The sequence below is a fragment of the Micromonospora sp. NPDC003944 genome (assembly GCF_053605225.1).
In genome coordinates, this window is the sequence record NZ_JBSGIV010000014.1 from 1 (window position 1) to 115,096 (window position 115,096).

Here is a 115,096-nt window from a genome sequence, read left to right on the forward strand (position 1 = left end):
ATTAGCTCGGCGGCTACTGGAGAACACACCCGGGCTCCGCCGCCCCCCCACGCCAAGGCGGCGCGACCTGCTGGACCTTGATGGCGAGGTCGATCTCCGCCGCGCGCACACCGCCTCCGAGGGCGAGTCGGAGGTCTGCGAGGAGCTGCTCATCCGCTGCCGGACGTGGGTCATCGGGCGTCACTCGCCGAACCATGCCCTACCTCCTAAGGCCGTGTAAGCATTCCGATCGGGCTCGATGACAAATTCATGCCCCGTGCCTGACGTGGCCCCCGCGCCTTGAACCGATCGTACCAGTTTTGTTAATTTTCTTTGCCCCCGCAAGCATCCGCTTGTCCAGACCCGCCGTATGGCGGCCGGCGGATCTCTCATACCGGTCAAACCCGGCGATACACCTAGCCGGGCCGCCCGCATTCCACGATCCAGCAATTGCCTAGCTGTCCATGGTTCCTGATGATGTGCATGGGACTTCGAGTGATGTGTGTGTTGTCGGCCTGGCTCGTGATCGCCTGCTCTTGTCCGGCTTACGTCCGTTATGGACACGATAACACAAAGTTGTAGTGCGTGGACAGAGAGATAGGGACGCGGTACTTTCGGAATATTCGGATGAAGAATCTGCCGTGAACGGCGAAAATGTCCGCGAGGTTGTTGGGGGCGCCGCGAGTGCGGCGGATGTTCGGGTGTCCCGCGAGCACATCGGTGACGTATCCACCGACCATTGCGTCCAGGCCGTCACCGCTTAGGGCGTAGTTGTCGAAGGACGTGGCCGCGTTGACTGGCAGCCCTGACCGATGCCTCGCACGCCCCTCCTCGCGAGCAGCTGCCCGCGCGGATCCGCAAGTTGATGAGTACGACTCCGCTCAGCGGGACCGGGGTTGTCACATTGGGCGGCGCGGCAATGACCATCTACGTCGGACGGATTGAGGGTGTGCGGGTCTCCCACCACTGGATGGCCACGCTGCGGCGCGGGCCACGGCTGAAGCCCTACCGGCAGGACGCCTTCAAGGTCGGCAATGGCCCTGCACGCGGTCTCATCACCTAAACGGGACAGTTCAAGAACGACGGAGCCGCGGAGCGCGGGGGAGTATCACTACTCTTCCCACCCAGGCTCAGTCGACCGTGGCGATCGAGAGAACGACGAGCAGGAAGGCCGCGAGGTAGGCCCACGAACGGTATCCCTGAAACCACTCCCAGCGGTTTCGGCGCTCCTGCCAGCGTTCGGGAGGGGAGTCCTTGTCCCAGCGCAGCGTCGACAGGTTGATCGGCACGTTCACGACCACGGTCGTGACGATGCCCGTGGCCCAGGCTGCGGCCGCTGCCCAGCGCAACACCTCGGGCAACCCCGCCCCATCAGGGCGGGCCGCGTAGCTGATAGCCAGCACGAGCGAAGCCGTCATCGCCACCGGCATCACAATGCCGAAGGTACGCAGCAGGCCCTGTTCGACCATGATGTGGTCACGCGGCGCCAGACGCTTGACCACCGGATGCACAAAAGCATATGAACCGAACTCGGCGCACGCCGTGAACCCCAGCACGGCGACGGTGGCGAACATCAGCACATCCATACCCGCTCCTCTCTCGTCGTGGCGGCCTCCGGGGCGCCAAGCCACATCGGCGAGCCGTGCCGCAGCATGCGCGACGTGAGACCGCACATGGGAAGGCACGACAGGAGTCGGTCGCCGTGATGGCCGGTGCTCCCGCGGAGGTGGCTGATCGGCAGCGCACGCCGCGAAGATTATTGATTGATTGATAACATGTCAACCATGGTCCAGAAACGAGTCTCTTCGTCCCAGCGGCGTGCTTCCGTGCTCGCTGCGGCGATCCGGATCTTCGGCAGTAAGGGCTTTGCCGCAACCACCACGGCAGACATCGCCCGCGAGGCCGCCGTGAGCCAGCCCTACGTGGTGTCCCTGTTCGGCAGCAAGGACGCGCTCATACGAGCCGCGATCGAGCACGCGCTCGACAGGGTGGTCGAGGTGTTCGAGCAGACGATCGACGACGGCGCACCCGACGACCTCGCGCCGCGTATCGGTATCGCCTACCTTCGCCTGTTCAAGGAGCAGGGCTTGCAACTCTGCCTCGCGCACGCCTTCACCGCCGGCAGCGATCCGGAGATCGGGCCACTCGCCAGGGCCGGCTTCCTTCGCGTCTACCGAGTGCTCGTCGACCGCGGCAAGCTCACACCCGAACAAGCCAGTCAGACCCTCGCCGCCGGCATGATGGCCAACGTGATCCTCGGCTTACGCCTGGCCGATGACTATGACCGTGAACCCCTCATACGCGAACTCCTCTCGGCGACCTACCCGAGCAATGTTGGCCTCCTCAGGACCGTCACCAACGCATGCGATGGTGACGCCGCTTCTAGTGCCGGTGTCCACTGACGTTCGCCGGCGGTTTGCCGGTGGTGTTGTGGATCCTCGCCGCAGGTGCGGTCGAGCGACCCCCCGCCGTGGTGGGGGCGGCCACGGCTGGCCGGCCGACCCCGCACGGTGACCACCCGTGTGGTGGTGTCGGCGGGGCCAGACAACCTGGCGGCGGTCGCTAACGCCAACCGTCGCTGCCGCTCTTCGGATGCGGCAACAACACCTCGAAGCGCATCACAAGCGGTCGCGAATAATCCTCAGGATCCGCAGATCGCGCCAATGACGCCAAGGCATGGAGCAACGTGGAATTTATTCACGGCTCCACTCGATCCGTAATGTTCTGGTTGACATTAGCGAGCGCGATGTCAAGCCGATCTTCACCGCGGTGACGCCACTGCAAGCCCACGGCGTTTGATGACCTGGGGGTGTCGCTGACGCCGACCTCACGCGCGCCGCGTTTCCCATGTCAGTGTCTCCCTTTGTTCGGAGTTGCACCCTTGAGCGGCGACCGGTTGCGGCAAGTGGCTGTACGTGTTGTCGGCCTGGTTAGTGATCGGCTGCTCTTGTCCGGCTTAGGTCTGTTATTGGCGAGGATAACCCGCAGCGCTTTGATGTGTGGCGGTGTGGGGCGGGTCGAGCAGTTCCAAGAGCCGGACAAAAATTTTTTGCCCGGAGGTGTACGAACTCGGGGCCACGTCGGGTCTTTAAAGACGAGAGGTCTTTCGAGGGCCGCTCGGTGACAACGAGAAGGGACCCATTGTGGCTGTCACGCACGATGTTGTTGTGGGCGCCGTCAAAGCGGCAATGGTGGACGCGCTTGGCGTCGAGCCCGAGGAGGTGACGCCGGAGGCGACACTGTTCGGTGATCTCGGCGCGGAGTCCATCGATCTTCTGGACATCCTCTTCCGGCTGGAGCGCAGCCTCGGCATCAAGGTCACCGCCGGCGACTTGGCCGAACGCATCCAGGGTGGCATTCCTGAGGAGGAGTTCGGTACGCCAGAGGGGGTCGTCTCCGAGGTCGGGCTTGCCCACCTGAAGAAGGTCATGCCACAGATCGCGGTGGAGGACCTACGAGGGAAGCTGCCGGCGGAGGAGGTCATGGGGTTGTTCACTGCGGACAATCTCGTGGATCTGGTGCTCGACCGGAACACCGAGCTCGTCGGCTGATTTCATGGGAGTACGGGTCGGTGTCGATCTCGTCGAGGTGGACCGCGTACAGACATTGCTGAAGCAGCAGCCGGCCGCCAGTAGTGAGCTGTTCACAGAACGGGAACTGGCCGCCTGCTCCGGCCGGCGAGACCGGTTCGTGCGGCTTGCCGGCCGGTTCGCCGCCAAGGAGGCGGTTCTGAAGTCGCTCGGCACCGGCCTAGGTCCACGGATGCGGTGGACGGACGTCGAGATCGTCAACGAGCCGTGGGGTAAGCCGCGGGTTCACCTGTACGGCGAGGTGGAGGCGGTCTGGCGAAGGCGGGGCGCGGGTCAGGTAGAGATTTCCATTTCACACACTGCCGGTCTCGCCCTCGCCCACGCCGTTTTGGTGGAAACGCCCGCCTGTGCCTGCGTATCCGGGCACTCGGCGGTCACCCCCGAGCCCAATTCCGAAGTGCACGGCGATGGATAGGGGCAGGCGGGCCACCCAGACGTCCGAGACAGCACATACGTCGAGGACGGATTGGACAGCGATGAATTCCACCTGACGGATCGACTCGCTGGTCAGACACCTACTGGGTCAGCGTGCGTGTGGTCACGTCGAGGGTCGAGACGCACTGGCGGGAGCCGACCCACGGCATCTCTCCCGATCGGCTGGATAAGGGGGCGTCGCAGCGACCGAGGTGCTGCGGCGGGCCGGTCAGATTTGGAGGTTGCCGGATCATTCGGCTGACTACTGGCACGGCGCAGTAGGTCCTGCGGTCGGCGATCCAGACATTTGTAGTCCTGTTGCAGCACAGCCGACACGACATATCCGAACCTCGTGCGGGAGGTCCGGGCGGATTGCGGGGGGAACTGATGTCAGGCCGGTATACGGTTGGTGGTGCCGCGCTGCTTGAGCGGAATGCAACGGATGTTCACGGGTATGACCGGTCCGATGCTGCGATCGCTGAGCTGCCAATCGCGGATCTTCACGGGGTCGAGGCGTTGCGATTCGGTGGTGTGGACCTGGCGTACGCGCGTGTGCTGGCCGAGTCGGGGGCGGAGCTGCCGCCGATTCTGGTGCAGCGCCGTACCATGCGTGTAATCGACGGCGCTCATCGGGTGCGGGCAGCGCTGCTGTGCGGTCAGCGGACCATCACAGCGGTGCTGTTCGACGGTTGCGATCGCGAGGCGTTCGTCCTCGCGGTTCGGCTCAATGTGACACATGGTCTGCCACTGTCGCTGGCGGAGCGGAAAGCGGCGGCGACCCGCATCCTCCACGACTATCCCGAGTGGTCCGACCGATCGATCGCCTCGGTGACTGGCCTCTCCGACAAGACGGTTGGGGCGATCCGGCGACGGTCGCCCGCGGAGATTCCGCAGCCGACCGACCGAGTTGCCCGTGACGGAACGATCAGCCGCCGCCCGTTGGTGGAGGGTCGGCTGCGAGCGGCCGAACTGATCCGGTCGCGGCCGCACGCGCCTCTGCGGCAGATCGCCGACGAGGCCGGGATCTCCTTAACTACCGCTAAGGATGTGCGCACTCGGGTGCGGTGCGGTAAGGATCCGCTGCCCGCCCGACAGCGAGCGACGTTGTCCGGCACTGTGGTTGCAGAGCCCGAGTTCGGTGAGGCGGATGCGATGGCCGCAGAGTTGATGATGCGGCGGTTGCGTAGCGACCCGGCGGTGCGTCGGACGGCCGGAGGTCGGTGGGTGCTGCGCTGGCTCGCGACGATGACCTTCGACGAGCAGGGCTGTGAGCGGGCTGTCGCTTGCCTGCCGCCCTACCATCTCGAGACCGTCGCACGACTGGCGCGGCAGCGGGGCGCGGTGTGGCTGCGCCTCGCGGGGCGAATAGAGGAGCGTACGCGGTCGAACTGAAAGGTGAACAATTCGTACTTCGTCCGCGGTCGACCGCCGCATTGACAGTCGTTGTGTAACGATGTTCTACTGGCGCCCCGCGATAAGTCGGATGACCGCTGTTCCCTTATGTGAAATACTCGTCTGCGCGCGTTAGGTCGGGTTGATGAACGATGATGTGCAACGCCGTTGGTGTTTCTTGTTTCCAGGTCAAGGTTCCCAGCGTGTCGGTATGGGAAGAGACCTCTACCTACAACGTCCCGATCTCGTCGCGGAAATCTTCAAAACCGCAGATGAGCTGCTGGGCTTCCCGCTGTCGGAAATAGCCTGGACCGGGCCCGAGGATCGGCTGCGTCGTACCGAGATCACGCAGCCCGCGATATTCGTGGCGAGTTACGCGGCATATCGTGTGCTCGCCGAGCGAATGCCCGAACCGGTGGCCGTCGCCGGACACAGCCTGGGGGAGTACACCGCGTTGGTCGCGGCTGGTGTACTGGAGTGGACCGACGCGCTGCGACTGGTCCGCCGCCGGGGCGAGCTCATGGCCGCGGTCAACGAGACCACCCCAGGCACGATGGCGGTCGCGCTGGGATTGACCGCGTCGGTGGTCGAGCGGTTGTGCGCGGAAGCCTCCGCAGCCTCCGGCGTGGTGGTCGAGGTGGCCAACTACAACGAGCCGACGCAGACCGTCGTCTCTGGAAGGACCGAGGCGGTCGCGGAATTTCTGCGCCGGGCCACGGCCGAGCTGCCCCCCGACGGAAAGATCAAGAAGATCGGGGTCGGCGCGCCGTTCCACTGCTCACTGATGGCACCGGTGGAGGAGAAGTTCGCCACCGAGCTGGCCACCGTCGACTTCCGCGATCCCCGTATTCCGGTGGTGGCCAACGCCACCGGCGGCTTCGTCACCACCGGCGCCGAGGCGCGTGAGTCGCTGTGCCGGCAGTTGGCCGGGCCGGTCCGCTGGACGGACAGCCTTGCCACTCTCGTCGACTCCGGCGTCACGACGTTCGCCGAGGTCGGGCCCGGCCGGGTGCTGACGGGCATCTGCCGGCGCACGTACCCCGACCTGGACTGCCATTCCGCCTCCGACGCGCGCCGCATTGCCGCTCTGCTCGAAGCCAGCCTTCTGCCTCGCACCGTCTGAAAGGACTCCCATGCGCACCGCCCAGATCATCGGCACCGGCGGATACCAGCCCGGTGACCCGATCGACAACGCCACCATTGAAAAGCTCGTTGGTCCGCTGCCGGACGACGTGCTGAACGGGCTGACCATCGAGCAGCGCTTCTGGATGATCGATCCTCGGACCGGCGAGCACCTCGACAGCAACTCCGGGATGGCGTACAAGGCCGCGGCGGCGGCGTTGGCCGCCGCCGAGGTCGAGCCGGCCGAGGTGGATCTGATGATCCTGGCGACCGGGACCCCGGACTACACGCTGCCGCCGTCGGTCAACCTCGTGCAGGAGAAGCTCGGTCTCGAATCCTGCACCACACTGGAGATCCGCTCCGGTGGCGCGGGCGCCGCGCAGGCATTGGACATTGCGCGGCTCTGGATCGAACAGGGAAATGCCACCACGGCGTTGGTCATCGGGGTGGAGGCCATCTCGCCCGCCATCGCGCCGGTATTCCTGGAGACCGAGCCGGACAAGATCCGGATGCGCGACCGAATCCCGCTCTACATGTTCGGCGACGGGGCAGGGGCGATCGTCGTGCGCGCGGGAGAGCACGGCGGACTGCGCCGTGGTGCCACCAAGGCCATCGGTGGCCTGCGCAAGCCGGGCATCTGGGCCATCGGTGGTGGCACCCACGCGCCGCTGCTGCAGCAGCAGCGGTCGAAGAAGCTGGTGGACCTCAGGGTCGATGTGGTCGGCGCCGGGGACTTCACGCCGGTGATGGTGTCCGAGGCGCTGTCGCACACGCTCGAGGCCGGCCAACTGGCCGCGGCCGACGCCGACTGGTGCCTGATCCCCGAGGGCAATGCCGGCTGGATGCTCGATTCGATGCGCGACGCCGGTGTGAAGACCGCGGACTGGGAGGCCCTGGAGGGCCGCATCTTCGACAATCTGGCGATGACCGGCGCCTGCGGCTGCGCGGCGGTGCCGCTGTTCCTCGACAACGCGTGGCGCAACGGCAAGATCCAGCCTGGGCAGCGCGTCGCCATCATCGGCGTCGAAGCGACGAAATGGATATACGGGGGGATCGTGTGCGACTGGACCGCCCCCACCCCCTCTCCCGCTACGCAGAGCAACGAGTCCGTCTGATGTTCGATGTTGTCGTCATCGGCAGCGGGCTGGGCGGGCTGTCGGCCGGGGCGCTGCTGGCGCGCGCCGGTCTGCGGGTCGCGGTGGTCGAGCGCAACGCGGCACCCGGTGGTTATGCACAGCCCTTCCGCCGAGGTCCCTACTTGTTCGACCCGGCCATTCACTTCACCCTGGATGCAGGTCCCGCCGGGTTCATTCCAGGGGTGCTGGACCACCTGAATGTCGCTGACCGCGTCGAGTTCCGCGAGTTGCCTCAGACGTATCAGGCGCGGTTCCCGAGCCTGACTGTCGATGCGCCGCCTGGCCGGCTGGCGTTCCTCGAGCTGCATCAGCGGCTGTTCCCGCGACAAGCCGACGGATTGGCGCGGCTGTTCGAACTGCGTCGCGAGATGTTCACCCAGTTCGCTGCGCTGCCGCAGCATGTCGGCCCAGGTGGACTCGATGCCGCAATGGCGGCGGCACCCCTGGTCTTCCGCTATCGGCTGTCGACCTTGACCGAGGTGCTGGACGAGTTTCTGGACGACCCGCAGTGTGCGGCGGCGATAGGCAGCATCTGGCCCTACATCGGCTCGCCGCCGTCGCGGATGTCGTTCCCACTGTTCAACCAGATGCTGGAGACCCTGCATCACGGAACCTTTTACCCGCGCGGAGGTTTCGGGACCCTGGTCGACGCCCTGGCCGCCGCGGTACGCGACAACGGCGGCGAGCTGCTGCTGAACGACGAGGTTCGGCGAATCCTGGTCGAGGACGGTCGCGCCGTGGGCGTCGAGACGGCGGGCGGGACCGTGCTGCACGCTCGCGCGGTGGTCTCGAACGCCGACGCGCGGCAGACGTTCGGCGAATTGGTCGGCTGGGACCTCCTACCGGCCGCGCTGCGGCGCCGAGTTGACCGGTACCGCCTGGCGCCCTCGGCTTTCGTGCTCTACGGCGTGCTGCACGCCGATCCGGCGGAACTGGGCCTGGCGCACGAGAACTTCGTGTTCGGATCATGGGACCATGACGCCATCTGGGCTGACGTGCAGGCGGCCCGGCCCGGTGGCATTTGGGTGACCGTGCCGACCCTGGCCGACCCAGAACTGGCACCAGGAGGTGGGCACCTGGGTGTGGTCACCAGCCTGGTCCGAGCCGGCGCCGACGGTAGCTGGCGCGCGATCCGGGACGCGCATGCCGACGCCCTGCTGTCTACGGTCGAGGCGGGTGTGCCCGGCTGGCGCGACGCCTTCGAGATCGTCGACATGGCCACCCCCGACACGCTCTTCCGCTACGGCCGCAGCGCTGGCGGAACCGCCTACGGCTGGGAGAACACCCCCGCGCAGACCGCCAGCAAACGGCTGCCGCACCGCACCTCGCTGCCGGGCCTGTATCTGTCCGGCCAATGGGCCGAGGAGGGCACCTCCTCGCTGCGGACCCTCACCTCGGGTCGAGCCACGGCCGCCATGGTGGCTGCCGACCTCGAACACCCCACGGCGATACCGGACTTCGGCGGTCCGTCGTTCGTCAACGAGCTACTGACGGGGGCTCGCCAGTAGCTGTAGGAGCGATCGCGCCGATGGGCTCAGACAGCGACGTTGGTCGTCGAGCCGATGCGGCGGTCCTTCGGATCACCGGGCCCGGACATCATGCGGCTGCGCCGGGTTTCGCTGGATCGCCGCCTATCGGCACCACGACCCTGTTCGCAGCCCTGGACGTGTTGACAGGCAAGGTCATCGGCAAGTGTCTCGCCCGCCATCGACACGTCAGTGCCCCGCAAGCTGCGGGTCCACTTGATCGTCGACAACTACGGCACCCACACTCGCCCGAACGTGGAGGCGTGGCTGGCCGAACACCGGCGTTTCCATCTCTACTTCACCCCGACCAGTTCCTCCTGGCTGAGCATGGTCGAGCGTTGGTTCGCCGCTCTGGCCGACAAGATGATCCGCCGGGGCGTGTTCCACAGCGTCGACGACCTCGTCAAGGCGATCGAGGAGTACCTGCGCGTCCACACCGACGACCCGAAACGCTTCGTCTGGACGGCGACCGCCGAATCGATCGTGAGCAAAGTCCGACGTGGACGAGCCGCCCTCGAACATATGGCTGATCAAAACTGAGACGGATCACTAGCGGTGTGCCTGCATTCCGCGGAGGATCAGGTCCACCAGCCTGGTGTAGCTGCTCCCCAGGTCGGGGGAGCGCAGGGCGCCGTTGAGTTCCAGCGAGACCGCGCCATGTAGCGCCGCCCAGACCTGCCGGGCGAGCTCGACGCTATCGCTCTCGCTGATCGCGCCGCGGGCCATGGCGTAACGGATGTGCGAGACCAGTTCCCCGAACGCCCGGCTGGCGCTCTCCTGCACCGCCTTATTGGTGAAGTGCCTGCCAGCCGAGGCATGGAACATGATCAGGTAGTGCTGCGGGTGCTTGGTAGCGAACGCGCGGTAGCCTGCGGAGGCCGCTCGCAACCGGACGATCGGGTCGGCGTCGGCCGGTGCGGCGACCTCGGCCCGCAGCCGTTCGAAGCCACGGACCAGCAGTTCCGACTCCAGGCCGTCCTTGCCGCCGAATCGGTTGTAGACGCCCATCAGCGCCACCCCTGCCTCGGCGGCGACCGCCCGCACAGTGACCCCGGCCAGGCCGTCACGGATCAGGACCGCCTCGGCGGCGTCGATGAGGGCACGCTCGACGTCCTTGCTCGGCGTGCGGGTGCGACCAGCCATCTGTTTCGGTCTCCTCGGTTCGCGCTGCCGGACTGTCACCTTAGCCGCTTGGACCTGGTTGACGGCCCGATGACGATGCTGTAGAACGACGTTATACAGATACCGCAGTCTGTTCCACAGGAGGCGTGCCGTGTCCACACCCACTTTCGAGCGGGCTGATACCTCTGGGCAGACTATGGGTACTCCTGACCCGGCCACACACACCGGCGCGCGCCGCTGGCTGGCGCTGGCGGTCGTGTGTGTGAGCGTGTTGCTGGCGGTGGTCAACAGCACCGTGGTCAACGTCGCCCTGCCAACGCTGGGGCGGGACCTGGGTGCTTCCACCACCGCGATGCAGTGGATCGTCAACGCCTACACCCTGGTGTTCGCGGTCATGCTGCTCACCGGCGGCGGTCTCGGCGACCGATTCGGCCGCAAGCGCACGCTGCATGTCGGCCTGGTGCTCTTCGCGGCCGCCTCCCTGGCGGCGGCGAACGCCACCAGCACCGGTCAGTTGATCGCCGCCCAGGCAGCGATGGGCGTGGCGGCCGCATTCGTCTATCCGGCAACGCTGGCGCTGCTGTCGGCGATCTTTACCGATCGCAAGGAGCGAGCCGTCGCCATTGGCATCTGGTCGGCGGTCTCCGGCCTGGGGGCCGCCGTCGGTCCGGTCGCGGGTGGTCTGCTGCTTCGGCACTTCTCATGGCATTCGGTGTTCCTGGTGAACCTGCCGCTGATCGCGGTGGCGCTGGTCGGTGGGCTCCTGCTGCTGCCGAGGTCGCGTGCCGAGTCGCCTGGTCGGTTCGACGTACTCGGCGCTTTGCTGTCAATGGTCGGTGTCGGGCTGCTGGTGCGTACGGTGATCGAAGGCCCGAGCGACGGCTGGCTGTCGGCGGTGACGTTGGGCGGATTCGCCGGTGCTGCCGTGCTTCTCGCGCTGTTTGCCTGGTGGGAATCGCGCACTGTCGAGCCGCTGCTCGATGTGAGTATGTTCCGCGACCGGCGGGTGACGGCGGCGTGCGTTGCGATCATGATGGCCTTCCTCGGGCTGCTCGGTTTCGTCTTCCTGATCACCCAGTATTTCCAGGTGATCCGCGGCTACGACACCTTGAAGGCCGGGCTGGCTATCCTGCCGTTCGCGGCGGTCATGGGCGTAATGGCGCCATTGAGTATGGCGCTGACCGTCCGGATCGGACCTCGGCTCGTGATCTCGCTCGGCATGCTGTCACTGAGCGCGGGTTTCGTGGTGGCCATGCAGCTCACCGCCGAGTCCAACTACTGGGGGCCGGTGGTCGGTTCGATGGTGCTGATGGCCGCTGGGCTCGCCTGGGGGACTGCTCCCGCCACGGACACGATCATGAGCGTGCTGTCGGCGAACCGCCTCGGCGCCGGGTCCGCGGTCAACGACACCACCCGCCAGATCGGCGCGGCGCTGGGCATCGCGGTGATCGGCTCGGTGATGAACCAGGTCTTCGGTGACCGGATTACCAGTGGGTTCGCCACACTTGGGTTGCCATCGGAACCGGCATCGGAATCGTTGGTGGCGGCGGTGGGAGTGGTTCAGCAACTGCCTCCCCAGGTGGCGGAACAGGCGCTACAGACGACCCGGGACGCGTTCATGTCGGCGCTGCACGCCGGTTCGCTGGCGGCGGCGATCGCGACCGCCGCTGCGGCAGGGGTGGTCGCGCTGCTCATGCCGGGCCTGAGGCGGTGAGTCCCGGCTCCGAGCGATAGCCCGGCCGGAATCCGAAGGCGGACCCGATCGTGCGATCAGTCTGGACAGCTTTCCCTCGGCGCGCGCCACCGCCGGAGCGATCGGCTCCAAGATGGAACCCGCAACCGGCGACCCGGCGGCAGCGGATTCTGGCATCCCGCGAACCCCAGAGGAGTACGACGAGATCGGGCGCCGACGACGAGAGAGCCGTGACTTACGCCAGGCCAACACCAACTGGCAACGGCCTGGATGAACAGCTGACGTGGGTAGGCAGAGAGCTCGGTCCTCAGCTTCGGCAGGCACATGCCCTGCACAGCGGCAACCGTCGTCGAGGGACACCGCAGCGCGAATGACGAAGCATAGGTGGTCGTTTCGGCGGTGCGCAGCCACACGAGCAAGGCCTGGTGCCTGCGTTGTGGCTCGCCTGTCCGCTAGACGGCGACTGTCGCGCCCGAGCATGAGGGCCGATCGATGCAGGTGCTCCTGAGATGCACCCGATCCCGACGACGCCGGGTCCAGGCGCCACCAACTCCTCTAACGACGGCATCGGCGACGACGAGGCAAGCACGATCCGTCAACTGACGAACCTCCACATCGGACGCCGCGCCAACCCAGGGCCTATCCAGTCAACTGGCGTCCTTTCTTGCCGAGCTGCGTCGTCTTCGTGGGGTCGCATTGAACTCGACCAACAAGTGCAGAAACCTGAACCCGCTGCGATACTCACTGCGGGCAAAGTGAACGGCGCAGCAGGCGCCAACATTTCTGCCGTGCCATGCGATTCCGATGGCCCGGTGAATTCTTCCGGGGGGCACATGCTCACGTCCAAAAGACCCATTCTCATTATCGGTGGCGGTATCGGCGGCGCCGCAGCCGGGCTCGCGCTGCGGCAGGCCGGCCTCGACGCCGTCGTCTACGAGGCACGCACTCAACGCGGCACCCGCTACGGCGGCTGCTATGTGCTTTGGTACGCGGGCATGCGCTCACTGCGGCGACTCGGCGTGGCCGATAAGGTGCGCGCGGCGGGCCACCAGGTGGACCGGTTCGAGATGTGCGACGAACTCGGGCGCCTGCTGTACCGCGTCGACATGGACTCGCGCTCCGTCGAGCCGGGCCTTCGCCCGCTGGCGATCCGCCGGGCCGACGTGGTCGACATCCTGCATGCGGAGCTCGGATCCGAAGCCTTGCAGTTGAACTCGACGCTTCGGGAGTTCCGTGAGACCGCTGCCGGTGTCGACGCGATCTTCACCGACGGCCGGGTCGAAACCGGCCCGGTGCTGATCGGCGCCGACGGGCTGCATTCGAGGGTGCGCGCGCACCTGCACGGCCTGAGCCCGGCCCGGCATCCTGGCTACGCGCACTGGTCCGGGATCGCCGAGACCGATTGCGGCGCGCCCCAACACGTTTTCCGGATTATGCACGGCAACGCAGCCAGGTTCGCGTTCTTTCATCTCGGTGACGGACGGGTCAACTGGTGGTGCACCCGCAACGCTCCCGCGGGCTCGGACGGCGACCACCTCGGAGAGCTTCACGCGCTCGAAACGGCCTACCGTGGCTGGCATCCGATCGTCGGCGACCTGCTTGCAGCGACTGCGCCCGAGTCCGTGCACCGCCGTGACACCGTCGACCGCCCACCCTTGAGGCGGTGGGGCCGCGGCCGGATCACGCTGCTCGGCGACGCCGCCCACGCCATGACCTTCGATCTGGGCCAGGGCGCCGGCACCTCGCTCACCGACGGGGTCACGCTGGCCCACCATCTGTCCCGGCGCGGCGCCCCCATCGCCGCGCTGCGCGACTACGAGCGGGCCCGCCGAGCGGTGACTGTGCCGCTGGCGCTCGCCTCGCGGCGCATCGGCGAGGCCACCGGGTGGCGCGGACCGCTCGGCCCGCACATGAACCACCTGATCCTGCGCACGATCGGTGCCCGAATTACCCCCACGTTGCTCGCACTGGACGCCCGCAGTCATTCCGAACTCGATATGGAGTTGTCGCATGCCGTCAGGTGAAGCGGAAAAGAACAAGGCGATCATTAAGCACTACCTCCAGAGGGCATGGAACGAGGGCGACTGGAGCGTGGCCGAAGATGTCGTCGACGAGAACGTGGTCTTCCACGACATGGTCCGCGACGGCAAGTACCCGAAGGGCCGCGAGGGCCTGCGTGCGGCGATGAATGACATCCGTACCGGCATACCCGACTTCGTGATGGACCTGCAGCACATCGTGGCCGAGGACGACATGGTGGCGGTCCTGTGGAGCGCCACCGGAACCCACGCGGGATTCTTCAACGGCCTGCCTGCCACGAACCGCGTCGTGACCCTGCACGCGATGAGCATGGTGCGGATGAAGGACGGCAAGATCATCGAAGGTTGGCAGGAGGCCGACCAGCTCGGTGTGGGCCGCGAATTGGGCATGGTCCCGAAATCCGAACTGCCGCGGCCGATCGGGAACCTGCTCGCCTTCGGCATCCGTACCCGTGACCGCATGGTGCGCACCCGATGAACCTGGGCGGCAAGGTAGCGCTCGTCACCGGCGGTGCCCGCGGTATCGGCCGCGCGATTTCGCTCGCTCTGGCCGCCGAGGGGGCCGACGTGGCCGTGAATTATCGCTCGAGTGAAGCCGCGGCCAAGGAGCTCGTCGCCGAGATCGAGTCGAGCGGACGGCGAGCGATCGCCATCGGCGGCGACGTCGCGGACCCGAACGCAGCCAAAGCGATGGCCACACAGGCGGTTTCGGAACTGGGCGGTCTGCACATATTGGTGAACAACGCCGGCATAGCCCACGACAAGCTCATTTACAGCATGACGGCCGACGACTGGCGATCGGTGATGGACGTCAACTTTGGCGGCGTCTTCAACGGCACCAAGGCGGTGCTGGACCACTTCATGGTTCAGCGGGAGGGCGCGATCGTCAATATCTCCTCGGTGATGGGCGAGCGCGGCTGGACCGGGCAGGCCAACTACTCCGCGTCCAAGGGTGCGGTCAACGCGTTCACCCGATGCGCCGCAGTCGAATTGGCCCGCTTCGGCATCCGCGTCAACGCGGTGTTGCCCGGCTTTACCCCGACCGATCTCGTGGCGGAACTGGTCGACAAGGGCGGCAAGGGCCTCAAGAAGCAGATCCCGATGCGCGACTTCGCCCGGCTCGAGCACATCGCCGCCATGGTCGTCCACCTGGCCAGCCCCGACTCGGCCTACACCACCGGCGCCACGATCGCCGTGGACGGCGGGGCCAGCGCTCAGCTCGGCCTCGGCCGTCCCGAGTGGTAAGGCCCGCCACCGATTTTGATCGCCCAATTGGAGAGAAGGAACGTCGTAATGAACGACACCCTGTTCCCCCAGGTCCGCACCGCCGTCGCCGTGGACGCGGCGGCCCTGCCCGACGAGCTCGGCTTGGTCACGCTGGTCGAGTCCCGCGCGGCCGTAACCGCCTGAGTGCCGTGCGATTCCACCTGATCGACCGAATCGACGAGTACGAGCCTCGCAGCCGTGTTCGCGGCCGCAAACTCGTCTCGGCCGCGGAGTCGGGCCTTTGCGAGTCCGCGGACGGACCGGTCCTTGAATCCGCGCTCGTACTCGAGGCGCTGTGCCAGGCCGGCACGTGGCTGATCATGCTGTCCACCGAGCGTCGCAAACGAGCCGCGCTGCTGCAGATCGGCGGCGTCGAGTTCACCGGCGTCGCCCGGCCGGGCGACGTGGTGGTTCTCGAGGGCGCCGTGGAGTCCATGTCGGACGAGATGGCGGTGATCTCGGGCACGGCGCAGGTCGACGGCAGGGTGCTGATGCGCGCTACCGACATCATGTGCGCGCTCATCGACGCGGGCGATCTGCAGGACGACGCGCACAGCGGCCGTCTGCTCGAAGGGCTGGTGCGGGCATGAGACGCGTAGCCATTACCGGTATTGGCGCGGTGACGCCGGTCGGCAACGACGCCGACGCCACCTGGAGTGCTCTGCGGGCCGGGCGATCCGGCGTCGGTCCCATCACCTCCTTCGACGTGTCGACCTTCGCCGTCCGGATCGCCGGCATGGTGAAGGACTTCGATGCGGAGGTCGCTATCCCGGATGCCGGGCTGCGGCGCAACCTGTCGCGCCCGGGCGCCTTCGGAGTCGCCGCCGCCCTGGAAGCCCTCGCCGATGCAGGACTGTCGGGCGGAGGCGATTACCGGCCGGGCGAGCGGGGCGTGAGCGTCGGCGGCACCGCCGGACGGCCGTCGCTGGCCGAGATGGCCGAGATCTTTCACCGACTAAGGGAGTCGCTGCCGCTGTACCGGCAGCCGGTCGAGCATGTGCTCGAACGCGATCAGAACACCCCGGCCGCCGCCATCGCCCGGGCCGGTGGGTGTGCCGGACCCATGGTCGGGGTCTCGACCGCCTGTACCGCTTCAGGTCACGCCCTCGGCGAGGCGTACCGGCTGATCCAGGAGGGCGAGGCCCGGATGATGGTGGCTGGGGGATACGACTCGCTCATCTCCTGGCTGGATGTGCTCGGTTTCTCGCTGCTCGGTGCGCTCACCACCGAGCACGCCGACGAGCCCGAGCGGGCGTCGCGGCCGTTCAGCGCCGATCGGTCGGGCTTCGTGCTCGGCGAGGGCGCGGTGATGTTCGTCCTCGAGGATCTGGAATCCGCGCGGCAACGCGGTGCCCACGTACACGCCGAGATCGTCGGATACGCGGCCACGATGAACGCCTACCGGATGACCGATCCACCACCGGACGGCGGCGGCGTCAGCCTTGCGATGGCACAAGCGCTCGACGACGCAGGGCTGAAACCATCCGACATCGGATACATCGCCGCGCACGGCACTTCGACACCCGGCAACGACATCTGCGAGACAAGGGCCATCAAGGACGTCTTCGGCGAGTACGCCGACCGGGTCGCCATCAGTTCGGTGAAATCCATGATCGGCCACATCACCGCGGCAGCCGCCGGCGCGGGCCTGCTGGGGGCGTTGGGCGTGCTGCGCACCGGATACGCGCCGCCGACCATCAACCTCGACCGCCCGGATCCCGCGCTGGACCTCGACTATGTCGCCAACGTCGCCAAACCGGTGGAAACCGATGCCGTCATGGTCAATGCATTCGCGTTCGGCGGTACCAACGCCTGCCTGATCCTGCGGAGGGACACCACATGATCGCCATCACGGCACCAGCTCCGACGCTGGTCGGATGGGACCGGATCGTCACCCTCGAGCCGAGCCGTGCCGCGACGGCGGTGCGTAATGTGCCCAGCACCCTCGACATCTTCGACAGCCACTTCCCGCGTTTTCCGGTGCTACCGGGCGTGCTGATCCTCGGGTCCCTGGCCGAGCTGGCGGGGTTGCTGATGACCGAGACCTTCGGCGGCACCTGGCAGTTGACCGCAGCCCACAGCGTGCGCTACCGCCACTTCGTGCGGCCGGGCGACCGCATGGAATTGCGGGTCGATCTGATCGAACTCGGCGCCTGCTCGGCACGCGTGCTGGTGGACGGCAAGCGGGTGACCACCGTTGCTCGTCTTGTTCTTTCGCAGAGCGATGCCGGCGGTGCGCGATGAAGCGGGTGGTCGTGACCGGCGTCGGACTGGTCACCGGGCTCGGTGTCGGCACAGCGCAGACGTGGGATGCGTTGCTGGACGGTAAGAGTGCGGTCGGGGCCCTGCGCGGTTTTGACGCGAGCTCGTTACAGTCGCGGCTCGGGGCCGAGGTCACCGACTTCGATCCGGCGCCGTTCGCGGTGAATCGGCGGGTGCTGCGGAACATGACACGCAACGACCAATTCGGCGTTGCCGGTGCGGCTTTGGCGCTCGCCGACGCCGGGGTGACTATCGACGATCCGGATCGCACAGGGTTGTTCCTCGGCGGCAACAAGGAGATCTCCGAACCGGCCAAGGTGCTCGACGCGGTGCTGCTGGCTCGCAACCCGGACGGCACCGCCGATCTGGCGCGGATGGGTGCCGAGGGCGCGGCACGGTTCTATCCGCTGTTCTACGTCGAGGGCCTGCAGGCGGCGGCGCTGTTCTATATCTCGCAGGCGCACGGATTGCGCGGTACCAACACGTATTTCGCTGGCACCGGCGAGGCCGGCGCCACCGCGATCGGCCGGGCCTACCGGGCCGTGCTGCGCGGTGAAGCGACCGTGGCCGTCGCAGGCGGCTTCGACGATCCCACCTCCTGGTGGAGCATGACGAAACTGGACCCGATGGGTGTGCTCACCACCCGAAACGATCTGGGCGCAGGCGCGACGCGGCCCTACGACCGCAACCGAGACGGATTCGTGCCGGGAGAGGGCGCGGCATTCCTGGTCCTCGAGGACGCCGAGTCCGCCGCCAGCCGTGGTGCCTCGGTATACGCCGAGATCGCCGGATTTGGGCGCGGTTACGATCCGGAGGGCACCACGGGAGTGGTCGGGGCTATCCAATCGGCGCTTGCCGAAGCCGGTATCGAGCCGGACGCACTCAGCTTGGTCGTCACCGAGGGTGCCGCCTCACCGTCAGGTGATATTACCGAAATCGCGGCGCTGCGTTCGATCCTCGGCGACGCGTTGCCGCGACTGTCGGCGACCGCGGTCACGGCCGCGACCGGGTATCTGGTCGCTGGCGCGGGCGCGCTCAACATCGCGGTCGCCGCATTGGCCACTCGGCGCGGCGTAGTGCCGCCTTTGCTCAACATGACCGACCCGGACCCCGCGTGCGCAGGACCGAACTGGGTCGTCGATGTGGCCCGCGAGCAGTCAGTGGGCTACGCCCTTGCGCTGACCCGCGGGTTCGCCGGCCAGCATGTCGCACTCGTCCTCCGGACATATCAAGGAAGGACACCGCAGTGATGAACACCCCCAGCCAGGGCCGCGTCGTCGTCGTCGGCGTCGGCGCCATCACCTCCCAAGGACCGACCGCCGAGGATCTGTGGCTCGGCGCCAGCCAGGGCCAGGTCGCGATCCGTCCGGTCGAGCACATGTCGATGGACGGGTACCGCACCCGTCTGGCCGGTGAGGTCGTGGCCGGCCACTCCCCAAAGCACGACGTGGGCTATCCGACCAAGTTCACCGACCGCGCACTGGATTTCGCGCTCATCGCGGCCGAGGAGGCGATGGGGTCGGTAGGACTGGGCAACGACGCTGTCCCGGCCGAGCGTTGGGGCGTGGTGCTCGGCACCTGCAACGCCGGACTGCTCAGCGCCCGGCACTGGTACTTGGCACGCGAGCACGGCGAGCCCGTCGATCCGCGCGTGCTGCTGTTCACCCCACCGCAGGCCATCGCGGAGGCGCTGGCCGGCGCTTTCGGCGTGTGCGGTCCTGTGCTGTCGGTGAACACCGCCTGCGCGGCGGGCGCGAACGCCATCGGCTACGCCGCCGATCTGATTCGCTCCGGCCGCGCCGACGCCGTGCTCGCCGGCGGGACCGACGCGCTGTCGGATGTGCTGGTCGCCGGATTCAACTCGCTGGAGTCGCTGTCCCCCGTGCCCGCGGCGCCGTACTCCAAAGACCGGCAAGGGCTGTCGCTGGGTGAGGGCAGCGGCATGCTGGTGCTGGTGCGCGCCGACCTGGCCCGCGAACTGGGCCGTCCGATCCTGGCCGAGGTGGCCGGGCTCGGGCTTTCGGCCGACGGCTATCACGCCACCGCGCCGCGTCCGGACGGCACCGGCGCCGCGCGGGCCATCCAGGCCGCGCTACGGTCTGCGGGCCGCGCAGCCGAGGACGTGGTCTACGTCAACAGCCATGGCACCGGCACCGCTAAGAACGACCCGGCCGAAACCATGGCGATGAAGGTCGGTCTCGGCGATGCCAGCCGGTCGATAGCGGTCAGCAGCACCAAATCGATGATCGGTCACCTGCTGGGCGCGGCAGGGGCAGTCGAGGCGATCGTGACCGTGAAAGCGATCGAGGAACAACTGGCCCCACCCACCGCGAACTTCACCGCCGGTGATCCGGACTGCGATCTGGACTACACGCCGAATGTCGCCCGCCCTCTCGACATCGGCGTCGCCATGTCGAACAACTTCGCCTTCGGTGGTGCCAACGCCTCCCTGGTGCTGACCCGCGACGCGTCCCCGCCCGCTACCCCGACCGCCGACCGGATCGTGATCACCGGAGTCGGCGTCCTCTCCTCGGCTGGAGTGGGCACCGAGGTGCTGCGCGAAGCCTTCGCGAACGACCGCCGATGCACCAGCGACGAGTCCGGCGTAAGAGTCGGTCGTGTCCCGCTCGACGTCGGCGAGTACCTGACGACCAAGGCGCGTCGTCGGATGGACCGGCTCGGTATCTTCAGCGTGGTCGCCTCTCGGCTGGCCCTACAGGACGCGGGCCTCACCCTGGATGACGGCAACCGCACCCGTGTCGGCACCGTCCTGGGCACCGGAATCGGCCCGATGGACACCATCGAGGCTTTCGGACGCCCGTTGTTCGAAAACGGCCCCCGCGCGGCCAACCCTGCCCTGTTCCCGAACACTGTCTACAACGCCGCGACCGGGCAGGTGAGCATGCACGTCGGCGCGGTCGGCCCGACCACCACAGTCACCACCGGGCACGCGGCCGGTGCGGGCGCGTTGGCCTATGCCTTCGACATTCTGTCCCGCGACGAGGCCGACGGCATGCTGGCGATCGCCGCGGATACCCTCACCGACACCGTGATCGACGCCTACGGCGAGATCGGACCACTCACCACCGACGGATTCGGCCTGGCCGAGGCCGGTATCGCCGTGCTGCTTGAGCGGGCGAGTGTGGCGGCCGCCCGTGGCGCGAGTCCGCGAGCCGAACTGCTCGGCTACGGAATCGCGTCGGACGGTAGGGGGGTCGGCCGCTGGGATCGCGACGGGCACGGCATCGAGCGAGCGCTGCGGGATGCGTTGGAGCGGGCCGGGCTGCGACCGTCAGACGTCGCCGCCGTGTGGACCAACACGATCGGTTTGCCGGATGTAGACGATCCCGAAAACCTGGCTTTGGCACGGCTCTTCGAGGGTTCTGCCGCACCGTCGAGGTTCGCGCCGAAGCGGTTGTTCGGCGAGCCGATCGGTGCCGGCGCCCCGCTGGCGCTGGCGGTGGCGACCGCCGGTGAGATGGATGGTCCGGCACTGGTTGTGAGCAGCTCGCTTGGTGGCACTCACATCGGTCTCGTCCTTGGGCCGGTGCGTTGACCGGTAAGGCGCGACCGCTTACCCGCGAGGTCGAAATCGGTGGCCGACGACTGGGTTACGGCATCCTGCCGGGTAGCGGCCCGCCGCTGCTACTGGTGCACGGTGCCGCGGCCCGTTGGCAGGTGTACCGACCGCTGATGCTCGCACTGCAGGCCGGCTACGACCAGTACGCCCCCGACTTGCGCGGCCACGGCGTCTCGGGCCGGGCATCCGACTACCGCATCGACGGCTTCGCCTCCGACATCATCGACTTCGCCGACAAAGTGGTCGGCGCACCGGTGCACCTGTTCGGGCATTCGCTGGGCGGCTGGATCGCGCTGACCGTCGCCGCCCGCCGAGCGGACCTGGTGCGGTCGCTGATCATCGCTGACTCCGGCATCTATCCGGACGACATCCCGCATGAGGTGAGGACGGCCTGGCTGGCCGGGCTGCCACTGGCCTTGCGATCGCTGGCGACGTCGTTGCACCAGTTCGATACCGAAGTGCTCAACCAGTACCACGACAGGCGCATGACCCGCGACTACCACCCGGACGAGCTGCTGGTGCGGGTGCGCTGCCCGACCCTGCTGATACAGGCCGACCCCGCTTGTGGCGGGTTCATGTCCGACAACGACGTCCGGCGGGCGACCAAGCTGCTCGCCGACGTCCGCCACATCCGCCTCGACGGCGTCGGGCACGGCCTGCACATCGAGGACTCTGCCCGAGTCGCCGACACTTTCCGTGAATTCCATCGGCCCACCCAGTCGATCAGGAGCTGATCATGCCCGCCCTCGCAGACCGCGCGAGTAACCTGTTTCCCTCGATGATCATCCGCTCACCACTGCACCGCCTGCGCGGCGGCGTGGAATTGGATGCGGCGCAATGAGTACTCGCAGGGTCGTCATCGTCGGCGCCGGTATCGGCGGGCTGACCACCGCTATCGCCCTGCGCCGCATCGGAATCGATGTCGTCGTCATCGAGAGGGCAGGTGTCGACGAGCTCGCCAAGGGCGTGGGAGTCCACCTGTGGGGCAACGCCATGCGCGCCCTGCAGCACATCGACCTCGCCGATCAGGTGGCTGAGATCGGCACAGAGGTCACCGCGCATCGCAACCTCGACTGGCGGGGCCGTCGGCTGGGTTCGTTCGACCTGGCAGCGCTCAGTGATGAGCTCGGCGCGCCGTCGGTGGGCATGAGCCAACCTGATCTACACCGCCTGCTGCTGCAGACCCTCGGGCCGCATGTGCTGAGGCTGAACTCGGAGCTGATCGGCTTCGAGCAGAACACCAAGCGTGTGGTGGCCCGCCTCGCCGACGGCAGCGTGGAGCGTGGAGATCTGCTGATCGGCGCGGACGGCATCGCATCGATGGTCCGCCGGCAGTTGCACGGCCCGACCAAGCCCCGGTATTCCGGAATGGCGGCCTGGCACGGCATCACCGACTACACCGATCCGCAGATTCCCCTCGGCGAGATGCGGATCTATTGGGGTCCGGGTGCGCGGATCCTGCACTACCACGTGACCGGTCAACGCCTGTACTGGCTCGCGATGCTGAAATCGCCGCCCTGCATGCCCGAGCCGCCAGCCGGACGCCATGCCGCGGTACTGAAGTCGTATCGCGGCTGGCCCGCCCACATCCAGCGGATGATCGCCGCCACCGAGCCTGATGCCATCCTGCGCAACGACGTCGTCGACCGGGATCCCCTACAGCACTGGGGATTCGAACGCGCCAGTCTGCTCGGTGACGCCGCGCACCCGATGACGCCCGAACTGGCGCAGGGCGCGGGGCAGGCCGTCGAGGACGCGGTCTGTCTGGCCCGCGTCCTCGAAGCGGCGGCCGATCCCGTCGCGGCGATTCGCGAGTACGAGCAGCGCCGCACGGGCCGCGCCAACGAGTTCGTCAGAACCTCGCGGATGGTGAGCCGGATGAGCTTGCTCGATGCCGCTCGGCTGCGGGTGGTGCGTGACAACGTCGTGCTGCGCGCCGTCTCTGCCATCCGGTCCGGCCCCAAAGCTCGCACCGATCTCATTGCCCAACCGTAGAAAGACGCAGCCTCATGTCCGTCGAGGCTGCAACCAAGCCCCCGATCGTACCGGCGCCGGCACTGTCCAAGCCGACCCGTCGCGTCGCCGGCTTGCTGCTGATCATGATTTCCACGCTGACCGTCGGGTCGGTAGGTCTCGGCGCGGCTCTGCTGCGTCGATACCCGGATCGAACCCGTCTTGTCGAAGATTTCCGCTGAGGAGTGACTGGCGTGTTCACGCGTATCGCCATCGTCAACCGTGGTGAGGCGGCTCGCCGCCTGATCCACGCGGTCCGCGAGTGCAATGCCGAACACCGCGACCGCGAACCGATCCAGACCATTGCGCTGTACACCGATGGTGAACGGCACGCCGGCTTCGTCCGAGAGGCCGACCAGCGATACTGCCTCGGTCCCGCCTCGGCACGTCCGTACCTGGACCTGGCGGTGCTGGAGCGGGCGCTGACCGATACCGGGGCCGACGCCGCCTGGGCTGGTTGGGGTTTTGTCGCCGAGGATCCGGCATTCGTGGAACTGTGCGACCGGCTCGGGGTTACCTTCATCGGCCCAAGTGCGGAAGCGATGCGGGCACTGGGCGACAAGATCGGTGCGAAGCTGCTGGCCGAGCAGGTCGGGATCCCGGTCGCGGGGTGGAGCCGGGGACCCGTCCAGTCGCTTGACGCCGCCCTGGCGCAGGCGGCCGAGATCGGATATCCGATGATGCTCAAGGCAACCGCCGGTGGCGGCGGCCGTGGCATCCGCATCGTCAGATCGCCCGACGAACTGCTCGATGCCTACGCCCGCACCAGCGAGGAGGCGGCGCGAGCCTTTGGCAACGGGGTGGTGTTCCTCGAGCGGCTGGTCACCGGTGCCCGCCACGTCGAGGTGCAGGTGATTGCCGACGCGCACGGCACCGCCTGGGCCCTGGGGGTGCGTGACTGCACCGTCCAGCGGCGCAACCAGAAGATCATCGAGGAGTCAGCCTCACCGCTGCTGGACCAGGAACAAATCGCGACGGTGAAGGAGGCGGCCGAGCGGCTCGCTCTGGCCGTCGGCTACCGCGGCGCGTGCACGGTCGAATTCCTGTACCAGCCGCAGGAGCAACTCTTCGCCTTCCTCGAAGTGAACACCCGACTGCAGGTCGAGCACCCGGTCACCGAGCTGACCACCGGCATCGATCTGGTCAAGGCACAGATCGAGGTGGCAGCCGGGCTGCCGTTGCGCGGCGATCGTCCGGTCGAACGTGGGCACGCCGTCGAGGCGCGGCTCAACGCCGAGGACGCCGACCGCGACTTCGCACCCGCGCCGGGCCGTATTGAGCTGCTGCGCTGGCCTGGGGGACCAGGCGTGCGCATCGACACCGGCATCGTCGAGGGCGACGAGATACCACCGGATTTCGACTCGATGATCGCGAAGATCATTGCCTACGGTCGCGATCGTGACGAGGCACTGGCCCGGCTACGCCGCGCGGTCGCCGAGACCACCGTCGTCATTGAGGGCGGCGCCACCAACAAGAGCTTGCTGATGTCGCTGCTGGACGCCCCCGAGGTCATCGACGCCACCGCGGACACCCGCTGGGTGGATCGAGTCCGGGCAGCGGGCGGACTGACTGCCATCCAGCAGACCGGCATCGCCCTGGCCGCCGCCGCCATCGCCAGCTACGACGAGGAGGAGCAGGCGCGCAGGACCCGCCTATGGGAAACCGGCCGCGGCGGACGGCCGCAGACTCTGGATGAACCCGCCCGGGCCGTCGAAGTGAAACTGGCAGGCCGCGGCTATCCGGTGACGGCTGCCCGCATCGGCGCGCACCGCTATCGGATCGGCATCGACGACATTTCGTTCGACGCCGATATCGAACGGCAAGACGGGCACTCGAGCCGGCTGACAGTCGGCGACCGTAGCTACCGGATCATCACCGCGATTCACGGCACGGTGCACGTCGTCGAGGTCGACGGCGTCGCGCACCGGGTCAGCCGGGACGAGGGCGGTGCGGTGCGGGCACCCGCACCCGCGCTGGTCGTGGCCACACCGGTTCCAGAGGGTGCCGAAATCGCCGCCGGCGCTCCGGTGCTCGTGCTGGAAAGCATGAAGATGGAGACGGTGCTACCCGCGCCGTTCGGCGCCCGGGTGCGCAAGCTGCTGGTCTCAGTCGGCAGCCAGGTCGACACGGGAACGCTACTGGCACAACTGGATCCAGTAGGGGAAGACGCCGACACAGTACGACACGATCCGGTCGACCTGATGCTGCCGCTATCGTCTGCCGACGACTCTGCGGCCCTCCGCGCGCGGCTGGCGCTGAATGAATTGTCCAGCGCGGTACTGGGCTTCGATCGAGCGGACGATCCGCATCCGGCGCTGTCGCGCTACCTGCGCGACCGTAGTGGCCTGGTGGCCGAACACGGCGCGCCTTTGGCCGGCGAAGCCGCCCTGATCGAGTCGTTCAGCGACATCGTCGAACTGTCCACCCCGGAGCCGGAGGAGTCGTCGCACCGCAGCCGCCACGAGCAGCTGCACACCTACCTGCAAAGCCTGGACGTGAACCGGGGCGCACTGTCACCGGGCTTCCGGCACACGCTGCACAGCGTCCTGGCCCGCTACGGAGTCACGGAAATCGATCGTGCGCCTGAGCTGGAGCAGGCGGTGTATCGCATCGTTCTGGCCTGCAGGCGCTTCAATGACAGCTCCCGGGTAGTGCAGGAGCTGTTGAAGGTGTGGCTTGGTGAGCCGCGCCCGGTCGAGGACGGTATCCGCCCCGCGTTGGATCGGCTGATCAGAGTCGTTGCCGGCCGCTCGCCCCTGCTGGCCGATCTGGCCCGTAGCGTGGTGTTCCGTTGGTATCTGCACCCGGAGGCGGAGGGCGCCCGGGCGGCGATGCTGGCCGGGGTGCCCGACGAGCTTCGTGCGCTCGCCGACATGCCGGATTCCCCCGAGCGCTCCCGGCGAATCGCGGCCATCGCCGACATTCCGGAATCACTGGACCGCATCGTGGTAGCGAGGCTGTTGCAGGACACCTATGCCCCGGTGGATCCACTGCTGGAGGTGCTGTGCCGCCGCCGTTACGGCGAGCAACGGCTGGGCGCCGTACGCACCCTCACTGTGGCCGGTCGGGCGTTCGTGGTCTGCGACTACCGGCTTGAGTTGCGCCCGCGCCACGCCGTACCTACCGTCTGCGCCGCGACCGTAGGCCGGATGACGGACCTGCGCGATGGCGCGTCCGGCACGTTGGTGAGCACGCTACGTGATCTGCTCGACGCCGCACCGGCCAACCATGTGCCGGTGGCGGACCTCCTGCTGGCCTGGCCGGACGCGCCCGCCTCGGTCGAGGAGCGGGCGGCCGAACTGCTGGCCGCGCTGCGGCATGCCGGGCTGGCGCAGCATGCGCGCCGTATCAGCGTCGCGTTGCCACCTCCTGACGGCGGGCCGTTGGAGCACTTCACCTTCCGGCGGCGCGCGGCGGGCCTGGTGGAGGACACGGTGATCCGTGGTGTGCATCCGCTGATCGGGCGGCGGCTGCATCTCTGGCGGCTGCGCAACTTCCACCTGAACCAGCTTCCCGCACCGCCGGACATGCTGCTGTATCACGCCGTGGCCAAGGACAATCCGACCGATCAGCGGCTGGTCGCCATGGCGCAGTTGCGGCGCTTCGAACCGGTCCGCGACTCCGACGGGGTGATCATCGCCGTACGTGGTGCGGAGACCGTCCTCAGCGTCTGTGCCGAGGCGGTCGCCAAGGCGCGCCGTGAGCTGGACCCGGCAGGGGACCGGCTGGATCTGAACCACGTCTGGCTCGACATTCGCCCGTTCACCGACGTCGACACGGCGCAGTTGGCGGACTGGCTACACGCCACCGCGCCGCAGATCGTGCGGGCCGGCATCCAGGACGTGGTGGTGCACGGGCGGGTGCGCCAGCCCAACGACTCGTACAAATTCCAGGTCACCCGGTTCTGCTACGACCTCAGCGGTGGCACCGAAGTGTCGGTCGACACCCCGCCGGCGGAACCGGTTGCGCCACTGAACGACTACGACCAGAAGGTGCTGCGGGTGCGCCGGCGCGGTGCGGTGTATCCCTACGAGCTAATCGACCTTCTGCGTGGCCCCGGAGGCGAGTTCACCGAATTCGACCTCGAAGGGGAGTCTCTCGTCCAGGTGGACCGGCCGCGCGGGCGCAACCGCGCGGGCATCGTGGTCGGGTTGGTGTCCACGCCAACCGCGCTGTATCCCGAGGGAGTACGCCGCGTCGCGCTGTTCGGGGATCCCCATCGGGCGCTGGGCGCGCTGGCCGAACCCGAGTGTGCCCGGATTGTCGCGGCACTGGATCTCGCTGAGCGGGAACGCGTGCCGGTGGAGTGGTACGCGATATCGGCGGGGGCACGGATCTCGATGGACTCCGGCACCGAGAACATGGACTGGGTGGCCCGGGCGCTGCGCCGGATAGTGCAGTTCACCCAGGACGGCGGCGAGATCAACATCGTGGTCGCCGGAATCAACGTCGGCGCTCAGCCGTACTGGAACGCCGAGGCGACGATGCTGATGCACACCAAGGGAATTCTGGTGATGACGCCCGCCGGTGCGATGGTGCTGACCGGCAAGCAGTCGCTCGATTTCTCCGGCGGTGTCTCGGCGGAGGACAACTTCGGCATCGGCGGCTACGCCCGGGTGATGGGACCCAACGGGCAGGCCCAATACTTCGTCCCGACCCTGGCCGCGGCGCAGGAAATTCTGCTGAGCCACTACGCGCACACGTACGTGACCCAGGGTGAGCGGGGACCACGCCGCGCGTCGACCACCGACCCGGTCACCCGAGACGTCACCGGGTTCCCCCACCACCACCCCGACAGTGACTTCACCACCGTCGGCGACATCTTCTCCGCGACCGCGAATCCGGACCGCAAGAAGCCGTTCGCGATTCGCGCGGTGTTGCAGGCGGTCTCGGACCAGGACCACCCATTGGTGGAACGCTGGGCAGACATGGCCGAGGCTGAGACCGCGGTCGTGGCCGACTCTCGCATCGACGGTTGGCCAGTATGCCTGATCGGCATCGAGTCCGGGCCGGTCGCACGGCATGGCTTCCCGCCAGCGGACGGACCCGAATCCTTCACCGCCGGAACGCTCTTCCCACTGTCGTCGAAGAAGGTGGCACGAGCGATCAACACCGCCAGCGGCAACCGTCCGGTGGTAATTCTGGCGAACCTGTCTGGGTTCGATGGATCACCGGAGTCTCTGCGGCGGCTGCAACTTGAGTACGGCGCCGAGATCGGCCGCGCCATCGTCAACTTCGATGGCAAGGTGGTGTTCTGTGTCATCTCCCGCTACCACGGCGGTGCGTTTGTGGTGTTCTCCAAGGCGCTCAATCCGAACATGACCGTGCTCGCCGTCGAGGGATCGTTCGCCTCGGTCATCGGCGGCGCCCCCGCCGCCGCGGTCGTTTTCGCCCGTACCGTCGACGCCCGCACCACCGACGATCCACGCATTCGCGGGCTCGAGCAGCGCATCGCCGCCAGTGATGTTGCGGAGAAACGCGCCGATCTGGTGACTGAACTCGCCGACCTACGCACCGCTGTGCGAGCTGAGCACCTGTCCGCCCTGGCTGCAGAATTCGACAGGGTGCACAGCATCGAACGCGCGGTGCAGGTCGGCTCGGTCGATGCGGTCATACCGGCATCCGAACTGCGCGCGCGGATCGCGGCGGTGATCGGGCGGAAAGGCTGACTATGACCACAGTCGGTGACACCGGAGACGTTGATCGTTGCCGCTGCGCTGGTGTCTTGAGGGTGTATTGGTGATCCGGATGAAGCGAGGTCTCCGGTAGATGTTTCATCGACGATGACGAACATCTGCACGGAGACCTCGTTAACACCCATGCCGGTGGCCGGGCTACCGCCGAATGCGCAGTCGTTTCAGCGCACGACACTAGGCCGACGTCAGCGCTGACATCATGCGCGCCTGGCCAGGCGCGAGTTCGCCTTCCGCGCGCGCCTTGTTCAGCGCGGTCGCCCACCAGGCGAGGTCGTCGAGCAGGATCTGCAGACCGACATCCGTCGCGCGGTCGACCGGCTCGCCGGCTGCGGTGAAGGCCGTCTGTACGAAGGGCAGCAACACGGTGCTGCGCAGCGGCACGGCATCGGCCGCGATGACGATCTGCGCCAGATGCTGGACGGCCCGGCTGCCACCCCCGATGCCAGCGCTGTAGCCGACGGCTGCCACCGGCTTGTTCCGGAAGCCGAATGCGGGCCACACGCTGTCGATGGCGTTCTTCAGGCTGCCAGGCAGACTGTGGTGGTACTCCGGAGTGATGACGATGAAGGCGTCGGCCTCCTGCACCTTCGTGTTCCAGGCTCGCAGGACCGGGTCGGAGCAGGTGGGGTCGTCGATGTCGCCGACCGTACCCAGGTGTTCGGCGAACATCGGCAACGCCCAGTCCCGCAGATCGGCGATCTCGACCTCGAAGCCACCGTGCGCGCTGACCCGCGGCGCCAGCCAGGGCAGGATCAGGTCGGCAGCCCGGACGGGGCGGATGCTGCCGACGACGACCAGGAGCTTCGTCATACCTGTTCTCCGTATCAGTAAGGCCCGGCGGCGGCCTGAGGGCCGCGCGCCGGGCGGATCTACTCGCCGGTGCGGATGCGGGCCCGTTCACCGGAAGGCAGCGGGCCGGCGCGGCGCGGGACCGGCGCCTTTCCCGGCGAAGGACCGCGTAGGAGGCCGCCGCCAGGTGGCCGGGCTGGGCACCGCAGGTCCACCCGCGTCGTCAGTGCGGGAGTTCGCCCGCGGTCTTGATGCCTGCCGGGTTGCTGATGAGGCAGCGCCAGGCGCCATCGGCGCCGCGGCGGAGCACATCGACGGCGGTGCCTTCGATACGCAGGTGCTTGCCATCCGGGGTGGTTCCCTCGTGCACGTAGTCGTTGATCAGCAGGGCGATGTCCCCGGTGATGTACTGGTGGCGGATGGCGACCTTGATAGGCAAGAAGTGCGGGAGCTTCTCCTGGTTGCGTGCGCGCCGATCGTCGCCGGCCAGGACCTCGCCGGGGGCCAGGACCAGCAGCGCGTCGGGCTCGAAGAGTTCCTCGAGCAGGTCGAGGTTGCGGGTGTTGAAGGCGTGCTCGAACAGCGGCACGAGTTCCTCGGGATCGGCCGGTGCGGTGAGCGGCTTCTCGGGTGCGTTCGACATGGGTCGCAGCACATCGGGACCGGGACGCGCGGGTCAACGGTGGCGGTCCGGTTGTGTCAGGTCGGGGGCGGAAACGGCCCGGAGGTGACTAACTAAGGTTCGTGCCGTTTGTCGGCGCGGTCGCGGTCGACAGGATGCCCGTAGATGGTCCGTGCGATGCCCAGGCGCATCGACCCGTGAGGAGCGTTCTGTGATCAAGGTGGCAATCCTCTTCCACTCCCGCAGCGGGAATACCCACCAGCTCGCCGTGGCCGCAGCCGCCGCGGCGGTGAAGGCTGGCGCCGAAGCGCAGCTCTACAGGGTTCCCGACCTGCCCAATCCCATCGTGTTGGACCGCAAGGCGTACGCCGAGCTCAACGCCGAGACGGCGGACGTGCCGGTGGCGACCATGGCGGATCTGGTGGCGGCTGACGCCATCATGATTGGCACGCCGGTGCACTTCGGCCTGCCGGCTCCGCAGATTATCGACTTCATCGACCACTCCGGCCCGGTTGCCATTCCGGGTGACCTGGCCAACAAGGTGGTGGGCGTTTTCGCGTCCGGCTCGATGCCGCACGCTGGCGCGCAGACGGCCATCCTGGCGCTGCACAACGTTATCTGCCACTGGGGTTCGCTGATCGTGCCCAACGGTTCCAGCGTGGCGGTGCTGGGGCTGCCGAACAACGGCGCGCCGTACGGTACGTGCAGCGTTTCCCGGCACGAGGCGAGCAACGTCCACGAGGACAACCTCGCGGCGATCGAGTACCAGGCGCTGCGTGTGGTCGAGGTGGCCACCGCATTCAAGATCGGCCGGGAGCAGACGACCTCGGCGATCCAGTACGTGGGTCACGAGGTGCTGAAGAAGTACGACCTCTGATTCTCGTTCCGGACCGGCCCGCACATGGTGCGGGCCGGTCCGGCGTCTATCGGGCCTGGTCGCCGGGCGGGCGGATGCGGGCGGCGAGGCCGTCCAGCACGTACGCCAGCCCGAGCTGGAAGTTTCCGGCCCAGTCGTCGTCGAGCAGGTGCTGTTGCGCGACCAGGGTCGGGTAGAGGGCACGCTGGTCGTCCAGTAACCGCTGACCCTCCTGACGTTCCTCGGCCGACCAGCGCAGCGCGGTCTGGCTGCCTGCGGACCCCTGGACATGGCTGTACAGGACCCAGCTCGCCGCGGCGACGTCGCGGTGGCTGAAACCGGCCCGGGTCAGGGCGGCTTGGAGAAATTCCATCCAGGACAAGAAGCCGGGGCCGACGGCGGGACGCTGCCGCAGGGGGAGCGCCGCCGACCATGGGTGTCGCAGCAGTGTCTCGCGCCAGTCGGTGAGCTGGGCGGTGATGTCCGCCCGCCAGTCGTCACTGTGTTGCTCCGGTGCCGACTCGGCGAACACCGTGTCGACCGCCAGGTCGAGCACGTCGTCCTTGGTGTCGACGTGCCAGTACAGGGTCGTCGTGCCGACGCCCAGATGCTCGGCGAGCCGGCGCATGGTGAGCTGACCGACGCCGTCCCGATCGAGTAGCTCGACGGCGGCGGTCGCGATGCGCGTGAGGCTCAGTGGCGGGTTGTGGTGACGTGGCGAGGTGGTCCTGAGCCAAACACCCTTGCCGGGTCGTGCCTGTCCGGCCATGACGTCACCTGCCTTCCGAGCCTTCGCTTGGCCGTTCTCGAGGTGAGCGTAGTACATTGGTCGGGCACCGGAACAACGTTCTGGTGCCCGACCGGCGTTCCAGTGGCTCTTGCGTGAGCCCGGCCAGGGGGGCGAGTGCGACAAAGGTGAACGACGTGACCACGGCGGCACCGGCCGCGACCCGCTCGCGATGGATCCTGGCGACGATCTGCCTGACGCAACTGATGATCGTGCTCGACTCGACCATCGTGAGCATCGCGCTGCCGTCCGTGCAGGACGCTCTCCAGATGTCGGACGGGGCCCGGCAGTGGGTGATAACGGCCTACGTCCTGCCGTTCGGCGCGCTGCTCCTGGCCGGCGACCGGATCAGCGGCATCGTCGGGCACCCCAGGGCACTGGTCTGGGGGCTGGCCGGCTTCGCCGTGGCCTCGGCCCTGGCCGGGTCCGCGCCGAACGCGCCGACGCTCATCGCCGGGCGGGCACTACAGGGATGCTGCGCGGCCCTGCTCGCGCCGGCCGCGCTCGCGTTGCTCTCCACGATCTTCGCCGAAGGGCGGGAGCGGGGTCGGGCCTTCGGCGCGTTCGCGGCGGTGAGCGCGGCCGGCTCGGCCATCGGCCTGATCGCGGGCGGCCTGCTCACCGAGTACGCGAGCTGGCGCTGGTGCCTGTTCATCAACATGGTGATCGTGCCGATCGGCCTGTTCGGCGCTCGTGCGCTGCCGCGGGGCGAGCGCCTCACCGGCCGCCGTTTCCCAGCAGCCACCGAGGTCCTGCTGAGCGTGGCGTCGGTGGTCACGGTGGTGGCCGGGTTCAGCGCGGGGGCGTCACACGGCTGGGCGGACCCGTACACGCTCATCCTGCTGCTGGCTGGCGGGGCACTGCTCGCGGCCTTCGTCGTGGTGGAACGGCGGTCCCGCGACCCGCTGGTGCCCCCGCGCATCGTCGCTCACCGTCGGCGCGGCGGCGCCCTTCTCACCGTCTTCCTGCTACAGCTGGCGCTGTTCGGCTGCTACCTGTTCATGACCTACTTCACCCAGACGGTGCTGGGGTATTCCGCCGTCCGGGCCGGTCTGGTCCTGGTGGTGACGAGCGTGGGCGCGGTGGCCGGCGCGGTGGTCGCCGGACTGTTGCACGGCCGTGTGTCGACCCGGGTGATCACCGTGCCGGGCCTGCTGGCCCTCGGCGCCGGCATCCTGATCCTGTCCCGGGCACGGGCGGACACCCCCGATGTCTTCCTGCTCTACCTGCTGCCGGCACAGATCCTCGCCGGGATGGGGCTTGGCTCTGTGCTCACCCCGCTGACCAGCGAGGTGACCGCAGGCACCGACTCCGCCGACAGCGGCGTCGCGTCGGGCCTCTACAACGCCGTGCAGCAGGTCGGGGCGGCGGTGGGCACCGCTCTGTTCAACACCGTCGCCACGAGCACCACCGCGGCGCTGCTGATCGGCTCGGGCACCGATGCCCCGACGCGGAATGAGGCGACGGTGACCGGCTACGCGACGGCGCTGACCGTCGCGGCCGGCGTCGTGCTCGGCGCGGTCGTCGTGGCCCGGACGACCGGCCGACCGGCCCATCGATCGGTAGGAACGTAGTCAACAAGAGGTGAGGTTCGATGAAACTCGTGGTGTTCGGCGCGAACGGCCCGACCGGCCGACTGACGACAGAGATGGCACTGGCTCGGGGACACCTCGTCACGGCGGTGACCCGCCGCCCGGAGTCCTTCCCGATCAGTGGAGCGGGGCTGCGGGTGGTCGGCACGGATGTGCTTGACGCGGCCGCGGTGGACGCCGTGATCGCGGGGCAGCACGCGGTCATTTCCAGTCTCGGTGTCCCGTACACCAAGGAGACGGTGCGGGTCTACTCGCAGGGGGCGGCCAACATCATCGCCGCGATGAAGGACCACGGCCTGCGCCGACTGGTCTGCGTGACGTCGACCGGCACCACCGGCGAGCACGCCGAGGGTGAGACGTTCACCTTCAAGAAGATCATCGCGCCGATCCTGCTCCGGATGGGCCGCAGCGTCTACGACGACATGGCCCGGATGGAGAAGCTGGTCGGGACGAGCGGCCTGGACTGGACGGTGATCCGTCCCGCCGGTCTGTTCGACGGTGACGTCGTCACCGACTACCGCGCCGAGCCGCGCCGGCTGCCCGGCCGGTTCACCTCCCGCATCGACCTGGCTGATCTGCTGATTCGCGAGGCGACCGAAGACATACACCTCGGTCAGTTCATCGACGTGGTCACGACCACCGGCGCCCCGACGTTCGCCCAGATGTTCGTCCGCGAAGCGCTTCACATCGGCAAGTGAACGGCATCGCCCCGGCTGCCGCGACAGCAGCGGCCGGGGCGACGGTCGGCTGCCCAGCCAAGCCCATCAGCCAAGAGATGGTCCCGGCGGGTAGATCGACCGCGGTCATCAGGTTGCCTGCAACGGCGTAGACGCTGCGCGATCGGCCGGCTGCGGTCACCGGGGCATCACGTGGATTCCATCAGAAAAGACCGATCGGCAAGGCCCGTCGTGGACGACCCCGGCGGGCCTCAGCATTTGCCGGCAATCGATTATGTCAGGTTCAGCGCCGTCCGAGTCGCTCTCTCCGCGTCATCGAGCGAGATGCGCCTCCGGCAACCACCGCTGCCGCAAAGGCGGTGCTGTCAGCACCTCGACCATCCCCGCTGCGCATTACAAGCTCATTGTGTTCGCCGCTGGATGCCCCGAGGAGGCAGGATGCGTCTGCACGACGACGTCACGGACTTGTGTACGGACATCTTGGCCGGACTACCGCGAAGTGACCAACGCAGGCGTGGCACGGAATACATCCGAGGGCTCCTCCTGACCCGTGGGCGCAAATCCATTCGTAACATTGCCGCCACGTCGGCAGAACCCGCGGCGGAGCAGGCGTTGCACCATTTCGTAAGCGATTCCACCTGGGACTGGATGCCGGTCCGCCAGGCACTCACCCGCCATGTCACCCGGGTTGCCAACGTGTCGGCCTGGGTGCTACACCCGACGTTAATCCGCAAGGCCGGGACGCACTCGGTGGGGGTAGGCCGGAAGTACTCGCCGGGCCTGGGACAGTCGCTCAACGCGCAGCACGCCGTGGGCCTCTGGGCCGCCACGCCCGACTTCGTCGCCCCGGTCAACTGGCGTCTGCACCTCAACGAGGACTGGCTGGCCGACGAGCACCGCCGGCGGCGCGCGGCCATCCCGGACGACATGGTCGCGCAGTCCCTGGGCGCCTGCACCGTGGAGACCTATCTCGAACTGGGCGTTGCGGCGGACGACCTCGTGCTGGTCGACGCACGGGAGATGGAGGCCGGGACAGTGGTCCGCCGGCTCCGCGCCAGTGGCGCGCCGGTGCTGATCCGCATCCCAGCCGGTCTGCGCCTCGTCGCCGCCGGGCGGTCGGCCGCCGAGTGCGCCGGTGCCCTGGCGGCGGCGGCACGGCACAGCCGACGGCCGGTCTTTGGCCTGACGGCGAATCCGCCGGTGCTGGCCGGCACCGTCGCGGTTCGGCTGCCCAGCACCCGGGCACACGACCCACTGCTCATGGTCGAGCTCAGCGCGCCCGGCGGGTCCGGTCCCGGCCAGTTGTGGCTGACCAGCCGCGGCGATGTCGGCCTCGCTGATCTGGTCCGCCTGACGTCGTTGGTCCCACGGGTGGGACACGATCTGGAGATGACCGGTGACCGGGTGGGTCTGCGCGCCTTCACCGGTCGCTCGTACCGGGGCTGGCACCGACACGTCACGCTGGCCTCGGCGGCGCACACCGTCCTCGCGGCGCGGGCCTGCGCGGAACCGGCTCTTCGCCGTACGTCCTGAGCGGTGGGCGGGCGTCGCGCTCACCGCGGCGGCGCCCGCCGTACCCGAGTTACTTCTACCGGGCCGCCTGCAGAAGAGTTATCCCCATGGTCATCCCGCCACCGAACGCGGCGAGGAGTAGCAGGTCGCCGGGGCGGACCGCACCGGAGCGGCGCAGCTGGTCGTAGGTGATCGGTACCGACGCCGCCCCGGTGTTGCCGTAGACGCCCAACGTGGTGGCGAACCGCTCGAACGACACTCCGAGCCGATCCGCCATGGTGGCGAGGATCCGTCCGTTGGCCTGGTGTGACACCAGGTGGCTGATCTCCTGCGGCCGTATCCCGTGCTCGGACAGGAACCCGGCGATGCCGGGAGTTACGTGGTCGTCGATGAAGTCGCGTACACCGCGCCCGTCCATGGTGAAGTAGTGCGAGCCGTCACGCATGGTTTGCTCCGAGGCCGGCATGCGGCTGCCGCCGGCCGCCACCCCGACCAGGCCGTGCGCCTCGCTGAAGCTGATCAGCCGGGTGGCAAGGATGCTGTGCGCCGCGCCGACGCCGATCACCGCGGCTCCGGCCCCGTCACCGAAGAGGACCGTCGTGCGGCGATCGCGCGGAGAAAGGATGCGCGAGTAGACGTCGGCGCCGATCACCAGCGCCGGGCGGTCGCCATTCGCGGCCACCAGCCGCTCGGCGACGGCCAGGCCGTAGCTGAAGCCGCTGCACACCGCGTTGACATCAAACGCGACCGTGCCGCGGCCAGCGCCGATCTCGCTCGCGACGATGCTGGCGGTGGGGGGTTGCGGGGAATCCGGGGTCGAGGTGGCCACGACGACGAGCGCCAGATCCGCGGCGTCGATGCCGGCATCCGCGAGGGCCATTCGCGCGGCGCTGATCGCGAGGTCAGAGGTCGCCTCGTCGGCCTTCGCCCATCGCCGTTCCCGGATCGCCGTCTTCTCGAACACCCAGTCGCCGGTCACGCCGGCGTGCTCGGCCGCCTCGGCGTTGGTCACCACCCTGCCCGGCAGGTACGAGCCGGTGCCGAGCACGCCGACCGGCCGTTCGCCTCGTGGAAATGTGAGCATTCACCAAATCCATTCCTTCGCCGGAGCCCGTCGACGAAAGCGATACGGACGGGCACGGATTCTGGCGCTTAATGTATGGCACCCGGACCGCCCGAGCAACAGTCAAAAGAGAGGTGACACATTAGCTCCGGCGTCCTTGGCAGGGGCATGTGCGATTGCAAGGATTCGAATGTGGACGTCAACCCCGGCAACGAGCCGACCGGATCGCCGTGGATGGATGCCATCGACGTGCACCACCACATCATTCCCGACTTTTACAGCGCGGAGCTCCGCGATATGGGCGGCGTCGCCGTGCTTTCCGGTGTCGATCGGCCGTCCTGGAGCGTCGCCAGCAGTCTCGCCATGATGGATCGGCAGGGAATACGCGCGGCCGTGGTCAACCTGTGGCCGGGCGTGCCGATGCTGGAACGTTCCCGATCCCGCGCTTTCGCGCGCCGACTGAACGAGTATCTCGCCGAATTCGTGGCCGACGGCGCTGGCCGTTTCGGCGCGTTCGCGGTGCTGCCGTTCCCGCACCTCGACGACTGCGTCGAGGAGTTCGTGTACGCGATCGACGTGCTCGGCCTCGACGGGCTCGGGCTGCTGACCAACTACGACGGGATCTACGTCGGGGACCGTCGGCTCGATCCGCTGCTGGCCGAGGCCGAGCGGCGGCGCACACCGATCTTCATTCACCCGGGAGTTCCGCCCTCGGTCGGTCAGCCCACCTTCGGCCTGCCGCTCTCCCTCTACGAGTTCCCGTTCGAGTCGGTGCGGCTGGCCGCCCAGCTTCTCTACAACGGCACCCTGGAACGATTCCCTGACCTGCCGATGATCCTGCCGCATGGCGGTGGTGGGATCAGCTACTACGCCGACCGGCTCACCTATGGCTCGATCATCAGCGGCGAGCTCGCCGCCCGCCTCCCCGACGATCCGATCGCCGCGCTCCGACGGCTGTATTTCGACGTGGCGATGTGTGGTGGCCGGCACTCGTTCGCCTCACTCCGGCTCTTCGCCAACGTCGAGCGGATTCTGGTCGGCTCGGACTACCCGTTCATGCCGGAGAACTTTGGCGCCTCGAACGGTGAGGGAGTGGCTCGCCTCGCGCAGTTCGACCCGCCGGAATGGGCCGCGGTCAATCGCGCCAACGCGGAGAGGCTCTTTCCCCGCTTCCGCCCCACGGCGAGCTTCCCATCCACAGAGAGGTGAAGACATGCTCGACGACACGACGGTCGCCGCGTACCTGGACCGGATCGGCACCTCGCGGCCGGAGCGTCTCGACGCCGACGCGCTGCGGCTGCTGCACGCGCGACACTCGCTGACGGTGCCGTTCGAGACCATCGACTACCACCTCGGCAAGGAGATCTTCGTCGACGAGCGCGTGGTCGAGAAGATCGTGTACCAGCGCCGGGGCGGCGGCTGCGGGGAGATCAACACCTCGTTCCACTATCTGCTTGAATCGCTGGGCTTCGACATCACCATGCACCAGGGTCGGGTCTGGCTCGGGCAGGAATTCACGCCCCCGTACAACCACTCGGTGAGCACCGTGCGGTTCGGCGACGATCGATGGCTGGTCGATGTGGGGCTGGGCCGCAGTAGTCGCTATCCGCTGTTGCTGGAGTCGCCGCAGCCGCAGGACGACCCGCACGGCACCTTCTCGACCAAGCGGGTCGCCGACAACGCCACCGACGTCTACCGGGCCGACGTGTTGCAGTTCCGCTTCTACGACGAGCCGATCGCGGCCAGCGACGGCATGCAGGTCGTGTGGTGGTACCGCACCTCGCCCGACTCGCCGTTCCTGAAGAACCTGTCCACCACGCTGCCGACGGAGAACGGGCGGGTCATCCTGCGCGAGAACAAGCTCGTCGTGATCGACGGGGATCAGCGGCGGATCGAACGGATCACCAACGACGAGGATCTGCTGGCGGCGTACGACAAGTACTTTGGCATCACGCTCGACAAGCCGCCGGTGCCGAGCCCGCACGCCAACAAGTCAATGCGTATGTCGTACGAACAGGACTGAGCCGTGCTGACCGAGCAGCAAGTACAGGACTACCTCATCCGGATCGGCGCCGACCGGCCCGAGCGCCCGGACCTCGCCGCACTGCGTGACCTGCAGGAGCGTCACACCCTCACGGTGCCGTTTGAGAGCATCGACTATCACCTCGGTCACGAGATCTACATGGACAAGCGGATCGTGGACAAGGTGGTGTACCGGCGGCGGGGCGGCGGCTGCTACGAGATCAACACCGCTTTCTACCTGCTGTTGCAGGCACTGAACTTCCCGGTGACGCTGCACCAGTGCCGGGTCTGGATCTCCGGGCGTTTCACCGCCCCGCACAATCACGTGATGATGACCGTCCACTTCCCGGACACCGGCTCACGCTGGATGTCCGACGTCGGCTTCGGCAAGAGCAGTCGTTTTCCGATGCGGCTCGGCACGACCGAGCCGCATGTGGATCCGCACGGCCTGTTCAGCTCACGACGCCCGGAGCCGGACACCACCGACGTCTACCGCAACGATCTGCTGCAGTACCGCTTCTATGACGAGCCGGCCGAGTTGCCAGACTTCCGGCAGAACCTGTGGTGGTACCGCACCCATCCGGCGTCACCGTTCCTGCAGAACATGTTCTGCTCCCTGCCCCTGGAGAATGGCCGCGTCACCCTGCAGGGCAACAAGCTGACTGTCCTCGCCGACGGCCGGCAGACCACCGAGACCCTGGTCGGCGACGCCGCCGTGCTCGAGGCGTACCAGCGCTGGTTCGGGATCACCCTGGACGAGCCCCCGGCGCCGGGTCCGTACGCCGACGATTCCATGCGCATGTCTTTCTTCCAGAGTGACGACGGCCTCAAGAGCCTGGTGCTGCGGTGACGACCGTGCGTGCCGCGTACATCGACCGGCTCGGGCCGGCCGCCGCGATCCGGTACGGCGACCTGCCCACGCCGCATCCCGGACCGACCGATGTGCTTGTCGACGTCGTGGCCACGACCGTCAATCATGTCGACACATTTGTCCGCTCGGGCGCGTTCCGGACGCACGTGCCGCTGCCGTTCGTCGTGGGGCGCGACCTGGTCGGTGTGGTCGCACGCTCCGGTGATGGTGTCGCCGAGTTCCACGCCGGAGACCGCGTTTGGTGCAACAGCCTCGGCCACGGAGGCCGCCAGGGCGCCGCGGCGCAGCGGGTCGTGGTGCCCGCGGATCGGCTCTATCACCTGCCTGTGGAGGCATCGGCGGAGGCGGTAACCGTGCTGCATCCGGCCGCGACCGCGTACCTGGCGTTGGCCGTGCACGGACGCCTGCGTCCCGGCGAGACGGTAGTGGTCGGCGGGGGCGGCGGCAACGTCGGCACGGCGTTGATCACGCTGGCGGTGGCTCTGGGAGGTCGCGTGGTGGCGACCGTCGCGCCCCGGGACGAAACGTTCTGCCGGTCCGCGGGCGCTGCGGAGGTCATCGACTACGCGGCGCCCGATCTCGGGGAACGGTTGTCGGCGGCCTGCCCGGAGGGCATCGACATCTACCTGGACACCTCCGGCACCAACGATCTGGATCTGGTGGTCGGGCGGCTCGCGGCCCGCGGCCGGATCGTGTTGCTCGCCGGCGCCCGAACCAGGCCGGCACTGCCCGTCGGTGACCTTTACACGATGGATAGGTCGATCGTCGGCTTCGTCATCTCGCATGCGACGACCGCCGAGCTCGCGGAGGCTGCCGGCGCCGTCAACCGGCTGCTGGCCGCGGGCCGGCTGAACCCACGGGAGGTGGTCCGCTTCCCGTTGTCCGACATGGCGAAGGTGCACCAGATGGTGGAGGACGGAGAGATGCGCGGGCGCCGGGCACTCGTCGTACCCGGCTGACCCGGCGGGTGTCACAGCTCGGTGAGCAGGCGGTGGAGGCGGAGCGCTAGCTGTATCTCCAGTGCCCGTGACGGGCGCTGCCAGGTCGGGCCGAGCAGCCGCGTCACCCGCTCCAGCCGCCGGGTGACGGTGTTCGGGTGCATGTGCAGCAGTTTCGCCGCGTTGGTCGGGCTGCGCCCGGACTGGAAGTACGCGTCGAGCGTTCGGCCCAGGTCGCCGTTGCGGTGCCGGTCGTAGTCCAGGATCGGCTGGAGCGTGGTGTCGATGAACTGGTCGATGCCCTCCCGCCCGGCCAGCAGCATGGGCAGGAAACCGAGCTCCTGCACGGATACGCCACGGCCGCCCAGGTCCATCAGGATCATGATTTCCAGGCAGCGCAGGGCCTGCCGGTACCGTGCGGCCACGCCTACGGGGCCGGAGCTGGGGTTGGAGGCGGCTGCCGTCACCGGCCGGCCGAACAGCGATCCCGACTCGTCGGCGGCCGTTCGGGCGACCTCGGCCGGGTCGGTCTCTCCCGGCAGTAGCAGCACGATGTCGCCGTCGTGCATGGCGGACAGCCCACCGCTACGGGCGGCGAATGCCGCGCTCCACACCGACGCCCAGTGCGGGCTGACGCCGTCCGGACGCAGGACCACCACGACGTACGGCCGGTCCAGGTGGACGTCGAGCCTGCGCGCCTGTTCCACGAGTGTGTCGGCGGGCTTCGGCGTGGTGATCATTTCGTTGAGCAGCGCCCGCCGGGCCTGACTCTCCATGCTGTCGTCGAGTTGCCGCAGGATGACCGCCGCCGCCTGGCCGATCAGGAGCAGTAGCTGCTGATCGGGCTCGCCCGGTGCTTTGTCGATCTCGACGAGCAGGCTTCCCATTCGCCGGTCGCCGGCCAGTACCGGGACCACCCAGGAACGCACGTCGTGGGCGATCGGATCCCGACCGGAGGCGGCCGGACCAGGGAGCACCTCGGTGAGGCCGCGTCCGGCCGTCGGGCGGCTCGCGGCAACGACGAGGCCGTCGGCGGTGCACAGACGCACCGATCCGCCGATCCGCCGGTCCGCCTCGTCGACGAAAGCCTGTGCGTCACCCCTAGCCACGGCCAGGTCGATGAAGCCGTAGTGCACCGAGCGCAGAGCCTGTAGCCGGTCCAGGTCGGCGGCGGCGCGGGCGGACTGCTGCTCGAGCCCATAGAGCCGGGCGATCGCGAGGTCGAGCAGTTGCGTCTTTTCCATCGCCGCACCGGCCAGCCGGGCGAACGAGGTCAGTTGGATGCGCTCGCTGACGATGATCGCCCGGGGCCGTCGGTCGCTGAGGTACAGCGCGGTGACCGAGCGGCGGGGGGCGGATCCATGAACGCGGCCGAGTCGTACGGCGATCACCGGGTGCAACGGTTCCTCGCGGGGATCGCGCGGGCCGACCCCGGGCTGTCCGGCGGCCCCCCGAGCATCGTCCGAGAGGCACCAGAGAGACGAGCCGTCGAGCAGCGCCGCAGCGGACGGGTGGCTACCCGGCAGGCGCAGTTCGGTGCCCATGCCGGAGCCGTCCACCGCGCGTACCGTGATCGTGGACCCCTCCTCGGACACGACGGCGACGAATGCGACCGGTGCGTCGAGCAGCCGCCGCCCCTGACGGGCGATGTCCTGGAGCAGGGTGCCCTCGTCCTGCGGTGGCGCGAGGCCCTGCACCTGGCCGGCACCTCCGTCCGGCTCAGCGACGTGTACGGATCCGTAACGTGGGTGGGCCGACAGCAGCGGTTCTGCAAGCACGGTGGTGCCTTCGTCGATCTTCGTAGACATGACTCTCCCCGTGTCCATAGTCGCGTCCCGGGCGTTGGCGCGCGGCACCTCCCGACGATGCCGAGCGGGTGTGCATGTCGCATCACCCATCGTCACGCCGCGCACTTGGATCGCTACCCGAGATCCAGGCTAGAGCGTCGGACGGCGCGAAGAATATGGCGTGAATCAAGTAATTCGACGGTCGGCGCGAGCGACGGTGGCGACCTGATGGATCAGCTCCGAACGCTTTGACCCCCCGGGAAGTCGTTACCGACGATTCTCCCCATGGCCCAAACTGAGACCACCACGCCACTGTTCGAATCACAGGCGGAACTCATCGTCGAAGCCACCCCGACCGAGGTGTACGCGCTCGTCAGCGACCTTCCCCGCAGCCGCGAGTGGAGCCCCGAGTGCACCGGAGGCGAGTGGATCAGCGGCACGCCCGGTACGCCCGGCGCGGTGTTCCGCGGGCACAACCTGCGCGGCGAGGACGTCGTCTCCTGGGCGCCGGTCGTGCGCGGCACCTGGACCACCGAGGCGGAGATCCAGACCGCCGTCCCCGGCACGGAGTTCAGCTGGGCGATGCGAGACAGCCAGGGTCGTGCCCAGACGAGCGTGTGGGCCTTCCGGATGACCCGGGAGCCGAACGGCTGCCGGCTCGTGCACCACTTCCGGATGGATACCCCCACCGAGGGAATCCGAAAGATCACCCGGGACATGGGCGACGACGAGCGCCGGCGGTTCATCACCGAATGGGGCGCCAAGGTCGGCGCCGACCTGCACGAGACGCTGCGCCGCATCAGGGCGATCGTCGAGAGCGAACGGTAGGAGTCCTGACATGTTGCTGCAGAGAATCGCCAACCGCGGCATCCGATTGGGCACGCTCTTCGAGCGAGCCGCGGCCGCACACCCGGGCACCGACATCACCCTCGACCACGACCTCGACGTGGCGCCGGAGTTGGGGCGGCGGATCACCGTCGGTGCCATCGCCGACCTGATCGCCGACCTCGCCTCCCGGCTGCATGCCGCGGGTGTACGGCCCGCGGACCGGGTGGTGGTGTACAAGTCTCACAATTTCGACATCACGCTGACCGCATGCGCGCTGGCCCGGATCGGCGCCGTGCCGGTGCTGCTCTCTCCCCAGCTCGACGGCGCCACGGTCCTTCAGCTGATCCGTCGCGCCGGCCGGCCATACCTGCTGACCGACCGCGCCAAGATCGAGCACGAGCTGCCGGAGCCGGTCTTCACCGAGACCGCCGGGGTGCTGCTCGCAGCCGGCGAGCATCCCCGTACCACCGCCCTGCGGGCGCTGACCGGCGTGCCGGAGGTCGCTCCGATCATCATGGCGCCGGAACAGCCCACCCTGATCACCCACACCTCGGGCACCACCGGCATACCGAAGCTGGCCGTCCACACCAGCCGGACGCTCCAGGCGCGCTACCGCCCGCAGGCGTCGATCGCCGCGCTGGTCCGGCGCCGCTGCCCGGTGGCCATTCACGTCTCCTTCGTGCACTCCCGGCTGTTCACCGCTCTGGCGATCACCCTGTTGCGGGGGTTTCCGCTGATCGTGCTGGCCGACAACGACCCGGACCGCGCCGCGGATCTGTTCGCGGCCCACCGGCCGGGCGTGCTGGAGACCCATCCCAACTCGTTCCTGCGTTGGGAGCGGTTGGCGGACGACCCTCGTCGGCCGCTCGCCACGGTGCGCTACTTCAGCAGCACGTTCGATGCCATCCATCCACGGACCGTGCGGCGGATGCTCGCGGCGTCCGCGTATCCGAATCCGGTCTTCGGTCAGTTGTACGGGCAGAGCGAGGTCGGTCCGGTGGCTGCCCGCGCCTTCACCCGCAAGCGGCCGGAGGGCGCCGACGGGCGCTGCGTCGGCATGCCGTTCCCCGGCATGACCGACGTGCGCGTGGTGAGCCGGGACGGGCGCCGCCCCACCTCCGAGAATCCCGGCTACATCGAGGTGCGTACCGACGGGCGCATCGTGACCTACCTCGGCGAGCAGGAGCGGTACGAGGGTCAGCGCCACGGATCGTGGTGGCGGATGGGCGACCTGGGCTACCGGACCCGGTGGGGTTGCCTGCACCTGCTGGACCGTGAGGTGGACGAGATCGACGGGTTCGGCAGCACGCTCGCGGTCGAGGACACCCTCTTCACCCAACTCGACGAACTCGTCGAAGTGATCATCCTGCCGGCTCCGCAAGGGCCACCGGTCCCGGTGATCTGCACTGACGGGGACCGCCCGCTCGACATCGCCCGCTGGGCCGCCGCGGTCGCCACCCTGCCTCCCATGGCACAGCCCGTGCAACGGCGTCTGCAGGACCTCCCGGAGACCGCCACCACCAAGATCAAGCGGCTGGAGCTGGCCCGACAGCTGCACGACCGGGGCAGCGCGGCGAAATGAGCACGCGAGCACCCGTACGTGTCCTGGTCGCCGGAGGCGGCATCGGCGGGCTCGCCGTCGCCCTCGCGGTGGCGGCACACGGACATCACGTGACGGTCCTGGAACGCCAGCCGGAGTTCACCGAGCTGGGCGCGGGTATCCAGCTGGCGCCCAACGGCCTGTACGCGCTGGACGTGCTGGGCCTGGGCCCGCAGGTCCGGGCGAGCGCCGTCGCGATGTCCGAGCTGCGGTTCATGGACGGCGTGACTGGCGAGCACGTCACAAGCATGCCGCTGACCGAGGAGTACGAGCGTCGATTCGGCAGCCCGTACGTGGTGGTCCATCGCGCAGAGCTGCACCGCCAGCTACTCGACGCCTGCCGAGGGCGGCCCCGGATAACCCTGCGCCCCAACGCGTCCGTCACCAGGTACACACAGTCCGCGGCCGGCGCCACCGTCCATCTGGATTCCCGCGAACAGCTGCCAGGCGACGTGATCATCGGCGCCGACGGCATCCATTCCCGGATCCGCCGCCAGATGATCGACGACGGCGAGCCACGCAACTCCGGCATCACCGCATACCGCGCCATCGTCCCCATGGACCGGGTTCCCGCCCGGGTACGCCGGGACGCCGTCACCTGGTGGGCCGGCCCGGACTGCCACTTCGTGCACTACCCGATCAGCGGCGGCGCCTACCTCAACATGGCGGCCAGCCACTTCGACGGCGCGCCGACGCTGATCGCCGGCCGTCCGACCGAGGGTGCCCTGGTGCGGGCCGCGATGTCCCAGCTCCCCGCGGTCCGCGACCTGCTGAGCCTGAGCGACGACTGGCGTGCCTGGGTGCTGGTCGACCGGCCACCGATCGACGGCTGGACCGACGGCCGGGTCGCCCTACTCGGCGACGCCGCGCACCCCATGCTGCACTACGCCGCGCAGGGCGCCTGCCAGGCCCTGGAGGACGCGGTGGTGCTCGGCGACCTGCTCGGCCACGGCGTCGAGCCGGTGCGCCAGGTGCTCCTCCAGTACGCCGCTGCGCGACGGGAGCGAACCTCGGCGGTACAGGGCATCTCCCGCGACAGCATCCGGCTCTGGCACGCTGCCGGCGACGCCGCGTCGGCCCGCAACCAGGCACTCGCCGCGATGACGCCGGAGCACCTGCACGACACGGTGGCCTGGATGCACGGGGCCCGGGTAGCCGCCCGACGACCGAGTGAAGCCGTGCGATGACCCGTACCGGCCATCTGGAGATCTGTGTCGTCGGCGCCGGACCGCGCGGCCTGTCCGTCCTGGAACGACTCTGTGCCCAGGAACGCCACGATCGGGCCTGCGCCAGCATCACCGTGCACGTGGTGGATCCCGCCGTCCCTGGCTCCGGCGCGGTGTGGCGCACGGACCAGTCACGGCTGCTGCTCACCAATACGGTCGCCTCGCAAATCACCGTCTACACCGACCCGAGTTCTCGGCTGGACGGCCCGATCGAGCCTGGACCCAGCCTCTACGAGTGGGCGAAGAGCGTGGCGCTGCTTGGCCCGCTCGGCGGGCACGACCAGGCCATCCTCGACGAGGCCCGGGAACTCGGCCCCGACGACTATCCCAGCCGGGCGTTCTACGGCCATTACCTGCGGGACAGTTTCCGTCGGGTCGTCGCGAAAGCGCCGCCGCACATGTCGGTTCGCTGTCACCGCTCCCGGGCGGTGGCGATCGCCGACACCTCGGGCGTCACCGGCGGCCCGCAGGGCGTACGCATGGCCGACGGCACCCGGCTGCACCACCTGGACGCCGTCGTGCTCACCCTGGGTCACGTGGCCTCCCGGCTGGATCCCCGGCAGGCCCGCGCCGCGAGCCTGTCCCGGATCCACGGGCTGACCTACCTTCCCCCAGCCAATCCGGCCGACGTCGATCTGGATCACATCGTCGCGGGTGAGCCGGTGCTGTTGCGGGGACTCGGGCTGACCTTCTTCGATTTCTTGATCCTGCTGACGGTGGGTCGGGGGGGAACGTTCGACCGGGCTGACCGGCGCCTGCGGTACCGACCGAGCGGGGCCGAGCCGATGCTGTACGCCAGTTCGCGGCGCGGAGTGCCGGCGCACGCCCGCGGCGACAACCAGAAGGGCGTGTCCGGCCGGTACCTGCCCCGGCTGCTGACCGCGGAGGCGGTGACGCAGTTGCGAGCGCGTCGTGCGCGCGGCGAGTCGATCCGGTTCCGGCGGGACCTGTGGCCACTGATCGCCGCCGAGGTGGAGAGCGTCTACTACGCGACGTGGCTGCGCCGGGCGGGGTCGGTCGACCAGGCCGATTCCTTCGTGGAGCGCTACCTGGCTGCGCCGGAGGGACGGCACGCGGCGCTGCTCGACGAGTTCCAGGTACCGACGGTGGACCGCTGGGACTGGGAGCGGCTGGCCCATCCGTACCGTGATCGCACCTTCGGCAATCGGGACGATTTCCGGGCCTGGCTCATCGAGTACCTGGCTCGTGACGTGGCCGAGGCGCACGCGGGCAATGTTCGTGGGCCGCTGAAGGCCGCTCTGGACGTTCTCCGTGATCTGCGCAACGAAATCCGCCTGGCGGTCGATCACGGCGGCATCGACGGCGACTCCTACCGCGACGAGCTGACCGGGTGGTACACGCCGCTCAACGCGTTCCTGTCGATCGGTCCACCGGCTCGGCGCGTCGAGGAGATGGTCGCGCTGATCGAGGCGGGTGTCCTGGAGCTGACCGGGCCCGGTACCCAGATCGTCATCGACACGCAGACGCCGGCGTTCGTCGCGACGTCGCGGGTGGTGCCCGGGCCGCCGGTGCGTGCCGGAGTTCTCATCGAGGCGCGACTACCCGAGGCGGATCTGCCCGGCACAGCCGAGCCGTTGCTGCGCCACATGCTCGACACCGAACAATGCCGGCCCTACCGGATCCCGTACGGCAACGGAGGCAGACATGAAACAGGAGGACTGGCCGTGACCGAACGTCCGTACCGGGTCATCGACGCCCAGGACCAGGCGCACCCTCGCCGCTTCGCGTTCGGTGTGCCCACCGAGTCGGTGCACTGGGTCACCGCGGCCGGCGTCCGTCCCGGCGTCGACTCGGTGATCCTGGCCGACGCCGACGCGATCGCGTCGGAACTCCGGTCACTGCCGCCAGTGGGGCCTACGGTGACCGACCGTGACGCCTCGGGGGCCGCCGGTATCCACGGGGTGATCGTGTGATGGGCGACGTGGACGTGGCGGTAGACAGCGGGCTGCTGTCGCCGGTGCGCGCCGGCACGAGGGTCGAGCAGGTCGTCGGGGACCGGGCATGGCTGCAGGCCATGCTGGACGCCGAGGCAGCGCTGGCCCGGGCACAGGCCCGGTTGGGCACCATGCCGCCGCAGGCCGCCGCGGTGATCACCCGTACTGCCCGGGCCGAGCTCTTTGACCTCCGGGAGATCGCGCTGGCCGCCCGGGACACCGCGAATCCGGTGGTGGCACTGGTCAGCCGTCTCACCCGAGCCGTCGCGGAGCTCGACCCCGCATCCGCCGAGTACGTCCACCGGGGCTCAACCAGCCAGGACATCTTGGACACCGCGGCGATGATGGTCGCACACCACGCACTGACCGTGGTGGACGGTCATCTCGGCGAGGCCGCCGACGCGTTCGCCGAGCTGGCCCTCGTTCACCGCGATGCGCCGATGGCCGGGCGCACACTGGCCCTGCACGCCGCACCCACGACATTCGGGCTGAAGGCGGCGGGCTGGCACCAGTTGCTGGTGGACGCGCGTGTCCGCCTGCGTCGGGTACGGAACGAGGGCCTGCCCGTGTCGCTGGGCGGGGCGGCCGGTACCTTGGCCGGCTATCTCGAGTACGCGGCGCTGGACGGCGTCGCCGAGCCCGGTCCCGAGTACGTTGACCGCCTGGTGGCGGCGTTCGCGGAGGAGACTGGGCTGAGCCGGCCGGCGCTGCCGTGGCACACGCTGCGTACTCCATTGGCGGACCTCGCCGCGGTGCTCGCCTTCGTGGCCGGCGCTCTGGGCAAGATCGCGGTCGACGTGCTCTCGCTGGCCCGCAGCGAGGTGGGAGAGGTGGCGGAGCCTGCTGCCAGCGGTCGAGGTGCCTCCTCGGCAATGCCGCACAAACGGAATCCGGTCTTCGCCACGCTGATCCGCAGCGCCGCTCTCCAGGTGGCGCCGATGGCGGCCGGACTCACCCAGGCGCTGGTCAGTGAGGACGAACGGTCCGCCGGTGTGTGGCACGCCGAGTGGTTGTTGCTGCGCGAGTGCCTGCGGCTGACCGGCGGTGCCGCCGAGACGGCCGTGACACTGGCACGAGGGCTGGTGGTCCACCCGGATCGGATGGCTGCCAACCTCACGATCACTCGCGGCCAACTCACCTCCGAGCGGATCGCCGCCCAGCTCTCCCGTTCGGTCGGCCGGGACCGGATCAAGGAGGTGCTGACCCGGGCCTCCGCGGAAGCGGAGGCCACCCTGCGTAGCCTGTTTGACGTTCTGGCGGAAACACCGGAACTGCGGGACCGTTACACCGCCGAAGACCTGGCTCGGATCGGCGATCCGTCCCGGTATCTCGGCGCGGCAGGCCACTTGGTGGACGGGGTGCTCGGCGACCGGCCGAGCCCTAAGGGCGCACGGTGATGAGCCGGTCCGTGCCCGCCATACGGCTCGTCCAGACCCGTGCTGATGATCGCCGATGATCATAGGCGATTGGGAGCGATCGACCGGCCCATCGCGGAATGAGCAGCGCCTTATCCGGGATCGACCGAGCCTCCATCGCACGGTGAGCGTCGGCCCGTCCAGCAGCACGTCGACCGGTAGGCCGCCAAACGCGTGACGTACCGCGTCGGTCCAGCTGTCCTCGGTGTAGTCGACGACAGCGTCGGCGCCGAGCCGCCGCACCTGCGCGAGCTTGACCGCGCCACGGGCAGGCCCCGACGACCTGTGCACCAAGCTGGACCAGCAGCGTTCCCATGCCGCCCGCGGCTCCCAGGATCAGCATCCGGTCGCCCGGCTTGACTCCAACTCCGCCGATGAAGCCCTTGGCGGTGACGCAGTCGTGCGCAAGAGCAGCCGCGGCCCGCAGGTCCAGGCCGTCGGGGACCGGCACTAGCCGGTCCATGCCGGTGCGGATCAGCTCGGCATCGGATCCCTATTGCGGTGAGGGCTTGGAAAAGGAGTGCGGGGAATGGGTCTTGGGGGTTCCCCGCACTCCTCCCGAGGAAGGGTCAGACTCTGGCCGCTTCCTCAACCTCGGCCGGGGGTGCCGAGGTGATCTTTGGTGCCCGGCGTCCGGGCATCCACCAGTTGGCGTTGCCGCACAGTTCCATCACCGCTGGGACGAGGATCATCCGGATGATCGTGGCGTCGACGAGCACGGCGACAGCCATGCCGAGACCGATCTGCTTGACCGAGACGTCGGGGCCGAGCAGGGCGGTCGTGAAGACGGCGATCATGATGGCGGCGGCGGCGGTGATGACTTTGGCGGTCCGTGCCAAGCCGCGCGTGACGGCCCTGCGGGTGTCGCCGGTGGCCTCGTACTCCTCCCGGATCCGCGAGATCAGGAAGACCTCGTAGTCCATCGACAGGCCGAACAGGAGCGGGAACATCATCATCGGCACCCAGGTCGTGATCGGCATCTCGGTGGGGAACCCGAGGACCGAGCCGAGCCATCCCCACTGCACGACCGCGACCAGCACGCCATAGGCCGCGCCGATCGACAGCAGGTTCATCACCGCGGCCTGCAGCGCGATCGTGACCGACCGGACCAGCAGGAGCAGCAGCACCAGGGACAGCACGATGACGACCCCGATCATCAGGGGCAGTCGTGAGCTGGTGTCGTCCGCGTAGTCGATCGCGCCGGCGTTCGGGCCGCCGAGGTAGACGTCTTCGCCGCCTGGCGTCGCGGGCAGCACATCGTCGCGCAGCTCGTGCACCAGGTCCGCGGTCGCCTCGTCCTGGTACCCGGTCTTGGGGAACGCCATGAAGATGGCGGCCTGCCCGTCCTCGCTGATCCGTGGTGGAGTCGAGTAGGCGATGCCCTCGGTGTTCCGGACCGCCTCGACGACGGGGCTCAGGTCGGCATCGCGGGAGTCGACCGCAGCGGCGAAGATGAAGGGCGCGCCGTAACCGGGGCCGAAGCCCTCCGAGAGGATCTCGTACGAGGTGTAGCTGCTCCGGTCATGGGGCTGGACGCTGGCATCGGGCAGGCTCAGCCGCATCGACAGCGCGGGTGCGGCAAGCACCAGCAGGATCGCGGTGGCCAGGACCGCGGCGATGAGTGGCTTGCGCTGCACCACGCCGGCCCAGCGCTCGGCGGGCGTGGGGCGCTCCCGCCCCGGTATGCCGGTTGCCGCCGTCCGGCGGGTCGTCCGACGGGGGAGGCTCAGCGAGTTGATCTTGAGGCCGGTGAAGCCCAAAAGCGCCGGCAGCAGGGTGACCGCGGCGCTCATCGTCACCAGCACGGTCGTTGACGCGCCGATCGCCACGCCGATCATCATCTTCTGGCCCATGGCGACCAGGCCCAGTAGCGCGATCACCACGGTCGTGCCGGCGAAAAGAACCGCGTGGCCCGCGGTGGTGATGGCCTTGACCGTGGCGCTCTCGGGATCGTCGCCCTCCTGCAGGCTGTCCTTGTAACGGGTCAGAATAAACAATGCGTAGTCGATCCCGACGCCGAGTCCGATCAGGACGGCCACGATCACCGTGAAGTCGGGCGAGGGGATCAGGTGCCCCGCGAGCTGCATCAGGGCTATGCCGCCGATCACCGCCAGCAGTGCGGTTATGAGGGGTAGGCCCATCGCGACCAGCGACCCGAAGGCGATGAACAGGATCACCGCTGCCGCCAGGATGCCCACCGCTTCGGCCGTGCCCTGCGGGGGAGTCTCCGCCTCCTCGGCCTTATCGCCGCCCAGCCCCAGCGCCACGCCGTCGGCGGATGCGTCCTTGACGGTGTCCACCAGAGGCTTGACCTCGGAAATCGACACGTCCACGGTGGTCAGCGGAATGGTCGTCCTGGCGATACGACGATCCTCCGTCACGAGGTTCTGGTCCTCGTACGGCGAGATCACCGGCCCGGTGATGGGGGAGGCGGCCAGGTCGGCGAGGACCTTCTCGATCTTCTGCCGAGCGGCGGGGTCGTCGATCCCCTTGTCTGCCTTGATCGCGAGCGTGAGCGTGTCGCCCTGCTGGTCGGGGAAGTGCTTCTCGATCAGGGCCTGGGCCTGGGCGGAGTGGGAGTCCCCGCCGGAGAACGAATTGTCGGAGGGAGCGCCGTAGCTGAAGCCGAGGAACGCCACGGCGACGACGCCGACGATCCAGCCCAGGAGCACCAGTCGACGACGCCGATAACAGAACCGGGCCAGTCCCGCCAGAGCTCCATCAGTACGTGGACTCTCGGTAGGCATCAGCTTCTCCTCATAGTTATTTAGCTTGCAGTGCAATACTCGTGTTCGGGGGTGTCCGCGTCGAGATGCAGATGAAGGCACTTTTCGGATCGCGCTACGACGGGCGCGGTACTCCATCCGCAGTACAGCTCGTCGGCATTCCCCCTTCATCGAAAGGGGCTCTGTGGTTCGGATGGCAGCCTGCTGCGCCGGAAAGCATCCGACTCGGTCGATGTCTGAACCGCAACTTCAGGATATCGACGTGCCTGACCTATCGGAAATGCGCGGCCAGCCCGGCGATCGGAGTAACTGTTGCTTCCGCATCGATGTCGTGATGCTCAGGTGTCGTGGTAGGCGACTCGGGCGAGCGTCAATCTCGCGCCGGTTCATCGCCTTTACCGCCACCTGAGGCGGCATACGGAGCAGCGCTTGCGCGGGTCGCGCAATTTCGTACGACGCACGAGGCGCCTCGATGCTCGGCCGCTACCCTCCAGTAGCGCACGAATTCCGCGCGTCGGGTGCTTCGGGTGGACGAGCCATGGCGACCATTCCGACCCGGCAGGCGCTCGATCCGGTCGACGGGCGCTGCGTCTGGTGGGTGTGCTGCGGCGGTCCACGGTAACGGTGCGTTCGATCAGGAGCACCTGGGGCGATGTGTGGTAGGCGAGGCCGGCCGGCATGGGCTGCACCCCCGCTGGTGCGCAGCCGCACCGGCCTTGGTCGCCCGCACTGCCCGGTGGGCAGTCCCGCCGCTGATCTGGGGCGCCAGAGTGCCGGCGGCAACATAGACGTACCCGCGAGGTGGTCGCCGTGTCCCTGTCAGTGGTCCACCAGCTCCGCCCGACTCGGCGACACGCCCCGATCACGTGCACGACAAGGCTAGTAAGTCATGTCGGGACGGGCGAGCGATGCCCCGACTGAAGGTGAGCGAAAGAGTAGCGGGGAGTAATGCTGTTGACGTTACTGCTCAGTTTAGTCCGATATTGGTCGCGGCTGCCCGAATGGCCACGACTTACCCCTGATGCCTGGTGGCCGGGGGTGCGGCCCAAACATGATCCATGAGCGCCATTGTTTGTGGTAGCGTGATCGTGACCTATCGATATAAGTTCTTCCTTCAGGTGCGTGCGCATAATCTCGGGGGGATTATGACAACGGGACCGGAACTAAAGAACCAGAGGTCAGACGCGGTTCTGGCCGCCGTGTGTGTCACCAACGGGTTGGTGCCGAGGCCGCCGGGCGAGGATGCCGACGAGCGGGTCTTGCGGTACATCCTCGGGGCCGCCTTGGACCATGAGTTGATCGACTTCGCCGCCGGCGCGGGCGGGAATCCCCAGCTACTCGCCGAGCTGGCGCTCGGGCTTGCCGAGGAGGGGCTTGTTCGGGAAGTCAGTGGCGGTCGGGGAGTTAATGGCACGTTGAAACTGGTTGCGCGGCGGACTCCCCGTCGCGTCCTGGAATTTGTGGTGTGCCGGCTAAATGACCTAAGTGCCAACTGTCAGCAGTTCCTGAAGGTGGCGGCGGCACTGGGGAAATCCTTCAGACTGGAGGATGTGGCAGGATTGCTGGACAGATCTTCAGGAACATTACTCTCTCCCTTGGATGAGGCAATGGCATCAGGATTCGTCGTTGCCGCCGAGCATCAACTTGCGTTTCAGAGCGATTTTGTTCTGCAGGCGATCATCGAATCCATCCCCGCCCCCGCACGTGACGCCCTGCGGCGGGAGGCCATGAGTCTTTCCAGAAGACGTACCCCGGCGTACGGTCAGCGGCTATGGCTGGCCGAGCGGCCGAGCGAATCGTCCGGCACGGTCAAGGACGAAGCCGGCGGGCCGTGCTCCCGGGCGCACAGCTTGATTATGAACGGGGACGCGGCAGCCGGAGTCCGTGCGGCAGAGCGCGTTCTCGCCAGTCCGGGCATCTCTTTGGCCGCTCGGCTCGACGCGGAGGCGTCTCTTATTCTGGGTTACCACCTGCTCGGCAGGGCAGAAGCCGAGATCGCCTCCGAGCGGATCCTGCGGGAGCGAGGGGCCGGGCCGGGCGATATCGCCGCAGCGATGGCGCTGACGGCACGATCCACTGTGCTGTGGCGTACGGGGCGGTTGGCCGAGGGCCTCAAGCTCGGTCGCAACGCGGTTCGCCTCAGCGAGCATGCTCATCCGGTCTGGTGCCTTCATTCCCAACTCGCTCTGGCCGGGAAACTTGTGAGCCTTCGCGAGTTCGACGCGGCCGAGACGCTGATCGATGACGCCGAGGCCGGTCTGCGCGGCCTGCCCGTACCGGTCTGGACGGCAGCGTGTGCGGCCATGCGGGCCCGGCTGTTCCTCCAGTCCGGGCGTATCGGGGACGCGCGTCGGGAGGCGGCGCTGGCGATCGCCGCGGAGGAGCGGGACGCCGTTCCCATGCTCGGACCCCTCGCCTACTCGGTGCTCAGTACCGCCTCGTTCTATATGGAGGACCTGCCCGCAGCCATCGAGTACCTGCAGCGGGCGCATACCGCCGCGGCGAGCCAGGTGGTGCTCGACTCTGTGCAGTATGCCTGGGCCGAGATGCTCATCGCGGTCAAGAAGGAAGGACCCTGGGAGGCGGCCCAGTTACTGTCCGGCAAGTACAGCCATCTGCCGACGCAGCGGAGCCTGTACATCGAGGTTCCGAGTGCCGCTGCCTTCCTGGTGCTTCTCGCGCGAGACGTGCGCGACAGCGACCTTGAGTACAGCGTTCTACGGACGGTCGACGGTCTGGCGGAGGACAATCCAGATTTCCCGATTATTGGATTGACGGCCATGCATGCTAGCGCATTGGCGAACAGTGCCCCGGCCGCGCTCGCGCTCATCATCGCGCAGTCGCCGGATCCGATCTCAGTGGCCCTGGCGACCGAGGAACTCGCCAAGCTCTATGCGGCCAAAGCGCCGGCGGGGGCCCGGCCGGTCGCGTCGACCCACTCCGAAGAGGGCACTTCGCGGCTTGCCACCCGCTGGTCCGCTCTTTCCGACATGGAGCAACGTATCGCCTATCTGGTGAGCGTGGGCTTGACGAATCGGCAGATCGCCAAACAGGTGCATCTGTCGGCGCACACGGTGAACTACCACCTCCGCAAGGTCTACAAGAAGTTGGACATCAACACCCGTGTCGAGTTGGCGAACGCGGCTGCGATGTACTCGAGCAGAGCGTCGATCTATCCGATGGACGAGGAGAAATGGGGCTCCGGCCCCGCCGACGGTCGGGCGGGCTGATAGTCGGAAGAACGGCAGGGGACGATTTATCGGCTCCGCCGGCTGGTCTGATCAGCCGGCGGACTGGCCTTACCGGGTACCACCTGATTGCTGTGCCGAGACCCTGGGTGGGACGGCCTCATGGGCGATGAAATGCCTGGTCAGTTCGACGCGGCTGTTGATCTTTAGCTTCGAGAACACCCGCCGGAGATGGCTGTCGACGGTGTGCGGCGACAGGAACAGTGCGCTCGCCGCCTCCCTGTTGGTCCTGCCGTCGATGATCGCCCGGATGACGCGAAGCTCTGCGCTCGTCAGACTTTCCCAGCCCGACTTGGGCCGCTCGGCATCCAGCCGACGGACATTGTGCGCGTCGAGATGACGCAGTTTCTCCCGCACCCGGTCCACGTCACCCTGCGCGCCGCATTCCAGATAGAGATCCACGGCGGAGGCGAGTAGCCGGGCCGCTCGGGCCTTGTCCCGCAGGCTCTGCTCCACCCGCGCCGCGTCCTCGAGCGCGGTCGCCGCCGCCAGCGGACGTCCGGCTGATCGGTGAAGATCCGCGGCGCGGTGCAGAGCTACCGGGTCGTTGCGCAGGACGCCCTCGGCGTGCTCAGCGCCCCCCGCCAGCGACTGCACCACCGGGTTACGCTGGGCGATCCGCCGGGCGAACTCGGCCGCCCGTTCGGCCTCCGAGCCGAGGCCCGCCCGCTTGGCCTGGAGGATGAGCGTTGCCGCAGCCGTCGGAGCTTCGAAGACGAGCAGGGGGTCGGGTACGACGTGCCCCTCGCTGTTGATCAGAGTCTGGACTGTCATCGCCGGACGCCCACTGACCGCGTGGAACTGCGCGAACGCCCAGCTCAGCCGAGCCTTGTCGGTTCCCGCGTCACCGGTCATCAACCGTTCGGTCATCCGCAGCTGGGTGCTGGCGGTGGCGAGATCACCCTGATGCATGCTGATGTGGGCCAGCACGAGGCGCGCGGGTACGGAGTCTGCCGACGCCGACCGCTCGGCCGGACGAAGCGCGGCCTCGGCCTCGAGCCGGGCTTCCTCGAGTCGACCTGCCGCGATCAGGAGTTCGGCGCGGTGGCCGTGCCACAGGGACTCCGACCAGGTCGCTCCGAGATCGTCCGCGTCCTGCTCGACGGTGTCGAGGACGGATGTCGCCTCTTCGAAATGATCGGCCGCGAGGAGGGCCCGGACCAGCCACGTCCAGAGCGGGCGCTCAGTGGTGTCGGGGGGATACGGAGCCGGGGGCTGCGTGCGCCACGGTGCGGTGACCCCGCCGGGCACGTCGCTCATGCGGTTCGTGGTGTCCTCGAGCGCCCGATTCAATTTGGCCCGATCCAGCTCACAGACGTCCTGTCTGGCCAGGGTTCGCTGAAGAAGCTCGACCGTCATAGCGTGGCTGGCGGCGTCCCGCAGTCCCTGCGCCAGCTCGAGTACGAGGTGCGCTTCGGTCGCCACCTCGATACCAGGACGAAGAGCCACGTCCGCGAGGCGGCAGGCTTCGGCGCACCTCCCCACCGTGGCAAGCAGGCGCAGGGCACGTGCCAGCGTTCGTGGCGCTTCGTCAAACGTTCGCTCCAGATGGGCGATGGCCCGAGCCGCCATGTCGTCGCCACGTCTTCGCTCCCGCGGCAGCGGCGGAGCGGAGGGCGTCACGACCGAGGGGAGCGGCACCAGCCACACGGAACGGGCCTTCGCGACGTCGGGTGGGGAAGGGGTTGCCGCGGGAGCGGACACGGTGCCGGGCTCCCGTTCCTGAAACGGGGCGTACTGCAGCGCCTCTCCGATCACCTGCTGTGCGAACGTCAGCTTTGTACCATCGCGTCGCATCAGGCCGACCTGTACGGCCTCGTCGGCGCCGTAGGACAGCTCGTGAGCCGGCTCGCCGAGCAACGTCGCCACTCCCTCGACCGTGAACGTCTGGCCGATCCTCCGGCCGTTGACCAGCAGTCGCCGGACCTCGGGCGACATCTCGTCCAGCAAGTTGGCGACGGCGGTGAGAACGCCTTTGGGTAGACGGTCGGACACCACCGAAGCCGCGCCGTCCGCGATGATCATCTGTCCCGCTTTGGTGAGCGCGCTGAAGACGTTCTCCATCAGCCATGGGTTGCCTCCGCAGCGGGCCGCCCAGCTGAGCATGGATGCGTCCGGTTTGGCACCGAGGATGCCGGTGCAGAACTCGGTTACCGCCGAGCCGTCCAGCGGCGCCAGGTGAAGCCGCACCGCAACGTGCTCGACCAGCCAGTCGACGGCATGCTGGGCGAGAGACCGAATGGGGACCGGTCGGCGTGCGAGCAGCCACAGCACCGGTGACGAGGCCAACGACTGCACGAGCCCCCGCAGGGCCAGGGCGCTGACGTCGTCGAGCCGATGGGCATCGTCCAGGACGATTGCCACGGGATGTCTGCGGGCGGCGCTCTTGACCAGTTCGCCGACACGATCCATCAACCAGAAGGGGTTCCTGTCCGGGCGGGCCAGCTCATCGAAGTCGACTTCACCCGGTATCACGTGACGCAGGAAGTTGATGAGCAGGTGTATGGGGATCGGCTGATCGGTGACGCTCACTCGGCCCGCCACCACGGTGAGGCCGCGTTCGGCCGCCTCCAGGGCCGTGGCCTTCAGCAGGTGGGTCTTGCCGACGCCGAACGGCCCGTCGACGATGACGCAACTGCTCGACCCCCGCAGAGTGGCGTCCAGACGGCCACTCAACGAGGACAGTGCGTGCTCACGCCCTACCAGTGAACTCATGCTTACCGCTCCGTGTCTCTCTGAGAGAATCGTCCGACGCGTGTCCGGGGCATGGCCGTCATCGCGGCGCCTCGACTGTCCGACCGGACAGTCGAGCACCTGATGCCGGAAAAGCTGACTCAGTTATACGGGATCTGCGGTGGGACGGCGCATATACGTGTATCAGCGTGCACTACTCGCGTGAGTAGTGTGCAGGACGACGCGGCGAGATTACTGTCAGGCTATGCCGACTCGACGTTGAGCCGTGCAGACCGCGGATGCGCTGGTACCGAATTCGCATTGCCTTCGGGTCGATGCACGCGCCCGGAATGGAATAGGCCACAATTTCTCGCGCTTGAACTGACGCGTTCTCAAGGAATTCGTGCGAGATTGGGATGCAGGGGTGATCGCGTCACGTCACTCGGGCTAGCTCGGCCGCCGATCCAGGTCCCTTCCGGATGACCGAGATCCCTTTGCCGTGCATCGTCAAAATGGCCTCACCGGAAGACGGACCATCCCATCGGGACCCTGCTCTCGAACGTCCACGAACGCCGCCTCGTGGAAGGCGCGACCCGTAAGGCTCGTCGTCACGCGGCGGCTTACCGTCCTACGGTCTGCGCCCACACCCGACGGTCGGCGGCGGCACCCGGCCTGGACGCGTCCATGGTGGACGCGTCATGCGCCCCACGGCGGCAGCGGTGCGCTTCGCGGTCGACGCGAAGCCGGTCTGCTCGGCTACAGTGCGCTCATGAGGACTGGACTCTCCGATGTCTGGAACCGGACCAAGAGTTGGATCGTCGCGGTTGGCGTGGCGGCAGCGCTGCTGATCACCGCGTTGGCGGGGGAACACTCCACCACGGACCTCAAACTGCTCGGCTACGCGCTCGTCGTGACGAGCGGCCTGGCGCTGGCGGTCATGAACCGAGTTCCGATTCCCGTCCTGATTCTCACGGGGCTGTGCGTGGTGAGCTACAACGCGATCGGTTTCGCGGTGCCCGCCGTCGCATACCTGATCGCGGTGTACGCCGCCGTACGGTCTGGGCACCGGATCGGCACGCTGGTGGTGAGCGTGATCGTGATGACCGTTCTTCCGCTCGCGATCATGGCCTCCCCCGAGGGTGCTGGGAAGGAACCGATCGCACAGGCCCGTGGTGTCCTCGAATTGGCCTGGCTGATCGCTGCGGCTGCCGCGGGTGAGGCGCTGCGGCAGGCCGAGCGGCGGGCGGACGAGGCCGAGCGCACGCGCGAGGAAACCGCGCGGCTGCGCGCGACCCAGGAACGCCTGCACATCGCACGGGAGCTGCACGATTCGCTCACCCACCAGATCTCGATCATCAAGGTGCAGGCCGAAGTCGCGGTCCACCTGGCCCGCAAGCGTGGCGAACAGGTATCGGAGTCCCTGCTGGCCATCCAGGAGGCCGGCCGTGAGGCTACCCGGGAGCTGCGGGCGACCCTGGAGACGCTGCGCGACGCCAGCAAGTCACCGTCACATGGGCTCGATCACCTTCCGGAACTGCTGGCCGGGGCCCATGGGATCGGCCTGAGCACGACGCTGACGATCGAAGGAGAACGGCAGGACGTGCCGGACGCGGTGGACCGGACCGTTTACCGGATCGTCCAGGAGTCGCTCACCAACACCGCCCGCCACGCCGCCGCTGCGAGCGCGTCGATCCGGATCGACTACCTCCCGGACGCCATCGCCATCCGGATCGATGACGACGGAACGGCCAAGCCCAGCTCTGCCCCGGTGCACGGAGTCGGGCTGCTGGGGATGCGCGAACGCGTCACCGCCCTGGGTGGCAGCCTGCGCGCCGAACCGCGTACCGAGGGCGGATTCACCGTCCAGGCCGAACTCCCGGTGGCGCGAATTTCATGATCCGTGTCCTGTTGGTCGACGACCAGCCGCTCCTTCGCAGCGGCTTCCGCGCACTTCTCGACGCTGAAGACGACATCGAGGTGGTGGCCGAGGGCGCCAACGGCAGGGAGGGGCTGGCCCTCGCCAGGGAGTACCTGCCCGACCTCGCCCTGATCGACATCCAGATGCCGGTGATGGACGGCATCGAGACGACCAAGCAGATCGTCGCGGACCCGGACCTGGCCGGGGTGCGAGTGGTCATCCTGACCAACTACGGCTCGGATGAACACGTCTTCAATGCGCTGCGCAGCGGTGCGGCCGGGTTCCTGGTCAAGGACATCGTGCCGGACGACCTCCTGCACGCCGTTCGCGTCGCCGCGCGGGGTGACGCCCTGCTCGCACCGTCGATCACCAGAATGCTGATCAGTCGGTACGTCGCACAGCCGCCCGGCGCGGAGGTCAGCCCGGGGATGGAGGAGCTGACCAACCGCGAACGCGAGGCCGTCTTCCTGGCGGCGCGGGGCCTGTCCAACGATGAGATCGCCGACCATATGGTGATCAGCCCACTGACCGCGAAGACCCATGTCAATCGGGCTATGACGAAGCTCCGAGCTCGCGACCGCGCCCAGCTCGTGGTCTTCGCCTACGAATCCGGCCTAGTGAGTCCCCTGCACCGCTGACCGGTCGGAGGCCGAATGCAAGTCGGGTTGCGATGCTGCGGCGGTGGTACGTGGCTGCTGCGAATGCAGCAGCGCCCCGGGTGCGTACCGCCCCGGCAGTAGATCAATTGTCTCCTTCCGCATGACGACCAGTGACCCCTTCGGTGCCTACGCTGACGCAGGTACCTCTGTTCGGCAGCCGAAGGGACCCTGGATGGGGCTGCCCGGTTTGGTCTTCGGCGTGCCGGCTGTCGCCCGCTCCCGCTCCCGCCGCACCGCCTGACCGGCAAGACAGACCCGAACACCTCTGCGGCTCAACCAACCTGAAGGGACTCCCATGCGTAAAGCGTTCGTCGGGCTGGCGGCGTTGTTAATGTTCGCGATTTTCGTGCTGTTCTTCCTGGCCGGGAACGGTGCGTTCAACAGCGCGCCCAATGACGAGGCATTCCGGCCCCACCGCATGCTGGGGATGGGCACGGTCTTCCTCGCCGTGGTGTTGGCGGTGGTCGCCGCGGTGGGACGGATGCCCGGCCAGATCATCGGCCTCACCGCCCTGGTCGCCGGCCTCGGCATCCTGCAGCCCGTGATCGTGGTCATCGCGAAGGCATTCGGGGACTCGGGAAGCACTACGACCGCCGGACAGCTCGTGTTCGGCCTGCACGCGGTCAACGGGCTGATCATGATGGCCGTGCTTCACACGATCATTCAGAAGGTGGGAGGCCGCAAAGCGACGGCGCCCGCCACCACGGCTGCTGGCTCGGCGCGATCGGTATCATGAGTACGCTCCACTGGATCCTTTTCGACTACGCCGTAGCGCTGCTGGGTGTCGCCTCCTGGCTCGCGGCCGGTGTCACGGCGGCCCTCCGGCGCTATCGGCTCGCGTTCGGCCTGCTCGTCGGAGCGGTCCTGGTAACGCTCGCCCGGGTGGCCACCGTGGCGGCGCTGTCCGGCCGGGGCTGGTGGTTCGTGCAGGAGAAGGTGCTGCTGTGCCTCCCCCTGCTGGGCGCCGCGGGGTTGGCCGCCGTGCTTTTCGCCGGGCCCTGGTTGCGTACGGCGCACCGGACCCCCGGCGAGAGTCTGCCCGCCGGCGGCCTCGTCGCGCTGCTCACGGCGGGATACGCCGCGCTGGCTGGCCTGATGGTGACGTTCCTCGCGGGCTTTCCTCTCACCTGGAGCACCGCGCTGATCGCCGTCTCGTTGGTCTGCGCGGGCGCACTCCTGACCATGCGGGTGATCACGACACCGACCGGAGAGCAGACCGACGCCAGTTCCCCGGGCAGCAGCCAACTGCCGGGACCGCGACGTCCCACGGAGCTCTCCCGCCGCAGGTTCCTCGGCGTGGCCGGCGGGGCGGTCGCGGTCGGATCAGGGGCCGTCGGTGTCGGTCTGCTGTTCCGGGATCCTGAGGGCGTGGTCACCGGGGGAGGCCCAGCACCTGCCTCCGGGTCCACTGCGACGGTCTCGGTGGCTGACTTGCGAGGGCCCGGCGTCCCGGTGCCGGGCGGCGCCACCCGGCGGCACACACTCACCGCCAGGACCGCCAACGTGAGTCTCGCGTCGGGAGGCGAGGTCCACGCGTGGACCTACGATGGCCGGCTGCCCGGCACGGCGATCACCGCGACCGAAGGTGATCTCATCGAGGTGACGCTTCGCAACGCCGACATCGACGACGGTGTCACCGTGCATTGGCACGGGTACGACGTGCCGTGCGGCGAGGACGGTGCGCCGGGCGCCACACAGCACGCGGTGAAGCCGGGCGGCGAGTTCGTCTACCGGTTCCAGGCCGATCAGGTGGGGACGTACTGGTATCACACGCACCAGGTATCGCACCCCGGAGTGCGCAAGGGGCTGTACGGGACCCTCGTTGTGAGTCCGCGAGAGGGACAGCCGGCGGAAGAGCTGGACCTGACGCTGCCCGTGCACACCTTCGACGACACCGCGGTTATCGGGGACCAGGCCGATCGCACCGTCCACACCGCCCGTGCGGGCGCGCTGGTGCGACTGCGAATGATCAACACCGACTCGGATCCGCACTGGTTCGCGCTGACCGACACGCCGTTCCGGGTGGTGGCAGTTGACGGCCGTGATCTCCACCGGCCGGGCGAGCTACGTGAGGTCGGGCTCCGCATACCCGCCGGCGGGCGGTACGACGCGGTCCTGACCATGCCGGAGACGCCGGTTTCACTCGTGCTCGACAACGGCCACGCCAAGGGCTTGCTGCTGCGCCCGACCGGCTACGCCGGAAACGATCCGGACCGGCCGGAGACCTCCGACTGGCCCGAGCTCGACTTGCTGCACTACGGCGAGCCGGCGGCCGTACCGTTCGACGCCGACAACGCCGATCGGCATTTCACGCTTGTCCTGGACCGCTCCCTGGCCATGGTCGACGGCCGCCCGGCCTTCGCCCAGACCGTCGACGGTCGCGGGCATCCCTCGGTCCCCGACCAGCTCGTCGCCGAAGGGGACGTCGTCCGCTTCACGGTGGTCAACCGGAGCCTCGAGACTCACCCTTGGCACCTGCACGGCCATTCCGTGCTGGTTCTCTCCAGGGACGGAGAGCGCTCCTCCGGAAGCCCACTGTGGGTGGACACCTTCGATGTGCGGCCGGGAGAGGTTTGGGAGGTGGCGTTCCGCGCCAACAACCCGGGTGTCTGGATGAACCACTGCCACAACCTGCCGCATCAGGAGCAGGGCATGATGCTGCGGCTCGTCTACGACGGTGTGAGTACTCCCTTCGCAGGCGGCAGCCACGCTCACTGACGTGCCGGCCCGAGGGGCGGCGGGCTGTCCTCGCATGACCGGCACCGAGGGCAGCCTGACACCTTGGGCGACGAGGGCGAGCTGCCCCTGTGCGGCGGCTGGGGGATGTGCCTTGATGGAGCAGATGAAGCACTGGCAAGACGGTTGATCGTGGATGACCCGACGGTGCCGGACCGGCCTGGACATCGCATGACCGCCTAGTGGCGACGCGCGCCGACACGTGTATCAGCGGCGGCGGCGCTCTGCGCCTCCTTGAGTAGCGAGACGAGTAGGTCGCTGAGGATCTGCGGGCCGTGCTGGGTGAGGATGGATTCGAGATGGAACTGCACGGACCGGAATCCCGCGCCGCGCAGGGCGTGCACCTCGCCCGTCTCCGGGGTTCGGCTCACCTGCACGGGCTTGCCCTGCCCGCCTGAGATGACGTCGTGTGCGGAACGGGCTGTGTAGGTGTTGTAGAAGCCCACGAGTTCGGACCGGCCGAACAGATCGACGCGCATCTGGACGCCCTGATTGGGCACCGTGCGCCGTACGAGGTCGAAGCCCAACTCGGCGGCGAGGACCTGGTGGCCCAGGCAGATGGACAGGAACGGGACCGCGCCGGCGAGCAGGTTACGGGTGAGCGTGCGGAGCGTGTTCATGCGCGGATCTGTCATGTCGCTGGGGTCGCCGGGGCCGGGACCGACGATGACGAGGTCGTAGCCCTCCAGTTGCAGCGGACTGTCGTATCGGGTGATCGTGGTCCGGAGGCCGAGGGAACGCAGCTGATGGCCGAGCATTCCCATGAAGGTATCCTCGTTGTCGACGACCAGGACGCGCCGACCGTCCAACTCCGGTTCCGGGCTCGTCCGGTGTGCCCCGTCGAGCCAGAATCGCGACAGCGTGGAGTTGCGGCTCTGCAACGCCAGCCGTACCCCGGGATGGGTGGACGGCGACGGGTGCGCCCCCGTGCCAGCGGGCTCGCCCGCGGCGCCGTCGCCGTCGAGCGTGAGGCCGAGCGCTTCGAGCATGCCCGCAGCCTTGGCCTGCGTCTCGGCGACCTCGGACTCGGGCTTGGAGTCACGCACCAGGGTGGCGCCGACGCCCAGGCGCAGCTTGCCGTTGCTGCCGACCTCGGCGGTGCGGATCATGATCGCTGAGTCGAGTGTGCGGCTGCCCATCGCGTCACGGCCAATCAGTGCGAGAACGCCGCCGTAGTATCCGCGCCCGGTCGTCTCATGTCGGGTGATGACCCGGAAGGCGTTCTCGAGCGGACTGCCGGTGACGGTCGGCGCGAGCAGGGTCTCCCGCAGCACATCGCGTACGTCGAGGTCGCTCTGACCGGTCAAGGTGTACTCAGAGTGAGTGAGGCGGGCCATCTCCTTGAGAAACGGGCCGTGCACCCGACCGCCGGAGGTGCACATCCGCGCCATCATCTTCAGTTCTTCGTCGACGACCATATACAGTTCGTTGGCCTCTTTCGGGTCATTCAGAAACTGCAGTAAACCGGGAATGTCCGGCCCGGTCGAGGGGTGCCGGTAGGTCCCGCTGATGGGGTTCATCGAGATGGTGCCGCCTGCCATGCTGACGTGCCGCTCCGGCGATGCGCCAATGAATGTCCCCGCGCCGGTGTGGAACAGGAACGTCCAGTACGAACCCAGCTCCCCGGTCAGCAGCCGCCGAAAGATCGCCAGCTCCGTGCCGGCCGAACAGTCGTCCAGCCGCGCGGCGAAGGACCGCCTGATGACGAAGTTGGATCCGGCACCCTGTCCGATCTCATCACCCACCACGCGCTTGACGATCGCCGCGTAGTCCTCGTCGCTGGCGTCGAATCCGGCGTCGGACACGCGCACCTTCTGCTCGGGCAGACCAGCCAGGGCCTGATCGAGGCTGAGTTCGGCTTGCTCGTGGATCCGCATGGCAAGCAGGGGCGCATGGTCGTCGTGGCAATCGAACCCACGTTCGGTGACCTGCCGGTACGGGACCGCCACAAGCAGGTCGTGCCGGGCGCCGCCCGCCGGGTCGCCAGGTAGCGGCAACTCGGCGAGGCTGCCCACGTCGTGGACGTCGCCGGTCAGGACCTCCACGCGCGCGTCCCTGGCCGGGCCGGGCCGATACAGCAGGGCGAAGGCGCGCCCGTCCTCGCCGAGGCCGGCCAGAACATCTGGGGGCCCGGCCATGCTCGAATGCGTCCCGTCCATATTGCTCCCCCTTGCATGAGATCAGATCACCCCTCTCGATACTGCGGCGGCGAAAGGCGTAGCACATGACGTGACGCCACGATCCCGTATTCCCGGTAACGTACGGTCGGTATGGCGTGAACAGATGAATGCGGCACCACTACTCGAGCGGGTAGTGGTCGGGCAAATGCATCGCCATTACTGTCGACGACATTAGCGGCTCGACGAGGGCGGTGAACACGGCTGTGAATGTGCTGGTTCAGAGAAGCGGCGGTAGGTCTGCGCGGACTCTCGAGCGCACTCGTCATGCCGCCCTGCGTATCGCCCAGGCGCCCCGGCGCGGGTCGTCCGCGGTCGTCTGGGCGGGCGGCCGTAGGGCCGCTGACCTGCTGGGGCTGGCGGCCGACGTCGGTACTGCGGGCCCGTCCCGGGAGCTGGATCAGTAGCGGTGGACGACCCACGACGCCAGGGACCCTGATCCCACGTGAGGCGCCGCCCTTCCCCGCGCGCGGGGGCCGACGGCATTCATTCGATCGCACGTGAGCAGATCGTGGCCGATCGGCCGCGCCACTCCGGGCAGACGGCCGGCGCGCGCCCGAACGACCTGAGCGCGGCCCTGCGCCGCTACGAAGGTATCCGCCTTCCCCGGACGACGCGGATCCAGCAACAGTCCCGTGCCAACGCGGAGACAATCCACCTCGTCAACGGGCAAGCGCGGCATCGCCGCGACAACCCCGCTCAGACCGCATCCGGTCTGGACCGGCATGAATGGCTCTTCGGGTACGACGCCGAGCAGGCAACTACGACCAGCGGGAGCGCATGATGGAACTGACCGGAATCGAGTCGACGGTCGCACTGGTCACCGGTGCGGCGCAGGGCATCGGTGCCGCCGTGGCGGGCCTCCTGGCGGGCGCGGGGGCGCACGTCGCGGCCGTCGACCGCAACGGCGAGGCGCTCGACACCGTTTTGACCAAGATCGAGGCGGAGGGTGATTCGGTCCGCGGCTACCTCGTCGACGTGCGCGACAGCGAGGCCGTGGACGCGCTCGTGGGGCGCGTCGAGGACGAGCTCGGGCCCATCGGCGTCCTGGTCAACGCGGCCGGCGTCCTGCACACCGGAAGGGTGGTCGAACTGTCGGACCAGCAGTGGAGCGAGACCTTCTCGATCAACGCGGGCGGGGTGTTCCACCTGTCCCGGGCGGTGGCCCGCCGAATGATCGGCCGCCGACGGGGTGCGATCGTGACGATCGCATCCAACGCCGCCGGCGTGCCGCGCACGGAGATGGCCGCGTACGCCGCCTCGAAGGCCGCGTCGGCCCAGTTCACCCGATGTCTGGGGCTGGAGCTCTCCGACTACGGCATCCGGTGCAACGTCGTCTCGCCGGGCTCGACCGACACACCCATGCTGCGCGCGATGCTCGGCGAGGCCGGTGATCCGCGGCAGGTGGTCGAGGGCTCGCCGGCCGCGTACCGCGTCGGTATTCCGCTTCGAAAGCTGGCCCAGCCGCGGGACGTGGCCGAAGCGGTCGCGTATCTCGTGTCGGACCAGGCCGGTCACGTCACGATGCACGACCTGTACGTGGACGGCGGCGCGGCCCTGCATGTATGACGTCGTCGGATGCCGAATAGGAGACGAACCATGGCCATGACCCCGATCGCTGCGTACCCCATGCCCGGTGACAGCGATCTGCCGAGTGCGGCGATGCCCTGGCGCCCGGATCCGGACCGGGCCGCCGTGCTGGTGCACGACATGCAGCGCTACTTCCTACGCCCGTTCCCATCCGGGCAGTCCCCGCTTAGCGACCTGCTCGCCAATGTCATGAAGCTGCTCGCGGCGGCCCGCGCGGCCCGGGTGCCGGTGTTGTACACGGCACAGCCGGGCGGGATGAGCCGTCGCGACCGTGGGCTGCTGCACGACCTCTGGGGTCCCGGCATGAGCAGCGCGGAGGCCGATCGCGGCATCGCCGACGACGTCGCCCCAGAGCCGGGCGACACAGTGCTGACCAAGTGGCGCTACAGCGCGTTCTTCCGCAGCGACCTGGAGGAACGACTGCGGGGGTCGGGCCGGGATCAGATCATCGTCTGCGGCGTCTACGCGCACATGGGGTGCCTCATTACCGCCAGCGACGCGTTCAGCCGCGACATCCAGCCGTTCCTCGTGTCGGATGCGTTGGCCGACCTGTCGCTCGACGACCATCTCATGGCGCTTCGGTACGCGGCGGATCGTTGCGCGGTACCGCTGACCACGGCGCACGTGCTGGCCGCGCTGGAGAGCTAGTGCCCCGTTTCACCAACGTTCGCTGGGGTTGTCGGTGGTGCTGTGGATCCTCGCCGTGGGTGTGGTCGCCAGGCGGCTCGATGACGCGAACACGCCATACCCGCTCTCCCGGACGCGGATTCCCAGCCCATTCAATGCCGCTCTCGGCAACGCAAAGACGTGATGCGCACACACCGGTGGCTGGGCCACGCTATCCGCGCACACCCCTCGACCGGGAGGTTAGCGCCGGCGCGACCCGGCCGTCGCCGGGCTCCTCTGGCGATCGGCTCGCGGCCTGCCGCGGCTCCCGCAGGCCCGTCTCGCTGATCTCTTATGTGGAGGACAGATGCAGCAACCCAGCTCTACGGCGGACTTCGCCCCACTCGGTCCGTGGCAGGGCATGCCGGCGGCTCAACAACCGGACTGGCGGGACCACCCCGCGTACCACGAGGTCTGTCATTCGCTCTCCTCAGCGCCACCACTGGTGACGACCGAGGAGATTTGGCAGCTGCGGGAGTCGCTGTCGACACTAGCCACCACCGGCAGTCTTGTGCTGCAGGTCGGCGACTGCGCCGAGAGCTTCTACGAGTGCACGCCCCGGCACACCTCAGCCAAACTCGAAATCATCGACCGGCTGGGGGACAGGCTCGGTGAGCTCACCGGTCAGAGTGTCATCCGTGTCGGCCGGATGGCTGGACAGTTCGCCAAGCCCCGATCGCAGGCCATGGAGTGGCACGACGCGCTCCGCATCCCCTCCTTTCGAGGACACATGATCAATTCGGACATCGCCGGGTCGAGGACCCGCAGAGCCGACCCGCGGCGCATGGTCTGGGCCTACGAGGCCAGCGACGCGGTACAGCGGGTGATGCGGAACTACCGTCAGGGAAACGGACGTACGGCGACGACGGAGGGCCCATGGTCGAGCCACGAGGCGCTGGTGGTCGACTACGAGGCCCGGCTGATCCGCAGAGCCCCGGACACCGACGACCTGTACCTGGGCTCGACCCACCTGCCCTGGGTGGGTGAGCGGACCCGCGAGCCGGCCGCGGCCCATGTCGCCATGCTCTCCTCCGTCGTCAATCCGGTGGGATGCAAGATCGGACCGGACGCCGACCCCGATGATGTCCTGCAGGTGTGCGGGGCGCTCGACCCGCGGCGCGAGCCGGGCCGCCTCGTCCTGATACCCCGGATGGGTCGGGACCGGATCCAGGAGGCCCTGCCATCCATAGTCCGCCGTGTGGTGAACGCGGGACATTCGGTTGTCTGGTTGAGCGACCCCATGCACGGCAACACCGTGAAAGCCTCGAACGGCCTGAAGACACGCCACCTCACCGACGTGATCACTGAGGCGCTGCGCTTTCGTGACATCATAGGGCAGAACGGGCAGCACGCCGCCGGCCTCCACATCGAGGTCGCAGCGGACGATGTGACGGAATGTATCGGTGGATCCGTGGAGAACGAGGACCAACTACAGCGTCACTACACCTCACTGTGCGATCCTCGGCTCAACCCCGGCCAGGCCACCGAACTCATCGAGGCATGGGCCAAGGGAACGGCGATGGGTCGTTGCTGACCGGGCCGGTGCCCGCATCCCTGGACAGAACCCCTACGCACCGGTCCTGCGCGGCGAGCGGAACCTCGTCGAAGCGCAATCTGGCGCGGTCAGCGACTCAAGCCCCAGCGTCGCGAGGCGCCGCCAACCGCTCCAACACCGGCAAGGTCGGCACGGTCCCGCCCACCTCGAACCGAGCGACGGCCGACTCCTGAACGAACCACCAGCCCCGCCCGGCCAGCACCTCCATCGGCACCGCCCTGGCCGCCGTCAGCACCAACGCTACGGCGAGCAGCACGAGTGCGGGCCCGGCGCGCCGCAGCGCCGCGGTCACACCTGCGGCCATCCACGCGACGACGCCCAGCAGCGTGCAGGCGTGGTCCAGGACAATCAACGCGGCTGTGGTTATGACGCCGTTCGGCTGAGCTCGGCGCGCCGCCGCGCGATCTGGAACGACTGCTGCACGACCCACAAGGTCAAGCCGAAGATCGCCAGCGCGTTGATCGCGTGCAGGCCGAAGACCTTGTGCGCCAACTCGTCCTCCCCAAAGGACTTGGCGACTGCCCGGATCAGCCCCTGGACGAGCGTCAGCCCGGCGATCAGGGCCATCATGCCGATGAACCGCCCGGGCATCCGGGCGAGCGCGCCGACGACCACGCACACGACGGCGAGCACGAAGATCGCAAACCCGAGCACGCGGTGGGGTATGAAGGCCTCCTCGTCGGGCACGTGCATGAACGCGCCGCTGGCGGCTAGGTAGAACACCGCGACCTCGGCGAGTAGCAGCAGCGACGTCAGGCCCGCGAGGAGCTTTTTCATGTCGCTGAGCGTAAGCCGATTGTGTCGTCGGCGCAGACCCGTCGGGTCTGATCGTGATAAAGGATGAAGATCCCCTTCGGACCGGACATCCTAAGCCGTGTCTCAGAGGCGGTCAGAGCCATTCATCGATCGCGACGATGTGGAGGCTGGCCTGGTAGCCCGCTGTCATAGATGTCGACGAGCAGCCACGGTTCCGGGGGTGATCGGCCCCCGATTGATCTCCTGAGCCCGGGGCGATTGCCGGTCACGGCGGAGCGCACGATCATCCATGATGGTGCGAGGATGGCAGGGCTTGCAGGCCGGCCCGTGCGCTCATGCGAGAAGAGTGTGTCGCCGCGATTTCCCATGGCAGGCAACCGCTGCCCCGACTCAGGGCGTAGCGGGCAACCCGGCGCGGCACAGTTCAAGAGCGTCTCGAGCACCGCGCAGGGCTGCGATCACATTGGGCGAGGGGCGTACGTGTACTTCAGGAAAGTCGAGACCGGGCAATCCGTCGGTGATCGGGTAGGCCAGTTGCTCACGCCCGAGCCGGAACTGGGCATCGATGCCGGTGCGGTTGCCGCGCGGGTCCTGGCGATGCCAGCGGTCCGCAAGGTATACGCCAACGAGGCCGTGCAGGAAGGGCTCTCTACCGTCGGTCAGCTGTTGGTAGCACAACCCTGCCGGAACGCCGCCGGCCCGCGCCACGGCCACCAGCAAGTGCGATTTGGCATAGCAGAGGCCGACGCCGGCGCTGAGCACCTCGCCAGGGGTGACGGTGATCCGCGGATCCTGAGCGTCCACGGAATGCCGGATCCGGTCACGAACCCATTCGAAGGCGGCCCGCGTGAATTCGACGTCGTCCGGATGCGCCGCGCGTAGTTCACCAGCTAACGTCCGCACTGCCGGATGGTCCACCTCCACGATCATGTCACCGCCCAGGTACTCCATCGGTTCGCCCGCGACCAGTTGCATAACTGTCCATCCCTCGGCGCCTGTCGGATCGAGGCTGCTCCACTGCGGCATGACCCACCGCGTTACGATAACGGCGCTATCTCACCACCGCCCGCTTCGCCTGTCACCCGCATTCCCGGACGCAGCCGCGGCAACGCGCACTGACCTGCCGCAAGCTCCCCCTGGCCTGTTCGGGAGCCGAAGGTGGGATGGACCGACGATCTCTCGATCCCGCTGCCGGAGGAGCGGACAGTCGCTGACCTCGTCGATGTCACGCTCTCGCTGATGCACAGGAACGCCTACGAGGAGAAGATCGAAGGCGTTCTTGGAGCGAAGTTCGACAGCACAACTAGCCCGCGGATTCGGTGGACCGGCGCTCGGCGGTGATCCGGAGAAGTCCTTCCACGCCGAGCAGGAAGGTCTCGGACACCAACGCGGGGTCGAAGAGGCATCCGGCTGCCATGGCACCGTCGCGGAGCATGACGAAGTGACGCGCGGCGGACTCTGCCGTCTCCTCCTGGACCTGCGCCATCAGCGTGGTGAGCGTGTCCAGGAACCATTGCCGGTGGGCGATGATCTCCTGACGCACGGGATGTCCCGTGTCCGGATACTCCGCCGCGGCGTTCAGAAACGCGCATCCACGAAACCCCGGGGACTGGATGCTTTCAGCGATGGAGTTGGCGATGGCCAGGAGTGGGGCGACCGGCCGTGAATCGGTGGTGATGACCGTCTCGACCGCGCCGCGATCCATCTCATGGACCTCACGCAGGTAGGCGAGGATGAGATCGTCCTTGCTGGGGAAGTGCCGGTAGAAGGTGGCCCGGGTCACCTTCGCCTCGGCGATGATCCGATCTACGCCGACGGAATGGATGCCCTCCGAGTAGAAGATCCTGGTGGCCGTGGTGAGGAGCCGGTGACGCGCCTCGGAGGGCCGGGCACCGGATGCGGTGGACGTCATATCGTCGATCGTAGCGGATAGAACGTTCGGTCTGAGGGACGTGAGTGGCCTCAGGCTCGACAGCACCAGGCGAGGCGTTGCGCGGAGCGATGAAGCAGGACCAGGCCGGGGGATAGAACGTTCGGTCTTGACGATCCGGGTTGAGCCTGTCATGCTGGACAAGACAGAACGATCGGTCTACCAACCCCTCCGCTGAAAGGGTCACCCGTGACCACCATTGCTGCTTCGCCCGGTATCTCCCAGACGGCTTCCGCGCTGCGGCGGCTGTACTTCGTCCGCTTCGCGTTCGCCATCGTCTGGGCTGGCGTCACGATCGCCACCGCCAAGGAGATCAGTCCGCTCGCGGTGGCGCTGTTCGTGCTCTACCCGCTGTTCGACGTGGGCGCCGCCATCTACGACCTCCGTTCGTCGCGGACCGGCTCGCCCGCCCTGCTGTACGTGAACATCGCGGTAAGCCTGGTCACGGCCGTCGGTGTGGGTATCGCAGGCGCGTCCGGTGTTCCCGCTGTCCTGCGGGTGTGGGGTGCTTGGGCGATCGTCGCCGGTCTGGTCCAGTTGGTCGTTGGTGTCACTCGTCGGAAGATGGGCGGGCAGTGGCCGATGATCATCAGTGGTGGCATCTCGGTGCTGGCCGGTGGGTCCTTCATCGCCGGAGCCTCCGCGGACAACCCGTCGCTGACCAACGCTGCCGGCTACGCCATCCCCGGCGCCATCTTCTTCCTCATCGCGGCCATCCGCCTCGGCCGCGCCGCGAAGGGCAACTGACATGACCACCATCGAGTACGACGTCGTCGTGATCGGTGCCGGCCCGGTCGGGGAGAACGTCGCCGACCGGGTCGTGCAGGGCGGGCTGACCGCCGCAATCGTCGAGCGGGAGCTGGTCGGCGGCGAGTGCTCCTACTGGGCCTGCATGCCGACCAAGGCGTTGCTGCGCAGTGCATCCGCGGTGCGCGCGGCTCGCCAACTGCCGGGTGCTCGTGAGGCGGTGACGGGAGACCTGGACGCGGCCGCGGTGCTGGGCCGGCGCGACTCCTTCGCCTCGCACTGGCAGGACGACGGGCAGGTCTCGTGGCTGGAGTCGGCCGGCATCGCGCTGCACCGCGGTCAGGGGCGGATCAGTTCTGCCCGCGTTGTCGAGGTGACAGGCGTCGACGGTGTCACCACGCGCCTGGCCGCGCGGCACGCCGTGGTCGTCGCGGCCGGCAGCAGCGCCCTGTTGCCGGACATCCCGGGGCTGCGTGAGTCGGCGCCGTGGTCCAGCCGCGAGGCCGCTTCGGCCAGTTCGGTTCCCCGTCGGCTCGCCATCATCGGTGGTGGCGTCGTGGCGGCCGAGATGGCGACCGCGTACGCCGCCCTCGGGTCGTCGGTGACGGTGCTGGCCCGCGATGGCCTGTTGCCGTCGGCGGAGCCGTTCGCCGGTGAACTGGTCACCGAGTCGTTGCGCGAGGCCGGTGTGTCCGTACGCCTCGGCGCGGAGGCCGTCGCCGTCAACCGCGACGACAGCGGAACCGTCCACATCAGGACCGCCTCCGACGAGCGGGTCGAGGCTGACGAGGTGCTGGTGGCGGTCGGTCGTACGCCGAACACCCAGGACATCGGCCTCGACCGCATCGGGTTGGCGCCTGGCGGCTGGCTGGCGGTCGACGACACCCTGCGCGTCGTCGGCGGCGGCGAGTGGCTCTATGCGGCGGGCGATGTGAACCGGCGGGTGCTGCTGACCCATCAGGGCAAGTACCAGGCGCGGGCGGTCGGCGACGTGATCGTGGCCCGGGCGAAGGGCGAGAGAGTCGAGGACGGTCGGTGGGGCCGGCACGTGGCGACGGCCGACGAGCGTGCGGTGCCGCAGGTGGTCTTCACCGACCCGGAGATCGCGTCGGTCGGCCTGACCGCGGCTGCGGCCGAGGCGGCCGGGCTACGGATCCGAGTCGTCGACTACGACCTTGGGGCCGTCGCTGGAGCTTCCCTGCACGCCGATGGCTACCGGGGACACGCCCGAATGGTCGTCGACGAGGACCGGAAGGTGATCGTCGGCTTCACCCTTGTCGGCCCGGACGTGGCGGAACTGATTCACGCCGCCACCATCGCCATTGTCGGCGAGGTCCCGCTGGATCGGCTGTGGCACGCGGTTCCGGCGTACCCGACCGTCAGTGAGGTGTGGCTGCGGCTGTTGGAGACCTACGGCCGCTGAATTCAGGTCGGCGGCGCTATTTTTGTCCGAAATGCACCGAACAATCTTTCCACTTTGAGGAGAGTCCCTTGCCCACCAAGATCACGATCATCATCGATAACCCTGCTAGCCCCGACGACTTCGAGCGGGCCTACGCGGACGTGAAGGCTGCCGCAGCGACGTTCCCGAAGCTGCGGCGACTCGAGTCGGCGAAAGTGTGGCCGAAGGAGGATGGCACCGCCACCCCCGCGTACCGGACGCTCGACCTCTACTTCGACAGCTACGAAGACGCCTCCGCAGCAGTCGCGACAACCGTTGCCGCTGATGTCTTCGGCACCCTCGTGGGTACGCAGGTCACGTTCAAGGGGCTGTTCTCGGACATCGAGCAGGCTTAGGGGTTACCAGCTCCCCGGGCGTAGGCAGAAACGACGCCTACGCCCGGGGTTCCTCAGCTGCGGCGGTTTGTTCAGGCCCAGCATTCCCGCTGACCCGGTTGGCACTGGTCTCAGTGCGACTCCGGCAGCGGGAGCATGGCCAGGGGCACATGGTGCTGCCCGGCGTGGATGTCGCGGTCGCGCAGGCTGCCCTGCGCCACGGGGCGCGGGAACGAGATCTTGACGACGTTCAGCGCCGGTATCCGGAAGATGCGGATGGCGTCAGCCGGTACGCCGTAGAGGCGCGCGATCAGCGGCGCGTCCAGGAAGCCCGGGTCGGCTACCACGGCGTACCCGGCAGTGTCGCGCATGAACAGCTCCATCGTCACCCAGAACGGGCCGGCGTTCTTCGACCGAACCTCAAGCGCGAGGTCGGCGACGGTGCGGGGGTGGGCCTTATCGGACATCGCTGTCCTCCGAGAGGTGGATGCGGAAGAGGCTGGTGGGCGAGTCCACGTCGACGACGTGATTGAGGACGAACTCGTACGTCGCGCCGCGCTCGGTCTCTGCGGGGGAGTAGGGGAACGCGAGGCTGGGCAGGTAGTCCATGTCGGGCGTGGGCAGGTGCAGCATGAGCGGATTGGCGATCTTCGCGACGGCGGTGGCCGTCTGCTGATCCACGGCGTTGACCAGGAGCATCACGCCGACCTCGCGCGGTGTCCGGGTGTCCGGGTCCTGTGCCTCCAGTACGGCGTCGTAGCCGTACAGGCGGATGTCGAAGGCGTAGTCGTCGGCGCTGAGCCCGAGCGTCTGGGCGACCCGATCCGTGGTGACCCGGCGCAGCAGCTGTGCCCAGGTGGTGATCTGGCCGAGGATGTGCGGGTCGCGGATGGCGGTGAACGACATTGTCTCGTAGCCGGTGATCCGGGCCCCCTCAAGCTTGTTCGTGTACGGGGCGGGCTCGAAACGGGAGCCCTCCACCCGTACCCGTCGCTCGTCCAGGGCCCGGTAGGTGGCGTCGGCGACCATCAGCGTTCCGGCGGGTTCCCGCATCGAGAACGGGTCGGCGGTCTCGTAGAGCATGTGCGCCGCGACCGAGGTGGGCGTGCAGGCGACGGCCGGGTCGAGCGGCTCGATGGTGAAGCCGGTGGCGTCGATGGTGGCGAAGACCCCGCTGGAGCGCGGGTTCGTGGTGCACTGCGCGCCACACTCGATGATCTTGGCGGCGTGCCAGGTCGGGCCGGCCGGCATGCCGGCCATCAGCGGGAAGGCGGCGGCCAGGGCGGTGTCGGTGGCGCGCCCGGCCAGTACCACGTCGGCTCCGCCCGCAAGCGCCTCGGCGATCGGCTCATGGCCCATCATCGCGACGATGTGCTGGCAGCTGTCCAACGTCGCCGGATCGAGGTCGCCGGCCGGCGGGAGTGGGTGGATCCGGCCCCTGTCGAGATGGTCCTTGAGGTCGGTGGCCCGCTGCTCGCTGTAGATGGTGGCGACCCGCAGGTCCAGCCCTTCCTCGGCCAGGATGCCGCGGGCGATCCCGGCGACCCAGTCCACGCCGGAGTCGGTGCCGCTGGTGCCGCACGAGCCGACGATCAGCGGAATGCGCGCCTTCGCCGCCGCCCGGAGCAGTAGGCGAAGGTCGCGCGCCACGCCCGCGGCGGTGGTCTTGGCCGTGCCGGTGCCCAGATAGTACGGCCCGGAGTCGGTGGACCCTCCGTCCAGAGCGATGACGTCGGCGCCGAGTTCCAGCCCACGGTCAACGATCTCGGGCGGGAATCCCGAGCCGAGCATGCCCGAGGGCACGAGAATGCGTACGCAGTCGCGAGTCACAGTTTCCTCATTTCGCGGGTACGAGCCGGTCATCCGACGGTGCTGGCCACGGCGCGGCCGGCCTGGCGGCCGGAGAAGAGACAGCCGCCCAGGAACGTGCCTTCCAGCGCGCGGTAGCCGTGCATGCCGCCACCACCGAACCCACTGGCCTCGCCGGCGGCGTAGAGCCCGGACACCGGCTGGCCGGCACCGTCCAGCACCCGACCGTCGAGGTCGGTGTGCAGGCCGCCCAGGGTCTTGCGGGTGAGCACATGCAGGCGCACGGCGATCAGCGGCCCGGCCTTCGGGTCGAGAATCCGGTGCGGCGCCGCAGTCCGCATGAGCCGGTCGCCCCGGTAGTTTCGGAAGTTGCGGATGGCGGCGATCTGCATGTCCTTCGTGAAGCTGTTGGCCAGCTCCCGGTCGCGTGCCTCGATCGTGCGCTGGATGTCGAGCGCGTCCAGCAGAGGTTCGTCGGTGAGCGCGTTCATGCCCTTCACCAGCTCGTCCAACCGGTTGGCCACGACGAAGTCGGCGCCCTGTTGCTTGAATGCCTCCACCGGCGCCGGTGCGCCGGCACGGAGGCGGCCGAGCACCTGTTTGACGCTGCGACCGGTCAGGTCCGGGTTCTGCTCGGAGCCGGAGAGCGCGAACTCCTTCTCGATGATCTTCTGAGTGAGAATGAACCAGCTGTGGTCGTGGCCGGTGGTGCGCAGGTGGGCGAGCGTGCCGAGGGTGTCGAATCCGGGGTAGAGCGGCACTGGCAGCCGTCGTCCGCGCGCATCGAGCCAGACCGAGGATGGTCCGGGCAGGATCCGGATGCCGTGCGCGTCCCAGATCGGGTTCCAGTTCTGGATGCCCTCGACGTAGTGCCACATCCGGTCGGGGTTGATCACGGCGCCGCCGGCGTCCTGCGTGATGGCCAACATGCGGCCGTCCACATGGGCGGGCACACCACTGATCATGTGCGTGGGCGGCGTACCGAGCCGTGCCGGCCAGTTGCGGCGGACCAGGTCGTGGTTGCCGCCGATGCCGCCGGAGGTGACGATGACGGCCTGCGCGGTGTAGGCGAAGTCGCCGATCTCCTCCCGCGAGCTGGCGGTGCCGCGGGCGGCGTCGCTGGGCTCCAGGACCCGGCCCGTGGCGCCCACCACCGCGCCGTCGCTGATGGTCAGTGCGTCGACCCGGTGCCGGAAGGCGAACCGGACGAGGCCGCGTCCGGCGGCCTCCCGCACGATCGCGATGAAGGGTTCGAGCAGGCCCGGCCCGGTACCCCAGGTGACGTGGAAGCGGGGCACCGAGTTGCCGTGCCCGGTGGCGTCGTAGCCCCCGCGTTCGGCCCAGCCCACGATGGGGAACATCTTGACGCCGAGGCCCCGCAGCCACGCGCGTTTCTCACCTGCGGCAAAGTCGACGTACGCCTCGGCCCAGCGCCGTGGCCACGCGTCCTCGGGGCGGTCGAAACCGGCGCTGCCCTGCCAGTCCTGCCAGGCGAGGTCGGTCGAGTCGCGGATGCCCATCCGGCGCTGCTCGGGCGAATCGACCAGGAACAGACCGCCGAACGACCAGAACGCCTGGCCGCCGAGGCTCTGCTCGGGCTCCTGGTCGAGCAGCAGGACGGATCGGCCGGCGGTGACGAGTTCGGCGGTGGCCACCAGGCCGGCGAGACCCGCGCCGATCACCATCACGTCCGCGTCCGCTGTCCTGGTGGTCATGCCGGCTCCTTTGGTTGGGTGAGCGAGTGGGCGGGCCGGCCGTCGAGGGCGGCGACGAGTTCCTTGGCGCCCTCAATCCCTGCGGCCAGCCGGGCCTCGGCAGTCTGCCCGGCCATGTGCGAGTAGACAGTGATGCCGGCCACGCCGCGCAGGATGCTGTCGGCGGGCAGGGGCTCCACGTCCACCACGTCGAGGGCGGCGCCTGCCAGCCGGCCGGACCGGACCGCCTCGACCAGGGCTGCCTCGTCGACGAGCGGCCCGCGTGCGGTGTTGATCAGGTGGGCACCCGGCTTCATCCGGGCCAACGCCGCGCTGTCGATGAGATGGCGCGTGAGCGGGGTCAGTGCGGTGTGGACCGACACGAAGTCGGCGTCGCGCAGCAACTCGTCGAGCGTGACTCGGTTGACCGGCGCGGGCAGGCTGCCGGTGCACAGCACCGTCATGCCGAAGGCGGCGGCCAGTGGCGCCACCTGCTGGGCCACCGCGCCCCGCCCGATCAGGCCGAGCGTCTTGCCGCGCAGCTCGTGGCCGTCGGTGCGGGGCCAGCCGCCGGCGGCCACCCCGGCGGCCATCGGCACCAGGCACCGTGCCTGGGCGAGCAGCAACCCCATGGTGTACTCGGCCACCGCGTTGGCGTTGATCCCGGGCAGGTTGCTCACGCTGATCCCGAGACGACAGGCGGCGGCCACGTCGACGGAGTCGTACCCGACTCCGGTACGCACGACGGCGCGCAGGTCCGATGCCTGGCGCAGCACCTCCGCGCTCATCGGCTCGTTGGCGATCAGCGCCCCCTCGACGCCGTCCAGGGCCGTGATCAGCTGCTCCGGCCGGCGTGGTCCCCGCATGGGGTCGTGCCGCGTCGTGAAGCCGAGCCCGGTCAGGTAGGTGTCCACCTCGTCGCCGGGGGCGAGGTAGTCAGTGGTGATGAGGATTGTCGACATCATTCGCTTCCGGTGAGGGTGACGGCCCGGTGCACACGCTGCAGGCGTTCGAGACGTACGACGACGAGCATGGCGAGGAGGGCGAGCACGGCGATGTAGAGCAGCATCCCGTCCCAGCCGACGAGGTCGACCACCGCGCCGATCAGGGCAGGGCCACCGAAGCCGCCCAGGTACCAGGTGACCGCGTACAGGCCGGTGTAGGCGCCGAACACCCGGCTGGACGGCGCCAGGTTCCACAGCGCCACCGCCGCGTTGATCGTGAAGGCGGCGGCGCCGGCCGAGGCCACGCAGAACGCGACGACCGTACCGGTGGCGGTCTGCACGACGGTGCCCGCTGCCAGCGCGACGGCGAAGACGGCGATGCCCACGGCGATGATCCGCAGCCGTCCGAAGCGGTCGGCCAGCAGCGCGGCCGGATAGGCGGCAGCCACGTAGACGATGCCGCTGGGCAGGGTGAGCCCGCCCGCTTCGCCGCGGCTCAGGCTTAGCGCTTCCATGCCGTACGGGGTGATCAGCGACCGTGAGGCGAACCATGCCCCGCCGAAGAGCAGGACGGTCAGCAGCAGCAGGAGCCGGCGGCGGTCCTGGTCGGTGAACAGGCCGGCGACGATCTGCCGCAGCGGTTGGCTGACCGCGGCGGGGCCGGGGGAGGCCTCCTCGGCCACCGCGGCCTGGTAGGCCGCCGACCGGCTGTCGCGCACGTTGGCCAGCAGCACGAACGTGGCGGCCAGCATGATCACCGACGGGATGACGAAGGCTGCCCTGGGATGCTCGTCCACCACGAGCAGGCTGATCAGCGACGCGACGATGATGGTCAGGGCGGTCGCGATCTTCACGACGGCGTTCGCCCGGCTGCGCCGTTGCGGGGGCAGGAAGTCCGGCACCAACGACTCCGCAAGCGGTCGTGTGGTGTTGGCGATCAGCGCGTAACAGAACATCACCACGACAAGCGTGGCCAGCGACGTGGTCCACGGCAGGAGGACGAAGACCAGCGCGGCCAGGGGCATGCCCACCGCGAGGTACGGGATGCGCCGTCCCCACCGGGTCCGGGTGTTGTCGGAGCGGTTGCCGATCCAGGGCTGGATGAAGATTCCCAGCAGGTTGTCCATCCCCATCAGCGCGCCCACGAGCGCCGCGCTCGCCACATGCTCGCGCAGCAGCACTGGCACCTGATTGTCATAGAAGTTCCAGGTCGACTCCTGGGCGAAGAGTGCGAGGGCTATGAAGAACGTGATCCGCCGGTTGGACACACGTCCACCTCCTTGTGTCGCGGGTCACGTTAAATTGCTGTAGCAAACTCGTCAACAGTTGCATACGAGCTTGCTGTGTCATGCGCTAGAGTGCGGTCATGACGACAGCCGGGACGCTCGCCGATCAGGCGTACCGACAAGTTCGCACCGCGATCGCCACCGGCGAGCTCGCGCCGGGAGAGAAAGTCACCGAGCGCGGCATGGCCGAGCGGCTCGCGGTCAGCCCGACACCGGTCCGCGAGGCACTGCGTCGGCTGGAGCTCGACGGGCTGATCGAGCGGATCGGGCCGCGTACCGTGCTGGTCGCCGCCATCCGCGACGCCGCCATCGACGACCTCGCGGAGGTGGAGGTCGGCCTGCGTGGCCTCGTCGCCCGCTTCGCCGCCCGACACGCCACCGCCGAGCAGCTCGACGCGCTCGACGCCATGCTCGACCGCGCCGACGACCTGCTGATCCTTCTCAAGGAGCGGTCCGCGCAGGGCGGGCCGGTCGAGCGGCACCTCACCGAGCTGCTCGACACCATGCAGCAGTTCAACGACACGGTCAGCGCCTGCGCGCACAACCCGGTGCTGGTCCGGATGCTCGAGCAGAGCCGCGTGTTCTCCCGCCCGCAGCGCCGCGAGCTGCTTCTGCAACGGGTGGCGGAGGACGACACGTTCGGTCTGGAGCGATACAGCAGCCACCGGGCGCTCGTCCGGGCACTACGTGCGGGGGACTCCGCCGCCGCGGAGCGCATCGCACTCGAGGACTCGCAGGGCGGCCTCGCAGCGCTTCGAGATGTGCCGTGACCACCCACCAGATCGCCGTCATTCCCGGTGACGGCATCGGCAAGGAGGTCGTCCCGGCCGGCCTCGACGCGCTGCACGCCACTGCACGCCGTTTCGGCCTGACGCTCACCTTCGACAGCTTCGATTTCGCCAGCGCCGACTACTGGCAGCGGCACGGCACAATGCTGCCGCCCGACTGGGAACAGACGCTTCGTGGCTACGACGCCATCTACTTCGGCGCGGTGGGCTGGCCGGAGGTCGTACCCGACCATGTCTCGCTCTGGGGCAGCCTCCTGCAGTTCCGGCGGGTCTTCGACCAGTACGTGAACCTGCGCCCCTGCCGGCTCATGCCGGGCGTCCGCAGCCCCCTGGCCGGCCGGCTCCCGGGCGACATCGACTTCGTCGTCGTCCGGGAGAACACCGAGGGCGAGTACTCAAGCGTGGGTGGGCGGATCTTCGAGGGCACCGACCGGGAAACCGTCCTACAGGAGACGATCATGACCCGTGTCGGCGTCGACCGAGTCCTGCGCTTCGCCTTCGAGCAGGCCCACCGTCGCCCGAAACGGCACCTGACGTCCGCCACCAAGAGCAACGGCATCTCCATCTCCATGCCGTACTGGGACGAGCGGGTGGCCGCGATGGGCGAGCGGTTCCCGGACGTCCGCCTCGACAAGTTCCACATCGACGCGCTCGCGGCGCAGTTCGTACTCCATCCGGAGTGGTTCGACGTGGTCGTGGCCAGCAACCTGTTCGGCGACATCCTCTCCGACCTCGGCCCGGCCTGCACCGGCACACTCGGCATCGCCCCGAGCGCCAACATCAACCCTGAGCGTGAACACCCGAGCCTGTTCGAGCCCGTGCACGGCTCCGCACCCGACATCGCCGGCAAGGGCATCGCCAATCCGATCGGTCAGATCTGGTGCGGCTCGATGATGCTGGAGCACCTCGGCCACCCCGAGGCCGCCGCCCACCTGCTCGGCGCGGTCGAGGACGTCCTGGCGTACGGGCCCGGACAGGCGCCGCTGACCCCCGACCTACACGGCACCGGCACGACGGCGGAGCTGGGCCGGGCGATCGCCGAGAGGGTCAGCGAACGGCCCGTCCGGCACCGCATGAGGTGGCGGCAGGTGGTCAACCGCTCAACTGGCTGAACCTCGTAACCGGCGGTGCCGACCGAGGCGGCAGCGTCCTGTCTGGTCGGGACGAGTTGAAGGCAGAGGGGGCGTTGCATAGGCTGCGTCGCCATGGACGAGTCGCGCGGGTCGGGAGTCCTCCGTCATCAGTCGCTGCACGACGGGTTCGTACCAGCGCAGGGGACGCAGCAGGCCTTCGCCGACGCTATCGACCGACACATCGGGGAACACTTCGGGCCCGTCGAGTTCGTCTACCACGAGATCGCCTCGCACCTGGTTAATGTGCATGTCTATGTCGTGGGCCCGACCGAGGAACGCCCGTACCGGACGCTGATCACTTCTGGGATGAGTGAGCTGCCGATGACGGTCCCGGAGGGCCACGACATCAGCCCGTACGCCGAACTGATGCTCAGCCTGCCGGCAGACTTCCCGCTGACCGAGGCAGCCGGGCTCGGTGACGACACCGGGTGGCCGCTGCGGATCCTCAAGCAGGTAGCTCGGCTGCCGCACGAGTACGGCACCTGGATCGGCGAATGGCATTCCGTGCCGAACGGCGATCCCGCGCAGCCGTACGCTACGGACACTCCGTTCGCCGGAGTCGTCGTCACGCCGATGCTGCGGGTGCCGCCAGAGGCCGGGACGATCGACGTCGGCGGCGGCAGTCGAATCGCGTTGCTCGCACTGATCCCTCTGCATCCAGAGGAGATAGCGGTCAAGGTCGAACGCGGTACCCGCGCACTCATCGAAGTCCTCGACCGTGGCCGCATCACCGAGTTGCTGGAGCCGAGCCGGCCCTCGTACGCCTGACAGCTCGACCGGATGCGCTGACCAAGGTTCCTGGTGATCCGGCTGCCGTGGCGGCCTGATCGAACGCGTCCCGCGCACGCACCAGCTCGCCGAGATGGGTGCGGGCCCAGTCACGCGTGTGCGTGATGACGTCGAGCAGGGTGCGACCGAGTGGTGTCAACCCGTACTCCACGCCGCCATCGTCGGCGCCCTCGACTGGGCAGCGCCACACCAGGCCGTCACGTCCCATCGCGGTCAGCGTCTCGGCGAGCACCTTGGTGCTGATCGGTCGCAGATGACGGCGCAGAACGCCGAAGCGTCGCGGTCCACTCTCCAGACACAGCACGATCATCGCGGTCCACTTGCCGTCACGGCCGCGCTGCTCCAGCAGGACATCCACGTCAACGCCGTGTCCCGCGAACCAACCCGACACGACCTGCCGCACCATCCGCGGCTGCACGTAGTCCAAGGGAACGCTCAGCACCCCGAGGCTCTGGCGGACACACTCGGCACCGTCGACGCCATCGTGCTGGCCGTCACACCGTTCACGGCACCGCCTCCCTCATTCGACGGCTTCGACCTGGACTACTACGCCAACATCATCGCGGGCGTCGACGCCCACTGGCACAGCACGCGTCGACGCCTTGTCGCGGTCGGTCTGACCGCCACACTGCGGCTCGACACGGGCGGGATGTTCATGGAAGACCCGAGCCTGTTTCCGCCCGAACTCACACCGTTCGCCCAGGCGCACGCCCGGCAACTGCCCGCGCTCGCTGGCACCACACTCGACTGGGCGATCCTGGTCCCCCCGGCCGGGTTCGGAACGCCACACGAGTCGGCGGTTGAGCAAGGATACCGACTGGTCGTCGAGCCCATCACTCGTCAACACGCAACAGCTCATCTCACGCACGCCCAGTACGCCCGAGCTGTCGCCACCGAACTGCTACAGCCGGTGACCCACAACGTGCGCGTCGCAGTGATTCCCGCCTACTCAGACCAGCCTGGCCTGGCCATCGACCGTCCACATCGCCAGGATCGATGAATTCCCGTCCCGCAGCCTCAGGTGGGCAGCAGCGGTAGCAGTTCGTCGCCCTGCCGGGCGATCTCTTCAGCGTGCTCGAAGTGGTCAGCACCGGCACCTGCGAGGCTTTGCAGGTCCTTGATGAGCTGCGCGCTGGTCGGTAGACATCCGCCCCGGGAAGCCGCTGACGGACACCCACCGACGCCGGTCCGTCCACGGCTACGGTGCGCCGGGCGGCTACCCGCCGCCGCCCCCGCCACCCGGCTACGGTCACGCGGCCTACGGCCACCACGGCGGCGGGCACCACGAGGAGCACCACGAGCGACGGGGACCCGGCATGGGCGCGATGGCCGCCGGTGTGGTCGGCGGCGCCGCACTCGGCTTCGCCGGAGGAATGGTCGCCGAAGAGGGCTTCGACTCCTTCGGCGGTGACGACGAGGAGGGCGGCGACGACGAGGGCTAGGCGTACTGACCGTGAGGTTGGGGACGCGGCTGGCGGGTGGTAGGCCGTTGAGTGCGGCATCAACCAACTCAAACGCCACCGGGGCGGTGGCCGTGGCCGTGGCCGTGGCCACCAGGCTCGACAACTCGCGGTGCGCTACCAGGCCACACTCCACGTCGTCGCGATCGGCGGGCGGCCCTGAAGGTGCCGCCCGCCGAACTGCAGGACTTGCCTACCCTGAAGACCGTGAACAAGCGACAGCGAAAGAAACGCGCCAAGCGCCTGATGGAGGCGGTGCTCCGCGAAGACGCAACGGCCGCCAGCGCCCTCCTGCGCGCCGGAGCGGACCCCAACGCGGCCGACCGCGAGGGCACGACCCCGCTCTACCAGGCTTCCGTGCATGGCGCGGTCGATCTCGTGCGGCTTCTCCTTGCCGCCGGCGCTACGCCGGACACCGAGAGCGGGCACGGCCAAGAGGGAACGCCCCTCTGCGCTGCGGCGGCCTGGGGACATACCGACGTCGTGCAAGAACTTCTCGCCCACGATGCAGACCCGAACCTTCGCGAAGACCGAGGAACCGGCTACTCGCCACTGGACTGGGCGCTACGAGGCGACCATTCACCAACAGCAGATCTGCTCAGGACCGCTGGCGCCCACTCGGCCGCCACCGACATCTTCGACACCGCGCTCGGCGGTGCGCCTGCTGGCTCGTCAGCTCCTCCGCGGACATACCCGGCTCCTCAGCGTTGAAGCGAGCGCAGCATCAGTGCGAGATAGCGCTGGGAGTCCGCCACGGCATCGGGGCCAGCGGCCAAGACGACGCCGTGGTGGGCGGCGATCAGCAGCCGGAAATCGGCGACGGTCAGGTCGGCGCGGACGGTGCCCGCCGCCCGCGCCCGCTCCAGCAGCCGGGCGATGACCCGTTCCGTCTCCTGCCGCTCATGGTCGAGCCCGTGCCCGGCGATCACCGCGTCGACGTACGCCCTGGTGAAACCTCGGTCCCGCAACTGGTACGCGCAGAGCGTACGGATCAGCTCCCGCAGTGCACGCGCCGGATCCGGGTCGTGCAGGGCTGCGGTGTGCATGGCCGCGCAGTCGCTCCACTGGTCGGCGTAGGCGTCGGCGATGAGGCGATCTCGAGTGGGGAAACGCCGGTAGACGGTGGCGACGGACACCCCGGCGCGGCGGGCGATCCGAGCCACCGTCACGTCCTCGCCTTTCTCGGCGAAGGCCTGCCGGGCCGCGGCTAGGATGCGGAGCCGCTTCTCCTCGGCGTCCAGGCGCATCGATCGAGCGTACGCGCGGCGCGTGCCCAGCGTGCGGAAGTGCGGCAACCCGACGCCGCAGTCTCTCAGTCCGTTGCGGGGGCGGACAACCGGGGCGAATCGTCGGTCCTGCTGCACATCCGAGAAGCAGGGGGAAGACATGAGAACACTCGACGGCACCACCAGTCTCGTCACCGGCGCGAGCCGGGGCATCGGTCGCGCGATCGCCAAGCGGCTCGCCGCGGACGGGTCGCTGGTCGCGGTTCACTACGGCACAAACGGGTCGGCCGCCGAGGAAACCGTCGCGGAGATCGCCGAGGCGGGTGGCGCGGCGTTCGCGGTCGGCGCGCGGCTCGGCGTCGCGGGTGACGCCGATCGGCTCTGGGCGGCCGTGGAGGCCGGGCTGGCCGAGCGCGGCGTACGGCCCGGCGTCGACGTGCTGGTGAACAATGCCGCGGTCGGCGGGGCCACGCCGACGCTCGCCACCGCTCGGCCGGAGGATTTCGACGAGTTGTTCGCGATAAACGTCAAGGCGCCGTTCTTCGTGGTTCAACGTGGGTTGGACCGGCTTCGGGACGGCGGCCGGATCGTCAACATCTCGTCAATCGCCACCCGGGTCGCGATACCCGACACGTTGGCGTACTCCATGACGAAGGGCGCGATCAACACGTTCAGCGTCACGTTGGCGCAGGAACTCGGCGCCAGGGGTATCACGGTGAACGCGGTACTGCCCGGGACCACCGCCACCCAGGCCAACCTCGCGTGGTTCGACGCCCAGCCGGCGCTCCGCGAGGCCGTGACCGGCCTGTCGGCCCTGCGTCGCGTCGGAGAGCCGGCGGACGTCGCGGACGTGGTCGCCTTCCTCGCCTCTCCGGCGGCACGCTGGGTGACCGGCCAGGTGATCGACGCGTCCGGCGGGGCGCACCTCGGCTTCTCGGTCGGCCAGGGCCTGCCGCAGTGAGGTCACCGCATCTCTGCGGAACGGCGGCCCGGGCCGGGCCAGGGCTCAGTCGAGCAGGTAGCTGGCAGGGACCGCGTCGGTGAGCCAGACGCCGTTGGCGCTGCGGTAGAACACGTGCCCGTCGGCGGCCATCGCCGCCGCGTCGATGGTGAGGATCACGACTCGACCGGCCCGTCGGGCGCCGACCCGGTAGGCGGTGTCGGTGTCGGCGGAGAGATGGACGTGGTGCCGGCCCCCGCGGTGCAGGCCGGTGGCCCGGATCGACTCCAGCGCGCCGGTGCTGGTGCCGTGATAGAGCAGGTCCGGTGGGGTCGCCGGGGGTAGCCCGAGGTCCACTGGGACCGAGTGGCCCTGGTTGGCCCGGATCCGCAGCACCCCGTCGGTGCCACGCTCGACGGCGAACCGCTGCTTGTCGTTGCCGGCGACGACCTCGTCCAGCTCGGCCCGGTCGATCCGCAGGGCGGCGAGCAGAACGTCGACAGGTGTCCAACCGGCCGGGTCGAGTATCAGGCCGGCCCGGTCGGGACTGTGCCGGAGGGCCTTCGACATCCGTTTGCTCAGCTTCACCAAATGCTCGCGTTCCACGGTGGCATTGTGGTTGATCCCCCTCGGTCGAATCGAGAGGTTTTGTGGTCGGGCCGGGGATCGCGGTGCGCGGTGCTCCGGTCCGGGCCGAGGAAACACGTCTTCCGCACCGTCCGCCACGCGACCGTAATGTCTGGGGTTGCTCTTGGTTCTGCCGTCAGCAGGTCGTCGCGTCCTGCGCCGTCAACGCCTCGGTCGTCCTGCTTTCGGGTGCCACGAGGACATCTCCTCCTCGAACGATCATCAGGTGGGCAGCCGGCCCGACACGACGAGCCTCGGGGCGTTGCTGGGATGCGGCGGGTCGAGATCAGGACACCGGCACGCCGTCTTCGAGGTAGCGGGTCGACCCGTCGGCACGCGCCTGGAGGCATTCGGCGACGCGGCGGGCCAGCAACGGCTGCAACCGCTGGCGCGTCTGCGGCGGGGTAGACCACGCCCAACCCTTCAACTCGGCGGGTGGCACGACGATCCGCTGGGCCTGAACCGCGTCCAGGACACCGCCGTCGAAGACGAGCATCACACCGTCGGTGCGGCCATCACGGACCGGCACCCAGTCCACGACGAGCAGCCGACCCGGCGTCAGGCTCACGCCGAGCTCTTCGCGGCACTCCCGCACCGACGCCTGCCACGGCGACTCGCCGGCCTCGACACTCCCTCCGGGAATCTCCCAGTCCGCCTTGTACGCCGGCTCGACCAGCAGAACCCGATCCTGCGAATCGGTGATCAACAGCCCGGCAGCCATCCGCTTACGCGGGAGACCAGCGGTGAATTCCTGGGGGTCGGAGGGCATACGGGCACCGTAGAACTCCAGGCAGCCGACACGCCCGCAGCGCCACGCACCAACAATGTCGACACAACCCACTGCCCCCGAATCCCTGACAGGGGGATCCGGGGGCGCTTGCTGCTGTGGCGGTACCGCCTGTCATCACTACGGCAGCAGCACGATCTTGCCCCGCGCGTGGCGGGACTCACTCAACTCATGGGCGACGCTCCCCTCTTCCAGAGAGAACACGGCGGCGACCGGAACTGTGAAACGACCCCGTACGGCGAGTTCGCCGGCGGCAGCGATTCCTTCGAGAGCCGGTGTGTCCGCGCCGGGGCCAGAACCGCGCGACAGGTGCACGCCGTATGCCGTGGCGTTGATGTCGGCGATGCTCACCACCCTGTCCGGGCTCGCGACCAGGCGGACCAGATCGGGTAGAGAACCAGAGCCGGCGCAGTCGAGTACGACATCGACTCCGCTGGGCGCCATCGTGTCGACCCGCTCGGCCAGTCTGGGGCCATAGGTGGTCGGGATCGCCCCGAGTGAGGTGACGAAGTCATGGTTACGCTCGCTGGCCGTGCCGATGACGGCCGCGCCGCGAGCGACCGCGAGTTGGATCGCGGTCGTACCCACGCCGCCGGCCGCGCCCTCGATCAACAGCGTGGTGCCGTCCTTGACGCCCAGCAGGTCGAGTACTCTGGTGGCCGTCTCGATGTTCCCCGCCGCGCCGCCGGCCTGCTCCCAGGTCAGGGCGTCCGGCTTCAGTGCCCACGCGGCCAAGACGGCGTATTCGGCGTTTGCTCCGCCCATCTGGGCGTAGTCAGTTATCCCGAAAACCTCATCGCCTATGCGAGCGGTGGTCACCCCGTCGCCGACCTCATCGACCACGCCGGCGGCGTCGACACCGGGCACGTGCGGCAGGTGGAGCGGAATCCAGTCCTGGAATTGGCCGGCGCGGACGTATGTGTCGGCCGGATTGACACCCGAGGCCCGAACCGCCACCCGTATCTGGCCGGGTCCGGCGTGCGGTTCCGGTGCCTCCGAGACCGCAAGGACACTCGCCGGACCGTACTTCGAAAATTGCAAAGCCCTCATGCGAACGGACGCTAACGCAGGCCGCCGTCCGCCTCGCTAAAGTGAGAGCCGTGACCGATCGTTTGCCTCACGCGCTTCGCTCCGACGCCCTGGACAACCGCGAACGTATCCTCGAGGCCGCCCGCGCGGTCTTCGCCGCTGACGGTCTGGACGTGCCCATGCGGGAGGTTGCCCGGCGCGCCGGGGTCGCACCGGCCACCCTCTACCGCCGTTTCCCGACCAAGGAGATGCTGGTCACCGAGGCATTCGCGGAACAGATGTACGCGTGTCGTGCCATTGTCGACGAGGGCCTTGCTGATCTGGACCCGTGGCACGGTTTCTGTCTCGTGATCGAAAAAATGTGTGAACTGCAGGCACGCGACCGAGGCTTTACCGCAACCCTCATTTCGACCTTTCCCAAGGCGGTTGATTTCGAAGCGCGCCGCGAATACGCGCTCACCGCGATCGACGAACTGGCCCGCCGCGCCAAAGAAACGGGCCGCCTGCGTCCCGACTTCGTCCTGGACGACGTCCTCCTGGTACTCATGGCCAACAGTGGCATCCACGCGGCCTCGCCGACTACCCAGGTCACCGCCTCCCGGCGCTTCGCCGCACTCGCCATCTCGGCGTTCCAAGCCTCCCCGGATGTCTCGCCGCTGCCGCCCGTGGTGCGGTTGGCACCCCCGGCATCGGTATTCAGGCGCCGCCAAGCGGGATAAAGCCAAGACCGGGCTCCTGGCAGAACATGACCAGGCCCACCCCGCCATGGATCAGCACCCACCGGGTGCGGCGGACGACGCTGACATGCTGTCGCGCTCGTCGAGGCCCTTGCTGGCAGGCCGTCGAGTACCTGCGTTCCGGTGACGTCGGCACGATGCTGGTGGGTCAGATCGATGAGTTGACGTGTATCTGCAGCAGTACAGGTGCGTCCTTGTTCAGCGTGGGGGACAGGATGGCGGCGCTGCGGTATGTCCGCCAGCAGGCGCCGCGGATCAGGCTGCGCAATGCCCAGGCGTACGTCGGGGTCAGATCCGGCCCATCTCGGCGTCGATGCGCCGCCGCTCGGTGTCGCGTAGCTCCTGGTAGTGCTCCGCCCTGGCCTGGTCAGCGATCTTGTCAGCGGCCTCGGCGGCGGCCTGCAGAGTGACCAGAGGCAATCCGGGAACGTGCAGCGCCTGGCTGTCCGCCTCGGTGAACACCACCCTGGCCAACTCACCGTCGGCGGCGCCGGCCAGGAGGAACAGCTCCTGAACGTACATCCGACCGAGGCCCACCGCCGTCCAGCCGGCCACGCCGTCGAGGGCCCGACGGCACTCACACAGCGCCTCCCAGGCGGCGTCGTGTCCGCCGGCCTGGCGCTCCAGCTGCGCCAGGGCCTGCCATTCTGAGGCGGTGTCCCACGGATTGTCGGCGTACGCCAGGCTCTCCCGCTGGACCTTGGCTGCTTCGGCGAACGCGCCGAGATCGGCCAACTGGTATCGAAGCTGGCTCAGCGTGGCTTGGTCTCGCTGGCGACCGGATGCCCAGCGTGCCAGCCACTGGTGAGCGAGCTCAACGTCGCCAGTCAGTGTGGCCCGGTGCACCCACCGGAGCGGGTCCTCGGCGGCCGGGTCGACCGGGAAACTCGACCGCTTCCACTGCAACCACTCCGCCACACCGTCCTCGGACACGAGTTGCTGGCCTGCGTCGTCCAGCAAGCGCTCCAACACCGGTTCTCTGTCGGCGTGCTCGCTGTCGCGTACGAAGTCCAGCGTGACCTGCACCCCGGCGGCAACCAGGTGCTCGATGTCGTAGCCACACCAGGTGTCGAAGTTGGCCCGCTTGATCTCCCAGTGCAGCCATACGTCCGGTACGCGTTGGTGCTCGGCGAGCAGGAAGCCGGCCAGCTCGGTCTCTTCACTCAGCCCCTGGAACGGTGCCGCACGTCGGCACACCGCCTCCTGCTCGGCCAACCACCGCACCAGCGGCAGATCCTCTACTCGCCTGTCGTACTGCAACGCCCACAACACCAGCGCCCGCCGAGCCGCGTGGCCGTCGTGGTCATAACCCTCGGCATCGGTGGCCCGCTCGTAGCGCAGCTCCTGCCACAGGGCCGAGGAACTCCGCATCCGGTCCAGCTCATGACGCGCACCGTCCATCATCCGCCAAAGATCCCATCATCCGCGATGTCGTTTCATGGGCCGACGAGGTGCGGGCCGACTGGCAGACGCTGATCTCGGCGGACTACAGGTTGTTGATTCGGTCCAGGAGATCTGCCTCGGTCAGGTTTTCCAGGGCCGCGTCCTGCTTGCGGCCCAGGACCGCCAGCAGCTTCTCCTTCTCCAGCTTCTTGGCCGCCGCCGCCTTCGCCGCCTCGTCTTCCGCGAGGCGGACGGCGATGACGTGCTTGACGACCTCCAGCTTGGTCTCCAGAGTTGCCTTGGCCGGATTGGCCTCGGTAGCCACGAACGACTCGGTGTCGACGGCCTTGAGTTCGGCGTTGACCGCCTTGGCCACGTCATCGAGGCTGAAGCCGGACTTGGCGGTCAGCGGAAGCTCCCACAGCTGTTCCGTGGTCAGCAGTCCCTTGGCCGACGGATAGCGGAACTTCTCCCGTGTGGCCTTCTCGAAAATGGTCACGGCAGCCTCTCTGCAATATTCGGGTAGGGAATCAGAACTGGATGCTGACGAGGCGGCGCCGGCCGCCGGTCATGGTCACCTTGGCAACGACGGAGCTGCGGACCGTGGAGCTGAAGCCGAGGCCGGAGAGCTGATCCGGAGACGGCTCGCACTTGGTACGGTCGCCGAGAACCTCGAACACCTTGCGGTGCGGTTGCAGGTCGCTGCGGAGGAACTCGTTGTAGATCCCCCGCGTCGGCTGGTCGTTCACGCACCCCTTGAGGATGAAGAAGTAGTGCCGGTTGCCGACCTCGTTGTCGTCGAAGTAGTTCGGCGAGTACATGATTGTGGACACCGGAACGAACTGTTCGGTGGTGATGCCCCACAGCTCCTTGCTCGCACTGCCCGGCTGCATGTCCTTACCCGGCCGGAAGGCGGTGATCACCCCGGCGGCAACCGTCATCCGGCCCACCTCGACGGTCTCCTTGTTGCCGACCGCGCGCTCGTGGCTGTAATGCTCGATCTTCCCGTCGCTCTCGGTCTCGATCACGAAGCCGACCTGGGCGCTGTCCCGCTTGCGGTACTGGTTCACCTCGATCCGGTACTCACCGTCGGGGACACGGTTGGCCCAGGTGACGTTCTCCACCGGCTCACGGGAGAGCGGCCCGCTGGCGTTCATGTCGACGTCCAGCTTGTTGCGCTTCTCCTGGTACCAGATGTGGTCGCCGTTGGGTTCGTACACGTGCAGGTCCAGGTCGTCGTGGTTGAACCAGGACAGGCTCACCCGCAGCTTGCCGGTGACGTTGCCGCCGGCCCGCTTGACCTTCTCCCTGATCGAGTCGGTGACGTTGCCGCCGTACGACCAGCCGAAGTCGTTGTCCCACCTGAACAACCGCGGAGCATCCGGGCGCTGGCCGGTGGTGAGGCTGACGAGGTGCGGCTCGGAGGTGTTGGCGACCCACAGGTCGATGGTGGCGGCGCCGGGCAGGATGTCCTTCATGAAGGAGACCACGGGAATCTCCTCCGGCGTGGCGTCGCGAAGGAACGCACCTGACGACCGGGTGGTGGCCGCCTGCATGAGCAGCCCTTCGATGCCGTCCTTCATCTGTGCCTGGGCGTCGTTGTCGACCCACAGCACGTTGGTGACCGACACGTCGGACAGCCGGGCGAACCGTCGCTGCAACGACTCCTCGATGCCCAGCTCGGCAATGGTCCTCATGGCGGCCTTGACCATGCCCGGGGTGATCAACGCCGTCGGGCGCTGGTAGTTCTGCGGCGCCACCTTCGCCTCGAACGACCGGACCGCCTGCTCCAGGTCGACGCCGGCGGAGAGATCCTGGACGAGGGTGCCGATCACCGTGTTGCGGAACCGGGCCGCCGGGTTCGTGGCGTTGGCGAAGACGAAGGCGCGTGGGTCGGTCGCCTTGGTCCACCGGTTCTGCAGCGAGCGGAACTCGGTCAGCGCCCGGCGATGCTCAGCGCCGCGGTAGAGGGCGTTGTCGTCGACGAGATCGACGACGGTGTCCAACGCGGGCCGGGTCAGCTCGGCCAGGCCACGCTGGAACACCTGTACCGCAGCGTGAAAGTCGCCCTGTGCCGCGCCGACGTCCTCGGTGCGATGCCGCTTCTCCACCCGGCCGTGCAGGTGCTGCCACACCTCGACCTGCCCGTCGCGCAGCGTTCGGGTGGTCTTCGTTCCGTACTGCGCCTGACTGGACCGGAAGATGGTGGACAGCGGCAACGTCAGAACGAACTCGTCCAGAGCGGCGGCGACGACGGAGAAGACCGGGTCGGATGCCGACACCCCGGACCAGACGGTACGGACCCGCCCGTCGTGAATCTCGACGACGTTGCCGAAGTGCTTGATGAAACCGCGGCAGGTCGAGCAGTCGTACTCGGATCGCTCACGAAACCGCGGATTGGTGCCGGCGGGGAAGGAATCGAGAAAGGTGAGCCAGAGCGAGTCCCGGTCGAGACCGTCGCCGGCGACGTACAACTCACCCCTGGACATCGTGGACAGACGCGACGTCACATCCGCCACGAACTGATGGAAATCGCCCACCGTTTCATCCCCCTTGATCGCCGGAGATCCTACGCAGCGAACATCAATCGGAGAAAGGCGTTTCCGGCTGTCTGGCACGGTCATGGACGGGCGTGATGCCTGGCCGATTCATCACGGCATGAACTGCGGCACCACGTCGGCGAGTGCGTGGTCGAGGATTTCCAGACCCAGGTCCAGCTCCGCGTGACTGGAGGTGAGCGCCGGCGCGATGCGGAAGACGCCGCCCATGCCCGGCAGCTGCACCACGTTCATGTGCAGGCCCAACTCCAGGCAACGCCCTGTCACTGCCGACCCCAGCGCGTCGGCCGGTCGTTTCGACTCCCGGTCGCTGACCAGCTCGAGCCCGACCAGCAGCCCGCGACCCCGCACGTCGCCGACCACCGGGTGCCGTTGGCTGATCTCCTCAAGGCCCTTCCGCAGGTACGAGCCCAGTTGCGCCGCCTGTTCGTCGAGCCGGTCGGCCTCCAGCACGTCCAGGACCGTGTTGCCGACCGCGGCCACCAGCGGGTCCGAGACGTGCGTGGTGAAGAAGAGGAAGCCGCGCTCGTGCGCGGTCTGCTCGATCTCTGGGCTGGTCACCACCGCGGCCAGCGGTAGGCCGGCGCCGAGCGTCTTGGACAGCGTCAGGATGTCCGGTACGACGTCGTCACGCTGGAACGCGTACCACTCACCGGTGCGGCACAGACCGGTCTGCGCCTCGTCGAGGATCAACAGCCCGCCCCGCTCGTGCACCTTGTCGCGCAGCGCCAGAAGGTATCCCGGCGGCAGGTCGATCACCCCGCCGGAGCTGAGGATCGGTTCGACGACGCACGCCGCCAGGCTGCCCACCGACTGGGCATCGAACAGCTCGAACGAGAACTCCAGCTGACGCCGCCAGTCCAGCTCGCCGCTGGGAAGGGTGAAGTCGGGCCGGTACGCGTTCGGCGTGGGGATGGCGAAGTTACCTGGCGCCGCCGGCCCGTACCCCTTGCGCCCTGAGCTGTAGGTGGCGCTCGCCGCCGCCTGCGTCATCCCGTGCCAGGACCGGGCGAACGAGATGATCTCGTGCCGGCCGGTGACCAGCTTCGCCATCCGGATCGCCGCCTCGTTGGACTCCGCGCCGGTGGTGAGCAGCAGGACCTTGTCCAGCGGCGCAGGCAGCGAGCCGGCGAGGCGGCGTGCCAGCTCGACCACGGGCCGGCTCAGCATGCCACTGAACAGGTGGTCGAGAGTGGCTGCCTGCCGCTGGATCGTGGCTACGACGGCGGGGTGAGAGTGGCCGAGGATCGCGCTCATCTGCCCCGACGTGAAGTCGAGCAGCCGGCGGCCGTCGGCGGTGAAGACGAAACTGCCCTCGGCGCGGTCGATGATCTCACGGACGAAGCTACCCGCGCCGATGTAGCGGACCAGGTGACGATCGGCGTCGGACCAGAACGAATCAGCCATGGCCCGACGCTAGGCAGCCCGGACAAGCACGTCCATCGCACATTTCCGCTGTCGCTGTTAAGCAAAGCCGTACAGTCGTCGGTCATGACGCTGAATCCGTGGCGGCTGCGCCTGCTCGCCGACCTGGCGACCTACGGCACCGTCCGGGCCGTTGCGCAGCGCGGCAACCTGAGCCCGTCGGCGGTGTCGCAGCAGCTGACGACGCTGGAACGGGAAACCCGGACCGCGCTGCTGGAACGCACCGGGCGGCGGGTGCGGCTCACCGCGGCCGGAATGTTGCTCGCCGGCCGGGCTCGGGAGATCCTCGCAGCCATGGACGCGGCCGAGGTGGAGCTGCGCCGCCTCGCCGACGAGCCGGCCGGCACGGTCACCGTGGCCGCGTTCCAGAGTGCGGTGCAAGCCCTCGCCGAACCGGCGCTTGTCCGTCTCGCGGCCCGACACCCGGATGTGAGCGTGGTGTTGCTGGAGCTGGAGCCGCACGAGAGCATGCCGGCGTTGCGTCGTGGCGACGTCGACCTGATCATCACGACGGCCGACTTCGCCGGCGCCGAGCTGTCCCCGGAGATCCATGTGCTGCCGCTCGCCACCGACCCGATCGTGCTCGTGCTGCCCCCGGACCATCCGCTGACAAGCGCCGAGTCGGTCGCGCTGGAGGCGTGCGCGCAGCAGCGCTGGACGTTCGACGTCGCCGGCTCGTACATGTCCGAGCTGTCCACCCGGCTGTGCCGGGAGGCCGGCTTCGAGCCCACGGTGATCTGTCGGTTCAACAACTACATGCTGGCGTTGCAGCACGTGGAGAACGGCCGCTCGATCACCCTGCTGCCGAAACTGGCGGTGGACCCGCGATACCGGGTGGTGACCCGACCACTGAGCCCGCCGCTGACCCGACGCATCACTGCCGGGGTCCGGCGACCGGCCGCGTCCCGCCCCGAGGTGACGGCCGTGCTCAATGCCCTGAGAGCAGGTGATTGACCCGTCTCCTTGGTGCGCCCGGACGGGGCCGCTTACGATCAGCGGTTGTCGTTTGGTCCCAGCGCGTCGCGGCGCCAGGTGTACCAGCCACGGCAGAGCACGTAGGCGACGATGGTGGTCAGCGAAACGAGTCCGTCGGCGATCAAGGTGCGTACGGCGTGGGGGACGTCCAGGATGAATGCGGCCTGGATGGTGACGGCGATCTTGTGGAACAGCAGGAGTTCCCACATGCCGCGCTGCTTTCGTGGTGCGACCGCCAGCAGAGCCCACATCCCGGCGAAGACGATGTAGGCGCAGGTTCGCCAGTATTCGGTCAGGATCAGCTCGTCGGAGAGGTCGCCGAGGCGCGTGACGCCCTCGACGAACGGCACCAGGGTGGCGGCTGCCGTGATCGCCATCAGAATGCGCCCGGTCCGATCCTGCCAGCGGGTCGGGGCCGGAATCGGGGCCGTGGTGGCGGTGGCGATGTCGGTCTGGGTGGTCATGTAGCTTCCCCGTCTGCTCGATCACGACGTATTCGTGGGCAGGGAGGGCATCCGTCAGCGGGGCGCGGCACCGCATCGGCGAAAATTGCGTAGTCGCCCGCGTGATCGGCGGGGCTCCAGGTGCGGCCGCTCGGCTCGTCCGGGGCGTACATCGTCGTCTTTTGCCAGATGTCCTGGCTCGGTCGGTGGTCAGGCGGCGGGCGGGACCACGGCCTGGATGAGGTGTGGGCCTGGTTCGGCGAGGGCGTTGGCCAGTTGTTCGGTGAGTTCTTCCGCGGTCGTGGCGCGGGTGGCGGGCACGCCGAAGGACTTCCGCCAGAGCGGCAGAATAACGGACAAAATCCTTCAAAAACGTACCAAATTGTTTTGGTGCGTCGCGATGGAGGAAGGCTGAACTCACCGCGACACCACCACGTCCCAGCGCTGTCTGTTGGCGCCCGTTCGGTGGGGCGCGGGGTTACGGGTGAGGGTGGCTGGTGAGGCCGAGCAGGGTGAGCCGCTCGGCGGTTGCGGTGCCGGCGACTGGTGAGAACAGGGCGAGGACTTGAGTGCGGTCCTCGTCGAGCAGGGATTGGCAGTTCAGTTCGAGGAGGCCGACCTCCGGGTGCAGGATCCGTTTGCGGCGGCACCGCAGTACGGCGACGTCGTGCAGATCCCACAGCGCGGCGAATTCGGGGCTGGCGTGGCGCAGCTGGTCGACGAGGGTGCGGGCCGGGCTGTCGTCGCGGCGGCCGACGGCGGCCCGCAGGTCGGCGACAAGCGCCTGTGACTCGTTGGCGTGATCAGCGGCCGGGTACCCGAAGCGGGCGGCCGGATCGGTGAACCAGCGGTAGATGGTGCTAGCGGCGGGGCCGGTGCGACCGGTGAGGTCACCGAAAACGGCGCGGGCGAGGTGGTTCTGCGCGAGGGTGTCGCCGAGGTCGGTCATTACCTGGGCGGGCACGTCGTGCAGCCGGTCGAGGACGGCCAGCAGGGCTGGGGCGACGTGTTGATCGCCGCGTCGGCGGTCTGGCGCGTTCAGCCCGGACAGCCGGTAGAGGTGGTCGCGTTCGTCCAGGCTCAGCCGCAGCGCGCGGGTCAGCGCACGCAGCACCGACTCCGAGGGCACCGCTGTGGCCCGGTCCTGTTCGAGGCGGGTGTAGTAGTCGGTGGAGATGCCAGCGAGCCCGGCCACCTCCTCCCGGCGCAGCCCGGGGGTGCGTCGTCGCCCAGCTGCGGTAAGACCGACGTCGGCGGGGCTGAGGGCCTCGCGACGGATGCGCAGGAACTGCGCGAGTTGCTGGGTGTCCACGACGAGAAGTCTGCGCTGCTTTCGACGCTGTAGGCAGGGAGAACTTCACTCTGCCTACCGCGCGCCCGACGACCGACGCTTGGCGCACCGACTCACCTACGGAGAAATCGCATGCCTGCTACCCGTACTTGGTTGATCACCGGCGCCTCCCGAGGCCTCGGCTCGCTCTGGACCGAGGCGATCCTCGAGCACGGCGATCACGTCGCCGCCACCGCCCGCGACGCCGCAGTGCTCAGGCCGCTCGCCGACCGCTACGGCAGCCGACTGCTGCCACTGGAACTCGACGTCACCGACCGGGCCGCCGTCGACGCCGCGATTCACACCGCCGAGCAGCATTTCGGCGGCATCGACGTGCTGGTCAACAACGCCGGGCACATGCTCAGCGGCGCGGTCGAGGAGGTCAGCGCCGAGCAGGCCCGGGCACAGATGGACGTCAACTACTTCGGCGCGCTCTGGACCACCCGGGCCGTGCTGCCGGGAATGCGCAGGCGCCGTTCCGGACGGATCCTGCAGGTTTCCTCGATCGGCGGGCTGATCGCCTACCCGGCGCTCGGCATCTACCAAGCCTCCAAGTGGGCACTGGAAGCGATGAGCCAGTCCCTGGCCGCCGAGGTCGCCGCCTACGACATCCACGTCACCCTGATCGAACCGATCATGTTTCCCACCGAACTGGCCACCGCCTCACCGCAGTCGACACCGGACCCGGCCTACGCGCATGCCCGCGAGGCCCTCTATGCCGGCGCCGCCAGTTCGGGTTTCATTCCCGGGGACCCGGCCGCCACCGCGCGAGCGATTCTCGCCCTGGCCGATACGCCGAACCCGCCTCTGCGAGTGCTGTTCGGCACCAACGGCCTCAACGCGGTGCGCACCGAGTACGCCGCCCGCCTCGCCGGCCTCGAGGCATGGGACCACATCTCCCGTCTCGCCCAGGGCAACCCGGCGGGGGAATGATCGCCATGACCCGTACCGCTCACGAACAACGTGCCGGCCCCGTTCCGCGGTTGCCTGCCTGTCGTTGAGTGACCTGGCTGCGCAACGGCTGACGGCTCATCAGGCGCGGCGGACCGGCACCCACTGCCACCAGGTGAGGCACCGCCAGAGCCATTCGAGCGGGCCGTAGCGGAAGGAGCGCAGCCAGAGCACGCTGACGATCGCCTGTACGACCCCGATCGCCAGGCCCAGTCCGACCACGGCGCCGTAGGAGGACCGGGAGCCGATGTCGAGTAGCGCATCACCGGCCCCAGCCAGAGCAGCCGGCGCAGCAGCACCAGCCGGGGACGGTCGGTGCGCCGAGCCGCCGTACGCAGGAAGAGCGAGAAGCTGATTCCAAAGAGCAGTGAGGTCCGCGAGCTGGTCGCCACGCTCACCGCACGGGAGATCGAGGTCCTCGGCTGTCTCGGCGCTGGCCGCTCCAACCAGCAGATCGCCCGACGACTGCGCCTCTCCGAGGCGACGGTCAAGGGATACGTCTCCCGACTGTTGGAGAAGCTCGGCTGCGACAACCGCACCCAGGCGGGCCTTTTGGCGCATCGGGCCGGCATCCCGGCGAACTGAGAGCATCCGGCTCAGTCGGGCAGCACGAACCGCTTCCGGCACGATACGTCCGCCGGTCGTCCTTGCGGTGCTGTCCAGCCGCGACGCGTACCTCCAAATGTCACGCTGACACGGTGACGCGGTGGCACTGCCCGCCGGACGCGGTCCGCGCTGGAATGGGTTCGTCCAGCATCGTCGAAAGGACTCTCCCGATGAGCGCGTCACGATCCGGCGGACCCTGGACAGGGGCGGAACACCCGATCCCTCCTGATCCGGGAAGCTCGCGCCTCCTGACGTCGGAGCGATCCGGGCCGGCGGTCGACAGCTCCCGGCCCTTCGGTGCCCACCTGCGCATGAGCTGGTGGAAGCCACTCGTGGTCATCCTCGTGCCGTCGCTGGTGATGCTGGTCCTCCAGGTGCTGCTCTATCAGGTCGTCGGCGTCATCGAGGGCAGCGACGACCCGATGTCGGCGACCATGACGCCGTTGAAGTTCCTGGCCGTCAACATCAGCATCGGCGCGGCCGGCCTCCTGGCGATTCTGCTCCTCGTGTGGATCGCCAAGGTGCCGTGGCGAAGCCTGATCAGCTTTCCCCGAGCCTTCGACGCCCGCCGCCTGACGTACTACCTGATCGGCGCGGCGTTGCTTGTGGGTGCCGGGATCGGTGCCGTGGCGCTTGTCGCGCCCGACTCCCCGGGCTGGACCGCCTTCGGTGTCAGCGGCACGACGATCGGCATGCTGGTGATCGTCGTGCTGAGCACTCCGATCCAGGCCGCCGGCGAAGAACTGATGTTCCGAAGTGCCGTGCTGCCCGCCGCTGCGTCCTGGGTACGCGCGGTGCGCCCGGCCCTGGGCGTCGGGCTCGTCGTCTCCGGCCTGGGCTTCGCCGTGGTGCACGGCTCGGCCGATCCCTGGCTGTTCGGTTACTACACGTTCATCGGCATCAGCACCGGCCTGATGGCCGTCATCAGCCGTGGCATCGAGGCGCCGGTCGCCTTCCACGTCGCCAACAACGTCCTGTTCACGACGGTCAACACCCTGATGGCGGACGGCGAGGCCTTCGCGATCGACCGTTCCACCGATTCCGGCGACGCGTCGCTGCTGATCCTCGGCGCCGTCAACGTCGCCATGGTGCTGCTGGTCTGGCTGCGCGAGCGGCGAGCGCGGACCGCCAGCGCAGGCTGAGTCGGCTACCACCAACTGCGGCTCTAGCTGCTCCAGCCGGCCCGGAGCCGGTCAGACAGTTCGCGGACAGCGGCTTCGTACCTGTCGTCCGTCACACACGGACGGTGACCCCGGATCGGGGGCCACACCGTGTCTCGGCCCCGAGCGTCGAGATTCTCCGGATCCCGGAGCCGGCGATCCACCTCCGACGGGCGCCTCGGCGAACCGTCATCCGCGCGGCCCGGGCTGAAGATCCAGCCGCCGATCGGGTCGGTGTCACGCCACAGGTTCACCCAGCGCCAGCCGATTCGATTGCCCACCTCGTGCAGGACGTCCACGCCAAAATACGCGGGGAAGAGGGTGCTGTAGAACCGCCGGAGCGGGGAGCCGTGGGTCAGCAGGGCGACCCGGGGAAGCACGTGAGGCTCGAGTTGCAGGATGCTCGCCACGGCAAGCACCGATCCGTGACTGTGCGCCGCGACCAGAACGCCGTGTCCCTGCTCGGTCAGCAGGGTGATCCGACGCGCGAGTTCGGGCACGGCACGCTCGGCGTAACAGGGCGGTGCGAAGGGCTGGGCGGCCCGTGGCCAGAACATGCCCAGATCCCAGAACATACCGATGTACCGGCGGAACGCCAGAGTCTTGTATGCGAACAGTCCTGTGACCAGCAGGGCGACGAACAGCAGCGCCATCAGGTAGCTGCCGAACTGCGTGCCGGCGCTGACGAAGTCGGCCGGCAGACTCGCCACGTGCTGCGCCACCAGGGCCGGCTGTAACTCGACCAGGGCCAGAGCGGTGAAGCCCAGGCTCAGCGCCGCGACGGAGAAGTACGCCATCCCGAGAGGGCCCAGACGCTCCGTAAACTGGGCCCGGGCGATCGCGTCGCGCACCGTGACCCGTCGTGCGGCGGTCTGCGAATCAACGAGTGGGAAGTCCCGGCGGACGATGTCGTCGGCCACGATCCTGCGCTGACGGCGGGAGTACGTCACCAAGACAGCGCCGGTGACCAGAGCCACGATGATCGACACGAAGAAGCCGAACATCGTCCACTTGTACGGCAGCACCGGACTGGTCGGCAGCACGTCGGGGGTGGGCATGTCCCGGTCCAGGTAGTCCGAGACCCGATAGTTGAACTCGGTGGCGAAGCTGACCGCCAAAGCCACGGCCAGGCATGCGAACAGCGGCGTACCCAGGCCGCGGATCGTGATGGACCACCGTGCCCCGGGATCGCGGCCGGTAAGTGCCGCGACCCCGAGCAGCGCCAGCAGGGCGCCCTGCGTCAGGAACACGAGGACGACCGCCACCGTGTGGCCCGGCAGCCCCTCCGCGGTCGGCCACCCGGGATGGTCGAACGCGGCGCGACCGATGACCACGACCGTCAGGCCGACGGCGGCCGTCCGCAGGGCACCGACCACGGCGTCGATCGGGGCGGGGCTGGACGGGGCGTCGACCACGCGTGGTAGGCAGAGCAGCAGCACGCTGCCGGCTGTGACGCCCAGGGCCCCGGCGACGAGCAGGACGTCAACGACGTCGGCACCTCGCGCCGACCAGGACGGCGCGAGGAGGCTGAGGTCGAGCACCGCGAGACCCACCGCCACGTGGATGGCGGGAAGTCGCCGCACCCCCAGTGAAGCGTTCGGGGTGCCGATAGCGCCGAGCGCGGTGTCGACCGTCGTCTCCGCCGGCGGTATGAAGCTGTCGTACCAGTGCCCGCACCGCGAGCCGGCCACCGACAGGGCCCAGATCGCGGCGATGGGTGCCAGCGCAAGCAGCGCCACCCGCAGCCCGATCGGCTGACCGCCCAGCCAGGACAACCAGGTGCGGCCACCCAGGCAGTCAGCCCGGGACATGCACTTGACGGCAAGTAGGTCCACCGCCACGCCGACGAAAGCGAGCACATACAGTGCCGTGAGGCTCAGACCGAGCAGCCGGCAGATGATCCATACGACGACTCCGCTGGTGTGGGCCTTCGGCCGCATCCACGCCGCCGCGTTGCACAACATGAACGGTAGGAGGAACACCAACGAGAGAGTCCGCACCGCGGCCCCACTCGGCAACTCACTCCACCGGTAGGTCTCCAGGAGGCCACCGCAGGCACCCCGGGAGTCGCCGTAGCCCGGACGTGGACGGTAGAAGCCACCCTTGTGATCGCCGGCGACCCGATGCACGTGGGGTCGGTCGAGAATGTCGTCCGCGTCGGCCCCCGTCACCCCGTGTACCCGCAACTCGACGACGTCCTCGTCGCCGCCCGGCTCCTGGTGGGGCGACTCTGAGCGGCCGCGACTCGGCGGTTCATCCGACATCTAGACCTCGCACTTCAGACGTCTCGCGACGTCGCGGCGCCTGCCGGTGTGCGTCTATCCGAACGCGGGCGGTACAAACCTCGCGTCCTTGGCCGCCGCGCCAGCAGCCGCGCTCGGTGCGGCGGTACGTGCCCGACCCCTTCACCCCCGTCGCCGTCGGGACCCGGCCAGGCGTGCCCCATGTCCTGCAACTGACCTGCCGTGTCCAACGGCGACGTAGCGTCCGGGTTGTCCGGGTCGACCTGATCAAGTCCGTGGACTTCCCTCGTGGACGTGGACGTGCACAGGCCACCCCCCTCTGGGAGGAGCGGCACGACATCGGTGGCAGTCTCGGGCAGACGCGGTCCGGGACGAGTCAGTTGACGGACCTACCCGAGCAGCGTCGCCGCCGCGGCCAGGGTGGCCAGCGACAGCGCCGTGGTCACCACCACCGCCCGGTTGGCGACCGTTTCGCCGACGCCGTACTCCTGGCTGTAGATGAACGTGTTCTGCGCTGTCGGCAGGCCCGCGCACACCACCACGGCGAGCAACTGTGGCGCGGACAGCTGCAGGGCCAGCCCGGCCGCGTACGCGATGACCGGCTGTGCGACGAGCTTCAGCGCGGTGATCACGGCCAGCTCGCCCAGCCGGGTCGGCTCGGCCCGCGACGGCGCGGTGCGGTGCAGCGACGCGCCGAGCGCGACCAGAGCGGCCGGAACCGCGGCGCCCGACAACAGGGTGAGCGACGCGTCGGCCGCCGACGGCAGTCGCAGGTCGGCGGCCGAGCACGCGACACCGAGCAGCGACGCCAGGATCACCGGGTTGCGTACCGGCAGGGAGGCGATCCGCCGGACCCGTACCCGCCCGGCCGGGTCGCTGTGCCGGTCCAGGGCGACCAGGATCACGGGCGTCACCACCAGCACCTGCAGCAGCACCACCTCCGCCAGGAACGACACGTTGCCGAGAACCTGCGTGGCGATCGGGATGCCGAGGTTCGCCGAGTTCACGTACCCGGCGGCCATGCCCCAGATCGGCCGTTCGCCGGGCTCGCGACCGAACAGACAGCTCGCACCGACCCAACCGAACCCGATGACCGCGACGGTGCTCACCGCGAAGGCGAGCAGCGAGCGGCCGGCGAACCCGGACAGCGGCATCCGGGACAGGGCCAGGAACAGGGCGGACGGCATCGCAAGGTGGAACACGAACCGGCCGAGCACCGACGCCACCGCCTCGCCCAGCAGGCCCCAACGACAGGCCGCGTAGCCGACCGCGGTAAGGATCCAGATCGGTACGAACGCCGACACCAAGCTCATCCGGGCGTCACCTGCGGGCGGGCGTCGCGTCGGCTCAGGGGTTGACGGGCCTCCGGGGCGTACGAGCCGAGAAGGCCGGCGTCGATCTTCACCGGGGGCGTGGCGTGTCGGGTTACGCGACCCGACACCAGCACCGAATCGATGAGTCACCTAGCGCGGAACTCATAAAGCTGCATCCTCCGTGAACGGGTCCTCGTCATACGGTGAAGCAGGATCTTCGGGGTCAACCGTCGATATGCTGCTCACGTGCCGACCTCGCCTCCCGAAAAGGGGGTTATCTGGGAAGAGCTCTTCTTCGACCTGGCCTTCGTGTTCGCGCTTACCCAGTTCTCCCACATGCTGCACGTCGATCACAGTTGGGCGGGAATCGGCAGGGTACTACTCCTGTTCGTCACCATCTATTGGGCTTGGGCCGGCACCACGATCTATACCGACCAACGCGATGTCGGCAATGCGCTCGACCGGGCCGGGGTCTTCGCCCTCGGGCTCGGCAGTCTGCTACTGGCGCTGACGGTCCCCGGCGCCTTCGATGACAGGGGCCTGCTATTCGTCGGTGTCTACCTGACGATGCGGGTGCTGCTGGCGGCAATGGCCTTGCGCACACCGGGCGGCTGGCGGTCCCCGGTCTTCCGCACCTACAGGACCGGCCTGGTGGCCGGTCCGCTGCAACTGGCGGGTGGCCTCCTGAACGGTACGACGCGAATCGTGCTCTGGTCGATCGCGGTGCTCGCCGATGTGGTCGGCACCACGCTGGGCCGACGGACGCTCGAGGAGGTCCGAGTTCGGCCGCTGCACTACACACACCGCTACGGACTGTTGATCATCCTCGTGCTCGGCGAGTCGGTGATCCAGGTCGGAATGGTAGCCGTGGGCGAGCCGCTGACGCTCGCCCGGTTGGCCGCCATCTGCCTCTCCTACTCTCTGGTCTGCGCACTCTGGTGGGCGTACTTCATCTATGGTGTTCGGGCCTTCCGGGAAGCGGTGGCCCGCAGCGCACAGCAGGCAGACATCCGCCGCTCCGTCATGGTCTACGGGCACCTGCTGTTCAGTTTCGCGATCATCACGGTCGCCGTCGGCCTGGCCGAGGTAGTGATGGAGCCCGTCGAGGCGCCGACGTTCAGCGAGGGGACCGTGCTCTTCGGCGGTGCTGCGCTCTTCCTCGGCACCTTCGCCTACACCCACTGGCGGATCCATCGACGAATCGCGCGACGACGGATCAGCGCGAGCCTGCTCTGCCTGGCCCTGCTGCCACTCGCGCCCCTGGTGCCGGCCCTGGCGGCCCTGGCGACCCTGTTCGCGGTGGTTGCCGGAGTGAGCGTGCTGGAAGAGGTCATCATGCACCGTCGCCCGGTGCTCGGGAGGCGCGCTGCGGGGGAAGAGGCACCAGACGATCCGGATCGCGTGGACGAGGGCCCCGTGGTGCGGGAATGACGCCATCCCACTCCCGCAACGCCTCGGCCGCTCTGGGAGCAGGCACCATCGCCCGGCCGCTGGCCGCCGCCCTAGGGGGCAGACACCCTCACCACGCGGCGCTGGAACGGAAATCCTTCGCGGCCTCGGCCAGGAGGGCCTCGACCTCCTGGCCGTTGCCGGCGTCGCCGGTCGCTTCGCAGTGGACGATCAGGCTGTGGGCCAGGGCCAGGTTGAACCCGCGCTCGCGCAGGATGTCGGCGGACTCCAGGGCCATCCGTGCCGCACCAGCCCGGTCGCCAGCCCGGGAGGCGATCGCCGCCTGGACGCCGAGCGTCATCCCCTCGAAGCCTCGGTAACCGGCCTCGCGGGCCAACTCCAGCGCCTGCCTCGCGCGGGCGCCGGCCAGATCGAGCTCGCAGCGACGCAGGTGGACGTGGGCCAGACCGATGAGTGCCTCCGCGTAGGGCTGGGCCGAGGTCGCCATGAGCGACAACCGCAGGGCCCGATGGAGGTAGGCCATCGACAGCCGGTGCTGCCCCGTCACACGGCGGACGGTGGCGAGGCTGCACAGCAGCAACGCCTGCGCGTGTGGATCGGTGAGGCCGCGCAGGGCCCGCAGACCGCTCACCGCGATCTGGCGGGCGACGGTCGCGTCGCCTTGGAAGAGGCGTACGACCGCGAGGTATCCCGACGCGGCAGCCTGCCCCTCCACGTCGCCGAGCCGCTCGTAGAGGTCGATGGCGCCGGTCAGCCGCTGCGCGGCCGAGCCGAGGTAGCCCCGCTGGAGTTCGAGATGGCCGAGGTTGATCAATACCGAGGCGGTCCCTCGGCGGGAGTTGTTGGCGGTCTGCAGCGTGAGTGCCCGTTCCAGGTTGGGCTCGGCCAGGTCGAGTCGGCCGGTCAGCATCCGTACCGTGCCGAGGTTGTTGAGCGTGATGCCCGCTCCGATCGTTTCGCCGGCGGCCCGCTGCCGGTTGCGTACGTGCATCAGTTGTCGTTCGGCGGCCCGGATGTGCCCGATGCGGGAGTGCTGGACGGCGAGGATCGACCGGGCCGACGTTTCGCACCGCAGCCAGCCGGCCTGGCGGCTGGACCGCGCTCCCCACCGCGCGTTGACCATGGCCTTGGCCGGCTCGCCCAGGAACAGGTGGGCCAGGGCCAGACTTGTGCGGAGTATCGCCCGGACTCGCAGCACGTTGCCCGTGCGGGCGCGGCGAGTGCGGAGGGCGGCGAGCCCGGCCCTGGTAACGGCGGACCAACCGTCCATGTCGCGATGGGACATGAACCGCACCCGCAGCGCGGCGGCCAGCCGCCAGGCCATGTCGGGCACACCGCGGTCGCTGGCCAGCAGGGCGGCGGCTCGCAGGTGCTCGTACTCCTGGTCGAGCCACGCGATGGCGTCGCCGGAATCGCCGAACACCTCCCCGCTGTATTCCTCCAACTGGATCAGTTGCGGCGACAGGAGTCGCCCGGCGGCGAGGAGGCGGCGCAGGTGGTAGTCGTATGCGCGGCGCACCGCCGCTTCCTGCTCAGCCTGGGGGACCGTTCGCACGACCAGATCGGCCGCGTACGCGTGCACGAGGTCGTGCACGAAGACGCGGCCTCCGACGACGGTGAGCAGGTGCGCGTCGGCCAGAGTCAGCACGGTCGGCTCGGCCGCGTTGGCCGGCACGCCGAGCAGCGCTGCCGCCACCGCCTGGTCGAACTCGGTCATGGGTAGGAGCCCGATCAGCGCTAACAGCCGCTGGGCGGTCGGTTCGAGTCGGCTGTGGGAGTGACGGAACGCGGTGGACAGCGCGCTGCCCGGGTCGCCGCGCGTTTCGAGGTGGGTCAGGCGACTGCCAGCGGCCAACTGGCGGGCCCGGGTCGCGATCGGGTCGGCCAGGCCGCTCTGTATGTCGGCGGCGGCGATGCGGACCGCCAGTGGAAGGTAGCCCACGATCCGGGCCAGGTCGCGGGCCGCGGCGGGCTCCGCCGCCAGGACCTCCGGGCCAACGATCCGACCGATCAGCTCAAGGGCGTCGGGTTCGTCGAGCACGCCGACGTCAACGGCGCCCGCGCCGTCGCGGACGATCAGACCGAGCAGGCGGTCCCTGCTGGTCACGACCACCCGCGCGTGTCGGCCGCCGGGCAGCAGTGGCCGTACCTGGTCGGCGTCACGGGCGTCGTCGAGCACCACGAGCAGCCGTAGCTCAGCGGTCATCGACCGGAACAGTGCCGCCGCCTGTTCGTCGTCGGACGGCACATGGTCGGCCGGCACGCCGAGGCTGCCCAGCAGCTGCCCCAGCGCGGCGGATACCGTCAGCGCGGGCTGCGGTCCGAACCCTCGCAGGTTGACGAAGATCTGACCGTCGGGAAACGCCGTTGTGGCGGCGTGGGCCCACCGCAGGGTGAGCACCGTCTTGCCGGCGCCCGCCATCCCCGACACGACGACGACGCGGCTGTCCTCGGCAAGCAGGGCCTTGCCGAGCAGTGCCAACTCCGCCCGTCGGCCGACGAAGTATCGCCCCAGCGTCGGAAGCTGCCTCGGAAGCGGTGTGGCATGTGGAGTCGACGGGGCCATCAGCGCAGCGGGGCTCGCGTCGGCGGTGATGTCGGCCTCGACCGTCGGTCGCGTGCCGCACTGCTCGTAGCCGTGCGCGGCGGCATGGCGGTCGAAGCCGCGTAGCCAGCGTTCGGCGTCGGTCGGGTTGAGGCAGGCGCGCAGGAACGCGGCGACAACGTCGCGGCGGGGCAGCCCCGGCCCGCGCAGCGCGCCCGCGAGGGTGCTGCGCGGCAGGACGTCGCCGACTGCGGCGGCGCGGCTCTCCAACTCGCGGTAGGTCAGCTGGGACTCCTGCTTGAGCCGACGCAGTTGCAGGAGTATCTGTTCGACGCCCGTCATGTCGATTGCGACGTCATCGTCTGACATCTGCCGCCCCCCGCGGTAGGCATGCGGGGCGTGGCGGCCCCGCACGGCCCGGCAGGACGGCACTGTCCTGACCGGACTCACGTCAGAGACTACCGAAGTGAATGTGTTGGCAGGCAACGACTTCTCGGCAGCGTGGACCGAAGTAGGGTGGTGCGGCGGACTTCGTCCTGATCCCCACACACGGCCAGGACGGGTGTCGGTCCTCAGCCGGTGCGGACCGGGTTGGGCGGTCAGTCCGTCCGGTTGAAGCGACGGGCGGCGACCACGAGCGCGAGCAGACCCAGCAGCACCATGGCGGCGAGTTCGAGGGCGACGGGTGGTTGCCAGCCACCCCAGGTCGGGCCGCTCGGTACGGAGGCGACGCCGTCTACGGAGGACATCCGGCGGATCGCGTCGACCGCATAGGTCAGCGGGTTGGCCAGGATGATCGGAGTCAGCCACCCGGGCAGGGCACCGACCGGGAACAGCGCGCCGGAGAGCATCACCAGCGGCAGGGTCAGCATGCCGAGCATTGCCTGGAAGGTCTCGACCCGGCGGACGAGTACGGCGGCGAGCGCGCCGAGCATCGTCAGGGAGAAGGCGATGAGCCACATCGCGCAGAAGAGCAGCAGGAGCAGGTCCGGGTCGGCGGGCAGCCCCACCAGTGGTCCGAGGATCAGCAGTAGCGCGGCCTGGAGTGCGGCGGCGCTCGCACCGCCCATGCAGCGGCCGACGAGCAGGGTGTCGCGGCGCACGGGCGCGACGAGGGTCGCGCGCAGCAGCCCTGCCTCCCGGTCCCGCACGATGGCACCGCCGGCACGCAGTGCCGGCATCTGTACGGCCATGATCAGGATTCCGGGGAAGAGGTACGACACGTAGCTGCCCGTAGCGGCGCCTGCCACGCCGGTAGCCTGCGTGTCGAGCATGGTGTCCAGGCCGGGTCCGAGCAGGAAGAGGAACAGCAGGGGGCTCAGCAGGGTCATCGCCACCTGCGCGCGGCTGCGTACGAGACGCAGCATCTCCCGCTGCCACAGGGCCCAGACCGCCCGCAGCTCGCGGGTGAGCGACCCACCCGTGGGCAGGGCGTGGTCGACCGGCGCGGCAGTGCTGTTCGGGGGTGCCGCTGTCTTTGGTCTCATCGGAGGTCCCCACCTTCCTGGACCGCCCGCCCGGTGTGGTGCAGGAAGACGTCGTCGAGTGTCGGAGGCGAGACGTGCACCGCGTTGATGGGCGTATCGAGGGCCGCGCACAGCCGGGGTACGAGGGCCGCGCCGTTCTCGGTGACCACCCGGACCCCCTGCGCGTCGACGGTAGCGTGGCACGCGAAGGTGCGTCGGATCCGCGCCGCCGCCCGGGTGTCGTCGGCGGTGTTCAGCCGCACGACGTCGGCGCGGACCGTCGCCTTGAGCTCCTCTGGTGTGCCGCGCACCACCGCCCGGCCCCGGTCGAGAATCAGGATCCGGTCACAGTGTTCAGCCTCCTCGAGGTGGTGCGTGGTCAGGAAGACGGTGAGCGGGCGCTCGCGGCGAAGCGCGTGGATGTGGTTCCACACGTCGGCCCGACTGTGCGGGTCCAGGCCGGCGGTCGGTTCATCGAGGAACAGTACCGTCGGTTCGTGTAGCAGGCCCCGGGCGATCTCGAGACGCCGGCGCATGCCGCCGGAGAGGGTCCTGGCAAGCCGGTCACGGCGTTCGGCCAGACCGAAGAGGCCGAGGAGGTGCCGGGCCCGAGCGGGAAACGTGCGGCGGGGCAGGCCGTAGAGGTGGTCGTGCAGTCGGAGGTTCTCCATGAGGGTGAGGTCGCCGTCGGTGGTGCTCTCCTGGAGGATCAGGCCGATGCGTCGGCGTACCTCGGTGGGCGACCGCGCGACGTCGAACCCGGCGACGCTGGCGTGGCCGCTTTCCGGCCGGGTCAGGGTGCAGAGCATCGCGATCGTCGTCGACTTGCCGGCGCCGTTGGGGCCGAGGAATCCGAACATCTCGCCCGGGGCGACACTGAAGTCGAGGCCGTCGACGGCCTCGACGCCGCCGTAGGACTTGTGCAGCGACTCGGCGACGATGGCGCTCACGCTGGCACCTCCCGCCGGTCGACCCAGGTCACTGGACGCTGCCGGACGAAACGGGGCATCGGGCCGTCGGCGTTGCGGCCCTTCTCCAGCACCGCGACGTTGTGGTAGAAGTGCGCGCCGACAAGTGTGTTGTCGTACCGGGTGGGTCTGGAGCTGTCCGCGGCGTCGTGCTCCTCGTGGTTGAGGCCGTCGAGTAGCTGCTTGAGGAAACCCATGCTGGTCCTGGGGTCGTGCAGGTTCGTCGCGTTGCCGCCGTAGGAGGGCCAGTAGGAGGTCTGCAGGTCCTCGATCACGTAGAGGCCGCCGGGACGAAGGGCGGGGAACAGCATGTTGAAGGCGAGGATCACGTCGGCGCAGGCGTGGCTGCCGTCGTCGATGACGATGTCGAGTGGGCCGAGCTTCTCCGCCAGGCTGCCGACGAAGTCGGGGTCGGAGAGGTCGCCCCGGAGAGGGAACACGCGTTGTTCCGCGGCTGCGCTCTTGTCGAACAGATCGACGCCGTACACCAGCGCTCGGGGAAAGTGCCGCTTCCACATCCGCAGCGAACCACCGCCGCTGCCCGCAATGGCGTACCCGCCGATGCCCAACTCGACGATGGTGAGCTCCTGCTCGCGTAGCGGCGCGAAGTGTCGTTGGTAGATCGGGGTGTAGAAGTGCGGGGCCCACTTGTCGGAGCCGTTGGCCAGTGCCAGCTCGTCGAGTCGCGCGGGTTCGCTTGTCGCGCCGCGCAGCAACCGCTGTACCACGGGAGCGGCGGCGACGCCGCGCGCGAACTCGCGCGGGTCGTCGACATCGCCCCAGTCGATGCGTCGACCCAGTGCGTGGGGAGCCAGTGACCCACCAAACACCGCCCTGGCCAACGCGACGAGTTCCAGTTCGACAAGCAGGGGCCGTGTGTCGTCGGGGCGGGCGGGACCGTGGTGAGTGCGCCCTTCCTCGACGGACACCGAGTGGGCCAGGGTACGACCACCGAAGTCCAAGTGGAACGTGACCGTCACCGGTCCCGGTAGCGGGCCGACCTCGCCGAGGTCTGCTCGGCTGACCAACTCGTCGACAAGGGTCGCCGCGACGCGGGCCGGCCCGAGCTGGGAGATGACCTGTGCCACCGCCTCGTCTCCGGCAGCCGCGGAGCGGATCAGCGCGCGAAGATCTGTCGGCTCGCGGAGCGTACTCATGCCGTTCCTCCTTTTCTTGCACGCCGCGGATCGTAGGTGGCTTCCAGGACCTCGACCGCGGCGGCGGCCCCGCCCTCGGCGCGCAGGTGGCGGCCCAGCGTCTGGGCGGCGCGGGTGTGGGCGGGATCGGTGAGGCAGGCCCGGAGGGCGGTGCTGAGCACGGTCGTGTCCAGGTCGCGTTGCCAGATCGGTGGTGGCGCGACACCCCGGGCGTGCAGGTGCGTCGCCCAGCTCATCTGTTCCGCGTGGAAAGGCAGCGTGACCTGCGGCAGGCCCGCGGCGAGCGCGTGGTGGGTGGTACCCAGACCACCCGCGTGGACGGCGGCGCGGACCCGGGGGAACAGCCAGTCGTACGGCACGTCGTCGATCACCAGGACGTCGTTGGTGTCGTCGGGATCGTCGATCGCGATGCCACCGGCGCCGGCGACGACCACCGCACGTACGCCCACGCGGCGGGCTGCCTCGACGACCATCCGGCCGGTCCGTCGCGGGTCGGAGCCCACCAGGCTGCCCAGGCCGAAGAAGACCGGCGGCGCGCCCTGGTCCAGAAATCTCACCAGACTCGGCGGCGGCGCCACCCGGTCGGTCGGCAGGAACCAGAATCCGGTGGTGTGGACCCATGGTGGCCAGTCGGGTGCCGGTTCGACCAGGTGCCGACTGAAGGCGTGCAGGACCGGAACCGGCCGGTTGTCGACCTGATGGAACCTGTCGTGCATACCCGCCCGGGGCGGCAGCCCCAGGTCCCGCTCCCGCCACCGTTCGACGCACTGCCTCGTCGCGGCCGGTTCGCCCCGAAGCCGCGCCCGCACATGGGTGCGCAGGTTCTCGCGGCTGGGCCCGTCGTCGCGCGGTCGGGGCGCTTCGGCGCCCAACGCGTCGACGGTCGGGTAGTAGGCCGAGGTCACACCGTGTGGGTTGAGCAGGCCCAGCACGCTCGGCACGTCGATCTTCTCGGCGACGTGGTGCCCGTAGTCGGCGCGGTGCACGATCAGATCGGCGTCCGCTGCGGCCTCCAGGATGCCCGCGAGATGGGCGGGGAACAGCCGGTCTCGGATCTCCAGAGCCAGGTCCGGATGGCGACCCGACGCCCTGCCGTCCTCGATCTGCCGGCGTATCCGGGGGTCGTGGATGAGGTTGAGCAGCCCGGCGTCGCGGGCGGCGAACTCCACGCCGTGGTGTGCGGCGAGACCCGCGTAGGTCGAGGGTGCGCCGAGGATCGCGTCGTGGCCGGCGGCGTTGAGCGCGCAGGCGAGAGCGAGGTAGGGCTCGGTGTCACCCCTGCTGCCGTAGGTGCACACCAGGACCCTCATGACGCGTCCTGCCCGAGCGGCGGCACCACCATCATCACCCGGAAGTAGTCGATGTCGGAGCCGGGCTCTCCAACCGGCCGGCCGTCGACCGCAACCCAGGCATGGGCCTGGAACGGGTCTGTCCGTACGCCGGTGCACCACTGCGGCCAGCTGCCTCCCGCCCGGCACAGCAGCGCGGCGGCGATGGCCCGTTGCAGGCACCACTGGCCCCGGCAGCGAGGGCTGACCGCGACGATCGCGTTTCGCGCACGGGCGGCCTCCGCCTCGGTCGCCGGGCGGGCACCCCGGCGGGCGAACTCCAGGACCTTGCGGAGCCGGTGCGGTGTGACCCGTGCCAGCACCCGGCCCAGACCGGCGGCGGCGGCTGCGCCCGGCACGAGCGACAGCGGCGGAGTGGTAGGCCGCTCGATCATCACTCCGGCTGGCATGACTGCACCAGCCTCGCGTCGAGTAGGGCACTCACAAGCGCATTCACGTCGGCTTGCACGCGTTCCCCGCAGTCGGGGAACCGTTCGCCGAGGGCGGCCGCGACACCGTCGGGTGTGCGGCCATCGAGCAGCATCCGCACGGTCGCCGCTCCGGTGCCGTTGAGCTGCCAGTAGCGGCCGGACCGTTGGTCGAGCAGCACAAGTCCGTTGCTGGTGTCGGCGGCTGTCACTTCTGGAGCCAGTGCGAGAGTCATCTCATCCTTCTCCTTCAGGCGGCTCGGGCCACGTCGCGAAGCCATGCCTCGCAGGACAGGGTCCGTTCGAACGGGATCAGTGGCTTTGCGCTCGGCAGGACGCCGAAGACGTCGGCGCGCAGCCGATCGGCGTCGATGAGACCCATCCGGGCCAGTTCGGCGTCGTCGAAGAGCGTGAGCAGATCGCCGCGGTGCCGACGCAGCCCGGCGAACTGTTCGGCGCTGTAGTCGCCCTTGGTCCGCCGGTCGAGCAACCCGTTGGGGATGATGCCCCGCATCGCCTCGCCGAGCACCGGCTTGAACCGGCCGCCGACCATCCGGTCGGCGAAGCGTACCGACAGCGCCGCGTTCAGCACCTGGTCATCGAGGTACGGGTTCTCGAGTGTGACGCCGGCACGTTCGGCGACCCGCGAACTGCGCCGTGCAGCCGCCCCGTTGAACTGGGTGATCCGGATCATCTCGTGCTGCGCGGGTGGGGTGGCCTCCGGTCGGGGTCGGCTCGCGGCCATGTCCCGGTAGAGGCGTCGCGCGACATCCGCGGCGTCCGCGGTGATCCACGGCGGGAGGGTCGTGGCGATCTCCCAGTTCGCGTGCGTCATCTGATGGGGCGGCGCGGTCAGCAGCCGGCCGCTGCGCGCCAACCACCGGTGGTAGGGCACGCCGGAGAGGAGAAAACGGGTTGTCGTGGCGACCGACCAGCGGCGCATCGCCTTGGTGGTCAGGATCTGCCGTGCGGCGGCGGTGGGATGGCGCCGAGCCAGATCGTGCAGGGTCAACGTGCTGGCGGAGAAGAGTTCGTCGCCGCCGATCCCCTGGAGGTGACGCCGGGAGCCGTAGGCCCCGACGTGCGCCGCAATGAACCCGGCCAGTGCCCGTGTACGGACGAACGGGAACGGTCCTTCGATGTCGTCATCCTCGGTGACCTCGTACCAGGAGGGCGCCGCGTCGCCCGGGACCACCAGATGCTTGCCCGGCAGTAGTTCCTCGCACCACCCCGCCCACCGCTCGTCCTCGTTCGACTCGTCCAACGGCGCGAAGCGGAACGTCGTCGGGTCGACCCCGGTGGCGGCGGCGGCGAAGCAGAGGCTTGTCGAGTCCAGACCGCCGGAGAGATCAGCGCTGAGCGACCCGTCGTCGCGCGGGACGCGTGCGGCGACGGCCGCGACAAGTGCGGTCCGCACGGCTTGCGCACCGTCGGCAAGTGACAGCTCCGGCTCCGGCGGCGTCCACCATCGACGGCATCGCGCGACCGGTTCACCGCCGTGCAGGACGACGAAACGTCCGCCCGGGACCTGTTCGACGCCCTGCCAGACACATCGCTCCCGCAGCGGCCACGGCGGCCCGAAGGGTGCGACGAGTTGCAGCACGACGGCTTCATGGTCGATGCCGGCGCCG

The 115,096-nt window shown here is 68.6% G+C and carries 100 protein-coding genes and 1 pseudogene (1 of these 101 cut by a window edge); 59 read left to right on the forward strand and 42 right to left on the reverse strand.

From position 1 onward, the window contains the following. Positions 1-1,109: 1,109 nt before the first annotated feature. Positions 1,110-1,565, reverse strand: a complete 456-nt coding sequence (locus ACWER9_RS09420; protein ID WP_452301361.1) for an anthrone oxygenase family protein — start codon at positions 1,563-1,565, stop codon at positions 1,110-1,112. A 198-nt stretch (positions 1,566-1,763) separates the two neighbouring features. On the opposite strand from ACWER9_RS09420, the gene ACWER9_RS09425 reads away from it, so the two are divergent. The 8 genes and pseudogenes from ACWER9_RS09425 to ACWER9_RS09460 form a co-directional block, all read left to right on the forward strand. After that, positions 1,764-2,381: a TetR/AcrR family transcriptional regulator gene (locus ACWER9_RS09425; RefSeq protein ID WP_452301362.1), complete on the forward strand. Its 618-nt coding sequence runs from the start codon at positions 1,764-1,766 to the stop codon at positions 2,379-2,381. A 741-nt stretch (positions 2,382-3,122) separates the two neighbouring features. Continuing rightward, entirely contained in the window at positions 3,123-3,530 is a 408-nt protein-coding gene (locus tag ACWER9_RS09430; RefSeq protein WP_387198915.1) for an acyl carrier protein, read from the forward strand. Between the two features lie 4 nt (positions 3,531-3,534). After that, on the forward strand, positions 3,535-3,984 hold the full coding sequence (gene acpS / locus ACWER9_RS09435; RefSeq protein ID WP_452301363.1) for a holo-ACP synthase: 450 nt from the start codon (positions 3,535-3,537) through the stop codon (positions 3,982-3,984). A 386-nt stretch (positions 3,985-4,370) separates the two neighbouring features. Then, a complete protein-coding gene (locus ACWER9_RS09440; protein ID WP_452301364.1) occupies positions 4,371-5,375 on the forward strand; it encodes a ParB/RepB/Spo0J family partition protein in 1,005 nt (334 codons plus the stop codon). Positions 5,376-5,520: 145 nt separating this feature from the next. After that, positions 5,521-6,498 carry an ACP S-malonyltransferase gene (gene fabD, locus ACWER9_RS09445; protein WP_452301365.1) on the forward strand — a complete coding sequence of 326 codons (978 nt, stop codon included), beginning with the start codon at positions 5,521-5,523 and terminating at the stop codon, positions 6,496-6,498. Positions 6,499-6,508: 10 nt separating this feature from the next. Continuing rightward, positions 6,509-7,612 carry a 3-oxoacyl-ACP synthase III family protein gene (locus ACWER9_RS09450; RefSeq protein ID WP_452301366.1) on the forward strand — a complete coding sequence of 368 codons (1,104 nt, stop codon included), beginning with the start codon at positions 6,509-6,511 and terminating at the stop codon, positions 7,610-7,612. Continuing rightward, complete coding sequence (locus tag ACWER9_RS09455; protein ID WP_452301367.1) at positions 7,612-9,141, forward strand: phytoene desaturase family protein; 1,530 nt, start codon at positions 7,612-7,614, stop codon at positions 9,139-9,141. Before ACWER9_RS09450 ends, ACWER9_RS09455 begins: the two co-directional genes overlap by 1 nt. Positions 9,142-9,269: 128 nt before the next feature. Then, positions 9,270-9,699, forward strand: a pseudogene (locus tag ACWER9_RS09460) (transposase); the annotation flags it as partial. 9 nt (positions 9,700-9,708) lie between these two features. Here the strand turns inward: ACWER9_RS09460 and ACWER9_RS09465 are convergent. Then, the gene (locus ACWER9_RS09465; protein WP_452301368.1) at positions 9,709-10,302 is read right to left on the reverse strand and encodes a TetR/AcrR family transcriptional regulator; all 594 of its coding nucleotides are present in this window, start codon (positions 10,300-10,302) and stop codon (positions 9,709-9,711) included. Between the two features lie 130 nt (positions 10,303-10,432). Between ACWER9_RS09465 and ACWER9_RS09470 the strand changes: the two genes are divergently transcribed. The 13 genes from ACWER9_RS09470 (at position 10,433) to ACWER9_RS09530 (ending at position 28,803) form a co-directional block, all read left to right on the forward strand. Continuing rightward, on the forward strand, positions 10,433-11,995 hold the full coding sequence (locus ACWER9_RS09470) for a DHA2 family efflux MFS transporter permease subunit (RefSeq protein WP_452301369.1): 1,563 nt from the start codon (positions 10,433-10,435) through the stop codon (positions 11,993-11,995). An 812-nt stretch (positions 11,996-12,807) separates the two neighbouring features. Continuing rightward, complete coding sequence (locus ACWER9_RS09475) at positions 12,808-13,998, forward strand: FAD-dependent oxidoreductase (protein ID WP_452301370.1); 1,191 nt, start codon at positions 12,808-12,810, stop codon at positions 13,996-13,998. After that, positions 13,985-14,491, forward strand: coding sequence for an ester cyclase (locus ACWER9_RS09480; RefSeq protein WP_452301371.1), 507 nt, complete (start codon positions 13,985-13,987; stop codon positions 14,489-14,491). Before ACWER9_RS09475 ends, ACWER9_RS09480 begins: the two co-directional genes overlap by 14 nt. Then, a complete protein-coding gene (locus ACWER9_RS09485; protein ID WP_452301372.1) occupies positions 14,488-15,258 on the forward strand; it encodes a 3-oxoacyl-ACP reductase family protein in 771 nt (256 codons plus the stop codon). The genes ACWER9_RS09480 and ACWER9_RS09485 overlap by 4 nt, the downstream gene beginning before the upstream one ends. Before the next feature lie 170 nt (positions 15,259-15,428). Further along, a complete protein-coding gene (locus tag ACWER9_RS09490) occupies positions 15,429-15,869 on the forward strand; it encodes a hypothetical protein (protein WP_452301373.1) in 441 nt (146 codons plus the stop codon). Next, the gene (locus ACWER9_RS09495; RefSeq protein WP_452301374.1) at positions 15,866-17,122 is read left to right on the forward strand and encodes a beta-ketoacyl-[acyl-carrier-protein] synthase family protein; all 1,257 of its coding nucleotides are present in this window, start codon (positions 15,866-15,868) and stop codon (positions 17,120-17,122) included. Before ACWER9_RS09490 ends, ACWER9_RS09495 begins: the two co-directional genes overlap by 4 nt. After that, positions 17,119-17,523, forward strand: coding sequence for a 3-hydroxyacyl-ACP dehydratase FabZ family protein (locus tag ACWER9_RS09500; protein WP_452301375.1), 405 nt, complete (start codon positions 17,119-17,121; stop codon positions 17,521-17,523). Before ACWER9_RS09495 ends, ACWER9_RS09500 begins: the two co-directional genes overlap by 4 nt. Beyond that, positions 17,520-18,791, forward strand: coding sequence for a beta-ketoacyl-[acyl-carrier-protein] synthase family protein (locus ACWER9_RS09505; RefSeq protein ID WP_452301376.1), 1,272 nt, complete (start codon positions 17,520-17,522; stop codon positions 18,789-18,791). Before ACWER9_RS09500 ends, ACWER9_RS09505 begins: the two co-directional genes overlap by 4 nt. Further along, positions 18,791-21,097, forward strand: coding sequence for a beta-ketoacyl synthase N-terminal-like domain-containing protein (locus tag ACWER9_RS09510; RefSeq protein ID WP_452301377.1), 2,307 nt, complete (start codon positions 18,791-18,793; stop codon positions 21,095-21,097). The genes ACWER9_RS09505 and ACWER9_RS09510 overlap by 1 nt, the downstream gene beginning before the upstream one ends. Continuing rightward, a complete protein-coding gene (locus ACWER9_RS09515) occupies positions 21,094-21,855 on the forward strand; it encodes an alpha/beta fold hydrolase (protein WP_452301378.1) in 762 nt (253 codons plus the stop codon). Before ACWER9_RS09510 ends, ACWER9_RS09515 begins: the two co-directional genes overlap by 4 nt. A 103-nt stretch (positions 21,856-21,958) precedes the next feature. Further along, complete coding sequence (locus ACWER9_RS09520; protein ID WP_452301379.1) at positions 21,959-23,116, forward strand: FAD-dependent oxidoreductase; 1,158 nt, start codon at positions 21,959-21,961, stop codon at positions 23,114-23,116. A 14-nt stretch (positions 23,117-23,130) separates the two neighbouring features. Beyond that, positions 23,131-23,316, forward strand: a complete 186-nt coding sequence (locus ACWER9_RS09525; protein WP_452301380.1) for a hypothetical protein — start codon at positions 23,131-23,133, stop codon at positions 23,314-23,316. Between the two features lie 12 nt (positions 23,317-23,328). Then, positions 23,329-28,803 carry an ATP-binding protein gene (locus ACWER9_RS09530; protein WP_452301381.1) on the forward strand — a complete coding sequence of 1,825 codons (5,475 nt, stop codon included), beginning with the start codon at positions 23,329-23,331 and terminating at the stop codon, positions 28,801-28,803. A 201-nt stretch (positions 28,804-29,004) separates the two neighbouring features. Here the strand turns inward: ACWER9_RS09530 and ACWER9_RS09535 are convergent, their stop codons facing one another. Both ACWER9_RS09535 and ACWER9_RS09540 read right to left on the reverse strand, forming a co-directional pair. Then, complete coding sequence (locus ACWER9_RS09535; RefSeq protein ID WP_452301382.1) at positions 29,005-29,640, reverse strand: NADPH-dependent FMN reductase; 636 nt, start codon at positions 29,638-29,640, stop codon at positions 29,005-29,007. Between the two features lie 202 nt (positions 29,641-29,842). Next, on the reverse strand, positions 29,843-30,262 hold the full coding sequence (locus tag ACWER9_RS09540) for a YybH family protein (protein WP_452301383.1): 420 nt from the start codon (positions 30,260-30,262) through the stop codon (positions 29,843-29,845). Between the two features lie 190 nt (positions 30,263-30,452). On the opposite strand from ACWER9_RS09540, the gene ACWER9_RS09545 reads away from it, so the two are divergent. Beyond that, the gene (locus tag ACWER9_RS09545; protein ID WP_452301384.1) at positions 30,453-31,118 is read left to right on the forward strand and encodes an NAD(P)H-dependent oxidoreductase; all 666 of its coding nucleotides are present in this window, start codon (positions 30,453-30,455) and stop codon (positions 31,116-31,118) included. A gap of 46 nt (positions 31,119-31,164) precedes the next feature. Here ACWER9_RS09545 and ACWER9_RS09550 read toward each other — a convergent pair whose 3' ends face one another. Continuing rightward, on the reverse strand, positions 31,165-31,866 hold the full coding sequence (locus ACWER9_RS09550; protein WP_452301385.1) for a TetR/AcrR family transcriptional regulator: 702 nt from the start codon (positions 31,864-31,866) through the stop codon (positions 31,165-31,167). Between the two features lie 155 nt (positions 31,867-32,021). Between ACWER9_RS09550 and ACWER9_RS09555 the strand changes: the two genes are divergently transcribed. The 3 genes from ACWER9_RS09555 (at position 32,022) to ACWER9_RS09565 (ending at position 35,686) form a co-directional block, all read left to right on the forward strand. Then, positions 32,022-33,458 (forward strand): MFS transporter, encoded by a 1,437-nt coding sequence (locus ACWER9_RS09555; RefSeq protein WP_452301386.1) that lies wholly within the window; start codon positions 32,022-32,024, stop codon positions 33,456-33,458. Positions 33,459-33,478: 20 nt separating this feature from the next. Next, on the forward strand, positions 33,479-34,174 hold the full coding sequence (locus tag ACWER9_RS09560) for an NAD(P)-dependent oxidoreductase (RefSeq protein ID WP_452301387.1): 696 nt from the start codon (positions 33,479-33,481) through the stop codon (positions 34,172-34,174). Between the two features lie 417 nt (positions 34,175-34,591). Beyond that, entirely contained in the window at positions 34,592-35,686 is a 1,095-nt protein-coding gene (locus tag ACWER9_RS09565) for an IS701 family transposase (protein ID WP_452301388.1), read from the forward strand. Between the two features lie 55 nt (positions 35,687-35,741). Here ACWER9_RS09565 and ACWER9_RS09570 read toward each other — a convergent pair whose 3' ends face one another. Then, positions 35,742-36,749: a 3-oxoacyl-ACP synthase III family protein gene (locus ACWER9_RS09570; RefSeq protein WP_452301389.1), complete on the reverse strand. Its 1,008-nt coding sequence runs from the start codon at positions 36,747-36,749 to the stop codon at positions 35,742-35,744. A gap of 171 nt (positions 36,750-36,920) precedes the next feature. Between ACWER9_RS09570 and ACWER9_RS09575 the strand changes: the two genes are divergently transcribed. Genes ACWER9_RS09575 through ACWER9_RS09590 form a run of 4 tightly spaced genes read left to right on the forward strand, consistent with a single transcriptional unit; the run spans position 36,921 to position 40,580 of the window. Further along, positions 36,921-37,937, forward strand: a complete 1,017-nt coding sequence (locus tag ACWER9_RS09575) for an amidohydrolase family protein (protein ID WP_452301390.1) — start codon at positions 36,921-36,923, stop codon at positions 37,935-37,937. A 4-nt stretch (positions 37,938-37,941) separates the two neighbouring features. Then, the gene (locus ACWER9_RS09580; RefSeq protein ID WP_452301391.1) at positions 37,942-38,751 is read left to right on the forward strand and encodes an arylamine N-acetyltransferase family protein; all 810 of its coding nucleotides are present in this window, start codon (positions 37,942-37,944) and stop codon (positions 38,749-38,751) included. 3 nt (positions 38,752-38,754) lie between these two features. Continuing rightward, positions 38,755-39,600, forward strand: a complete 846-nt coding sequence (locus ACWER9_RS09585) for an arylamine N-acetyltransferase family protein (protein ID WP_452301392.1) — start codon at positions 38,755-38,757, stop codon at positions 39,598-39,600. Continuing rightward, positions 39,597-40,580: an NADPH:quinone reductase gene (locus ACWER9_RS09590; protein WP_452301393.1), complete on the forward strand. Its 984-nt coding sequence runs from the start codon at positions 39,597-39,599 to the stop codon at positions 40,578-40,580. Before ACWER9_RS09585 ends, ACWER9_RS09590 begins: the two co-directional genes overlap by 4 nt. A gap of 11 nt (positions 40,581-40,591) precedes the next feature. Here the strand turns inward: ACWER9_RS09590 and ACWER9_RS09595 are convergent, their stop codons facing one another. After that, positions 40,592-42,367, reverse strand: a complete 1,776-nt coding sequence (locus ACWER9_RS09595; RefSeq protein WP_452301394.1) for a helix-turn-helix domain-containing protein — start codon at positions 42,365-42,367, stop codon at positions 40,592-40,594. 264 nt (positions 42,368-42,631) lie between these two features. On the opposite strand from ACWER9_RS09595, the gene ACWER9_RS09600 reads away from it, so the two are divergent. From ACWER9_RS09600 to ACWER9_RS09620, 5 genes are read left to right on the forward strand one after another with little or no spacing between them, the layout of a single operon-like run. After that, on the forward strand, positions 42,632-43,174 hold the full coding sequence (locus ACWER9_RS09600) for an SRPBCC family protein (RefSeq protein WP_452301395.1): 543 nt from the start codon (positions 42,632-42,634) through the stop codon (positions 43,172-43,174). Positions 43,175-43,184: 10 nt separating this feature from the next. Further along, entirely contained in the window at positions 43,185-44,756 is a 1,572-nt protein-coding gene (locus ACWER9_RS09605) for a class I adenylate-forming enzyme family protein (RefSeq protein WP_452301396.1), read from the forward strand. Then, positions 44,753-45,961 (forward strand): FAD-dependent monooxygenase, encoded by a 1,209-nt coding sequence (locus ACWER9_RS09610; protein WP_452301397.1) that lies wholly within the window; start codon positions 44,753-44,755, stop codon positions 45,959-45,961. The genes ACWER9_RS09605 and ACWER9_RS09610 overlap by 4 nt, the downstream gene beginning before the upstream one ends. Beyond that, positions 45,958-47,934 carry an FAD/NAD(P)-binding protein gene (locus tag ACWER9_RS09615; protein WP_452301398.1) on the forward strand — a complete coding sequence of 659 codons (1,977 nt, stop codon included), beginning with the start codon at positions 45,958-45,960 and terminating at the stop codon, positions 47,932-47,934. Before ACWER9_RS09610 ends, ACWER9_RS09615 begins: the two co-directional genes overlap by 4 nt. Next, complete coding sequence (locus tag ACWER9_RS09620) at positions 47,934-49,352, forward strand: class-II fumarase/aspartase family protein (protein ID WP_452301399.1); 1,419 nt, start codon at positions 47,934-47,936, stop codon at positions 49,350-49,352. Before ACWER9_RS09615 ends, ACWER9_RS09620 begins: the two co-directional genes overlap by 1 nt. Positions 49,353-49,939: 587 nt before the next feature. Here ACWER9_RS09620 and ACWER9_RS09625 read toward each other — a convergent pair. Further along, a complete protein-coding gene (locus tag ACWER9_RS09625) occupies positions 49,940-52,234 on the reverse strand; it encodes an MMPL family transporter (RefSeq protein WP_452301400.1) in 2,295 nt (764 codons plus the stop codon). 920 nt (positions 52,235-53,154) lie between these two features. Here ACWER9_RS09625 and ACWER9_RS09630 point away from each other — a divergent pair. Then, entirely contained in the window at positions 53,155-55,326 is a 2,172-nt protein-coding gene (locus ACWER9_RS09630; RefSeq protein WP_452301401.1) for a LuxR C-terminal-related transcriptional regulator, read from the forward strand. Positions 55,327-55,395: 69 nt separating this feature from the next. Here ACWER9_RS09630 and ACWER9_RS09635 read toward each other — a convergent pair whose 3' ends face one another. Beyond that, positions 55,396-58,059, reverse strand: a complete 2,664-nt coding sequence (locus ACWER9_RS09635; protein WP_452301402.1) for a BREX system ATP-binding domain-containing protein — start codon at positions 58,057-58,059, stop codon at positions 55,396-55,398. 727 nt (positions 58,060-58,786) lie between these two features. Between ACWER9_RS09635 and ACWER9_RS09640 the strand changes: the two genes are divergently transcribed. The 4 genes from ACWER9_RS09640 to ACWER9_RS09655 all read left to right on the forward strand — a co-directional run bounded on the left by ACWER9_RS09640 (position 58,787) and on the right by ACWER9_RS09655 (position 63,312). Then, positions 58,787-59,914 (forward strand): sensor histidine kinase, encoded by a 1,128-nt coding sequence (locus tag ACWER9_RS09640; protein ID WP_452301403.1) that lies wholly within the window; start codon positions 58,787-58,789, stop codon positions 59,912-59,914. Continuing rightward, positions 59,911-60,573: a response regulator gene (locus ACWER9_RS09645; protein WP_452301404.1), complete on the forward strand. Its 663-nt coding sequence runs from the start codon at positions 59,911-59,913 to the stop codon at positions 60,571-60,573. The genes ACWER9_RS09640 and ACWER9_RS09645 overlap by 4 nt, the downstream gene beginning before the upstream one ends. Before the next feature lie 316 nt (positions 60,574-60,889). Continuing rightward, positions 60,890-61,330 (forward strand): DUF6220 domain-containing protein, encoded by a 441-nt coding sequence (locus tag ACWER9_RS09650; protein ID WP_452301405.1) that lies wholly within the window; start codon positions 60,890-60,892, stop codon positions 61,328-61,330. After that, positions 61,327-63,312, forward strand: coding sequence for a multicopper oxidase domain-containing protein (locus ACWER9_RS09655; RefSeq protein WP_452301406.1), 1,986 nt, complete (start codon positions 61,327-61,329; stop codon positions 63,310-63,312). The genes ACWER9_RS09650 and ACWER9_RS09655 overlap by 4 nt, the downstream gene beginning before the upstream one ends. 197 nt (positions 63,313-63,509) lie before the next feature. On the opposite strand, the gene ACWER9_RS09660 is transcribed toward ACWER9_RS09655, so the two are convergent. Beyond that, entirely contained in the window at positions 63,510-65,489 is a 1,980-nt protein-coding gene (locus ACWER9_RS09660) for an anthranilate synthase family protein (protein WP_452301407.1), read from the reverse strand. Between the two features lie 463 nt (positions 65,490-65,952). On the opposite strand from ACWER9_RS09660, the gene ACWER9_RS09665 reads away from it, so the two are divergent. The 4 genes from ACWER9_RS09665 to ACWER9_RS09680 all read left to right on the forward strand — a co-directional run bounded on the left by ACWER9_RS09665 (position 65,953) and on the right by ACWER9_RS09680 (position 69,297). Beyond that, positions 65,953-66,291: a hypothetical protein gene (locus ACWER9_RS09665; RefSeq protein ID WP_452301408.1), complete on the forward strand. Its 339-nt coding sequence runs from the start codon at positions 65,953-65,955 to the stop codon at positions 66,289-66,291. Then, positions 66,291-67,076 (forward strand): 2,3-dihydro-2,3-dihydroxybenzoate dehydrogenase, encoded by a 786-nt coding sequence (locus ACWER9_RS09670; RefSeq protein WP_452301409.1) that lies wholly within the window; start codon positions 66,291-66,293, stop codon positions 67,074-67,076. Before ACWER9_RS09665 ends, ACWER9_RS09670 begins: the two co-directional genes overlap by 1 nt. A 30-nt stretch (positions 67,077-67,106) precedes the next feature. Next, positions 67,107-67,745, forward strand: coding sequence for an isochorismatase family protein (locus ACWER9_RS09675; RefSeq protein ID WP_452301410.1), 639 nt, complete (start codon positions 67,107-67,109; stop codon positions 67,743-67,745). A 325-nt stretch (positions 67,746-68,070) separates the two neighbouring features. Continuing rightward, positions 68,071-69,297 carry a 3-deoxy-7-phosphoheptulonate synthase gene (locus ACWER9_RS09680; protein ID WP_452301411.1) on the forward strand — a complete coding sequence of 409 codons (1,227 nt, stop codon included), beginning with the start codon at positions 68,071-68,073 and terminating at the stop codon, positions 69,295-69,297. 97 nt (positions 69,298-69,394) lie between these two features. Here the strand turns inward: ACWER9_RS09680 and ACWER9_RS09685 are convergent, their stop codons facing one another. The 4 genes from ACWER9_RS09685 to ACWER9_RS09700 all read right to left on the reverse strand — a co-directional run bounded on the left by ACWER9_RS09685 (position 69,395) and on the right by ACWER9_RS09700 (position 71,986). Next, the gene (locus ACWER9_RS09685) at positions 69,395-69,670 is read right to left on the reverse strand and encodes a hypothetical protein (RefSeq protein ID WP_452301412.1); all 276 of its coding nucleotides are present in this window, start codon (positions 69,668-69,670) and stop codon (positions 69,395-69,397) included. Between the two features lie 11 nt (positions 69,671-69,681). Continuing rightward, positions 69,682-70,095 carry a DUF6220 domain-containing protein gene (locus ACWER9_RS09690; protein WP_452301413.1) on the reverse strand — a complete coding sequence of 138 codons (414 nt, stop codon included), beginning with the start codon at positions 70,093-70,095 and terminating at the stop codon, positions 69,682-69,684. 369 nt (positions 70,096-70,464) lie between these two features. Then, positions 70,465-71,100: a transglutaminase-like domain-containing protein gene (locus ACWER9_RS09695; RefSeq protein ID WP_452301414.1), complete on the reverse strand. Its 636-nt coding sequence runs from the start codon at positions 71,098-71,100 to the stop codon at positions 70,465-70,467. Between the two features lie 277 nt (positions 71,101-71,377). Next, positions 71,378-71,986, reverse strand: a complete 609-nt coding sequence (locus ACWER9_RS09700; protein WP_452301415.1) for a TetR/AcrR family transcriptional regulator — start codon at positions 71,984-71,986, stop codon at positions 71,378-71,380. Positions 71,987-72,193: 207 nt separating this feature from the next. On the opposite strand from ACWER9_RS09700, the gene ACWER9_RS09705 reads away from it, so the two are divergent. The 3 genes from ACWER9_RS09705 to ACWER9_RS09715 all read left to right on the forward strand — a co-directional run bounded on the left by ACWER9_RS09705 (position 72,194) and on the right by ACWER9_RS09715 (position 74,548). Continuing rightward, positions 72,194-72,751, forward strand: coding sequence for a hypothetical protein (locus tag ACWER9_RS09705; protein ID WP_452301416.1), 558 nt, complete (start codon positions 72,194-72,196; stop codon positions 72,749-72,751). 1 nt (position 72,752) lies between these two features. Next, a complete protein-coding gene (locus tag ACWER9_RS09710) occupies positions 72,753-74,174 on the forward strand; it encodes a dihydrolipoyl dehydrogenase family protein (RefSeq protein ID WP_452301417.1) in 1,422 nt (473 codons plus the stop codon). A gap of 68 nt (positions 74,175-74,242) precedes the next feature. Further along, positions 74,243-74,548, forward strand: a complete 306-nt coding sequence (locus tag ACWER9_RS09715) for a hypothetical protein (RefSeq protein WP_452301418.1) — start codon at positions 74,243-74,245, stop codon at positions 74,546-74,548. A gap of 110 nt (positions 74,549-74,658) precedes the next feature. Here the strand turns inward: ACWER9_RS09715 and ACWER9_RS09720 are convergent, their stop codons facing one another. Genes ACWER9_RS09720 through ACWER9_RS09740 form a run of 5 tightly spaced genes read right to left on the reverse strand, consistent with a single transcriptional unit; the run spans position 74,659 to position 80,242 of the window. After that, complete coding sequence (locus ACWER9_RS09720; protein ID WP_452301419.1) at positions 74,659-74,994, reverse strand: DUF4387 domain-containing protein; 336 nt, start codon at positions 74,992-74,994, stop codon at positions 74,659-74,661. Further along, positions 74,984-76,357, reverse strand: a complete 1,374-nt coding sequence (locus ACWER9_RS09725) for an acyclic terpene utilization AtuA family protein (protein ID WP_452301420.1) — start codon at positions 76,355-76,357, stop codon at positions 74,984-74,986. The genes ACWER9_RS09720 and ACWER9_RS09725 overlap by 11 nt, the downstream gene beginning before the upstream one ends. Before the next feature lie 29 nt (positions 76,358-76,386). Beyond that, positions 76,387-78,051 carry an FAD-binding dehydrogenase gene (locus tag ACWER9_RS09730; protein ID WP_452301421.1) on the reverse strand — a complete coding sequence of 555 codons (1,665 nt, stop codon included), beginning with the start codon at positions 78,049-78,051 and terminating at the stop codon, positions 76,387-76,389. Continuing rightward, entirely contained in the window at positions 78,048-78,992 is a 945-nt protein-coding gene (locus ACWER9_RS09735) for an NAD(P)-dependent oxidoreductase (RefSeq protein ID WP_452301422.1), read from the reverse strand. Before ACWER9_RS09735 ends, ACWER9_RS09730 begins: the two co-directional genes overlap by 4 nt. Continuing rightward, complete coding sequence (locus tag ACWER9_RS09740) at positions 78,992-80,242, reverse strand: MFS transporter (RefSeq protein ID WP_452301423.1); 1,251 nt, start codon at positions 80,240-80,242, stop codon at positions 78,992-78,994. The genes ACWER9_RS09735 and ACWER9_RS09740 overlap by 1 nt, the downstream gene beginning before the upstream one ends. Positions 80,243-80,340: 98 nt before the next feature. Here ACWER9_RS09740 and ACWER9_RS09745 point away from each other — a divergent pair, with 98 nt between their 5' ends. From ACWER9_RS09745 to ACWER9_RS09755, 3 genes are all read left to right on the forward strand, one after another. Beyond that, positions 80,341-81,030 (forward strand): GntR family transcriptional regulator, encoded by a 690-nt coding sequence (locus tag ACWER9_RS09745; RefSeq protein WP_452301424.1) that lies wholly within the window; start codon positions 80,341-80,343, stop codon positions 81,028-81,030. Further along, on the forward strand, positions 81,027-82,160 hold the full coding sequence (locus tag ACWER9_RS09750) for a tartrate dehydrogenase (RefSeq protein WP_452301425.1): 1,134 nt from the start codon (positions 81,027-81,029) through the stop codon (positions 82,158-82,160). The genes ACWER9_RS09745 and ACWER9_RS09750 overlap by 4 nt, the downstream gene beginning before the upstream one ends. A gap of 93 nt (positions 82,161-82,253) precedes the next feature. Beyond that, complete coding sequence (locus ACWER9_RS09755) at positions 82,254-82,949, forward strand: suppressor of fused domain protein (RefSeq protein WP_452301426.1); 696 nt, start codon at positions 82,254-82,256, stop codon at positions 82,947-82,949. On the opposite strand, the gene ACWER9_RS09760 is transcribed toward ACWER9_RS09755, so the two are convergent. Then, positions 82,909-83,280 (reverse strand): winged helix-turn-helix transcriptional regulator, encoded by a 372-nt coding sequence (locus ACWER9_RS09760; protein ID WP_452301427.1) that lies wholly within the window; start codon positions 83,278-83,280, stop codon positions 82,909-82,911. The two genes, ACWER9_RS09755 and ACWER9_RS09760, sit on opposite strands and share 41 nt — an antisense overlap. Here ACWER9_RS09760 and ACWER9_RS09765 point away from each other — a divergent pair. From ACWER9_RS09765 to ACWER9_RS09775, 3 genes are all read left to right on the forward strand, one after another. After that, complete coding sequence (locus tag ACWER9_RS09765; RefSeq protein WP_452301428.1) at positions 83,224-83,970, forward strand: NAD(P)-dependent oxidoreductase; 747 nt, start codon at positions 83,224-83,226, stop codon at positions 83,968-83,970. The genes ACWER9_RS09760 and ACWER9_RS09765 overlap by 57 nt on opposite strands. A gap of 316 nt (positions 83,971-84,286) precedes the next feature. Then, positions 84,287-84,412: a hypothetical protein gene (locus ACWER9_RS09770; RefSeq protein WP_452301429.1), complete on the forward strand. Its 126-nt coding sequence runs from the start codon at positions 84,287-84,289 to the stop codon at positions 84,410-84,412. 225 nt (positions 84,413-84,637) lie between these two features. Further along, entirely contained in the window at positions 84,638-85,141 is a 504-nt protein-coding gene (locus ACWER9_RS09775) for an ankyrin repeat domain-containing protein (RefSeq protein WP_452301430.1), read from the forward strand. Here ACWER9_RS09775 and ACWER9_RS09780 read toward each other — a convergent pair. After that, positions 85,132-85,677 (reverse strand): TetR/AcrR family transcriptional regulator, encoded by a 546-nt coding sequence (locus ACWER9_RS09780; protein ID WP_452301431.1) that lies wholly within the window; start codon positions 85,675-85,677, stop codon positions 85,132-85,134. The two genes, ACWER9_RS09775 and ACWER9_RS09780, sit on opposite strands and share 10 nt — an antisense overlap. Before the next feature lie 139 nt (positions 85,678-85,816). Here ACWER9_RS09780 and ACWER9_RS09785 point away from each other — a divergent pair, with 139 nt between their 5' ends. Next, complete coding sequence (locus tag ACWER9_RS09785) at positions 85,817-86,617, forward strand: SDR family oxidoreductase (protein WP_452301432.1); 801 nt, start codon at positions 85,817-85,819, stop codon at positions 86,615-86,617. Positions 86,618-86,662: 45 nt separating this feature from the next. Here ACWER9_RS09785 and ACWER9_RS09790 read toward each other — a convergent pair whose 3' ends face one another. From ACWER9_RS09790 to ACWER9_RS09800, 3 genes are all read right to left on the reverse strand, one after another. Then, positions 86,663-87,202 (reverse strand): RNA 2'-phosphotransferase, encoded by a 540-nt coding sequence (locus tag ACWER9_RS09790; RefSeq protein ID WP_452301433.1) that lies wholly within the window; start codon positions 87,200-87,202, stop codon positions 86,663-86,665. A 307-nt stretch (positions 87,203-87,509) separates the two neighbouring features. After that, complete coding sequence (locus tag ACWER9_RS09795; RefSeq protein ID WP_452301434.1) at positions 87,510-87,992, reverse strand: NUDIX domain-containing protein; 483 nt, start codon at positions 87,990-87,992, stop codon at positions 87,510-87,512. Positions 87,993-88,130: 138 nt separating this feature from the next. Next, positions 88,131-89,060 (reverse strand): NADP-dependent oxidoreductase, encoded by a 930-nt coding sequence (locus tag ACWER9_RS09800; RefSeq protein ID WP_452301435.1) that lies wholly within the window; start codon positions 89,058-89,060, stop codon positions 88,131-88,133. A gap of 50 nt (positions 89,061-89,110) precedes the next feature. Here ACWER9_RS09800 and ACWER9_RS09805 point away from each other — a divergent pair, with 50 nt between their 5' ends. Continuing rightward, positions 89,111-89,758, forward strand: coding sequence for a TetR/AcrR family transcriptional regulator (locus ACWER9_RS09805; RefSeq protein ID WP_452301436.1), 648 nt, complete (start codon positions 89,111-89,113; stop codon positions 89,756-89,758). A gap of 306 nt (positions 89,759-90,064) precedes the next feature. Here ACWER9_RS09805 and ACWER9_RS09810 read toward each other — a convergent pair whose 3' ends face one another. The 4 genes from ACWER9_RS09810 to ACWER9_RS09825 all read right to left on the reverse strand — a co-directional run bounded on the left by ACWER9_RS09810 (position 90,065) and on the right by ACWER9_RS09825 (position 95,124). Then, the gene (locus ACWER9_RS09810; RefSeq protein ID WP_452301437.1) at positions 90,065-91,147 is read right to left on the reverse strand and encodes a hypothetical protein; all 1,083 of its coding nucleotides are present in this window, start codon (positions 91,145-91,147) and stop codon (positions 90,065-90,067) included. 115 nt (positions 91,148-91,262) lie between these two features. Beyond that, the gene (locus ACWER9_RS09815; protein ID WP_452301438.1) at positions 91,263-91,658 is read right to left on the reverse strand and encodes a hypothetical protein; all 396 of its coding nucleotides are present in this window, start codon (positions 91,656-91,658) and stop codon (positions 91,263-91,265) included. A 31-nt stretch (positions 91,659-91,689) separates the two neighbouring features. Continuing rightward, positions 91,690-93,699: a hypothetical protein gene (locus ACWER9_RS09820; protein WP_452301439.1), complete on the reverse strand. Its 2,010-nt coding sequence runs from the start codon at positions 93,697-93,699 to the stop codon at positions 91,690-91,692. Positions 93,700-93,810: 111 nt separating this feature from the next. Beyond that, positions 93,811-95,124 (reverse strand): aspartate aminotransferase family protein, encoded by a 1,314-nt coding sequence (locus tag ACWER9_RS09825; protein ID WP_452301440.1) that lies wholly within the window; start codon positions 95,122-95,124, stop codon positions 93,811-93,813. An 84-nt stretch (positions 95,125-95,208) separates the two neighbouring features. Between ACWER9_RS09825 and ACWER9_RS09830 the strand changes: the two genes are divergently transcribed. After that, a complete protein-coding gene (locus ACWER9_RS09830) occupies positions 95,209-96,096 on the forward strand; it encodes a LysR family transcriptional regulator (protein WP_452301441.1) in 888 nt (295 codons plus the stop codon). Between the two features lie 38 nt (positions 96,097-96,134). On the opposite strand, the gene ACWER9_RS09835 is transcribed toward ACWER9_RS09830, so the two are convergent. The 3 genes from ACWER9_RS09835 to ACWER9_RS09845 form a co-directional block, all read right to left on the reverse strand. Next, on the reverse strand, positions 96,135-96,581 hold the full coding sequence (locus ACWER9_RS09835; protein WP_452301442.1) for a hypothetical protein: 447 nt from the start codon (positions 96,579-96,581) through the stop codon (positions 96,135-96,137). A 189-nt stretch (positions 96,582-96,770) separates the two neighbouring features. Continuing rightward, entirely contained in the window at positions 96,771-96,920 is a 150-nt protein-coding gene (locus ACWER9_RS09840) for a hypothetical protein (RefSeq protein ID WP_452301443.1), read from the reverse strand. 118 nt (positions 96,921-97,038) lie between these two features. Further along, positions 97,039-97,872 (reverse strand): helix-turn-helix domain-containing protein, encoded by an 834-nt coding sequence (locus tag ACWER9_RS09845; protein WP_452301444.1) that lies wholly within the window; start codon positions 97,870-97,872, stop codon positions 97,039-97,041. Positions 97,873-97,983: 111 nt separating this feature from the next. On the opposite strand from ACWER9_RS09845, the gene ACWER9_RS09850 reads away from it, so the two are divergent. Further along, entirely contained in the window at positions 97,984-98,823 is an 840-nt protein-coding gene (locus tag ACWER9_RS09850) for an SDR family NAD(P)-dependent oxidoreductase (protein WP_452301445.1), read from the forward strand. A 99-nt stretch (positions 98,824-98,922) separates the two neighbouring features. Here the strand turns inward: ACWER9_RS09850 and ACWER9_RS09855 are convergent, their stop codons facing one another. Further along, entirely contained in the window at positions 98,923-99,120 is a 198-nt protein-coding gene (locus tag ACWER9_RS09855) for a DUF418 domain-containing protein (protein WP_452301468.1), read from the reverse strand. 36 nt (positions 99,121-99,156) lie between these two features. Here ACWER9_RS09855 and ACWER9_RS09860 point away from each other — a divergent pair, with 36 nt between their 5' ends. Together ACWER9_RS09860 and ACWER9_RS09865 are read left to right on the forward strand one after the other, a co-directional pair. Next, positions 99,157-99,426: a response regulator transcription factor gene (locus tag ACWER9_RS09860; protein WP_452301446.1), complete on the forward strand. Its 270-nt coding sequence runs from the start codon at positions 99,157-99,159 to the stop codon at positions 99,424-99,426. 332 nt (positions 99,427-99,758) lie between these two features. Beyond that, positions 99,759-100,589, forward strand: coding sequence for a CPBP family intramembrane glutamic endopeptidase (locus tag ACWER9_RS09865; protein WP_452301447.1), 831 nt, complete (start codon positions 99,759-99,761; stop codon positions 100,587-100,589). A 23-nt stretch (positions 100,590-100,612) separates the two neighbouring features. Here ACWER9_RS09865 and ACWER9_RS09870 read toward each other — a convergent pair whose 3' ends face one another. Continuing rightward, positions 100,613-102,871: a hypothetical protein gene (locus ACWER9_RS09870; RefSeq protein WP_452301448.1), complete on the reverse strand. Its 2,259-nt coding sequence runs from the start codon at positions 102,869-102,871 to the stop codon at positions 100,613-100,615. Between the two features lie 368 nt (positions 102,872-103,239). Next, entirely contained in the window at positions 103,240-104,163 is a 924-nt protein-coding gene (locus tag ACWER9_RS09875; protein WP_452301449.1) for an AEC family transporter, read from the reverse strand. A gap of 246 nt (positions 104,164-104,409) precedes the next feature. On the opposite strand from ACWER9_RS09875, the gene ACWER9_RS09880 reads away from it, so the two are divergent. Then, the gene (locus tag ACWER9_RS09880; RefSeq protein ID WP_452301450.1) at positions 104,410-105,594 is read left to right on the forward strand and encodes a low temperature requirement protein A; all 1,185 of its coding nucleotides are present in this window, start codon (positions 104,410-104,412) and stop codon (positions 105,592-105,594) included. Positions 105,595-105,682: 88 nt separating this feature from the next. Here the strand turns inward: ACWER9_RS09880 and ACWER9_RS09885 are convergent, their stop codons facing one another. From ACWER9_RS09885 to ACWER9_RS09920, 8 genes are all read right to left on the reverse strand, one after another. Beyond that, the gene (locus tag ACWER9_RS09885) at positions 105,683-108,487 is read right to left on the reverse strand and encodes an ATP-binding protein (RefSeq protein ID WP_452301451.1); all 2,805 of its coding nucleotides are present in this window, start codon (positions 108,485-108,487) and stop codon (positions 105,683-105,685) included. Positions 108,488-108,717: 230 nt separating this feature from the next. Continuing rightward, entirely contained in the window at positions 108,718-109,605 is an 888-nt protein-coding gene (locus ACWER9_RS09890; RefSeq protein ID WP_452301452.1) for an ABC transporter permease, read from the reverse strand. Continuing rightward, positions 109,602-110,534: an ATP-binding cassette domain-containing protein gene (locus ACWER9_RS09895; protein WP_452301453.1), complete on the reverse strand. Its 933-nt coding sequence runs from the start codon at positions 110,532-110,534 to the stop codon at positions 109,602-109,604. Before ACWER9_RS09895 ends, ACWER9_RS09890 begins: the two co-directional genes overlap by 4 nt. Beyond that, entirely contained in the window at positions 110,531-111,709 is a 1,179-nt protein-coding gene (locus tag ACWER9_RS09900) for a hypothetical protein (RefSeq protein WP_452301454.1), read from the reverse strand. The genes ACWER9_RS09895 and ACWER9_RS09900 overlap by 4 nt, the downstream gene beginning before the upstream one ends. Beyond that, the gene (locus ACWER9_RS09905) at positions 111,706-113,019 is read right to left on the reverse strand and encodes a nucleotide disphospho-sugar-binding domain-containing protein (protein WP_452301455.1); all 1,314 of its coding nucleotides are present in this window, start codon (positions 113,017-113,019) and stop codon (positions 111,706-111,708) included. Before ACWER9_RS09905 ends, ACWER9_RS09900 begins: the two co-directional genes overlap by 4 nt. Then, positions 113,016-113,447, reverse strand: coding sequence for a lasso peptide biosynthesis B2 protein (locus ACWER9_RS09910; protein ID WP_452301456.1), 432 nt, complete (start codon positions 113,445-113,447; stop codon positions 113,016-113,018). Before ACWER9_RS09910 ends, ACWER9_RS09905 begins: the two co-directional genes overlap by 4 nt. Beyond that, a complete protein-coding gene (locus tag ACWER9_RS09915) occupies positions 113,432-113,701 on the reverse strand; it encodes a lasso peptide biosynthesis PqqD family chaperone (RefSeq protein WP_452301457.1) in 270 nt (89 codons plus the stop codon). Before ACWER9_RS09915 ends, ACWER9_RS09910 begins: the two co-directional genes overlap by 16 nt. Positions 113,702-113,715: 14 nt before the next feature. Continuing rightward, on the reverse strand, positions 113,716-115,096 hold the 3' portion of the coding sequence (locus tag ACWER9_RS09920; RefSeq protein WP_452301458.1) for an asparagine synthase-related protein. Its footprint extends 401 nt past the window's final position; only the last 1,381 of its 1,782 coding nucleotides appear in the window; its start codon lies off the right edge, out of view — the gene reads right to left on this strand; the stop codon is at positions 113,716-113,718.

Excerpts from the sequence above, each read along its gene's own strand:
- ACWER9_RS09830 (WP_452301441.1), top strand. The coding sequence starts at position 95,209 with ATGACGCTGAATCCGTGGCGGCTGCGCCTGCTCGCCGACCTGGCGACC.
- ACWER9_RS09780 (WP_452301431.1), bottom strand. The coding sequence starts at position 85,677 with ATGCGCCTGGACGCCGAGGAGAAGCGGCTCCGCATCCTAGCCGCGGCC.
- ACWER9_RS09535 (WP_452301382.1), bottom strand. The coding sequence starts at position 29,640 with ATGACGAAGCTCCTGGTCGTCGTCGGCAGCATCCGCCCCGTCCGGGCT.
- ACWER9_RS09660 (WP_452301407.1), bottom strand. The coding sequence starts at position 65,489 with ATGGACGGGACGCATTCGAGCATGGCCGGGCCCCCAGATGTTCTGGCC.
- ACWER9_RS09905 (WP_452301455.1), bottom strand. The coding sequence starts at position 113,019 with ATGAGGGTCCTGGTGTGCACCTACGGCAGCAGGGGTGACACCGAGCCC.
- ACWER9_RS09485 (WP_452301372.1), top strand. The coding sequence starts at position 14,488 with ATGAACCTGGGCGGCAAGGTAGCGCTCGTCACCGGCGGTGCCCGCGGT.
- ACWER9_RS09560 (WP_452301387.1), top strand. The coding sequence starts at position 33,479 with ATGAAACTCGTGGTGTTCGGCGCGAACGGCCCGACCGGCCGACTGACG.
- fabD (WP_452301365.1), top strand. The coding sequence starts at position 5,521 with ATGAACGATGATGTGCAACGCCGTTGGTGTTTCTTGTTTCCAGGTCAA.
- ACWER9_RS09700 (WP_452301415.1), bottom strand. The coding sequence starts at position 71,986 with ATGACGTCCACCGCATCCGGTGCCCGGCCCTCCGAGGCGCGTCACCGG.
- ACWER9_RS09670 (WP_452301409.1), top strand. The coding sequence starts at position 66,291 with ATGGAACTGACCGGAATCGAGTCGACGGTCGCACTGGTCACCGGTGCG.
- ACWER9_RS09885 (WP_452301451.1), bottom strand. The coding sequence starts at position 108,487 with ATGTCAGACGATGACGTCGCAATCGACATGACGGGCGTCGAACAGATA.
- ACWER9_RS09760 (WP_452301427.1), bottom strand. The coding sequence starts at position 83,280 with ATGATCGTGCTGTGTCTGGAGAGTGGACCGCGACGCTTCGGCGTTCTG.
- ACWER9_RS09495 (WP_452301374.1), top strand. The coding sequence starts at position 15,866 with ATGAGACGCGTAGCCATTACCGGTATTGGCGCGGTGACGCCGGTCGGC.
- ACWER9_RS09675 (WP_452301410.1), top strand. The coding sequence starts at position 67,107 with ATGGCCATGACCCCGATCGCTGCGTACCCCATGCCCGGTGACAGCGAT.
- ACWER9_RS09565 (WP_452301388.1), top strand. The coding sequence starts at position 34,592 with ATGCGTCTGCACGACGACGTCACGGACTTGTGTACGGACATCTTGGCC.
- ACWER9_RS09580 (WP_452301391.1), top strand. The coding sequence starts at position 37,942 with ATGCTCGACGACACGACGGTCGCCGCGTACCTGGACCGGATCGGCACC.
- ACWER9_RS09420 (WP_452301361.1), bottom strand. The coding sequence starts at position 1,565 with ATGGATGTGCTGATGTTCGCCACCGTCGCCGTGCTGGGGTTCACGGCG.
- ACWER9_RS09810 (WP_452301437.1), bottom strand. The coding sequence starts at position 91,147 with ATGCGGAGTTCCTCGGCCCTGTGGCAGGAGCTGCGCTACGAGCGGGCC.
- ACWER9_RS09735 (WP_452301422.1), bottom strand. The coding sequence starts at position 78,992 with ATGTCGACAATCCTCATCACCACTGACTACCTCGCCCCCGGCGACGAG.
- ACWER9_RS09785 (WP_452301432.1), top strand. The coding sequence starts at position 85,817 with ATGAGAACACTCGACGGCACCACCAGTCTCGTCACCGGCGCGAGCCGG.
- ACWER9_RS09690 (WP_452301413.1), bottom strand. The coding sequence starts at position 70,095 with ATGAAAAAGCTCCTCGCGGGCCTGACGTCGCTGCTGCTACTCGCCGAG.
- acpS (WP_452301363.1), top strand. The coding sequence starts at position 3,535 with ATGGGAGTACGGGTCGGTGTCGATCTCGTCGAGGTGGACCGCGTACAG.
- ACWER9_RS09480 (WP_452301371.1), top strand. The coding sequence starts at position 13,985 with ATGCCGTCAGGTGAAGCGGAAAAGAACAAGGCGATCATTAAGCACTAC.
- ACWER9_RS09465 (WP_452301368.1), bottom strand. The coding sequence starts at position 10,302 with ATGGCTGGTCGCACCCGCACGCCGAGCAAGGACGTCGAGCGTGCCCTC.
- ACWER9_RS09730 (WP_452301421.1), bottom strand. The coding sequence starts at position 78,051 with ATGACCACCAGGACAGCGGACGCGGACGTGATGGTGATCGGCGCGGGT.
- ACWER9_RS09520 (WP_452301379.1), top strand. The coding sequence starts at position 21,959 with ATGAGTACTCGCAGGGTCGTCATCGTCGGCGCCGGTATCGGCGGGCTG.
- ACWER9_RS09680 (WP_452301411.1), top strand. The coding sequence starts at position 68,071 with ATGCAGCAACCCAGCTCTACGGCGGACTTCGCCCCACTCGGTCCGTGG.
- ACWER9_RS09800 (WP_452301435.1), bottom strand. The coding sequence starts at position 89,060 with ATGAGGGCTTTGCAATTTTCGAAGTACGGTCCGGCGAGTGTCCTTGCG.
- ACWER9_RS09595 (WP_452301394.1), bottom strand. The coding sequence starts at position 42,367 with ATGTCTACGAAGATCGACGAAGGCACCACCGTGCTTGCAGAACCGCTG.
- ACWER9_RS09500 (WP_452301375.1), top strand. The coding sequence starts at position 17,119 with ATGATCGCCATCACGGCACCAGCTCCGACGCTGGTCGGATGGGACCGG.
- ACWER9_RS09475 (WP_452301370.1), top strand. The coding sequence starts at position 12,808 with ATGCTCACGTCCAAAAGACCCATTCTCATTATCGGTGGCGGTATCGGC.
- ACWER9_RS09890 (WP_452301452.1), bottom strand. The coding sequence starts at position 109,605 with ATGAGACCAAAGACAGCGGCACCCCCGAACAGCACTGCCGCGCCGGTC.
- ACWER9_RS09900 (WP_452301454.1), bottom strand. The coding sequence starts at position 111,709 with ATGAGTACGCTCCGCGAGCCGACAGATCTTCGCGCGCTGATCCGCTCC.
- ACWER9_RS09835 (WP_452301442.1), bottom strand. The coding sequence starts at position 96,581 with ATGACCACCCAGACCGACATCGCCACCGCCACCACGGCCCCGATTCCG.
- ACWER9_RS09550 (WP_452301385.1), bottom strand. The coding sequence starts at position 31,866 with ATGGCCGGACAGGCACGACCCGGCAAGGGTGTTTGGCTCAGGACCACC.
- ACWER9_RS09455 (WP_452301367.1), top strand. The coding sequence starts at position 7,612 with ATGTTCGATGTTGTCGTCATCGGCAGCGGGCTGGGCGGGCTGTCGGCC.
- ACWER9_RS09645 (WP_452301404.1), top strand. The coding sequence starts at position 59,911 with ATGATCCGTGTCCTGTTGGTCGACGACCAGCCGCTCCTTCGCAGCGGC.
- ACWER9_RS09440 (WP_452301364.1), top strand. The coding sequence starts at position 4,371 with ATGTCAGGCCGGTATACGGTTGGTGGTGCCGCGCTGCTTGAGCGGAAT.
- ACWER9_RS09510 (WP_452301377.1), top strand. The coding sequence starts at position 18,791 with ATGAACACCCCCAGCCAGGGCCGCGTCGTCGTCGTCGGCGTCGGCGCC.
- ACWER9_RS09620 (WP_452301399.1), top strand. The coding sequence starts at position 47,934 with ATGGGCGACGTGGACGTGGCGGTAGACAGCGGGCTGCTGTCGCCGGTG.
- ACWER9_RS09630 (WP_452301401.1), top strand. The coding sequence starts at position 53,155 with ATGAGCGCCATTGTTTGTGGTAGCGTGATCGTGACCTATCGATATAAG.
- ACWER9_RS09755 (WP_452301426.1), top strand. The coding sequence starts at position 82,254 with ATGGACGAGTCGCGCGGGTCGGGAGTCCTCCGTCATCAGTCGCTGCAC.
- ACWER9_RS09525 (WP_452301380.1), top strand. The coding sequence starts at position 23,131 with ATGTCCGTCGAGGCTGCAACCAAGCCCCCGATCGTACCGGCGCCGGCA.
- ACWER9_RS09610 (WP_452301397.1), top strand. The coding sequence starts at position 44,753 with ATGAGCACGCGAGCACCCGTACGTGTCCTGGTCGCCGGAGGCGGCATC.
- ACWER9_RS09850 (WP_452301445.1), top strand. The coding sequence starts at position 97,984 with ATGCCTGCTACCCGTACTTGGTTGATCACCGGCGCCTCCCGAGGCCTC.
- ACWER9_RS09615 (WP_452301398.1), top strand. The coding sequence starts at position 45,958 with ATGACCCGTACCGGCCATCTGGAGATCTGTGTCGTCGGCGCCGGACCG.
- ACWER9_RS09625 (WP_452301400.1), bottom strand. The coding sequence starts at position 52,234 with ATGGAGTACCGCGCCCGTCGTAGCGCGATCCGAAAAGTGCCTTCATCT.
- ACWER9_RS09710 (WP_452301417.1), top strand. The coding sequence starts at position 72,753 with ATGACCACCATCGAGTACGACGTCGTCGTGATCGGTGCCGGCCCGGTC.
- ACWER9_RS09425 (WP_452301362.1), top strand. The coding sequence starts at position 1,764 with ATGGTCCAGAAACGAGTCTCTTCGTCCCAGCGGCGTGCTTCCGTGCTC.
- ACWER9_RS09605 (WP_452301396.1), top strand. The coding sequence starts at position 43,185 with ATGTTGCTGCAGAGAATCGCCAACCGCGGCATCCGATTGGGCACGCTC.
- ACWER9_RS09765 (WP_452301428.1), top strand. The coding sequence starts at position 83,224 with ATGACGGCGCAGAACGCCGAAGCGTCGCGGTCCACTCTCCAGACACAG.
- ACWER9_RS09540 (WP_452301383.1), bottom strand. The coding sequence starts at position 30,262 with ATGTCGAACGCACCCGAGAAGCCGCTCACCGCACCGGCCGATCCCGAG.
- ACWER9_RS09655 (WP_452301406.1), top strand. The coding sequence starts at position 61,327 with ATGAGTACGCTCCACTGGATCCTTTTCGACTACGCCGTAGCGCTGCTG.
- ACWER9_RS09825 (WP_452301440.1), bottom strand. The coding sequence starts at position 95,124 with ATGGCTGATTCGTTCTGGTCCGACGCCGATCGTCACCTGGTCCGCTAC.
- ACWER9_RS09600 (WP_452301395.1), top strand. The coding sequence starts at position 42,632 with ATGGCCCAAACTGAGACCACCACGCCACTGTTCGAATCACAGGCGGAA.
- ACWER9_RS09450 (WP_452301366.1), top strand. The coding sequence starts at position 6,509 with ATGCGCACCGCCCAGATCATCGGCACCGGCGGATACCAGCCCGGTGAC.
- ACWER9_RS09640 (WP_452301403.1), top strand. The coding sequence starts at position 58,787 with ATGAGGACTGGACTCTCCGATGTCTGGAACCGGACCAAGAGTTGGATC.
- ACWER9_RS09650 (WP_452301405.1), top strand. The coding sequence starts at position 60,890 with ATGCGTAAAGCGTTCGTCGGGCTGGCGGCGTTGTTAATGTTCGCGATT.
- ACWER9_RS09720 (WP_452301419.1), bottom strand. The coding sequence starts at position 74,994 with ATGTCCGATAAGGCCCACCCCCGCACCGTCGCCGACCTCGCGCTTGAG.
- ACWER9_RS09910 (WP_452301456.1), bottom strand. The coding sequence starts at position 113,447 with ATGCCAGCCGGAGTGATGATCGAGCGGCCTACCACTCCGCCGCTGTCG.
- ACWER9_RS09795 (WP_452301434.1), bottom strand. The coding sequence starts at position 87,992 with ATGCCCTCCGACCCCCAGGAATTCACCGCTGGTCTCCCGCGTAAGCGG.
- ACWER9_RS09770 (WP_452301429.1), top strand. The coding sequence starts at position 84,287 with ATGGGCGCGATGGCCGCCGGTGTGGTCGGCGGCGCCGCACTCGGCTTC.
- ACWER9_RS09570 (WP_452301389.1), bottom strand. The coding sequence starts at position 36,749 with ATGCTCACATTTCCACGAGGCGAACGGCCGGTCGGCGTGCTCGGCACC.
- ACWER9_RS09505 (WP_452301376.1), top strand. The coding sequence starts at position 17,520 with ATGAAGCGGGTGGTCGTGACCGGCGTCGGACTGGTCACCGGGCTCGGT.
- ACWER9_RS09635 (WP_452301402.1), bottom strand. The coding sequence starts at position 58,059 with ATGAGTTCACTGGTAGGGCGTGAGCACGCACTGTCCTCGTTGAGTGGC.
- ACWER9_RS09875 (WP_452301449.1), bottom strand. The coding sequence starts at position 104,163 with ATGAGCTTGGTGTCGGCGTTCGTACCGATCTGGATCCTTACCGCGGTC.
- ACWER9_RS09695 (WP_452301414.1), bottom strand. The coding sequence starts at position 71,100 with ATGCCGCAGTGGAGCAGCCTCGATCCGACAGGCGCCGAGGGATGGACA.
- ACWER9_RS09870 (WP_452301448.1), bottom strand. The coding sequence starts at position 102,871 with ATGTCGGATGAACCGCCGAGTCGCGGCCGCTCAGAGTCGCCCCACCAG.
- ACWER9_RS09745 (WP_452301424.1), top strand. The coding sequence starts at position 80,341 with ATGACGACAGCCGGGACGCTCGCCGATCAGGCGTACCGACAAGTTCGC.
- ACWER9_RS09865 (WP_452301447.1), top strand. The coding sequence starts at position 99,759 with ATGAGCTGGTGGAAGCCACTCGTGGTCATCCTCGTGCCGTCGCTGGTG.
- ACWER9_RS09915 (WP_452301457.1), bottom strand. The coding sequence starts at position 113,701 with ATGACTCTCGCACTGGCTCCAGAAGTGACAGCCGCCGACACCAGCAAC.